Below are 115,343 nucleotides of genomic sequence, written 5' to 3'. Positions count from 1 at the left end.
GATCGCTCGTGATCCGTGATTGCATCGACCAGCCAATCACCCGGCGCGAGAATAAGTCGATGACCACGGCCAGGTACAACCAGCCTTCGTGGGTCCGAATATGGGTGATGTCGGTCGCCCATCGCTCGTTCGGCGCAGCCGGATTAAACTGTCTCTGCAGGACATTAGGCGTCACATCATGCGCTTTTCCAGCCTTATGCCGTGGCTTGCGATATCCAACCTGCGCCCTGATTCCAGCGTCTTTCATGAGACGGTGGACACGGTTGGGGCCGCAACACTCGCCTATTTCATGCAAATCACGATGGATCTTCCGATAGCCATACACAGCACCGGACTCGAGCCAGAACTGCTTGATCAGGCCAGAGAGCCGCTTGTCCTCACAACGGCGAGTCGATTGCGGCTGTCGACGCCACGCATAGAAACCGCTGGGGTGAACGTTAAGCAAAGAACACAGATGCCGCACCGGCAACTGGTGGCGATGGGATTGAATAAAAGCGTACTTCACTCGGATTGGCTCGCGAAGTACGCCGCGGCTTTTTTTAGAATGTCACGCTCCTCCGTGACACGCTTAAGCTCTTTTTGTAGCCGACGAATCTCGGCCTGATCATCAGCCTCCACTCGATGTTGCTCAGCAGCCGGCCCGTACTTCTTCACCCAGGCATACAGACTGTGCGTCGTCACGCCCAGCCGACTGGCCACGTCCGCCACGCTGTAGCCGCGATCAGTAATCTGGCGAACAGCTTCTCTCTTGAATTCTTCGGGGTAACGCTTGTTGCTCATAAACACCTCTCTGATAGCCATTTTCTATGGCTGAAAGGTGTCTAGCAAACTGGTGGCGATTCATAGAGGCACTCGTTACCTGAGCATCAAGCGATATAGCCTTTAATTCTGTGTGTGCTTGACCCCCAGTATGTTTCGCTACAAGCCTACGACATATTTTTAAAACTAAGTGTGATCATCGTCACGTCCTCTTGGCTGCTCGGCTACTAACCAACCCTTTTGATTGGTAACATGTTTAGGCTTGGCATTCATTGATTAAGTTATGCGTGTCTCTCTGCGTTCGGTTAGTGACGTTGTGAGGCTCATCTTGGATGAGATATGGCACTTGGCGTCATCATGTGCCGGTGATCATGGCGATGCAGTGGATCAAAACAAGTGTGGTGCAAGACCAATTCCGCTTCTGAGAACCCAGTGTGCGTATAGTGAAAGCCCTTAGACATAGTTCCATTGAAGAGTTTATAAAGTACGACCACAATAGCGCAAAATGGCCGTTGACAATGATCGGCGGTGTTGTGGCACGAGTTCTTGGTGTGCGGCGTAGTTACGCTCGTCAGCTCTCTATCGTAAGTGCCATGTTCCGGGTTGGATGGCGCGGTAGCAGCGCGCTTGCCGTTGCGACAGTGGATCGCTTGTATTTGAGTGATTCCAAGGCAGGAGAAAACATAACGGAGGCAGCTCTTGCCGACCTCGGGCCATGCGAACGCACTTCAAAGTTCTTCAATGACCCCAAGCTGATGCTCGACGGCATCGTTACTGTGCTACGCAACCCTGGAGATGCGTCCAAAGGCGTAATCATCATTAACTACAATGCATATTTTTTGCCCTTCCTGAAATTTTATGATGTCGAAAAAATACTGGAACGCTTTCACCTCATTCTTGAGCCAAGCTGGGCAGGGCTTTGTGAGGCGGACATTTTGGCTTTTACCCAATTTAAAGCGCCGATTTTGGTTCAAGCGTACGAGCCACGTGATTTTGCGTTTATTGAGCAGCTAAGGAGTAATCTAATTCCTGTAGATGTTGGCCCTAGTTGGTTTATCAATCATGACATGTTTCATAGTCCTGAGGCTGGTGTTCATCGGCCCATAGATTTGATTATGGTGGCTGGATGGGCAAGATTCAAAAGACATCAAGCTTTCTTTACGGCGATTGCTCCTCTAGTAAAGCAAGATCCGAACTTCAGAATCGCCCTCGTGGGCTATCCAGTAGATCTCACCAAAGAAGATATTCAGCAGATGGCAGCTGATGCTGGGGTGCAGCAAGTCGTCGAGTTCTATGAATGGGTTACACCAACCGAGGTCGCGGATTTGTTGCGGCAGTCGAAAGCTAGCGTTCTTTGGTCAAAATTCGAAGGTAACAATCGAGCTATCATTGAAAGCATGCTTTGCGACACGCCCGTTGTGATGCGAGAAGGGCATAACTACGGCGTTAAGTACGATTTCGTCAACGAGCACACTGGCCAGTTCGCTTCGGAAAACGACCTATGTGACGTAGTAAGTGGCTTGATAGAGAGGCAACCAACCATGCGTTGTCGAAACTATATTATGGAGCATCGTTCTGCAGAGGCCGCTACGGAGCGGCTTGCAGAAGCGATAGATGCAATTGAGTTACTTCATCCGCAGCATCGGGAGTCACCTTCGCCATCGCCTTTAGCAGTGAAAGTAAATGAGTTGCATGGTATGAGTTACTTTCGACAGAGCGGCGTTGATTTTAAAGAAAGTTACACTTGGCTTGGCAGTCACGTCCTCAAGTAGGTCAATGTCGGCAATGAGGGATTGATAGCACCGTATTTCTGACCCGAAGCTGCCAGTATGAGTTTTTTGTCATGTGCCACGTGATGTAGCTCGACAACGCGCTTCGACTTTCCTGGCTTCAGCAACTAGAACGCGACCTTTGGCTTCGCATTGCGTTTCAGTTTACGAACAAAAGCTGTTTGAGTTTGAGTTTGAGTTTGAGTTTGAGTTTGGTGTGACGGAGCCACTCCTTGCGGAACTTTGTGATTGAACTAAATTTTGGGATTGAGGTTCAGAGAGCACTTATCAGAGCCAGTTATGCAGATATTTATCCATGCGGGAACTTACAAAACGGGAAGCTCAGCATTACAGTCTGAATCGCCACCAGTTTGCTAGACACCTTTCAGCCATAGAAAATGGCTATCAGAGAGGTGTTTATGAGCAACAAGCGTTACCCCGAAGAATTCAAGAGAGAAGCTGTTCGCCAGATTACTGATCGCGGCTACAGCGTGGCGGACGTGGCCAGTCGGCTGGGCGTGACGACGCACAGTCTGTATGCCTGGGTGAAGAAGTACGGGCCGGCTGCTGAGCAACATCGAGTGGAGGCTGATGATCAGGCCGAGATTCGTCGGCTACAAAAAGAGCTTAAGCGTGTCACGGAGGAGCGTGACATTCTAAAAAAAGCCGCGGCGTACTTCGCGAGCCAATCCGAGTGAAGTACGCTTTTATTCAATCCCATCGCCACCAGTTGCCGGTGCGGCATCTGTGTTCTTTGCTTAACGTTCACCCCAGCGGTTTCTATGCGTGGCGTCGACAGCCGCAATCGACTCGCCGTTGTGAGGACAAGCGGCTCTCTGGCCTGATCAAGCAGTTCTGGCTCGAGTCCGGTGCTGTGTATGGCTATCGGAAGATCCATCGTGATTTGCATGAAATAGGCGAGTGTTGCGGCCCCAACCGTGTCCACCGTCTCATGAAAGACGCTGGAATCAGGGCGCAGGTTGGATATCGCAAGCCACGGCATAAGGCTGGAAAAGCGCATGATGTGACGCCTAATGTCCTGCAGAGACAGTTTAATCCGGCTGCGCCGAACGAGCGATGGGCGACCGACATCACCCATATTCGGACCCACGAAGGCTGGTTGTACCTGGCCGTGGTCATCGACTTATTCTCGCGCCGGGTGATTGGCTGGTCGATGCAATCACGGATCACGAGCGATCTGGTTCTAGATGCCTTGTTGATGTCGGTGTGGCGTCGCAAGCCGGTGAGCAAGGTACTTGTTCATTCGGACCAGGGCAGTCAATACACAAGCTATGACTGGAGCGCGTTTCTACGCGCAAACGGCCTTGAGGGCAGTATGAGCAGACGCGGCAACTGCCATGACAACGCAGTCGCTGAAAGCTTCTTCCAGCTTCTGAAACGCGAGCGCGTGAAGCGCAAGATATATCCGACCCGGCAGGATGCCCGGGCCGATATCTTTGACTATATCGAGATGTTCTACAACGTCAGACGCCGGCATGGCTCGAACAGCCTGCTGTCACCTGTAGACTACGAACAGCATCACGAAAAACAACTGGAAAGTGTCTAGAGAACTGGTGGCGATTCACTGAACCTTTTGATCCAGTCGTAAAGACTCTTGTTCGAGATACCCAGCCGCTGGCTGACATCGAGCACTGTGTAGCCGTGCACGACGACCTGGTTTACGGCTTCTTGCTTGAACTCATCCGTGTATCGAATCCCTTTAGACATTGTTTACCTCTTGTGATCATCTATGATTTTTACCACAAAAAGTGTCGGGGATTCTCAGGCCGTATCAGTTGATGTGCCGAAAAGTGAGGTAGCAGAGCATGAGTATAACTACGAGGCCCGCAGATATCATCAGGAAGACTTTTGCCTGAAGGGGTCTTGCAGTGTTGCTAGGCTCAAATTGCAAATCTAACCTCCAATTCCAAAGTCACTGACGCGATCTCCGCTCAATTTGTATGTTGATATCGCTTGTAGCTCGCCACGCCAATAAGCAGTTCTCATAATAATTCGGCGGTGACAGTCGCTGTCGTGCAGGCTGCCTTCTATCGATGGGCTTGTCCGTTCGTTGTGCATCGACCTTCCCACGCTTCTTGGTTGCCCCGGTGGTATTAGCTGCGAGTGCTATCGGGAAAATGCCCGCCCATCAGTACGTTTCGTGAGGCGGTGAACACCGGGCAGCTGTTCCAGATAAAAGGTCCCTAAGTAAAGGTGTGAGGTCGGTCGGAATTCGTGGAGTCCATCGGATCGTTTATCTTTACGATCTGGAGGACAACGATGGAAAGAATCCCCAAGGCATCTTACACGCCGGAGTTCCGGGCTGAGGCCGTGAAGCTGGTTGAGTCGACCGGCATGTCGGTGGCGAAGGCGGCAGAGCGGCTGTCGATCCCCAAGAGCAGTCTCAGTAACTGGGTGCGTGCAGCCCGGGCAGGAAAGCTGAAGCAGGTGGGTGAGCATCAGCGCGCACCCACAGAGCTTGAGATGGAGCTGGCCCGTGCCCGGCGTGAGCTCGCTGAGGTCAAGCAGGAGCGCGATCTGCTAAAAAAGTTTGCGGCGTACTTCGCGAAGGAATCCCGGTGAGGTACGCGCAGATTCACCGGCTACGGCACGAGCACTCTGTCGCCGCGATGTGCCGTCTGCTGGACGTATCCGAGAGCGGCTACTACGCCTGGCGCAAGCGGCCGCCGTCACCACGGTCGAAGGCGAACGCGCGTTTGACGCTGGAGATCAAGGCGGCTCACGAGCGCACGCGCAGGACGTATGGTCCCGAGCGACTTCAGTCCGATCTTGCCGACAACGGTATTCGTGTCGGCGTACACCGCATCAAGCGTATTCGCCGCGAGCAGGGCCTTCGCTGCAAGCAGAAGCGGCGGTTCCGTGTGACCACGGACTCGAAGCACAGGCTGCCTGTGGCGCCGAACCGGCTTGCCAGACAGTTCTCCGTCGATGTGCCGAACAAGGTGTGGCTGACGGATCTCACCTACGTCGACACCGCCGAGGGCTGGCTGTACCTGGCAGGCATCAAAGACCTGTTCAACGGGGAGCTTGTCGGATACGCGATGTCGGAACGGATGACGGTTAACCTGACGGAGACGGCACTGCGCCGTGCGATCGATGTCAGGCAACCAGGTCCTGGGCTTCTTCATCATTCCGATCGCGGCAGTCAGTACTGTGCGAGGAGCTATCAGCAGCTGCTACGGCAGCACCAGATGCTGTCGTCCATGAGCCGCAAAGGAAACTGTTGGGACAACGCGCCGATGGAGAGCGTTTGGGGAATCCTGAAGTCGGAGCTCATTCACCATGAACGCTTTGAGACGCGTGCGCAGGCGAGAGCAGCGATCCGGGAGTATATTGAGATCTTCTACAACCGGACTCGGAAACAAGCGCGCCTCGGTTACCTATCCCCGGTACAGTACGCTACGCAGCACCGCCACAGTCAGGTGGCATATTGAGCCGGTGGACTCTACGAAAACCGACCGACCCCAGTGTTCTACCTAGCTATTCGCGAAGCCCAAAAACAATGTTGTGCATACCCCTAGTTAAAGTAGAAGCTAAGTCGTTTTATTTCTCAATGCGAAGATCTCGTCGCAGCTTACGTTTGATCGTGGCTGTTAAATAGGTTCCTGTAGGGCAAAGCTTAGCTGGCTTCTCGACCTATAACCCTGTTGACTACTCTTAGGGTTGAGTCTCCGTCGACATATTTATGAAAGTGTTTTAACGAATGTTCATACTTTTCGGTGTTAACAACTGATTCAGGGGAGGCTAATGCGAGTCTTAGCGCTTTCTCCAACATAGGGAAATCTAAACACAAGGGTGTTGGAAAAACCTCTGATAAATCGTATTGGCAGCCTCTTCCTTGCGTATACCGATCAAAATCGAAGGCAAAGCTAAACACAGGACGTTTGGTCAACATGAAGTCAATTGCGATACTGGAGTAATCAGAGACCAGTACTTCGGTCTCTCTGAGCAGCAATGTCGGGTCGACAATATCATTGAATAAAATCACGTCTAATCCACCAAACGCGTCAAGCACAGCCCTCTCTTCTCTTAGGTGGGTTCTCACTCCAATCACCGCATTGTTATCTTGGGCAATACTCGACAACAGCATCAGCTCTGCTTTGCTAAACTCGTAAAAGCTAGATTTGTCCTCCCAACCTTCCCAGTCAGCTCGAAAAGTAGGTGCAAATAGAATTAGCTTCCGACCATTGATCCTGTTCCTAATTTTCTGCAACTCATCCTCTGCGTCTGCCCAGAGTGCCGTTTCATCTCTAAACAAAAGGTCATTGCGCGGCAAGCCAGTGATCCACGTGTTCTCTTCATTTGCGTAGTTGAAGCTCTGAATCATCACCTTCTTGTCTCGATCCGAAGAACTGACAATGGCGCTTAGCGGATCACAACCTGTCACAGAATCGGGTGCTGCCTGGACGCCAATTTTTTTCATTGTGATGCCGTGCCAGACGTTAAGCATGAGCCTGCTTCGGTGAGCAATTTCAAAACCGATGTCTTGAGTCATGCAGTGACGCACAAAAACTACGCCTGATCGCATTAAGAAAAAGACCCCACGGAGAGAGTGTAGTTTCACCACAACAACATCGCTGCGGTCGAGTCCCTCTGGCTTTACATCGCGGTATAGCACGACTTTTGTCAGTGAGTTGTCGTGTCGGACTTCCTCAAAAATCGCTCGAGCATTGTCAAACAATCTGCCACTTAGGTAGCACACTGGAAAAGCCCACACTCTCTTAGATTTGGGCATGCAGAGGTCGATGACATAGATGCTTTTCTTTAGCCAATGTTTAGCGTTTTGTCTAATCATTTGATAACGGGTCCGACGAGCGCGCTTGCTGTCTTCTCAATGCTAATATTCAAAGGTATTGCTCCTATTATTTTTCGTAAGATACGCATTCAATGAGGGCACATCTAACTACTATGACCCAGTTCTCATTTTATCAAACAAAATTGAGTGCGATTTGCTCGGCAACCGTTTCTGATTAACACTAGATATGACATACCCCGTAGTTCGGTCAGGCAAAAGATGTCCTGCAAGTAATGCACGCTGAAACACGAACGCAACGCCTTGGCTATTGGAGGTGTTTGGTGAGCCGAAACTGAGAAAAACGGGTGTTGACGTCAATCGAATTGTCCGCGCAGCGGTCATCTGGCGCCAGCGTGTTGGGTTTGCCTATTGAAAAGGTGCGTCGAATTTCACTAGGTGGATGGTTATGGAGCCCTTAACTCGCTGACTGCCAAAACTTGGGTCGCCCCAGCCCCGTGCCAGTGATGTACAGAGTTTTTTATAAGGAGATTCACGCAAATGATTACAGTGCTTACTTGCGGCACGTTTGACCTTTTTCACGTAGGACACCTTAGATTGTTGAAACGCGCTCTGGCGTTAGGAGATCGACTAGTGGTTGGAGTGTCTAGTGACCGACTAAACTTTGAAAAAAAAAATAAACACGCGGTGTATTCGCTTAACGACAGAATTGAGATTATTCGATCAATTCGCTGCGTAACGGACGTCTTTGTAGAGGACCGTATGGAAGACAAACGTGCCTACATTAAAGAGCATAAAGCTGACATCTTTGTGATTGGCGACGACTGGGCGGGGAAGTTTGATCACCTTACAGATCTCTGCGACGTACATTACTTGACGAGAACACCATCGGTTTCAACGACCGAAATAGTCGAAGTTATTCGCTCGACCGAGGGCAAATAGGGTTCCTCGCTCATTGGTCGCCAAGACCAAGGCATAATGTTGATTGGTGACTAGCTGCATGCGCGCCAAAATAAACCAGCCTCGAGCGACTACTTTAGTTCTGCTTTGTTTACATTTATGACTTGCCCGGTCACGTTTGAAAGAAGGGTTGCGAGTGTGGCTTTAGCGACAACACTCGCATCCATCAAAGAGTTAGGGTCCTCATGCCCAAAATTCTCAACCCGCATAGGGGTGGCCGTTCTCTCTGGATTGATTGCGTTAACTGATACGCTGTCTTTTGCGAGTTCCTCTGCTGTGGCTTGAACTAAGTTCACTATTGCTGCTTTTATTGAGGAGTAAGAGGCGTAAAGTGCTCTGCCACGGGTGTATGAGCTGGAGGTAAACAAGACTAGGCTGCCTTTAGACTTTGAAAGATAGGGGGCACCAAACTTAACAGCGTAAAGAGATCCGAAATAGTTAACGTCGATCTCCGCTTTAAGGTCAGTCACCGACCGATCTACTAGCTTGCCAATTTGCAGGACTGCAGCCGTACATACTATGTAGTCAATTCTTCCTGAGTCCGCGAAAACATCAGCAAAGGCTTTATCAAGCGCCTGGGGATCGGCTATGTCAACGCCGTCAGACCTTGACAGTGAGTATGTTTTCACCCCGTGCTCGGCAGCGCAGTCACGGATACTTTCTCCAATTCCTCTGCTGCCACCAATCACTATCATGACCTTGCCACTCAACTTTGATAGGTCTTGTTGCGGTATGGATATAGATCGCATCTGAAAGAATTTGTCGGCGATAAATATATCTTCAGGGTATGTGATCTTAATGTTGTCACTTGTCCCGTGCACTAGCACCACTGGTGCTAGCTTATACTTGACAACTATGCCGCAGTCATCCGTGAAGTCGGTGTCGTGATTCTCCTTCATTGTAGCGTGCGCGCGACGAAGCAGCCCTACTCGAAATGCTTGTGGGGTGAGCCCGCGGCGCAGTCTAGATCTATCAGGTATCTTCGAGATCACCACACCATCATGAGTTTCCACTATCGTATCTGCGCATTGTGTTACAACATCAACTGCATCATTCAATCTAACAGCCGAAATGCAATCGGAGATTGTTTGTGACGAAACCAGCGGACGTACAGCATCATGAAGGAGTACGTAGTCGTTATCATTATTGATAGCGCCTATCGCGGCGGCAGAGCTGTCCTGCCTGGTCGCCCCCCCAATTACGATTTTCGAGACCTTTGTGAAAGCATTCCTCAAAAGTAGCTCTTCAACATAATTCCGGAAGTCCTCGGCCACAACTATTATTACTTCGTCGATGCCATCGTGGTCATCGAACACACTTATTGTATGTTCCAGAATGGTTCGACCTGCCAGCTTCACGTACTGTTTTGGAATGTCGCCAAGAAAGCGAGTGCCGGTACCGCCGGATAAAATAGCCGCATACACTTTTGTCACGATTATCCTCTGTTTTATAGTCTGAATAGATATAAATGCTTTTTAATGTCGTGTTTCTTTCGACATGATATAACGGTTACTTGAAGACTCTGACTGTGAGTTTAGCGGATTTCGAGTCACGTTTTACTAGTTATGATTGCAGCCAGCTTGGACGTGACATGAGAGGCCCGTCCCAGACTAGATTTTGCTAGTCCAATGCAAATTACGCTTGCTTAGGTTTTATCTAGCAGTTTGCACACTTCGTCGCAAAACACGGTGCTGGCAAACCCATCGTTTGACAGATACCTGCGTGCAAGTTTACTCCGCTGGGCCCTCCGAGGATCCTCTTGAATAGCGATTCTTATTAAGTCATCGGTACAGATTTCAGTTAATGGATAGGTGGCTTCTCGAAGGTCGTAGAGAATGTCCGTTGCCTTGCATTCGACGTAGACAGTCTCATTTCCGTCAAAAACGATCGGAATGTCGAAAGCAAGTGCCTCGAAAAGTAGAGAACTTATATCGCCTATGACTAGCTTTGACTCCAGCAAAACTTCAAAGCTTGAGGAGAAGTCGGTATCAGTGATCATTTTCATGAAGGGGGTATCTGAAAAGCTAATGAGCTTTGGTAGCTTTCCTCTAGCTATGTCACGCGCAAGCAACGGGTGCAGACTGACAATCACTTCGTGTCCTTCTAGCTCAGATAGCAAAGTGAGTACGCTGTTGTAGTCGGAAATTAGAGTTTCATCGATGTTCCAAGAAGGCGCGTACAGCAGGTACTTCCTTTCTTCAGGTTTAGGCTTGACGTCCAGCACTGGCAGGCCGATTTCTCTGAGTCTTAGGCCGGGCATGTCTGTCGATAGTTTCTGGTAAAAGTATTTGCAAGGGCAGTAAACGTAATCAAAGCCGCCAAGCATTTCACTGTAAAGATGATTAATTTTTGGGCCGATACCATGCCCAAAATAAACAGATTTCCCTGCCAAATATTTTGGAACTTCAATGAGCTCGCTGGAAATAAGAAGGTTTATAGCAAGGGGTTTTTTCCACGTGTACGCGCTACCCACGATGCATCTGATGTTTGGGAATTGCGATGTGTCAAACTGCTGTGAACAGATGATGGTGATTCTAGCTTTCCGGAGAAGGCTGAGAGACTTTACTACCGGGGCTAAGTGAATGAGGTGGTAGTCCTGGTCACTGTAAAAGACTATGTTTTCTTTGAGCCCCAATATCGCTCTTAAACGTATGAGCACGAGGTCGATAAGCCAATTAAGCCACGAGAGAAAGTTTTTGAAATGTTCTTTAGCCATAGATTTTTTTGTCGGCAGTTTTATCGTTCTGTTGCTTTGCAAAAACGTAATTCAAAAATGCGACTGTTCTAGATTGTTAAATGAGCAATGGTTTTTTATCTTTTGCGGTTTTTTTGAAACCGACCTTGGCGCTGAGGCACGTCGTTTAGCAATCACTTCAACTTGAGTATGCGAAGCGGTTTGTCTTGATAATATGCCATAGAGCGGTTTATGAGACAGCGTAAAGAGCCTTAAAGGAACACATTTGATATCAAAAAAGTTAAGTTGTAATTATTCACGATAGCAGGGGCGATGGGGATGCATTCCTAATGCAGCGGATCGACTTAGCCGCGCTGCAGTCATTTGACCTGTAACCTTGCCGCAGGGCTCTCCCTAATGTAACTACGTGCAAGTTCATTGGCCTCAGGCAGATCTTCGGCAAATAGATTTAAAAGAGGGCTTGCGTTCGACAGGCGAGAGGTATGCGTAAGATCTCCGGCCAGCGATTTCAGTGCATTGACGTGATATTGCAAAAAGTCTGAAGGGGTTGCTGGCGATGACCTAACTAAGTGATTGAGCTTGCTTAGGCCAAACTGATCGAGCAGAGCTTGCGTTATCGGCTTTCCCCGTCCGCCGGATTTTGTGTTTGAGTGGTTCTCCGTGGTGTCTACGACCCACGCTATGGGGTTATCTGTTAGTGATCGCCCCTTAAGTCCGTTGTTACGTAAAAATGGTAGCCGACAACTATGATCGCCGAGTATCAGCGAAAGAATTGCCGCGTTGGTTTTTAGTTCATTTGGGTGGATGCTGGGTCCCTCCTCACCATAACGATGAAGTGATGTTAGGTGGGATAGCAGTGAGAATTTGAAGGCAAATGTGCTCCCGCAATACCTATGTAATCCGTATCGTTTTTGATAGGTCAAGTTTTGGTGATTGATTAGCGTGCCGGAACTGACGAACAGGAAGTCGGTTTCCATAGAGGCACGACTGAATACATTTTTAACCATGGTCTTGGAAACCCAATCGTCTGCATCCAAGATAAATATCCATTCGGGTTTAAATTTTTTGCAATGAAGCAGCGCGTGAAGGATTTTGATGCCTTTGTCGAGCATTACATCTTCTAAAGTGATTCTCCCCTGGTCGCATTTAGGCGGCGCAGGAAGATTAACTTTGACAAAATCAACTCCAGGGAAACGGTCAGTGTCCTCTGGCGCTGCGTTGCAAGAGACAACAAGCCGAGATGGTGTGCCACGTGAGGCATTTTCAACGGATGTGGCAGTTAGGCTAAGCAAATTGAGAACCGCTTTGTAATCATTGCTTGCGTCAGGGTGTATGAGCGGAGCTATAAAGCACACGTTGTTGATTTTCTCAGACATATGGGCGCTCATAGATACCTAAATGAGTGTATTTTGTTGTTGAGATACAAGTCGTGTTGGCTAGTACTGTTTCTTTGCCGGATCAATGGAGACACGCTAAGACCTGAAATCGAAGTCATTTAGTTTATCTTTGACTCCCGCGGAAAACTCGACGAATTGAGCCGATAACAACTTGGGTGATCGTGTTCTTAAGAAGGCCTACTGAGGGATCTTTTTTTATGGATAGCCCCACAAGCACCAGTGCTAACGCGAAAGTGATCCAGAAGGCACAAGAAAGACCAATAAATGGTAGCAAGCCGTCGGCTATTTTCACGGGGAAGGTTTGAGCTAGCCAGGTAACTGTACTAAACGCGATTGCCGTCGGTAATAAAGGTGACGTAATGAGGAGCAAGTCGTAAAATCTAAATGCATGAAACATGCTATTGCATATAGTAAGTAGAACTAATGTCGAGAGTGTTGAAACAAGTAGTTGTAACTTCGCATAGTCTTCCGGCAGCTGACCTCGGTACGACACTGCTACTAGTACGGTGAGCGCAAAAGCTGCCGATAAAATTCCAAATCTAGAAACTACACTTATACCGCCTTTTGATATAAGAATATTCGAGACTATTGTTTGCACAATTGCCGGAAAAATCCCCAAGCTTAAGATTCCTAAGGTTGCTGAATGCTCGGTCCATTTACTGCCTAATAATAAGAGAGTGATGTCATTGCTAAACATCAGAATCCATGCACTGATTGGTATTAACGCCACTCCGGCGGCCAGAAGTGTGGCGTTTACATGATGGGGCTTGAGGCCTTCCGGCCCTCTGTTGGCCTGTGAAAACGTGGATAGCAAAGGGTCTAGTGCAGGCTGCATGACTTGAACGCTCAAGATCGACGCGATATTCCTGAACATGGAGTAAATTCCCAAGCTCTCGATCGAGAATGTTTTTGTAGCGATAATCGTGTCAGCTTCTGCTCGGCTAAAGCCTACGATCCCGTTTATCAGCATCCATTTAGAAAAGTCAAATTGCTTTCTTGCGCCTGCGAGACAGAGCTTTGGTCTGTAAGTTGAGTATCGATAACTAAGTATGGATGGCAACATGTAAGAGACCATTGTGCCTACTATTAGTGCCCAATATGAGCGTAAGCTAAAAGCGAGAAATATCGTTACTGTTGTAGCGACGATTTTGGAAAGAAGCTGAACTAAAAAGCTTGGACGGTAGTTTAAGTCGCGAATATAGAGCCACATACCAGGTGTCCCAAGAGCAGAAAGTGGGAACACCGCAGCCAGAGCATACAGAGGAAACCGCACCTCGGGTTTATCCAAATACGATAAAAGGTAAGGCGCTAAGAGTATGAGGGCGACAAACATCAGTGATTTAGTTAGAAGGTTGATTGTCCATGCGGTGTTTAAGTCATCATCGGAAACATGACTCAGCATTACGATGTATTGCTGCGACCCAAGGGCAACGATTGAGTTGAGGAAAAAGGCGATAAGCGTGCAAGTGGCGACCACACCAAAGTCTGCCGGCGTAAGTAAGCGGGCCAGGATCAGCATGGAAAAAATCCCCATGGCTCGGTGAAGCACTTTGCTCAGAAGCTGGATGACTGAGCTCTTCACGGTGTCTAGCGCCAAGCTGCTGTCGTTATCTTGTTCCAATGGAGGCCTATACTTGGGCTTTGGCTGATGGATATGGAGTCATGGTGGCTCTTTGCTTGCTGCGACGAGCTTCTAGTTTCTTTCGTTGACTGAAAACCAATCTATGGCAGCTTAAACTGATAGTGATGTTCGATGTTAGTGAGCTACGTGCTCTGTTCTGCAGAAAACCGGGTCGTTTTCTCCGCCTGATTTCCGCCAAAATACTCATCGGACCACAGCTGAAAAATCAACAGAGGCCATAATATATTCGACATATCGTTTCTACCTGATTGGTGCATGTCCCACATTTTTTGAATGTGGCTTAATGAAAAAATGTTTTGTAGCGCTCCATCCGCACGGAACAGCTCATTGCTTGCAAGATTCTTTAGCTCATTTCTAAGCCATACGTCGACCGGTGGTGAGAAACCCATTTTCTTTCTGTTTCTTATTGAAGCGGGAATCACTGGCTCAAATGCTTTTTTGAGAATGTACTTTTTTGTACCCGAGCGGTATTTAAGTTGGGTCTTCAGTCGAGCTGCAAATTCAATCAATTCGAAATCGAGCAAGGGAGCCCTGACTTCCAACGAGTTGGCCATGCTCATACGGTCTACTTTTACGAGTATGTCACCCGGCAGATAGGTCTTCATGTCGGTATATAGTGCGCAAGTCATTGGATCATCACTTTGACACTTGGCAAACATCTCAAGCGACCGATGGCTTGGGTGATAGCCCTGAAGTTGTGCTTTTGTTTCAGTCGTCGCAAGGTCTTGCCATTGCCTGTCAGTAATTTGCGAGTTTGTCATATAAAAACCAAGTGCCGGGTCGGCGCTCAGTGCGCGGGCGAGTGTAGCGAGGCGCCTTAGAGGTCTGAATGTGACGTGCTCAAGCGCCCGAGTCACTAGCGGTGCGAGCTTGTTCCGAATAAACGCAGGAACGAGACTACGCCACAGGTTCTCAATTGCATATGTATGATACTTCTCGTAGCCGGCAAAGACTTCGTCACCGCCGTCGCCGGCCAGTGCAACAGTCACTTTTTGCCGGGCTAGTTTGCAGACGTAGTAAGTAGGTACCAAGGATGGATCTGCAAACGGTTCATCAAAGTAGCTCACAATTTCGCGCAGCGAGTTTACGACGTTCTCACCCACCTTAAACTCATGGTGATCACAGTTGTACTGATCAGCTACAATCTGCGCGAAGCTGGTTTCATCAAACTCCTCTTCGTGAAAGCCAATGGTGCACGTTGTGATTGGCTTGTCACTCAGCTTGGCCATAGTGGCTACGATGCCGCCAGAGTCGACCCCGCCGGACAGAAACGCGCCCAGGGGCACATCCGAGGTCATCCTAAGTTTGGTGCTCCGCGTGATCTGTTCCCGCAGTTTGGCGACCGCCGTAGTTTCGTCTATGTCTTGTGCGTCAAAGCTAATATCCCAGTACTGCCGAACTTCGATGCCCTTGCTGTCTATCTTGGCGTAGTGCCCCGGTTCAAGCTTAAACACGTCCTCAAAGATCGTCTTGGGATCGGGCACGTACTGGTAGGCAAAAAAATCGTACACTGCGTCTAAACGAATCTTTTTCTCGATCAGGTCGGCTGCCATCAGCGCTTTAAGCTCAGAAGCAAAAACAACGTCCCTGCCTCGTGAGCCGTAGTAAAGCGGTTTTTTACCTACCCGGTCTCTAGCCAGGAACAATGAGCTTTCCGCTTTGTCCCACAGAGCAATCGCAAACATGCCATTAAGGTGCTCAAGGCAATCTTCGCCATAGGTCGCGTAAGCGGCCAGTATTACCTCGGTATCTGTTTTTGTTTGAAAGTTATAGCCAGTCGCTGTCAGGTTCTGGCGTAGTTCAAGAAAGTTGTAAATCTCGCCATTAAAGATGACCACATAACGCCCGCAGGCAGAATGCATTGGCTGGTTGCCAGCTTCCGACAAATCAATGATGGCAAGGCGACGATGATGTAGCCCCACCCGCTCATCCAGATAGCTGCCATCGGCATCTGGCCCTCGGTGGCGAATAGCTTCGCCCATCGTGGCGAGCGTATTTTCATCGCCAACCCGATCATGAAAACGTGTAAATCCAGCGATTCCGCACATAGCTATAAGCTTATGTAAGGGCGCACAGTCGCGCCCAGTGTTGTAGCGATAGATACCGGCAAATGGCGCCAGATTTTCTCTACAACGCGTCGCGCCTTCCCGCTGCCGATTGTTGTCACTGAGTTCGCTGGCAGCGTATGTGTTGTTTCATTCAAGACCGTCGTCCAATTTAGCGGTTCGGGAATCGCCCCCCATTGTTTTTTAAATCGAAACGTACCTTCTCCCATGGTCGAGCGCCCAAAGTCAAAGGACGTTGCGCCACTATCGGCAGCTTCTGCCAGTAGCGTCCAATACAGCAGCATATTTGGAGACAAGGAATTGAACTCCTTCAGTGTAGATGCCCAGGGGATGGCAACCTTGGCGCCCGCTCGAAGAACAATGCCTGCACCTACGGGACTGCCCTCCAGTCGAACGATACCAATAGAACATGAACTACCGTATGACTTTGCTATCGATTCAAACCACTGCTTGCTGTGGGCCGGAGAGCCAAGATTCCGCATGTTTTGTGCATATACGGCAAAGAACTCGCTCACCCGCTCCACATTACTTCCTGTGTCCGCCGTGAGCCCGTTTTTTTCAGACTTCCGTATTTGGCTGCGTAGTTTACTCTTAAATCCAGCTTCTAGCTCACTCGCAGAGTTGGGCAAAGCCAACACCATTCGGACCTTACAACCCTCGGGTGGATGATAGGCTCCCGACTGCGATTCTTTTGCTGGCTGGTCCAACGTGTCACGAATCTCATGGGACGCGGCCTCACTATCATCTGTGGCGGCAAGCAACAACTGTCTGATAGTTTCGTTGTCCGCGAGGGGTTCACCTCGGTCGCAGTAGGGGAGCGAACAATACCGGCCCGCGCCAAAAAAACCGGGCACCCTCGCAGCCGGGAATATGCCGCGAATGCGTTTATCCGCGCAGTTTTCAGCAATCAAATATCGTGTTTCAAGTCCATAAGAGATGCTCATCGCGGTTCGCCAGGCATATAGGTGATACGGAGTACTTACAGATGAGTGCTCAACGTAGGCGTCCCAGGCGGGTTGGTCAGCATCAGTTGCTTCTCGCAGGATGAGATTTGAGTGATCAACAAAATCGGCACTCCCATTACGGCTTTTGCCTATTCCACCCGTCATGATTTAGCCTCGGCTGCATCAGTATGAAATAGGCCTTGCTCACGACTACGGCTTGCGGAGAAGTTACTCCGCCACATCATAAACGGCTTCTCAATCACCCGATACAATATCTCGGCCGCTAGAAGGGTCAGAACGAAGGCCATGCCCAGGTATAGCGGAAATGACAGATCTGCGTCGATTCTTTTCACTACGGCTAGGGCATCAACGTGCAACAGGTACATGGCATAGGAGCGAGTGGATATGTGAAGGATCGCAGCACCAACGAAGCTGTTAGTCTGCCAGTCGCGACTGCCTGCCCACAGTACCCAGCTACCAAACACCACCGCCAAAAGTAAGGGGGAGGGGCTGGCAATGCCCGGCAAGTCTACATACCTATCAACAATAAAGCTGACATAGAGGCCTGACGAGAGAATGAGTAGAGGATACGCACCTTGCGCCAAACGGTCATAAATCTCCTTTCGGTTAACACTAAGATAGGCCAATAGGATCCCCATAACACAGCAATCCATACGCACATGTGTCTCGTGCATCGAGTCGTAGAAACCCAAACTACGAAATATCGTAGGTAAAAGTAGCAGTATTACGATAGCCGGCAGCCTCGCACGAACAGAGCGGGCCATGAGGACTGCGACAAATGGCGCGATAAATAGATAAAACTGCTCTTCGACGCAAAGCGACCAGCTCACAAAAAACACGCTGAGATTCCCAGTGTAATTCTGCAAGAAGAGTAAATGTTGCCACGGCATACGAAAGTCTGTTTTTGTAAGAAACAGTTGGACTAGCGTGAGTGAAAGCACAGCGTAATAGGCCGGTAGCGTTCTCATCCACCTCCGTAGCCAGAATCGCGTGATGTCTACGTCACCAAACTTATGCTGCTCCTTGAATAGCTGTGTACCGATTAGCCAGCCGGACAACACAAAGAACAGGTCTACACCGGTGCCACCAAACTGAAGCGGAGCTAAAGCGGAGGGCGATCCGAAACTACTCACCGTATGCCCGAGCAACACGGTGAGTATGGCAAAGGCGCGAAGCAGATCTAATCCGAGGTTTCGAGACATGGCTGCTTGATATTGGCCTCGTGTGTTAATGCTCTTAGTCAATTTAGGTTTTGTCCGATGTCACCATGTAAACAGATACTCTCGTAAAACGCGCTATATCCATGCTGCATGATTGAAGCGTGAAATCGAGCTTCAAAATCCTGGCGCGCGGCCTCTCGCATCGTTTGACGCTTATCTGTTGAGTTGATGAGTGTGAGACACGCGGCCGAAAAGGCTTCCTCATCATTACTTGCAACAACCAATCCCGTTTTGCCATCGAGAATGACTTCGGGATTTCCGCCTACGTTAGTAACGACGCAGGGCTTACCCAGGCTCAGTGCTTCAAGCAGGGTCATTGATGTTCCCTCACTGAAGGACGATAAAAGATAGATATCCATAGCGTCGAGCCAGGTCGCGGGACGCTCAACATAGCCGGGCATAATCACTCGTTCGCTGATTTGTAACTCAGCACAGAGACGGTTAATAGCATCCCGGGTTTCGCCGTCGCCTACTAAAAGCATCCAACTGTTCGGTTGCTTGTCCAATATGCGTCGGAACGCTCGGAGCATCATGTCGTGGTTTTTGATTGGATCCAGGCGAGCTATGCTGCCAAGGACGGGCGCGTCTAAGGGTATGCCGAGTTTTTCTCTTAAGGCCTGTGCGGCTTTCCCGTCTGCCTCGAGTCCGTGGATGCCGTTGTAGACCACTTCAATGGCGCCTTCATTCACATACTCGTACTTTGCCAATGCTTGTTTGGTTGCCTGACTGATGGCGGTTATTTGGTTTGTCATTTTTTGGAGTAGGGGGTTGATAAACCGTCTTTTGGGGCTTGCCGCATCTGGGTAAAAGCGACCGTGTTCCGTAAATATAACTTTGACACCTGTACCTAATGCGGCCAGCGCACCATAGACCCAAGGGGTGTACTGATGGCAGTGAACGATGTCAGTTTTGCACTCACGCAAAGTCTTACGCAGTGTTTTTATCACCCCCAGATCCAGTCCGTCCCGTCGATTCACGGAGCTGATAGTTATGCCGTCGCTGCGGAGACGCTCACCCCAGGGGCCCAGTGGCTCTTCAATGCAAAAGATACTGTGACTGAACACATTACTGTCAGATCCAGTGACCAAGTTGAGGATTACTTGCTCCGTACCTCCTATACGCATGTCGTAAGTAACGTGAAGAACACGCAGCGCCCGCTGTGAATTCACGCGCAGAGTCCGTTGCTTGAACCCGCACGTTGCGATAACAAAGTCGCCGCCTCACTGATCGTACAATGCTGCAAGGCGGCGCGCAGATTAGCGTGCGCGAGCGTTGCTTCAATGTTCTTTGTGATTAATTCAAAAGCATTTGTGGTGTTCAGCATCCCGGCACCACTATCCAGCAAACTGGATGAATGCAAAAACATGTGCAGCATCGGCGAACCATTGCCTATCACCGCATCAACGAGGGCATTCATGTCCGTGACGCTCGCTGCCTCCGGGCTGAGATAAACCTTCCGCAAAAGTCGCGTGTGCCAGAGTGCACCTACGAGGTGGGCAGGTCTCAATGCTTTGGTTGAAGCAATGTTGTGTACGGCCCGGGCTTTATCTTGATTGCGCCAATTGAAACCGACTGTGACCGGCAGCTCCAATATATTGCGTTGGGCACCAGGCTCTGTCGGCGAGGCATAGTCCGGCCAATAAGGTGAGAGCGGGGTCTGGTCACAGTCATACCATTCGGTCTGATGGCAAGGGTACATGCTGGAGTCTATTCTGATGCCGCGACTCTCAAGAAGCTGGAGTAGCGGCCCATTCGTTCCCCAGCGACCAGATCTAAAAGCGACCGGTAAAACCCCGAAAGCCCTGCGCAAACAGTCCAGCAGCGCGTCTAGTTTGGCTGCAGTCTGTTCGTGGGTAAGGTTAACGACATGAGAGGAATACTCGTCTGGATCGCCATAATCAGGTGGTGTGGTCCAGGGGTTCAGTCGCGCGCCAATTTCACACTCCCCCCGATCATGGAACGGCGCGATTGTTGCTACCACAACAGGGCTGCTCGCTGCGGCATAATCGAAGAAGTAAGTGGGCCGTATCCCTGCTCGTGCACAAAAAACCTGAAATTCCTGAAGATAGTGCGTGTTCAGCATCGACGCCTTACGCCTGGCCAGAGGTGCTGACCAATCCCACTCTTCTTCGGTATCCACCGAAAGGACGAACTTGATATCAGGGCGCACGCTCAGCATGTCTTGCTCTTCTCTACGAGAGTAAGGAAAAGCTGCTGATACTCTTGTGCCATCCGGGATGCCGAGTATTCCCTGGTAACGTACTCGAGTGCACTTGCCGCGAGTTGCTCCGCATACACGCGATCATCAAGCAACTGCCGCCATAGATCGGTAAGAGCATCGCGCGCTCCAAGCGGCGCAAGTAACCCTGTCTCCTTATTTCTGATCAATTGATCAATGCCCGGTATATCGTAGGCTGCTACCGGAATGCCCATGGCACAGGCCTCCATCAAGCAGCGCGGGATGCCTTCAAGGGTTGATGTCATTACGAATAAATCAAAGCTGTGAAGAAGCTCTAGTCGGTCGTGCCTAAACCCCAAAAAATGAATGTCATCCCGTGCAGCCAAGCTGTAGCTGTAGGCCTCTAGTTCAACGCGGGCGTCCCCGTCGCCCAACAACACAAGTTCTATGTCATCACGCTCTTTGCGTAGCGTATTAAAAATATCGAGTATATCGTGCACGTTTTTACGACTAATGAGCTGACCGACAAAGCCAATACGCTTCTTCTTAGTGGCAGGCGCAGGACGTCCTCGCTCCGCCTCTACTTCGCTAAGATCCACGCCATTTTGTATGTAGATGGTGCGATCTACGGGTACACCGGCAAAACGACAGTCAGCAACCAATTGTCTTGATAGAGGAACTACGCGGTCTGCGCGCGCCATGGCTTTGCAACCGGCCCAAATGAACAGGCGTAGCTTCAGATCTGAGGAGTTTTCAAAGCCATGCGGCGTTGTTACACAGGCGATGCCCGCGCGACGAGCTGCCATTAAACCCAGAATATCCGACTTGTAACCGTGGGTGTGGATGATATGAATATCGTTGGCGCGAATGATGTCGACCAGCCTGCCAACGACGGAAATGTCAAAGCGGTGCGCCATCGGCACCTCAAACGTCTCGCCCAGCGCTTGCTTTTTGTACTCCTTTACCAGCTCCAGATCCTTGGAGTTCTCCTCAAGCGTTGTTGCCAAATGACAGCGGACCTCGTCCTTGGGCAGGTTTCGAGCGAGTGCAAGTATCCAGCGCTCTGCTCCATAAAAACCTGTAGGGCAGATAAACTGCAGAACGTTAATGCTCGAGTCCGCTGTGGCCGAAGAGCTCATACTGCTGGTGGTTCCCCATTAATGGTCGTGGAGGTTGTTGCCCATGGTCTTAAACACTCCCAGAATCGTTCCCCAGGTTCGGGCAGGGAAATAATAGCCGTAAAACGCAGCGATGTGCCCAAGTGCGATGCGCCGGTCTGCTAAAACATAGAGCCGCGTCACATAAGCGCTGAATGGTAGTAGTGCCAGCAGGAATGCGCACAGCGCTAAAGCCCATTGAGCGGTTAACAACATAGCAACTGCGGTTAGGGTAAGAAGTGTGATCCAAGGGGGAATGAAAAAGCTCGGCCATTCGTTTATGCGGATGTGGCGTCCGGCCATGGACTGCAAATTCGACTGCCCCCGCCAGATTTCTTTACTAAACATTTCGCCGAGTGCTTTATCTTCCCCGAGATGGATGTAGCTCGCCTGGCCGCTGTACCAAAGCCTGCCATGCTCACTGACCTTATCGGTAAAGTAGTAGTCTTCACAGGTCATCAGGTGTTCGGGAAAGCCGCCAACAGCTTCATATATGGTCCGTCTCAGCAGTAGGTTCCTGCCCGGTAAAAAATCGACAGAAGAATCAACGCTCGCATTGCTGAGGGCTGTGCGTATTCGCTCGAGCGGAGGTGCACGTTCATCGTTGACCTGCATGGCGCTTATCAGGGCGATATCCTCTCGCCCCTCCAGCATGGGCAAAAGCTGCTCCAGCCAGTTCGGGGATAGCGCTATATCGGCATCGAGAAAGGCCAGATGCGTGCTCGTCACAGCGGCAACGCCTTGATTACGTAAGGCAGAAATGGTCAGCTCTGGCGCTGCGTAGATGATTCTCAGGTCGAGCTCACCTGCATACGCGGTGGTTTGTGGCAGTAGCGTTTTGTTCTGCGTGATTACCACGACATCTTTGGCAACGGAGCTGGTTTGCGCGGCAACGGACGCCAGAGTTTTCTGCAAGAAAGCCTCACGTCCTTTATGCGGTACAACAAAGCTGACGTGGTAATCACTCATTTTTCGTGAGCCCGCTTAGTTCGCGCGGGCAGGATTTTACGCAGCGCGGCGACTTCTCGAGAAGGCCGAAAGCTCCGGATCGCACGCATTAACAAAGCGGCGAAATTACGGGCCTGATCAAGCTTACCCACGATTCTCGGCTGTGGATAGCTTCCTCGATCGGCCATAGGCGAACAAGCTTTTGCCAATGGGAGGCTGGGGTTGTCGTTTTGCATAAGGAGCGCAAGAATTCTCGTGTATTGCCGACTGGGATCAGTGCTTAGCGCGTCGGTGATGTAGTCGACGAATTCACTGGCTTTTAAGCGTACGATTTTGAGTTGTCCGGACTCCAGTATGCTGCCCAGAACAGGACATTCGCCTTGCGCAGATCCTGAGCGGTCCAGGTGTGGTTGGGAAACTCCAGACGCTCTGGTTTGGTGAGGTAGGGAGCCTCATTCTCTACCATCCAGTCGGCGTAATGGAGTAAACAATCTCGTGCATAGAAAAAGTCATCATCCAGCTCTCCAAGATCTTTTTTCAGCGTTAGGTATCGGCATAATGCTTGCAGAAGCACCACGTAAAACCAATGCTCCTCGATGTTTGTCAGCGCTCGCGCTTCAAGGTCTTCTGTTGGGTGAATCGTATGCTGAATGATATGGGCGAGTTGAGCGAGCGTTGCCGGGGACTGATCCAACACGTAGCAATCCATCAACGCGTTTAGATAATTGGCGATGCCTCGATCCAAGGGGTAGCGTCCAGTGAGATGGTTTTTTAGGTCAGGCCTATTGCGGTTCTTGAGGGCCAGAGCTAGGTCAACAAAGGTGTCTGATCCTTCGTAGACTTTGCTGATCCAGTTTTTGAGTTCATAAAGCGCGTCTCTAGACGCCGTGTTTCCAGTCAGTAGGTAATGATGGAGAAGCCCCGACGTGTAGCAGTGTTGACCCCCGGGACCGCCGCCCCCAGCGTGCCCCTCGTAGGCATCTTTTGGCTGACGACGAGAATACGACCTGTGCGACGAAGTTTCAGCCGGTTGATAGTGATCGGTATGCCAGAATAGCCCGTGGTTGTATTCGGGTCGATCAGCATCCGTATGGTAGATATCAATATCTACGGTGTGCCTTGCCAGATCATCAGCAAGTACCAGCCACCGCTGCTCGCCGCTACGTAAAAACTGACGTAGAAACCCGAAAAGTGGGTCGTACTGATTGTTGTAGTGAGAGACAAACAGTGTTCCGCCATCGTGTCCCTCCGTCTCGTGGTCTGCCCACAAGTCACCAAAGTTTCGCCAACCGTATTCATCTATGGCTTCACGCTTGGCAAAAAAGTTGTTTTCTCCGTTGAGTCCTTGATCAATAAGACTTTGAACTCTTTCATCAGTGGCGGCTGAATTTCCGAGCTCCGGTAGTGCGCAAGCTTCGACGTAGACGGGCTCCAGCGTTATTACAGGCTGAGGAAAGGGCGTCGGTGCCTCATGCAGAGACTCTGGCGTTACGCTATCTGCAAAATGAAACGAACAGCGATGCGTGCAGCGCTCTCCGGCCTGCAGTTCGTGGGGCGTTCCTGTAAGCGGCAGAAAATCAACATTAACGCCGCCACTATCCACCGAGAGCTGGCTTGGAAAGCGTTGCCAAAAGTCTTCAAGACGGACACTTACCCTCCGAGCGCCACGAACAATACTGACGCTGGGGTCGGCTCGCGGTCCTCGCAGCTTCCGATCATCGATCTCTGCGACAAAGCCCGGTTCCGTAAGGGTTACATCCCCGTGCTGGTTCTGATGTACCGGACTGTCCCAGTTTTTACCTCCACTGGCCATCTGTATAAGCACCGCGCGGCGATCAAACGGCACTGGCGCGTGCTCTGGGGTGATCTGTATTTCTCCAGACTTGGCTGCGCTTTTACTGTCATCCCAGCGCCAGCCCAGACTCAGATTGTCAAAAAACAACGAGTGCGCATCCCCGAGATCCCACAGCCCGTCTGGATGCTCTGCGGCTGCGGGGTTATGTATTGTCAGACTGATGTCTATCCGATCACCGTTTGAGGCAACTTGCATCGCGCAGCGAAAGGCCATTCTTTTGCCACCGCCAAGCTCGAAACAGCCATACAGGTTAACGTCGACGGACAAGGCGCGGTCGCTGGCCATCAGCGTGCAGTAATCGTATTCTTCGACCTGAGCCTTTACTACTGTGCCTTTGTAACCAAGGCAAATTTGACCGGTAAATTCAGGGTCCTCTGAATCAAACAGTCCGAGAACCTGGGTATCGACAGTGAGCGTTCTTTGCCCCGTTTTTATCCGTAAATTCGTTTCGTTATCGTGGATCAGTGAGTCGCCGACGCTCAGGCTTTCTTGAGCCGAATCCACGTTGATCCCCAGTTTCAGTGGCTTTCCTTTTTTGAGGCTGACCTGTCCTCTAATCAAGCACCATTTAATGCTGCTATCTGGCCAAAGTGCGCTGACACCGATCGACGCAGGGATAACATTGCGATCCTCATCGACTAAGGTGATCTTACGACGATTGAAACAGCGACCCTGAGGCAGAGGTGCACCAAAGGTCACGGGTGCCTGCTCTACGGCGAGGCCATCGCGTTCGACGATCGTGACTACAGGGAACAGCACATTGCGTCTTAAATCTAATGCTGACATCCACTTAGCCTTCGTTTTTCAGCGCCAGGATCGCGCCCTGGTCCGATTTATGAATGACGCTCCACCAGGAATCCAGTCTTCCTCGTAATTGCTCCAGCGGCGCATCAAAGTCAGTCGAAATGGTGATGTAGGCCGCTTGCTGTTGTCCGTGCAACAACGCCAGTGCTTGATACAGTTTTGCCATATAGGAGTTGGCCACGAAGGTGTCGCCCACCAAGTAACCGCTCCACACAAAGACTTTGTCCTGGCCAAGACTCACTTCTGATTCAATAATGCTTCCTACGGAGGTTTTATGTGCTCGAGATGCTGTGAGCTTCCAGGCGCCATCGTAGGGGCTGGTAAGACGATTCAGTGATGAGATGGCTTCAGCACCATCGCGCTGAGTATGGAAATAACCGACGTGCAAAGTCACTTGCTCGTCGCCCCGGATATACGTGCGTTGGCCTGCCAAATCGGGATTATTAATCATGGGCGCCCACCCACTTGGGGCTAGATCTGTCGCCTGCCAGTTGCCTGCCCGTAGGGGGAGGATCAGCGATGCGTTTGTGGGTAACGCGGCCTGCTGAGATTTAAGCGTGGTAACAGCCAGGTTTGTCGCAAGCATTACGGCGATAACACCCATGCCGAATAGTGCGCTGGGCGGCGTTTGAATAGAGCTCGAATCAAGCTTTTCAGTTTCATCTTTTTTAATGTGATCAGCCCAAAACCCTCCGATCCAGAACAGGGCAAAAATCACGATGCCAAAGAACACCCAGCCATAAAGCAGATGATCCGCACCTACTGCGTACTTCATACCCGATAGGTGACCAATCATGACGATGCCGTAGGCACGAAAGCCGTTGGCAACAATGGGTACGATGAGGGACGCAAGGATAAAGAGCGCGCGTTTCGAAAAAGACCGATAACTTATATAGGCGTATATCGTGCCTAGCGCAGCTGAGGCAATCAGATAGCGCACGCCGCTGCACTCTTCAACTACGGCCCAGCTTCCGCTGGGTAACTCAAAAGAAAGCCCATCACGATAAATTGGCACGCCAGAGTGCTGTACCAGATATACCGTCATATCGGCGGTGAGCTCCATCATTGGTGGAATCAAGCTCTGGCCAAGAGGCACAGCGAAAAACAGATAGAGAAGGGGGAATAATAGGGCCAACGCAATAGGCGCGCCAAGAATCAACCAGACACTCGCGGGGATCAGCGCGACCATCGCGAGCTGCCGAACGACCGCTACATCAATGAGTGTCGCAAGTACCCAGAGGCCTAATATTGGCAATACAACTAACGTAGCGCGCAAATCTTTGTGGACCGCAATGCTCGCTATGCGGTGACGCTGTTCCCAGATGAGCCACAGGGCAATGGGAAGGATAAGAAAACCATGGGTGAAGGTCTCGTTTACCAACCAGATATTGATCATGGACTGTGTAGTAGAGAAAAAGACCGTGGGCACAACAAGCAGTATTAACAACAGCGCTTTGAGCTGCGGGATACTTCGCCAATCCGCAAGAAAGTGTTTAAGCATGATGATCGATTGCTCAGCAGTATGTGTGTGGGTGGCTGTGCCCGTTGATTACGATAAAGTAAAACACGCCTAGCCTACCCTGACCAATGACTATCCCAGGGAGTTACAAGCTTCCGTGATCTGGTGCACGTTTTCTCGACGGTGCCGCAGGATTTTACTCAGTGGGACATTGCTTAGGTTTCAGTCGCCGCATCTCGTATTCGAGACCGCAAGACTCGCGCCGGATGCCCCGCCGCTATGCTCATTGGATCTACATCCTTTGTGACCACGGAGCCTGCACCAATGACGCTTCCATCACCGACGTCCGCCATCACCAGCGCCGCATTGCCGATCCAGCAGTCTTCGCCAATAGAGATCATATCGAACTGTCCTCCCTGATCGCGGATGGGCGTCTCCAGATCGTCAAAGCGGTGTTGCCCGGTGCCGCTCATGATGTGCACACCGCTGGCGATAAGCGTGTCCTTGCCGATGTGGCAGCTGCCGATATTGCACTGTGGGCCAATGTAAACGCCAGAACCTATAACGGTATCCCGTTGAGAAAAGAGCGTGCCAAACCCGATGTAAGTGTCTTCAGCGCAGGAGCGCATGGCCATGCGATAAAACGCAACGCGCAGATAGCTGCCTGTTTTGCCGGGGAAAAGACTTAAAAACTGTGAACATGCCGCAAAGGCGCCATCACCAGCGATAGGTCGCAGCAGTAAATCGATAAAAAGTAGCGGGGATACCGTCACAATGGAGAGGGCTCGCATGACGCTTTTCAGGAGGATCTTCATGTCGCAGATAAGCTCCGAACAATTGTAAAGCTGTGGTCAAACATGCGGCTCAGACTTTCCCGTAACCCCGTCACACGCTAGTGTACCCTGAGACACCTCCCGGAGAGACTCGGATGTCGGCATTTAGACTGAAAACAACGCTGTTCTTTTATCTCTCAGTTTATGGGCTTGCTACACCTTTGCATGGGGCGGCATCGGTGACCGCAGCACCCACTGAATCAGTCACGCTGAGAGTGGCTACGGCAGCGGCGCTTTATGCGGCCGTTCGGGGGGCAAGCGGCGATCAAAAAACGGTTATCAGTCTGGCCGATGGGGTTTACAGGCTGAGCAATGCGCTCCGCATAGGGGTGGACAACGTGACGATACGCTCTGACTCGGATGACCCCGCCAAGGTCATCATTGCCGGCAATGGTATGCGCCAAACCGCCGGGGTCGATAATCTGATTGAGGTGAGCGGCAAAGGCGTAGCGCTGATCGGGTTGACGCTGCGTGAAGCAGGAAATCATTTGATTCAGCTGCGTGGAGAGCGCGATGCGGATCATTTCCGTTTACTAAACTGTGTCCTTCAGGATAGTTACGAGCAGCTGCTTAAAGTGAGCGGGGCATCTGAGGGAGCTGTTTCCGCGGATTTTGGGGTTGTTCGTAACTCCCGCTTCGAATACACCGCTGATCTGGGTCCCAATTTTTACATCGGTGGCATTGATATGCACGGCGGTAAAAACTGGCTCATTGAGCGAAATCACTTCCGTAACATCGCAAGCCCCGCCGACGCTGTGGCAGAGTTCGCTATCCATCTGTGGACGGGGTCTGCAGACAATGTCGTTCGCGACAACGTGATTATCAATTCGGATCGGGGTATTGGCTTCGGCCTCGGCGATCAGTGGTTCCGGCACAATAGGGCCGGAGAAATCACAGGGAACGTTATTCTACATCTACGCCCTTCAGACCCTTTCGCAGATGTGGGCATTGCCTTAGAGAACAGCCCGGGTACCTTGATCAATGACAACTTTGTTTACCTCACGCATAACTATCCCAACGGTATTGAATACCGCTTCCAGGGCACTACGGGAGTCCTGATCACGGGAAATGTCACAAACAAGGCCATCAAGGCCCGCGATGGCGCGGAGGGACTGCCCGATGGAAATCAGACCGGGTCAATTACGCGTTTAGGGATTGATTCAGCTGCGCTGATGCTTCGTGAGTTGCACAGGCGTTTTGTAGAGCAGGATTGATGGAAGCAATGCAATGCGGACCTAAGAGGCCTCAGTGAGTATCTGTCCAGTTTCGCTGGCGTTGAGCTAACGGAAAATGGCGTGACTGACAGAGTCACTTTTTTATAAAAGCATCCAGTAATTCTTGTGCGCCATTGACATCCTTGTTTCTGGCGATGAGTGAATTTAATAGTTGGATAGCCTGTTGTGTCTCATCGAGTTTCCCTAGTATTCTCGCCCTGCTGACCACTAGCGCTGAATTACTTGGGGCTTGGCGAATCAATTCATCACTAAGTGCCAAGGCCTCTTCAGCACGACCATTGACAGCATAGGCTAGAGCGAGTGTGTCTTGAATATCGATATTGCCCGGCGCAAGCTCAACCGCCTGTTGCGCAAACCTCAGACACTGCTTCGGATTTTCTGTCATGGAAGCCCAGGCGAGATTGTTCAGTACACTCGCCTGTTTTGGGGTGATGTCGTTGAGCGTCTCAAGGTACGGTAAAGCGTCTGCATTCTTACCTTGTTCAAGCAAATAACCAGAAATCTGTCCCAGGGCAGCTACGCTGCTAGAGTCTCGCGTCAGCCAGTCTTGCAGTACGCTGATCGCGCTATCTTGGTCACCTGCTCGCCAATAAGTTTTCGCGGTCAATGTCGCGTATTTCTCGCTCGGATCTAACTCATAAGCTTGGATGAAGTCTACGGCTGCTCCCTGCAGATTGTTGACACCTGCCTTTATTTGCCCTTCTGTTAGCGCACGTTCGGCAGCAGTGAAAGCGTTTTCGGGCGCGGTGCGGAGCACGGTCCTTGCGAGGTCGGATTTTCCGTCAAGGAGTAATGCCGTGATGAGTTCTGAACGTATTGCGGGACTATTGTTGATTTTTAGGGCCTCGCGAAGCGCATCGGTTGCTGCTGCCAGTTTTTCGCCACCCACGAGAGCTCGAGCTTCAAGGATGAACCCCAGAGCATTAGTTGGCTCCACTTTTTGCATGCGTTTTGCGGCCGCCACGGCGCTAGAAGTTTCACCCATAGCCATGTGGCTTTGGGCAAGTAGTGCATACAACCTTGGGTCTGCTGCGCCATTACCCTCAAAGGACGAAATGAGGCGCACTGTGTCGTTGTAACGCTTGTTGGCAACGTAATAGCGAGCCAGGCTTAGCGGCGGACGTGCCGAGGCTGGGTGCGCTTCATATGCTTGTAGGAGAGTTGATTCCATACTCTTAGGGTCACCCATTGCCGACTGCACTGCAGCGATGCGTATCAGCGTGTCGAGGTCGTTTTCATGGCTTGCGAGGATGGTTCGGTAAAGTGCTAGCGCTTCTCTATAATTTCCGTCTTTTAAGCGCATTTCGGCAAGTGCACTGTTGGCGGGCTTGTTTCCCGGTTCAATCTCGATGGCATGTTCGTAATGTGCCTCGGCGTTTGGTTCGTCAATCACGTAAGCGAACCGCCCCGCTAATACGTGCGCTACCGCCTTGTCGGAGTAATCGTCAAGATAGCTTGCGACTTCTTGTTCTGCTTCAGCTTCACGGCCATCACTCAGCAGAAAGCTCACGAGACGCGCACGCACCTCAGCAGACCCTGGGGCCAGTTTCCGCGCGGTCTTTAGCTGCTCAATGGCTTGGTCTCGTTTGCCGCTTTTGTTTAATACAGAACTGTACTGCACTATGTTTGCTGTAGATTTTGGATTAATCGAAAGAAGTTCCTCGTACAATTTTGTGCTCTCTGCATTTCTACCTTGAGCGATCAATGCGGTAGCAAGTAGCTGTTTGGCGCCAAGATTTTCTGGATACTCATTGAGGATTTCTCGCAGCAAAGCTTCTGATTCAGCCGTCTCGCCAAGCCGGGCCAAGACCTTTGCAAGACGCAGATTGGTTTGAGGCTGGTAGGCATCAAGAGTGGCGAGAATCAACCATTGCTGTCGAGCCGTACCCAGGTTTCCCAAAGCAGTATTAGCCAACGCCGCAATCAGCAGCGCTTGCTCATTCTTTGGCTCTAAACCGAGTACACTGTTTGCACTCTCGATTGCTTCTTCGAGATGCTCCTGTGCGATATGCCATTGTGCTCGTAAATAGTGGACACTGCTTGGACTGTCCACTAGCTTCTCCATCACGTCGATGACTTCTAGTGCCTCGTCATATCGTTGACTCCGGATTAGAGCGTCAGCCAGCAGGTAGCGATCTGTGAGACGGTACGGATTTATCTTCAATGATTCCATGAACGCATCTGCGCCGGCATCGTAGTTTTTCAGTGTTATTTGAAGAATGCCCAGCGCGCTCCATACTTCATAAGCGAGGGGGTGTTTGGTGACCGATTCTTCTAGTCGCCCCATAGCCTCTTTGAGGGTCATGTTGTTCTCAATAGTTAGCAGCGCATAAGCGCTCGCAACATCAGGGTCACTGGGTGCTTTTTCGAGTGCTTGATTGATGGTTGCGCGAGCTTTTGCAGAATCGCCCCAACTTGCCTGAGCTCGGGCAAGAAGTGACAGGTAGCGTGGGTCGTCTTTGATACTAGTAAACGTGCCATCGGCCACTAGTGCATCAAAATCCGAATATCTTCGGCCTTTGATCAGTGATTTTGCCAAGGTGATCAAAATCGCAGGCGTTGGTGCGCCGCCCTGAAGGGCACGCTCTGCTTCTTCAATAGCTGCGGTCGGGTTTTGGCGCCACATCTCGATCTCTGAAAGCAGCCGGCGAGCCTCGCGACTGTTGGGTGCCTGTTGCTGCGCGGCTCGCACGTCAATTAGAGCCGCGTTATCCCTACCCTCTGCAAGAGCAATATCTGCACGTTTCAGCAGCGTCTCCGGGCTCTCACCTTCACCGCAGGCTGCGAGAGCGGCAAACGCCAGCAGAAGTCCTGCCTGTCGAAATAAAGAAATCAGCGTTAGATGGCGCATCGGGGACGGATCCTTTTATCTTGTCAGTTCTATGGTGCAGCTTGCACGTATATCAGCTTTTTTACAGCGAGCTAGTTCACAGTACGCGCAATCGATTGGTGAAATCGGACGCGATTGCGTCTCTAATTTTTTACAACGCCACGCAGTAAAACAACGATGAGTGCTGGCAATACAAGCAGATCAAACACAAGCGCGATCAGAAGACCAACTGCCGTTAGGATGCCAAAGATCGCCGTTGGCTGGAAAGGCGAAGACGACATCAAAAGGAACTGCGCGGAGAGCACTACCGTAGTCGCCACTAGAGCCCTTCCTCGACGACGTACACTGCGTGCGATTGCGGCGGTCAGGCCTGCACCTCGCTCAAGCCCGGCCCTCGTGCCATGCAACAGGTGGATGGTGTCATCGACCGCAATGCCTATGGCTACACTTGCTACCATCGCAGTTGCCATGTCTAGCCATATTCCCAGTGTGCCCATAACTGCAAAAATCAGCAGTACAGGCGCAAAGTTTGGAAGGATGCTGGCAAGAACAAACCGGAGGTTACGCCATAGTATTAACATCAGCAGCGTAATCATTGTGGATACTAAAAATAGGCTGTTAATCTGGCCTTTTATTAGCAGTCGTTCTTGATCGGCAAACAGGCGTCCCATCCCTGCTGTGCCAAGTTTCAAGCCATCAGCAAGAGTACTCGCCACTTCTTCATCAAGCGCGCGAAGTAAGGCATTCAATTGAGTGGCTCCGTGAACATTGAGATTTGCCAGGATCCTTGTCCGTTGAAAGTCCTCGTCAACCACGTCATATAGATCGTCGTTGTCATAGAATAATAAATATTGATCCACGGCTGCCTCGCGATCTGGCAGTGCGTTTGGAGATTCGATCTCTGGATTGAAGGCCCGGTGCATCTCACTGAGCATCGCTGGAAAAGAAATAGTGTAGTCCACCTCGGGTCGATTCTCGAGCCATGCCTCAATATTCGCGATTGCTTTTAATTGCTGGGGGTTTTTTAGACTGCCCGGTCCCACGTCCTCAATTATCAGTTCCAAAGGCATGACCCCTGAAAGTTTGTCTTCAATTGTCAGCGTGGCCTGATTGATAGGGTGATCATCGTCAAAAAAGCTGTATAGATCGGTCTCGACGATAATACGTGGCAGTTGCAATGCACTGATTAATAACACCGCGGCTGTTACTGCGAGCACTGTGCGCGGTCGACGCAAAGAAATACGTAGTAGCCGGCTTGTTATTGCATCCATGCGCCGTAGCCCCCCACTTTGAGCCTGCCAACGCTCGGGTTCAATTTGGAGCAAAAGAGCCGGGAGTACCGTCACGATTAGTAGGGCGCCAATGAGCGTCGCGACGCCTACCGTTAAGCCGAAACTCGCGATAGGCTGAATAGGACTGGCCATTAGCGAGAGCAGGCCTGCTGCTGTGGTTAGTGCGGTAAATAGTATAGGAGTGCTTACTGTCAGCAAGGCATCACGCATACGCGCCTCGCAGCGCAGGCCACGCGAGTCCGCATTACACAGTGCGCTAAAAAGGTGCATCAGCATCGCAACGGTAAGAGCAGTGAGCAGTGGCGGCATTATTGCGGATATGAGTGTAAAAGGACTGCCGATAAGAACGAGCAAACTAGTCGCCGCGCCAGTGACCGCGCCAATGCAAAGGGCCGATATGAGTAATACTTGCCAGCGACGAAATAGCCACCATAGCACCAGCATGGAAACCCCCAGTGTGCCGGGGATAAGCGTTGCTAAATCGCGGATCATTGCTCGCAACTGGGCGACGTCCAGAGCGATATGTCCACCAACAGCAATTAGAGACTCTCTTACCTCGCTTTCTTCAATGCTATCAATCACATGGTTGTAAAGTGACAAGCGAGCGAGGCTGCCGGAAAGCGGCACGGGACGAATTATTAGTGCGAGAGTTGATCCATCGCTCGAAACTAGTGCGTTTGGTGCAAATCGATCGCTAAGTGCTCGCGCGAGATTCTCACTCGCAGAGTCGGTTGTTTGTCCTTCGCCTAACAACGACTCTACAGCGAAGCCATCATCTGTTGGCTCAATATGATCAACCTGCGTAACACTCAATACTCGCTCAATATTTGTTTCCAACTCCAAGTTTTTACTTAACTGTTCCAGAGAGTGTAAGAACTGGCGCGAAAAAATGTCATTGCCTTGAAAGATGGCCACCAACACCTGATCTTGTGGGAAGTACGTCCGGACTTCCTTGTCAAAAATTACTGCAGGCGCCGATTCTGGAAAGTACGATTCGGGTGCATTGTCGAGCGTCAGCCGCAGTAGAAGGGGTCCAGGTAGAACCAGGATTAACCCGAAAACTAATGCGGCTAGTTTGGGTTTGTTGAGCAGGAAGTTCATTAGAATTTTGCGCGCCAACCGATAACGACCGTATCGCGGTCGGCGTAGAAGCCTTCCTGTGTGCCATAGGTACCGGAAAATATGTGTGCAGCGATGTAAATCTCGCCTGGCTCCAGTGCAGTGTAGATTAGTTCAGGGTTCAGATAATTGCCTCGCTCGTCTAAGCGAAATCCGTAGCGGAGCCGAGCTCGGAAGGGTAATTTGGAGATTGTAAATGGTGTTTCCATGTCTCCCAGTAGGTTAAGCGTGTCGATGAAGTCTACGCTATTGCTGGCATCAAGCAGATGCCGGCCAGAGAGCTGGGTCGTTATTCGTAAGTCGCCATCATTGGGAAACACTTCAGCCCCGACCACCCAATTTAATTCTTCTGACATACGAAGCTGTAACGAACTTGCGTCGGTGTAGGGGGAGTCGCTAAGCCACGCAATTTCGCCACGAAAGGTCCAGGCGTTCGCAGTTATAGCTGCGTCACCTCCAACTACCCATGTGCGAGGGTAAACGACGTCGAGCACCGCGGGGCCGTCGCGGCCCGGAGGGCTTGCTAATTTGAAGTATGGCTCAGGATTGTTGACACGCTGCGCAGTGACCGCATAGTCAAGGGCAGATCCCGAATCAGAGAATCGTAAAGCAAATCCTTCGTTACCTGCAAAATCATTGCGCACTCTAGCGCCTCTAAGCAATGGTTGGATCTCCGGATCAATAGGAAGTCCTGCCACGGCACCGCTTTTTGGGTCTACTGGAAACCATACGCTTTCGTCAGCAGGTAATACAGCTTCTCTGAAAGTCGGCAGGTAAACTAAGTCCAGATGCCGATTCCCCCATAAGCGCTCGACCCTCAGGGCGGGGTTTGCTCTTCGCCGACTAGGCAGGTCGTCCATAATTAAACGGGTAAAATCTCGGGTGCTCAACTTATCCGTAGGTGAAAATTCGTCGGCGCGGCCCCAAATGATACGCTGGGCACCAGCGGTTACGCGCCAATCGGCGACGGTGTAGCGCAGCCAGCTTTCGTCATAATCTGCGCGTAGGTACTGTAGCTCCGTGAGGCCGTTGGCTTGGTGTTGTCCATCGACTCTCGCGGAAAGGCGAAAGCTCAGCGAGTCACTGATCGACCGTGTGAGCCCAGCTATGAATTGTAGATGTGTATTAACACCATCATCTGTACTGTTTCTTACGTAACCTGACTCGAGCAGTGCACGGTCGATAAACCATTGCTTTGCTGTATTGCCAGTGACTGCTGGCGTGGCTTGGCGCTGACTCTCCATTGGTGTGGGTTGTGGATCACTGCCAAAAATGAGCGTGCTGTTAGTGCGTTTGGCCTCTGGCTTGCTGTGGTCAGCTAGTTGAGCGGCTAGTGAGTCACTCGTTGCGCTTGTTTTGATCGCGACACTCGTTGCTTCTCTTGCTGATGGGTTATCGTCATCCGAGTTGTTAGCATTGACAGCGTATGTTCGCGGGAAACGGACAACTATAGTCTGCGAACCAGACTGCCTCTTGGTTTCTATGGTGAACATGCCTGGGCTTGGGGCGTCGTGCAGGTCAAACACCACTCTGGTCCGGGGCCCTGGGTGTGAGCCGAGCCGAATTCTATTCACCAAGGACGGTGCTGTTGCGGCAGAGAGTTCCTGAACATCGCCTTTAGCAGTCGTGCCAGCTAAGTCTATGACCAGACGGGGGGGGGACAGCAGCGTGAAATGCCGGGGCGGCTGAATTGAGCCATCAACCGCTAAAATGAACGTCGCGGCACTACTTGAGTCTTCACTAACTGTTATTGACTTTAAACTACCTGAAGGCGTGTCTGCCCGGGCATTTGGTGGGGAAGTTGCAAGAGCGATTGCCACGGCGAAACACACATTTTGGAGCGCCGACAAGAGCTCACCGGAAAAGCTGCCGCGACTCTTAGCGATGTAAGCCTCATGGGCGATAGCTTGACTCCAGCGTTGGATTTTTCAGAGACGATGTTGTGAACAAGTCATGAGGAAGGCCCTGATCGTAACGGACAGCCGTGAAAGTCATTACCGTGGACTCCCCAGTGGCCAGGTTCTCCATTACACTGCGGGTGATAGTCCACACTCCCTGAATCTCATCGATGCGCTTTACCAGTAAGCGCTTGCTTGCCTGTTCGCTTCCTTCGTACAGATCCACTCGCAGTGGCAATAAAAGCTCCGGATGCACCCAAGTCAAACGCTTGCTGTAAACGGATTTGCTTTTGTCACGAGGTATGCTCTGCAAAAGCTGCGTGCTGACACCCTCATACTCTCGATCACCTACAAGCTCGTGTATGTCATCACCTGGATGCCGTGCGCGAAGGTCTTCGTAATACAGTTGGGTGTTTACGAAACGGCCGCCTCGGTTAGAGCTGCTGATCCGTCGTACTCGATCGAGCGCAGGGAGATAGAGCCAGAGTCCATCCTCCCTTGGATCGTCAAGAAGCGCGGTATTTCTGATGCTCGCTGGCGAGTTGAAGCGAATCAAAGTTGCCGCCAGCCCTGACGGGGTGTCGCGTTGATAGATCACAAACTCCCGCGTGCGCTCTTTGCCTTTTGCAGTTCGCAAAGTCATTTTTCCGACCATTGCTAAGTCCGCGCCAGCGTCTCGCGTGAAAATGGCGTTGGCTAGTGAATAGCCAGGATCGGCGCCAATTGATCCCGAGACCGCACAACACGTTCCCACAGCTAGCAGAAGTGACAATGCCAATCGGCGAGCTTTTGCAGCCGAGCGATGATTTTGCGTCATGCGTCTCCTCGCCTCGCCCCTATAACTCTAAAATAAACAATAGCTTAGACGGTTTATTACATATCGGTGATAGAGTCTAGCGACTGTAGGGGCGTTTTGTCGAGCAACGCCTAACGCTAGGTGTCGAAAAACTTTACATATCTGTGCTGTAGAAAAGTTTTGGATTGGAGGTTTTTCTGTAAGACATTGAAAAATATATATATAATTTTAGTGGCACGCTGGTTGCTTTTATTCTGAACGTAGGCAAGTTTTCAATCATATTGCGATCACAGGAGTTAAGTATCGTGAAAAAGTTTAATAAGTTGGCTTTAGCAGTTGGTGTGGCGGGCGGTTTGTTAGCTGTTCCAGCAATGGCAGTTCCTATTAGCCTTGACGTTCGTGCAGATGGTGATGGCGCTTTTGCTCTAGGCGATGCTGACACCAGAACTGATACTTTTAATCAACTCACACTCGATGGTTTCAATCCGACATCTGTGTACTACGACATCGACAACAGCGGTGGGGTATCCACCGGCGATATTGTGATTGATGCAGCGATTACCACAGTTCTCGGCTTGAACGGTTTGGATGGGACAAGTACTGAGGCGCTTGGCCTCGCTTGGGGTGTTGACGTGTCCTGGGTGCTTGAAGGCACTGCGACCGTCCTGAATTTTGACCCTGATCCAAACTACAACGGGCTGGGTACCGACGCGTTGGTCGGTGAGTTTAATGGGGGTGAGGTTGCGCTAACATGTACGGGATCTTGCGCAGGTGACGAGATCGTTATTGATGTGACTGGTTCATCTGTATCGGATCCGTTTTCTGGAGATATCGAAATCGAGGTCTTCGGTGAGGTCGCAGACGTTACAGCAGGTTTTGCCCGGTTCGAGGCTGGGACTCGTGCAGGCGAAGACTTCGCAGACATAGTACTTGATCCTCTTGACACCATACGTGTTCGAGGCAATTCGGAGCTGGAGGGTGGCGCAACGGTTCCTGCCGCGCTTGATGATGGTGAATCGGTGTTTGATTGGCTTGATGCGCGATACGACACCAGTATCGCTACCGCTCTTGACGGTCTGATTGCGGATTTCGAGTTGAGAACGTTTGGAGAAGGCACAGTTGCTGATCGGTATTTGCGTACTACCTTCCTGAATTCGGCAAACATTCAGTTTGATGTGCCAGCTCCAGCTACACTGGGTCTTCTGGGCCTTGGACTTCTTGGTCTCGGAGCTCGAGCTCGAAAGCAGCGCTCTTAAGACTCAAGTGTCCCTGTCTCTCCAGAGACAGGGCACACGAAAAACCGGACTCATAGCTGAGTCCGGTTTTTTTATGTCTGGAGTTTGTGAGGAGCTGGTCTGCTAGGTGCTTCGTTGTTGTTTCTTCAGTATCGTCCGCACCACCATAAACATGATCCGCTGCAGCGGATTGCGGTTACCGCCAGGGCGCCAGGTTTTCACGTATTTGTTGCGGTAGGCGTCAAAGTGCAAGCCTGATGGTGCGGTCACGATGGGGCCTCGGCCAAGCAGGAGTTTTACAGCGGTGGTGCAGGCGACCCCCGCGGCGAGAGAGATCCCGAGCCCCGTCGAGGGCACCTTCCGTGTATTGAAGTCGATGGCGCTGTCGCCCACCAGGTAGTGCCTTTGCTGCATGGAGGGGGAGAGTCCGATAAGGAACTTGATCATCTTGTCTTCCCAGCTCTCAACTGAATCGAAATCAAAATAATCATCAAAGCTGATGCTGTCTGGCGTAAACACCAGAAGTGCGGTGCCCATGCCCATGGGGGCAGCAGTGATGGCCGGAATACCCAGCTCGCGACAACGCCGAAACACCGTGCGGCGTATATCCAGGGCAAAAAAGTCCAGACTGTCGATGTAGAGGTCGGCGCCCGCAAGAAAATCATCGACGTTTTCATCGCTTACGCCATCCGGGAAGTTGCGGATATCGGCCTCGGGGTTAATTGAGAGCAGCAGTTTTTCCATGACCTCGACCTTGGTCTGGTCAACGGTATCCATGGTCGCGCCATATTGCCGGTTGAAGTTTGCCTGTTCGAAAACATCCAGGTCCGAGATGGTAAAACGACCCGCCCCAAGCCTGGCCATGCGAACGGCGTGATCGCCGCCGACGCCACCCATACCGGCGATGGCTATACGTTTGTTTCGCAGGAGCTGTTGCTCTTCGAGCGACAGCCAGCCGATGTTTCGCGAGAATGCGTCTTCGTAATCAAACTGTTTTTCCACGCTAAGAGCCCCCTTGTGACCTTGAATCAGTCTTTCACGATTTTATGCGGCGGGGCAATGTTCGTAGATGGATCGAATTGGCCCGAAAATGCCCGGGGATCGATGGGGTAACCCCTATGGCCCATCGCTGAGTATGCTGCCTAGTAACGCGCGAGCCTCGGACTGCTGAGCAAACTCTGCGCCTGCTACCAGCTTGGCAAGGATTTCTATGGCGTCTTCCTCCCGGTCCGCATCAATGAGTATCAGTGCGCGGTTGAACTGCAGCTCGGGGTCGAGCTTCTTATCTGTAGAGAGAGCGAGGTCGCTGAGAGCGAGGGCTTCTTCTTTATTACCTATAGATCGTTGGACCATGGCGTAGGTATCCATGATCAATACGCTTTCCGGTGCCAGTGCATGGGCCTTTTTGGCGTAGTTCAACGCCAATTCTGGTGAAGTCTCCCGGTTAAGCCATGCGAGATTGTTGAGCACCATGGGGTTTTCTGGAGCGATCTCGATTAAGAAATTGTAATGCGCCTTTGCTCTCTTCTCGTTACCAACGGCGAGTTGCCAAGCCGCGAGTTTAGAGCGCACCGCAAGATCGTCGGGGTGCTCAGTCAACCAGGCTTCCAGATTGTCAATGGCTTCTTTGCGCTTGTCTTGCTCCCATTTAGCGATGTTCAGAAAGACCGCTAGTTGACTGTCAGGCTCGATCTCAAATGCCCTCTGGAACAGCACTTCAGCGTCTGCTGGTCTGTCCTGCAGCATTGCAAGTTGGCCTTCCACCTTGGCTACTCCCGGCGCAGCCCTCACGGTCGAGGGGAGTTTTGCAAGCTCAGCTGCTGCCCTGTTGGGCATGTTTTGGGCTAACAAAGTCTCTACGATCAGCTTGCGCATTTCGACGTTATCGGATGTCAGCGCAAGAACGCGTTCGGCGTGTTCACGAGCAGCTCCCAGCTGGCCATCGTTTTGTTCCAGTCGCGCTACATACGCAAGTGAGGCGGGGTCGTTTGGGCGAAGCCTCAGCATTTGCCTGCCACTAGTTACCGCCTGCGTGGTTTGCCTGCTCGCCATAAACGCTGCGGCGAGGAGTTGGTGAAGCTCAAAGCTGTTTGTGTGGTGCTCTCGCACTGTGTCCAGAAGGGCTTCTGCTTTCCGAGGATTCTCCTGAATGATCTCATAGCGAGCGAGCGCCAATCGAGGCGGCAATGCCTGAGGGTCTGCGCTCATCGCACGATTTAGAGCGTCCAGCATGGCATCTGTATTGCCCGCCTGTTCCTCAAGAGTCGCGAGATTCATAAGAGTTTGTACGTTAGTGGGATGAAATTCGAGAATCGAGTAGAAATGCTGACGCGCTTCATCAATATTGCGCTCGTTTAAAGCCATGATCGCCAAGCCGCCATTGGCATTGATGTTGCCCGGCTCTTTGACGAGCACAGACTCGAAGATTTCTCGGGCTTTGTCTCTCTCACCTGTTTGCAGGGCAAATCTGGCAGCAAATATCTGCGGACGCGTATCGTCTGGCGATTCCGACTGATATCCAGCCACGGCTTCTCTGGCTAAATCAATTCTGTCGCTGGCAAGGTAAGCGCCGATGAGACGCTCTCGAAGTTGCGCATTCTTCGGGTCCATGGCCAGCGCTTTCTCAAGCTCTACGATGCCAGAAGCTGTATCACCCAGGAGTAGTTGCGTGGCTCCAAGTCCGGTGCGATCCTCTACGGAATCGGGCTTAAGTGTGGCGAGCTGCTGGTAGAGCTGCTCGCTCTCAACATATTCCCCTTGAGCAACCAGTGCCAAAGCTAGTAGACGCATGGCGGCGATGTTTTTCTCTTCCAGTTGCAAAATTTCGCGCGCGACACGCTCTGTCGCCAGCGCATCATTTCTTTGTAGGTAAACGCTGGCAAGTTGTAGTCGCGCTGGAACGTTACTTGGTTGCTCTGCCACTAGCTTTATTAGCTGCCGCTCCGCAGTTGCAAGATTGCCCTGTTGGAGGTTCGCAGTAGCGGCAAGGTAAAGTGCTGCGGTGTGTTCTGGAAGCACTCCCAGAACCTGGTTGAGCTCTTCTAGGGCAAGGCTGTATTCTCCCTTGTCAAAGAGCAGACGGCCGCGAGCGAAGTTAACACCTGGGTTTTCGAGCTCCAACTCCTCGAGTTCCGCTAGTTTGCTATCTGCTTCGTCGCTTCTGCCGAGCTCAATAAGCGCACCTACCAGGTGGAGTCGTTCGGCTATTCGATCGGGATTGATTTCAGCGACCTTTCCATACCACTTTGCCGCACTAGCGTAGTCCTGCTGATAGCGCGCAACATCTGCGCGCAAACTCCAAGCCTCGTCATTCAGAGGATAGTCATCGGTGATTCCTGCAAGAATGTCAGCGGCGCCAAACACATTGCCACCTTGTCGCAGCAGAACCAGGGCCTCACTGGACCTGATATAGGGATCCGCCGCGTCTGCTGCCAGGGCTCTGTTCACAGCTTCCGTTGCCGCTTCGTAGTTACCGGTCAGTGAATACGCTCGGGCCAGCGCAGCTTGATACAGCGGAGCGTCTGCCGCTGTGAGGTCATCGCTTTCGTGCAAGGTCAATAATGTGTCGGTATCCCCCGCGGCGATGAGTGCCTGAGCGTAACGCACCTGACTATCTACCTGCCCACCAATCTCGTGGGCTCTGAGAAACTCTGCCGCGGCCATTTCGGCTTCGCGCTGCACCATGTAAGCATCACCCAGCAGAACCCTTGCTGCGGCGCTGCCTGGGTTTTGCTGTAAAGCGGTTTTTAGATCCACCATCGCGGCGTCAATTTTCCCTGCTTCAAGGGCAGAGCTGGCGCGAGCCAGAAGCTTTTGTTCTGATTCGTTTTCTGACCCCGAGCAAGCGACCAGGAGCGCCATCAGAAGCCCGATTCCGATGGCATATCCAGAGCGATCAAACATGGTTGTTTTCCTATGACGACTAGTTGCCAGGCCATGAGGTTAGTCGATCAGGCGAGGTCTGCCAAAGTATTCCTTGGTCGCGCGCTGACACCGTGGTAGCGGTGACGGGTGTAGTACTGATATTAGGTTGAGGGGGTAGGGAGGTGATGAAGGCCGTGCCGACCTTGAGGCGTGAGCTACCTTCGTCATTTGTCAGCTTTTTTTACATTTGTGTTTCAATTCGCTTGGATTTGAAGTGGAAGCTGTTCCTGAACACACGGCTTGATTATATTTTTAATTAAAAATCAATGGGTTAAAATTGGTTGAGTGTTTTTGGCCCATAATATGCATCGGATCTGTGTAATTCAATGTAAGTGTAGCTAAGCCTCACAGAGCGGCGATGCAATCGGAGAAACAGCAATGATCAAGAATAACCACGCAATCCACAGGCAGCTTGCTAATGCCGCAGCGGCATTGTTGCTGGGTACAGGAGGTGTATCGGCATCTGCTGCCATTGTCACCGAGTGGGATTTTTCTACTTCTGCGACATTTACTTCCGCGACTTTTAGTGGTGCAAGTGCCGGTAACACGGTGAGCGCCAGCGAGTTGTCATGGGGGCGATCTTCGTCGTTTTGTGAGGGTGGCTCTGGTGGACCAACAGAGCCCGGTGGGGTGTTTGGCGGTTGTGGTGGCTTCTGGGGCTTGGGTGATACTGTCGATCCAGATTTCCAAGATCCGACGTCGGACGCAGCTTTCAACCGAAGCGCATTAACGATCGGCACCCCGGGGTCATTTACCGGAGGTGGTGCTGCAACCGGAACTGTGAATACGGTTACTGACGGGAACATTGAAGCCGGAGATTTTGGGCTAGGCATTAATTTGACCCATTGGAACAACCCCATTAGCGGCTTCCCGACGCTCACAGGAGGCACTATTCAGGACACGCTCACCCTGACTCCGGTAGCTCCAATGACCGGCGCTTCGGTAGACGCTCCGGATATCACGTTTGACTTTCGATTCGCAGAGACTCCTAACGGAGGGCCTTGCGCTGACGGCACAGCAACGCCGTGCGCGGATCTGTTTGGTATCGTGGCAGTGCCTACTTTGAATCTGGCGTTTGATTACCTTGGGCAGGAATATTTTGCCAGCGTACTGCTGACCGACGGGATGGGCGGGGCAGCGCCCATCGGCACCTTGGGCGATCAGGAGTGTGCCGCGGTTAGCTTGGGCTCAGGTTGTCAGGGTTTCCGAACCGCTGAGAGCCAGGCAACCACCGTGCAGTTCGCGTTCGCTATTTCGACGACACCTGTGTTCGTGCCTGCGCCGGCGCCCATCGCGTTGTTCGGGCTTGGCGTTCTTGGGTTGGGTCTGCTCAGGCGCAAAAGCCGCAGTCAGGCAGCCTGAAACTCATTCCTTGGATGGGCCGCGCCCTGCAGCGCAGCCCGGTGAAGGACATTAGAAAACCCGTTGGATGATGTTCCGGCGGGTTTTTTTATATGGATTTTGTTTGTGAAGTCCTGGGTTCTGGTCTTACGGTCTCCCCTGTAAGTCGGGTAGACAGGGTTTTCGTGTAATCGCTCAGTTGTCGCTTGCCCTAACGCTAATTTAGGTGTGTGATGTTAAGAGTCGTAATGCATGTGGTTTCAGCGGTCGTCGGGGCTGTGAATTGATAAAACGCAAACAGTTCAAGTGCCTGATCTTTCAAACCAAGCCTTGAGTTCGTCGCGAAAAATTTCGTTGTGTTCAGGCATTCTTATTGTCACCAGTCAGCTGTAGAGCCAATAGTTGGCCAGGTGATTGATGAGGCGATAGCGATAGATCAAACACACGCAGGGCTACGGCTTGGGCGTGGCGTACAGTCGCGCAGGCGAGTTTGAGGCGGCTGATGATGCCTGGCGTCAGTCTGCGGCGCTAGCGCCCGGCAACCCACTGCCGATGTTCGCAATGGGCAATAGCCTGATGCAGCGGCGTCAGACAGACGATGCCTTGGCGGCCTTCGCCAAAGCCCTCGAGGCTGAGCCGCGTCATGTGGAGTCTATGCTGGCCCAGGGTCGTATTTACGCGAGCATGGCCGACTATGATACGGCCATCGAGCACTTCGAAAAGGTCCTGACAATAGTCGAGCGTCATCCAGCGGCTTACCTCAACATCGCGCTCGTTGAGCAGCAGCGAGGCGATAGTATTGCCGCACAGCGGGCCTATCAGGAAACTCTCGAGATCAATCAAGCGCAGCCATTGGCACATAACAATCTGGCATGGCTACTGGCCGCTGAGCCTGACAATCTCAATGCAGCACTGCGACACGCACTAACAGCCACGGAGCTGCAACCCCGCTTCGCGCCCTATTGGGATACGCTGGCATGGATTCAGCATCTGGGCGGAGACGACGACCTGGCATTGGGGTCGCTTGAGAAAGCGTTACAGCTCCCGGGCGCCGCGTCCAATGTCAGCCTCTACGAACACCTGGCTGCGGTTCAAAGTGCTCTTGGCAATGAAGCCGCAGCCGTCGAAGCCAAGCAAAAGGTGAAAGCGCTGCAACGATAGACTCACCTAGGGGCATGGTAAAACACAGGATCGCAGTAACCTCAGATCAGACAGCCCGCCTGCGAAGCAGTCCCAGTAAGCCAAGTGCGAACAGGGCAAGGGTTGCCGGTGCTGGCACTGATGCCTGTTCCCCCAAACCCGATATCTGACCTGCCTCTTCCACTAAAAACGCTACCTGATCAATGTGCGCGCCGGCGGTACCGCCGCCCACAGCGCCAAAGCTGAGCGTGAACAGCTCACCGGGATTAACGGCGACGCTTCTTGTTACCCGAACCCAGTCGCTGTTGGCCTTTTCGTCACTGAAAGTTTCGTTCAGGGCATCAACGATCGGCGTTGAGGGTGACCCGGCGGAGCCAGTGATATCAGGCAGGAGGCAGGGTCCGCCATCACCACCTTCCTGTATACAAGGGAGTGCCCCTCCGATGGTCGGAAGCGGTGGCTGCGCCAGTTGCGGTTGCTCGACAAGTAGATTCAGTGTGATGCCCTCGCCAGCACGGTTCCATAGGTCGAAAGAAAGCAGGCCCATTGAACCCGGAAGAACGTTTTCCGGGATAACAAACGTGGTGCTGATAATTCCCAATTGAGAGTCGCCGGTGATTTCGGCGTGCAGACCGGTGAGCTCTCCATCAGTACCCCGCGCCGGCGATGAAGCAAACCCTTGCGAAAAGAGTTCTATGTGTCCCTCAGTGCTGGACCAGCCAGCAACGTCTGTTGCTCTGGTCCAACTGCTGCCCGGATCTTTATTGGTGCGTTCGAACTCGCCATTCTCAATAAGGTCCACTATAACGCCGGCTTGACTGACAGCCGGTAGTGCGGCAAGCAGGACGCAGGTGGCAATATATTTGATTGAACGCTTCATCTTGTAAATCCTTAATCGCGATGGACTCTGTGCTCGGGAGAGACTCGAGTCTGTGGTTTTGTCGATGCTGTAATGCGTTGCGATTAACGTGCCAAAATATTAAGTGGTTGATTTTTATGATTATTTTTATCGATCGGGGTATTTTTAAGAGATTTTTCGGCACGCCTGTCAGCATGCCTGACACCTGTGTGACCCCGATCACAGATAGCTGCCTTCTCCGGCGGTTATGCCCATAGGCGTGCCTGTCTTGCTGCGCGGTTTTGGGCTTAATCGAGGATTGAGCTGTCAGCTTTGTTTACATGTGTGCGAGCTGCGTCACAAACTGCCCCCGGAACGCCTCATACGGCTAATGCTGCGGCCTTGCTCCGACTGTGACTTCCCGCACTATTCTTGCGCTGCGGTCCCCCGCAATCACTAGTTCACGACTCCCCAGCTGGTACCATAACGTCAACTTTAGAGCTCGTTCAGGAAGATCGCCCCACCAATGACCACCCCCCAACACGACCCATTGGTGGATTGCCTGCTGTACGTGGCGAGATTCCATCAATTGGCGGCCACCGCGGAGTCCCTCACCGCGGCCCTGCCCGTGGGTCATGACGGGTTAACGCCGGATCTTCTGCTGCGCTCCGCCGATCGAGCAGGCTTGAACGCTCGCCTGGCTCACATTGACCTCCGTAAAATTCCCGATGCCGTCGCACCGGCAGTCGTATTGTTAGAAGACAGCGCCTGCGTCTATCTTGGCGCCAACGCAAATGGCGCCGCCCGCGTGGTTTATCCCCACGCTATCGACACGGAAGTCACCGAGACCTTTGAGGCGCTTTCCGCCAAGGCCACGGGTCATGTGCTCCTGGCCCGCCCTCGCTTTAAGATCGATAACCGTGTGGACGACACCGCGATGCAAAGCGATGAGGGCCACTGGTTCTGGAGCGCCATTCGCGCCCACAGCCCCGTTTACCGCGACGTGCTGTTTGCTGCCTTCTTTATCAATGTGTTTGCCCTGGCGCTGCCGCTGTTCACCATGAACGTCTACGACCGGGTGGTGCCCAACGCCGCCTTTGAGACCCTCTGGGTGCTTGCCGCAGGCATGTTCGTGGTGCTGATTGGCGACGTAATTCTCCGAACCTTGCGCAACTACTTTATCGATCTGGCGAGTCGGCGGGTGGATATAGACCTGTCGGCAAAGATCATGGAGCAGGCCCTGGGTATGCGCATGGAACATCGTCCCGCCTCCGTCGGCTCCTTTGCCGTGAATCTGCGCTCCTTTGAGACCCTCCGGGATTTTATCGCCTCGGCCACCATCAACAGCGTGATCGATCTGCCCTTTGCCCTGCTGTTTTTTGTGGTCATCGGCTGGATCGCCTGGCCGGTGCTGATCCCCGTATTGGCAGGCATCGTTTTATTGGTGGGCTTTGCGCTGTTTATGCGGCCGCGACTCCAGCGTCTCACCGAGAGCGCCTATCAGGCCGGTGCCATGCGTAACGCAACGCTCATTGAGTCCCTCACGGGCCTGGAGACGCTCAAAGCCATGGGCGCTGAGTCGGTCATGCAGCGCAAGTGGGAAGACAGCACACGATTCTTGGCAGGGGTCGGTGTGAGCTCAAAACTCGCCTCTTCATCGGTCACCCAGGCCACTACCTGGTGCCAGCAGATCATCACCGTGAGCGTGATCATCACCGGCGTCTATTTGATATCCGTGGGTGAGCTCACCATGGGAGGGCTCATTGCCTGCACCATGCTCGCCGGCCGCTCCGTGGCGCCCTTCGGGCAGCTCGCGGGGCTTATTACTCAGTACCATAATGCGCGGATTGCCCTAGCCTCTCTGGATGCAATGTTTGACGCGCCCGTGGATCATCGACGAGACGGAGCCTACCTGTCTCGCGAGAGCTTTGACGGCGGCATTGAGTTCAAGGATGTCGCCTTTAGTTATCCGGCAGCAGAGACCGTCTCTCTACGGGGTGTGTCTTTTACCGTCAAGCCCGGCGAGCACGTAGCGGTCCTCGGCCGTGTGGGTTCCGGCAAAACGACCCTGCAAAAACTCGCCATGGGTTTGTATCGGCCCACGGAAGGGGAGGTGCTCATCGACGGTATCGACCTGCGGCAGCTTGATCCTAGGGAGTACCGCCAGGCGATCGGCTATGTGCCTCAGGACGTGACCCTGTTTCATGGCAATTTGCGCGACAACCTGAGCCTAGCCCACCGCGGTCTCACTGATGCCGCGCTTTTAAAAGCCGTGGAGCGGGCGGGGCTTGCCGAATTCGTGAATCGCCATCCCAGCGGATTCGATATGGCCATCAGCGAGCGGGGAGATTCCGTGTCCGGCGGCCAGCGACGTTGCATAGGTCTTGCCCGGGCACTCGTGCACGAACCCAGGATTCTGCTCCTCGACGAGCCCACGGGCTCCATGGATAACTCCACAGAAAAGGTCGTGATCGATAATCTCAAAACCTTTATCGAGGGACGTACCATGATCGTGGTGACCCACCGCAACGCGCTGCTGGAGCTGGTGGATCGCATCATCGTGGTGGATTCGGGCCGCATTGTTGCCGACGGTCCCAAAGACAGTGTAGTGGCTGCCTTGCAGCAGGGCCGCATCGGTAAAGCCCAATGAGCAGTACCTCCGACAGCAAAAATCTATCCGAGAGCACGGCGCCCGGACAGCCCGTGATCAAATCTCCCGCGCGCCCGTCTTCGTCGCAACAATTGGGCTGGAGTGCTCTTGCGGATCGCGCGGCCATCGAAGACGAACCGCTGCGTGCCCGCGGGCTGCTTTATGGCATTGCCCTGGTCGCTGTGCTGCTGCTTATCTGGTCTGCCTTTGCCGAGATCGATACGGTCACGCGGGGGCAGGGCAAGGTGATTCCCTCCCAGCAGGTGCAGGTGATCGGTTCTCAGGACGGTGGGGTGATCCGCGAGATTCTGATCAGCGAGGGGGACGCGGTGCAGGCCGGGGATTTGCTCCTGCGCCTCGATCAGACGCGCTCCCAGGCGACTCTGGGAGAGAACCGCGTTGAGCTGCGTGGGCTCAGCATCAAAGCCTCCCGTTTGCGCGCCATGGCCGAGGGCGCCGCTTTTACCCCTACGGAGCTGATGCTGCGTGAGCTGCCCGACGTGGTAGAGCAGGAGGATCAGCTTTATCAGTCCTCCCTGCGCAGCCGCGATGTAGAAAAAGAAATCGCTCTGGAGCAGCTGAATCAGCGCAGCGAGGAGCTAACGGAGTTGCAGGCGCGAGAATCCCAGTTGAGCACCGAGGAGCGCCTGGCACAGCAGGAGCTGGATGTGACGCGGCCCATGGTGGCCTCGGGGGCTGTCTCGGAGGTGGAGATTCTGCGTCTGGAGCGCGAGGTCAATCGGGCCCGTGGCGAGCTTGCCCAGACGCGTGCGCAGATCAATCGTGTGACTTCGGCCATTGCCGAGGCACAGGGGCGGGTAAACGCCGTGGAACTGGAGTTTGCCAACGAGGCGCGGGAGCAACTCACCGAGACCATGACCCGAATCAATGCCCTGAGCGAGGCGGCTGAGGGTCTGTCTGATCGCGTGAAGCAAACCAACGTCACTGCGCCCGTGAGTGGTACGGTCAATCAGCTCTATTACAACACCGTGGGTGGCGTGGTGCTCCCGGGTCGGGACATCGTGGAGTTGGTGCCCGCCGACGACACGTTGCTCCTGGAGGTGCGGGTGCGTCCCCAGGACATCGCATTTTTGGCGCCGGGGCAGCGGGCGAACGTCAAAGTTACCGCCTACGACTTTGTGGTCTACGGGGGATTGGAAGGACGTGTCGAGCAAATAGCAGCGGACACGGTGTTGGATGAAGACGGCAATGCCTTTTATGAGGTGTCCGTGCGCACGGAGCAGGCTGACTTTGGCCCCGACAGTCCCATCATTCCCGGCATGACCGTCGAAGTCGATGTCATCACCGGCAAAAAAACCGTGCTGGCGTATCTGATGAAGCCGGTGCTCCGCGCCCATCAGCGGGCATTGTCAGAGCGCTAATGAAAAACCTTTTCTTGAGTGCCGGGAGCGGTCCGCGGGAGCGCTGGCTGGCGGCCTTTCCTGATCTCGAGCAGGTGAACCGTGTTTTGGAAATCGCCGACATCAGCGATGCCGAAGAGGGGCCGCACCTCGTCTGGGTTGATCTGGCGGCACTCAGCGAGCCGTGGGAGGCAATCGCAAAGCTCGTGGAAGCGGGCCACAAGGTCGTTGTCCTCAGTGCTACGCCCGGCGAGGCAGAGGCATTCAGCGTGCTTGCCCGGGGCGTCAGAGGCTATTGCCACCGCGAAGCAGCACCGAAGCAGCTTCAGGAGGTTGCGGAGGTCATAAAAAACGGTGGGCTTTGGATGCCGCCGGCCTTGGTGCAGCGGCTTATCACCGTGGGCCAGCGGGTCGACACGGGTAAGGCCCCCGCCTCGCCGGATTATTTTGCGGACCTCACCCCCCGGGAAGAGGAGGTGGCGCTTATGGTCGGCCGAGGTTTTAACAATCGCGAGATCGCCGAGGCGCTCAGCGTCAGTGAACGCACGGTAAAAGCCAATCTCACCGCGATTTTTGAAAAGCTCGGTCTCCGCGATCGTGTGCAGCTGGCGCTTTACGTCAACCGTCTGCCGATTCACTAGGCTTTTGCTTGGCTGCGGTGGCTCTCAGAGCGATTTTCTGTCGACCTTGTGACCTGAGTCACCGTTTTGCGTCCTTCCCGGGCAACTCTGCCCTTTAGTACATACCCCTTTGCCCGCAGTAACCCTATGTTAGCGGTCTGTATTTCAAAGTAGTGGTAGTCAAGGTTATGGCACAAGCAATCGGCACCGTAGATATCCGCGAAGGCAAGGTGTTCGCCCGCTCTAATGATGGATCCCTGCGTGAACTCAAAAGCGGCGACGCCGTGTTTCAGGGCGAGGTGCTCGTGCCCTCGGCTGACGCCGTGGTTGAGCTGTTGATGCCGGATATGCCCTCGATTGCTCTGGTCGCCGACACCGAAATGTTGCTGAGTTCCGAACTGCTCAACGATACTGCTACGACCGCCTCAGAAGCCGCGCTAGAGGACTCCACCATTGCGGCGGTCGTAGCCGCCCTCGAAGGTGACGGCGATATTCTGGATAACCTGGAGGCGCCCGCAGCGGGGGGCGGCCGCGGTGACGAGGGTAGCTCCTTTGTCCGTCTCGGTCGCATAGGTTTTGATCTGCCTGAGTTTGAGGGTTTTCGAGCTGCGCTAAACCCCGAGACCCTGCGGGTGGTCGAGGCCGAGGCCGATAACGACCTGCAACTGTTGCTAGATGATGACCCCGATGGACCTACGCCGCCGGTGGTGCAGCCGCCGGCCGCCAATGCAGCCCCTGATGCCGCAGACGACACTTTTGAAACACCTTTCGGTGGAGTCCTGGTTGCCAACGTCTTGTCTAATGATACGGATCCTGAGGGCGCAGTGCTGCGTGTCGCCGATAACGGCGAGCCCGCTAACGGCACGGTAACCGTCGATGACGACGGCGTTTTCAGCTACACCCCCAATGATGGCTTTAGTGGAAGCGACTCTTTTACCTACACCATTACCGACCCCGATGGTGGGACTGACACAGCCACGGTGTTTATCACGGTGACTCCCGAGGTTGCGCCGCCTCCCGCGCCCAATCTGGCCCCCGATGCTGTGGACGATGTGTTTGAAGTCGGCTTTGAGTCTGCGCTCGTGGGGAGTGTGCTGGGCAACGATAGTGATCCCGAAGGGGATTCGCTCACCGTCACCGGCAACACCGATCCGGACAACGGCACGGTAAGCGTCGAGGCTGACGGCAGTTTTATCTATTCACCCAACGACGACTTCAGCGGTTCCGATTCCTTCACGTACACCATCACGGACGCCAACGGGAACACTGACACGGCTACGGTGCTTATTTCTGTGGGTGAGGAGACGGTAGCGCCTCCGCCACCACCGGCACCCAATGTGGGGCCGGATGCCATCAACGATACCGCTACAGTCGAAGAAGATACGCCCCTGACCATCACCGTGTTGACCAACGACGCGGACCCGGATGGCGATCCCCTGACCGTGACTGCCATCACCCAGCCTGCTAACGGCACCGCCGTGCTCAATGCAGATGGCACCGTAACGTACACGCCGAATGCGGACTATAACGGCCCCGACAGCTTCACCTATACGATTAGCGACGGCCAGGGCGGAACGGATACCGCGACGGTAAACCTCACCGTCACGCCCGTGGACGATGCGCCCGTGTCAGCGGACCTGGGTGCCCAGGCCAATCTCGACGCCGATAGCGTGAGTCTGGATGTGAGCGGCAATTTCAGTGACGTTGACAGCGCGTTGACTTACAGCGCCACGGGTTTACCTGCCGGTCTGAGCATTGATCCCTCCACGGGGGTTATCAGCGGCACCATTGATAACAGCGCTTCGCAAACAGGAGGCGGTGTTTATAGCGTCGTCGTTAGCGCGACGGATGGTGTGAATTCCCCGGTTTCCGAGAGCTTTGAGTGGACGGTCACAAACCCGGGTCCGGATGCGGTAGACGACACGCAGGGTGCCGCCGAGGACACGGAGGTCGATATTTCTGTGTTGGCCAATGACACGGATGTGGATGGGGATACGCTGTCCATTCTAAGTTTTACCCAGCCTGATAACGGCACGGTCACGGACAACGGCGACGGCACCCTGAGGTATACGCCGGATGCCAATTACAACGGCCCCGACAGCTTTACCTACACAATCACGGATAGCGAAGGCGGCACTGATACGGCGACGGTGAACCTGAATGTCGATGCGGCGAATGATCCGCCGGTGTCTATAGACCTTGCCGCGCAGTCGAGCGAGGACGCGGATTCGGTCAGCCTCGATGTGAGCGGTAATTTCAACGACGTAGACAGCACGCTCACGTATAGCGCTACGGGCCTGCCCGCGGGCTTGTCGATAAATCCTTCGACGGGGGTTATCAGCGGCACGATTGACAACAGCGCTTCGCAAGTGGGTGGTGGTGTATACAACGTGACGGTCACTGCGACGGATGGCGTTAATCCGCCAGTCAGCGAGAGCTTTGATTGGACCGTGACGAATCCTGGTCCCACGGCCTCGGACGATGCGGGGACGACCGACGAAGACACGGCGGTGACGTTTGCTGCAGCAGATTTACTGGGCAACGACAACGATCCTGACGGCGATGATCTGACCATTGCGAGTGTCGGCTCGCCCAGCAATGGGACTGTCGTTCTCAACGGCGACGGCACGGCGACCTTTACTCCCGATGCGGATTACAACGGTGCTGCGAGCTTCGAGTACACCATCAGTGATGGTGAGGGCGGCGTGGACACGGCTACGGTCAATTTGACCGTAAATGCGGTCAATGATCCGCCAGTGGTGATCAACCCACTGGGTAATCAATCGAATGATGATGCGGACGTCATTACACCATTAGATGCTTCTACAGCTTTTGAAGACGTCGACAGCACGCTGACTTACTCAGCAACTGGGCTGCCCGATGGTCTAAGTATCGATCCCAGCACCGGCATCATCAGCGGCACGATTGATAACAGCGCCTCGCAAGTGGACGGTGGTGTGTATAACGTTACGGTCACAGCAACCGACGGTGTTAATCCGCCAGTCAGCGAGAGCTTTGATTGGACCGTGACGAACCCAGGTCCCACGGCCTCGGACGATGCGGGGACGACCGACGAAGACACGGCGGTGACGTTTGCTGCAGCAGATTTACTGGGCAACGACAACGATCCTGACGGCGATGATCTGACCATTGCGAGTGTCGGCTCGCCCACTAATGGCACTGTCGTGCTCAACGGCGACGGCACAGTGACCTTCACCCCTGATGCGGATTACAACGGTGCTGCGAGCTTCGAGTACACCATCAGTGATGGTGAGGGCGGCGTGGACACGGCTACGGTCAATTTGACCGTAAATGCGGTCAATGATCCGCCAGTGGTGATCAACCCGCTTGCTCCTCAGACCAATGATGATGCGGACGTCATTACACCATTAGATGCTTCTACAGCTTTTGAAGACGTCGACAGCACGCTGACTTACTCAGCAACTGGGCTGCCCGATGGTCTAAGTATCGATCCCAGCACCGGCATCATCAGCGGCACGATTGATAACAGCGCCTCGCAAGTGGACGGTGGTGTGTATAACGTTACGGTCACAGCAACCGACGGTGTTAATCCGCCAGTCAGCGAGAGCTTTGATTGGACCGTGACGAACCCAGGTCCCACGGCTTCGGACGATGCGGGGACGACCGACGAAGACACGGCGGTGACGTTTGCCGCTGCAGGTTTACTGGGCAATGACAACGATCCCGATGCGGATGATCTGACCATCACGAGTGTCGGTTCGCCCACTAATGGCACCGTGGTTCTCAACGGCGATGGCACCGTCACCTTCACCCCTGATGCGGACTACAACGGTCCTGCCAGCTTCGAGTACACAATTAGTGATGGCGAGGGTGGCACGGACACCGCCACGGTTAGCTTGACTGTAAATGCCGTTAATGATCCGCCCGTGGTGATCAATCCGCTTGCTCCTCAGACCAATGATGATGCAGACGTGATCACCCCGGTAGAAGCATCGGCGGCCTTTGCGGACGTCGACAGTACGCTGACTTACTCAGCAACGGGTCTACCGACTGGACTGACCATCAATGCCTCTACGGGCGCTATCAGCGGCACGATTGATAACAGTGCTTCGCAAGTGGCTGGGGGCGTCTACAACGTCACGGTCACGGCGACCGACGGCGTCAACCCGTCCGTGAGCGAAAGCTTTGACTGGAAGGTGACGAACCCTGGTCCAGAGGCCAATGACGACAGCGAGACCCTGGGCGAGGACTCGGGAGCGACAGTTATTGATGTGCTTGCCAATGACAGTGATCCGGACGGCGATGATTTGACCGTAACTTCGGTGGGTACGGCGTCAAATGGCACCGTGAGTCTGGTCAATGGGGTAGTGAGCTACACGCCGAATGAAAACTACAATGGCCCTGATAGCTTTACTTACACCATCAGTGATGGTGAGGGCGGCACGGCAACGGCCACCGTCAATCTCACGGTTGATGCGGCTAATGATCCGCCGGTTTCAGTGGATCTGAACCCACAGAATAATGCCGATGCTGACGTAGTCTCTCTTGATCTCAGCGGCAACTTCAGTGACGTCGACAGCATCCTCGAATACAGCGCGACTGGTCTTCCCGCAGGTCTGACCATCGACTCAGCTACTGGCATTATCAGCGGCACGATTGATAACAGTGCTTCGCAGGTGGGTGGCGGCGTGTACAACGTTACGGTCACTGCGACCGACGGCGTCAACCCGTCCGTGAGCGAAAGCTTCGACTGGACCGTGACGAATCCTGGTCCCACAGCCGCGGACGATGCAGGGACCACTGACGAAGACACGGCGGTCATGTTTACAGCGGCGAATCTTCTAGCTAACGACAGCGATCCTGATGCCGATGATCTGACTATCACAAGCGTTGGTTCGCCCATTAATGGCACTGTCGTTCTCAACGGCGACGGAACCGTGACCTTCACTCCCGATGCGGATTACAACGGTTCTGCGAGTTTCGAGTACACAATTAGCGACGGTGAGGGCGGCACGGATACAGCCACTGTTAATCTGACTGTAAATGCCGTTAATGACCCGCCGGTAGTGATCAACCCTCTGGGTAATCAATCGAATGACGACGCAGAAGTCATTACAGCCATCGATGCCTCCTCAGCGTTTGAAGATGTGGACAGCACCCTCGAGTACAGCGCGACGGGCCTTCCCGATGGTCTAACTATCGATCCCAACACGGGCATCATCAGCGGCACGATTGATAACAGTGCTTCGCAAGTGGGGGGTGGTGTGTATAACGTCACGGTCACCGCAACGGACGGCGTTAATCCGCCCGTTAGCGAGAGCTTTGATTGGACGGTCACCAACCCTGGTCCTACTGCCGCAGATGACACCGGCTCCACGGATGAGGATGTCGCCGTCACCTTCACCCCGGCTGATCTGCTGGGCAACGATACCGACCCTGATGCGGATGATTTGACTATCACGAGTGTCGGTTCGCCCAGCAACGGCACCGTGGTTCTTAATGGCGATGGTTCTGTCACTTTTACACCGGACGCGGACTACAACGGTCCTGCCAGCTTCGAGTACACAATTAGTGATGGCGAGAGCGGCACCGATACCGCCACGGTTAGCTTGACTGTGAATGCAGTGGACGATCCGCCCGTGGTGATCAATCCGCTGGGTAACCAATCGAATGATGATGCGGATGTTATCGCTCCGGTCGACGCATCCGCGGCTTTTGCGGACATCGACAGCACGCTGACTTACTCAGCAACGGGTCTACCGACTGGACTGACCATCAATGCCTCGACGGGCGTTATCAGCGGCACGATTGACAACAGCGCCTCGCAACTGGGCGGCGGTGTGTATAACGTCACGGTCACCGCAACGGACGGCGTTAATCCGCCCGTTAGCGAGAGCTTTGATTGGACGGTCACCAACCCTGGTCCTACTGCCGCAGATGACACCGGCTCCACGGATGAGGATGTCGCCGTCACCTTCACCCCGGCTGAGCTGCTGGGCAACGATATCGACCCTGATGCGGATGATCTGACCATCACGAGTGTCGGTTCGCCCAGCAATGGCACTGTCGTTCTTAATGGCGACGGTACAGTGACCTTCACCCCCGATGCCGATTACAACGGCCCCGCGAGCTTCGAGTACACCATCAGTGATGGTGAGGGCGGCACTGACACGGCAACGGTGAGTCTGACTGTGAATGCGGTCAACGATCCGCCCGTGGTGATCAATCCGCTTGCTCCTCAGACCAATGATGATGCGGACGTGATCACCCCGGTAGATGCGTCAGCGGCCTTTGCGGACGTCGACAGTACGCTGACTTACTCAGCAACGGGTCTACCGACTGGACTGACCATCAATGCCTCGACGGGCATCATCAGCGGCACGATTGATAACAGTGCTTCGCAAGTGGCTGGGGGCGTCTACAACGTCACGGTCACGGCAACCGATGGCGTGAACCCACCGGTCAGTGAGAGTTTCGATTGGACGGTGACGAATCCTGGTCCCACGGCCGCGGACGATGCGGGTACCACCGACGAAGACACTGCGGTCACGTTTACGTCGGGTGATCTGCTGGGCAACGACAGCGATCCCGATGGTGATGATCTGACGATCACCAGCGTCGGTTCGCCCAGCAATGGCACTGTCGTACTCAACGGCGACGGCACAGTGACCTTCACCCCTGATGCTGATTACAACGGCCCGGCCAGCTTTGAATATACGGTCTCAGACGGCGAAGGCGGAACGGATACAGCTACCGTCAACTTGACCGTAAACCCAGTCAACGATCCGCCGGTGGTTATCGTTCCATTGGCACCGCAGGCGAACGATGATGCGGACGTCATTACACCATTAGATACTTCTACAGCTTTTGAAGACGTCGACAGCACGCTGACTTACTCAGCAACTGGGCTGCCGACTGGGCTGACCATTGATCCCAGCACGGGCGTTATCAGCGGCACTGTCGACAACAGCGCGTCTCAAGTGGGCGGTGGCGTATACAACGTCACAGTCACCGCAACGGATGGCGTGAACACCCCGGTCAGCGAGAGCTTTGACTGGACCGTAACCAATCCCGGCCCCGTGGCCAACGACGACAGCGAGACGCTGGGCGAAGACTCTGGAGCGACAGTTATTGATGTGCTTGCCAATGACAGTGATCCGGACGGCGATGATTTGACCGTAACTTCGGTGGGTACGGCGTCAAATGGCACTGTGAGCCTGGTCAATGGGGTAGTGAGCTACACGCCAAATGCTGATTACAACGGCCCCGACAGCTTCACGTACACCATCAGTGATGGTGAGGGCGGCACGGCAACGGCCACCGTCAATCTCACGGTTGATGCGGCTAATGATCCGCCGGTTTCAGTGGATCTGAACCCACAGAATAATGCCGATGCCGACGTAGTCTCTCTCGATCTCAGCGGCAACTTTAGCGATGTCGACAGTAGCCTTGAATATAGCGCAACGGGTCTTCCCACAGGTCTGACCATCGACTCTGCTACCGGGATTATCAGCGGCACGATTGACAACAGCGCTTCGCAAGTGGGTGGTGGTGTATACAGCGTTACGGTCACAGCAACCGATGGCGTGAACCCACCGGTCAGCGAGAGCTTCGACTGGACGGTGACAAACCCTGGTCCCACGGCCGCAGACGATACGGGTACCACCGACGAAGATGCGGCGGTGACGTTTGCTGCAGCAGATTTGTTGGGCAACGACAACGATCCCGATGCGGATGATCTGACCATCACGAGTGTCGGTTCGCCCAGCAATGGCACTGTCGTTCTTAATGGCGACGGTACAGTGACCTTCACCCCCGATGCCGATTACAACGGCCCCGCGAGCTTCGAGTACACCATCAGTGATGGTGAGGGCGGTACTGACACGGCAACGGTGAGTCTGACTGTGAATGCGGTCAACGATCCGCCCGTGGTGATCAATCCGCTTGCTCCTCAGACCAATGATGATGCGGACGTGATCACCCCGGTAGATGCATCGGCGGCCTTTGCGGACGTCGACAGTACGCTGACTTACTCAGCAACCGGGCTGCCCGATGGTCTGATCATCGATCCCAACACGGGCATCATCAGCGGCACGATTGATAACAGTGCTTCGCAGTTGGACGGTGGTGTGTACAACGTTACGGTCACGGCAACCGATGGCGTGAACCCACCGGTCATTGAGAGTTTCGATTGGACGGTGACGAATCCTGGTCCCACGGCTTCGGACGATGCGGGGACGACCGACGAAGACACGGCGGTGACGTTTGCTGCAGCAGATTTGTTGGGCAACGATATCGACCCTGATGCGGATGATCTGACCATCACGAGTGTCGGTTCGCCCAGCAATGGCACTGTCGTTCTTAATGGCGACGGTACAGTGACCTTCACCCCCGATGCCGATTACAACGGCCCGGCCAGCTTTGAATATACGGTCTCAGACGGCGAAGGCGGAACGGATGCAGCTACCGTCAACTTGACCGTGAACCCGGTCAACGATCCGCCGGTGGTTATCGTTCCATTGGCACCGCAGGCGAACGATGATGCGGACGTCATTACACCATTAGATACTTCTACAGCTTTTGAAGACGTCGACAGCACGCTGACTTACTCAGCAACTGGGCTGCCGACTGGGCTGACCATTGATCCCAGCACGGGCGTTATCAGCGGCACTATCGACAACAGCGCGTCTCAAGTGGGCGGTGGCGTATACAACGTCACAGTCACTGCGACTGACGGCGTTAACCCGCCCGCTAGCGAGAGCTTTGATTGGACGGTCGCCAACCCTGGTCTTACTGCCGCAGATGACACCGGCTCCACGGATGAGGATGTCGCCGTCACCTTCACCCCGGCTGAGCTGCTGGCTAACGACAGCGATCCCGATGGTGATGATCTGACGATCACCAGCGTCGGTTCGCCCAGCAATGGCACTGTCGTTCTCAACGGCGATGGCACCGTCACCTTCACCCCTGATGCGGATTACAACGGTTCTGCAAGCTTCGAGTACACGGTCTCTGATGGCGAAGGTGGTACAGATACGGCGACGGTCAACCTGACGGTTGATGCGGTGAATGATCCCCCCGTTTCCATTAACCCGCTTGCACCGCAAGCAAATGACGACGCAGATGTCATCGCTCCTTTAGACGCGTCGGCGGCCTTTGCAGATGTCGACAGCACGCTCGAATACAGCGCGACCGGTCTTCCCAATGGTCTCAGTATCGATCCCAACACGGGTATCATCAGCGGCACGATTGATAACAGCGCCTCCCAGGTGGGTGGTGGCGTCTACAACGTCACGGTCACCGCAACGGATGGTGTGAATGCGCCAATCAGCGAGAGCTTTGCCTGGACCGTAACCAATCCCGGCCCCGTGGCCAATGACGACAGCGAGACCCTGGGCGAGGACACGGGAGCGACGGTTATTGATGTGCTTGCCAACGACAGTGATTCGGACGGCGATGACTTGACCGTAACTTCGGTGGGTACGGCGTCAAATGGCACTGTGAGCCTGGCCAATGGGGTAGTGAGCTACACGCCGAATGAAAACTATAACGGCCCTGATAGCTTTACTTACACCATCAGTGATGGTGAGGGCGGCACGGCAACGGCCACCGTCAATCTCACGGTTGATGCGGCCAATGATCCGCCGATTTCAATCGATCTGAACCCACAGAACAATGCCGATGCCGACGTAGTCTCTCTTGATCTCAGCGGCAACTTCAGCGACGTCGACAGCACGCTGACTTACTCAGCAACGGGTCTACCGACTGGACTGACCATCAATGCCTCGACGGGCGTTATCAGCGGCACGATTGACAACAGCGCTTCGCAAGTGGGTGGTGGTGTGTATAACGTCACGGTCACGGCAACCGACGGTGTTAATCCGCCAGTCAGCGAAAGCTTTGATTGGACGGTGACGAACCCAGGTCCCACGGCTACAGATGACTCCGGCTCAACGAACGAAGACACCTCGGTCACTTTTGACCCTGCGGATCTCTTGGGCAACGACAACGATCCTGACGGCGATGATCTGACCATCACGAGTGTCGGTTCGCCCAGCAATGGCACCGTCGTGCTGAACGGCGATGGCTCTGTCACCTTCACCCCAGATGCGGACTACAACGGTCCTGCGAGCTTCGAGTACACCATCAGTGATGGCGAGGGCGGCACGGATACCGCCACGGTTAATCTGACCGTGACGGCGGTTAATGATCCGCCCGTGGTGATCAATCCGCTCTCTCCTCAGGCGAATGATGATGCGGATGTTATCGCTCCTGTAGACGCGTCTGCGGCCTTTGCAGATGTCGACAGCACACTGACTTACTCAGCAACGGGTCTACCTGCTGGTCTCAGTATCGATCCCAGCAGCGGGATTATCAGCGGCACGCTTGATAACAGCGCTTCCCAGGTGGACGGCGGTGTGTACAACGTCATCGTGACAGCAACCGATGGCGTGAACCCACCGGTCAGCGAGAGCTTTGATTGGACTGTCACGAACCCCGGTCCTGATGCCGTGGACGACAGTGTTACGACGGTTGAAGACATCGCGATTGATATCGACGTGCTGGCCGATAACGGAAATGGCGCAGACAGCGATGTGGACGGCGATACGCTCACGATCAGCAGCTTCACGCAGCCCACGAACGGTACGGTCACCGACAATGGTGACGGTACGCTGAAGTACACACCGAATCCCGATTACAACGGGAGCGATAGCTTCACCTATATCATCAGCGACGGTGAGGGTGGCACGGATACTGCGACGGTGAACCTGACGGTGACGCCCGAGAATGATCCGCCAGAGTCTGACGCCAAGACGCTAACGGTGGCCGAAGATACGAACGACAACGCAGTACCGACGTTAACGGGCAGTGATAGCGACGGGAGCGTGTCGGGGTTTGTCATAACGAGCTTGCCGGCTAACGGTACGCTGCTGCTGAGTGGTGTTGCGGTGTCGATGGGGCAGACGGTTCCTGCGGCGGAGGCGGGCAATCTGACCTACACGCCGAATGCGGACTACTTTGGCGATGACAGCTTTAGTTATGCGTCGGTTGATGATAATGGAGCCCAAGACGGGACGCCGGCGAACGTCGCGATCACCGTAACGGAGGTGGCAGAGCCCGACACACCACCAACGGCTGATCCGCTGACGGCGCTTGCTGAGATTGCGAACGGGCCTGGCCCGAACGGCACTCTTTCCAATCCACAGTTAGAGGTGTTCTTAAGCGTTGACGGCATTGCGGATGGGGTGGGGCTGGAGGGAATTCCGACCCTCGGTGGCGTTGACGATGAAACGCCCCTGGAGAATTTGGTGTTTACGCTGCGCTCCCCACCAACCGACGGCATTCTGTACCTCGATGCAGAGGGTGACGGTTCTTATGAGCAGGCCCAAGTTGGCGATACGTTCAGCAGCGCATCCTCGTTTTACTGGGCAAAACCCGCAGAACAGGTCGTACAAGATCTCACAACCGACGCTACGGGTGTCACGGTCAGCGGCTTTAACGGTCGTAACGCGACCATCACCCAGTCCCGTGACGGTCTGGGGGTGGACAGTGCGGGGAATACGCAGCCGCAGGCGCCGACACAGCTCGGTTATCGCAACGGCTCATCAGAAACAATGGTTTTGAATCTGGGTGGCCCGGCTACCGAAGCGACAGTCCAAATTGAACGACTTTTCCCGAATGAAGGCGAGGCTGGTCGTGTCGAAGCACTGGATGCCGACGGTAATGTACTGGGCGTCTGGACGTTCTACGGGCGAGCTAACGCAACGCTTGATGGCGTTCCCGTCGACTTCAACATTGGCGGGAGCGGGGGGAGTTTCACGCTTTCGGACATAGGGCAACCGTTTTACGCACTGCGATTTACTGCGACCCCCTACGTTGATGGTGTAACACAGGGTACTGGCAAGAACGCTGACAGCAGTGACTACCTGATCAAAAGTGTCGCCTACTCGCCCATCTCGCTGGCGGATGCAGAGTTCACTTACGATGTAACCGATGAGCAGGGCAACGTAAGCGATCCGGCGACGGTCACCATTCGTCAATCCAATGCACCTATAACCCTCGATCTCGATAATGATGGTTTGGAATATCTGTCGCGCGAGGCCGGGGTTGTGTTTACCGATGAGGTCACTGGAGAGTCTGTGAACACTGCGTGGGTTGCACCGGATGATGGTTTGTTGGTGATTGACGCCAATGAATCCGGCACAGTAGATCAGACTGAGGAGTATGTTTTCACTGAGTGGTCCGAGAATGCCGAGACAGATATGGAGGCTGTCGCAGAAGTTTTTGATACCAATCAAAACAGTCAGCTTGACCCCGGTGATGAGAGCTGGGAACAATTTGCAGTATGGCAGGACGCCGACTCGGACGGCGTGACTGATGAGGGCGAACTCCGGTCCTTGGATGAGTTAGGCGTCGATAGTATTGCTCTGACTTACTCCGAAGAAAGCACCTCAGGATCCACTGCCAATGGCGACGTCACGATCCACGGGCAGTCCGATGTCACCTGGACCGATGGCAGTGTGAGCGTGGCCGAGGATGCCAGCTTTGCGATCTCCGCGGCGGATGTGCTGAGCGATGACGGTGATTTGATCCTCCCGGCTCATGAAGGTGAGGATTCTTCGACCATTGCCAGGGATGTGCCGGCGAGCGAAGAGCAAAAAGCCGGCGGTGAGGCCGACATTGCGGCTCTCGAGATCGACTTGCTGCTCAACAACAGCAATGATGACAAGTCGGGCACCGGAGAGATTGATTGAGTATCCGCAATGGGCGAGAGTGGCGTTCTAAAGCTGCCGAGATTGGGAGTAGGGGCTGATGCCTTACGTACAGCGCGATAGTAACGGCGCCATTTCGGCGGTAAGCCGCCAGGCCCAGCCGGGCTTTGATGAAGAGCTGGAAGAGGGCGATGGCGCTTTGCAGCAGTTTTTGGCAAGCGTGGGACCCAACAGCGACCTGGCGCGAACGGACCTGGAGTTCGTCCGCGTCCTCGAGGACTTGCTTGAGGTGCTGATTGCCAAGAACGTATTGCTCTTCACTGAGCTGCCGGAAGCGGCTCAGGCTAAAGTGATGGAGCGACAGTCTCTCCGCCGCAGCGACAACGCACTCAATCTTCTGGATGATGAGCCTCGCATCTAGGCTTTGTCCCGGTCGCGACAGGTGAGCAATCATCCAAGGAAGCATCCTGAGCGGCGAGCTAGGTGTTCAAAAAGGGACCCGTGACCGCGCTGACCCCGCAGTCAAAAGCACTGCTTCGTTCCGCTTCGTTGGCGACGCCTTCTGCAATACAGATGACGCCCAGGGTGTGGGCGATGTTGGCGTAAGTCCGCATCAGCGCCTGATGGCCCGGAATACCCGCAATATCGTGTGTAAACAGACTGTCAATTTTCAGGTAATCGGCCCCCAGGGTGCCTAACTTGCCGATTTCGCCCACGCGGTGTCCCATATGCTGGATGCCCAGCTGCGCCTGATGCTTGTGCAGGCACCGTTGCAGGGCGGCAAACCCCTCGGGGTCGCCAAAGGCGGCAGACTCACTGATATCCACGCGAAGACGTGCCGCGTCGTCGGGGTATTGGTTGAGGTGGTAATTGAGCCAGTCCACAAAGTCGTCTTCGGTAATAGCCCGCATAGATAACTCCACACAGGCGTTCTCGCCCGTCTTAGCAATGTGCGCAAGGCCGGCGGTGATGATGGCGCGATCGATCTCAGCGTTGAGACCCAGGCGATGAACCCAGGGCATGAACACACCCGCGCGACACCAACTGTCGTCGATATGAAGTTGTAGCGTCAGCTTCTTGTGTAGCAGCTGGGACTGCTGATCGACGACGGGACAGGATTCAAATTGGAGCTCGCTGTTGATCAGCGCCTGGCGAATGGCCCGCTCCCAGTTCCGACCTCTTTCGCGGAGGTTTGACAGGCGTTCGCCACTGCGGGAAGCCAGGGTCAGTTCACCCGTTTCCGTATGTGCTGACAGCATCAGTGCTTCGTCCAGGTCACTCATCAGCTCACTGGCCGTGACCTCGGGCTCGTAGCTGGCACAGGCCGTGGGAATTTTTACGTCCCCGGCCATGTCGTGACGTACAAGAACGTCGACGACGGTCCGCTGAAGCTGTCTACCGAGCCTTTTCGGATCGTTCTCCCGGGGAGAAAGAACACAAAAATCCGCAACATTCAGATGGGCGATGGCCAGCTCAGGAAACTGCTCCAGCAGACCCTGGAGACTTGTCCCGATGTCAGCGATGAGAGCGTCCATCGTTCTGCGTCCGTGGAGCTGATTGAGCTCCGTCAGGCGATGAATGCGCGCCAAGGCGATGGCACCCTCGGCATCGGGGTCCTGGGCAGTAACCTTGGCGGCAATCCGGTTCATGAAGCTGGTGCGCTGCTCAAGGCCCGTCAAGGGATCCTTTTTTTCTACAGACTGCCCGGCGGTTAACTGTTCCGCATCCTTGGTGAGCATGTCCTGCATCCGCGTTGCCAGGCTGTTCATTGCACGGGTAACCCGCGCAAACTCCAGGGTGTGCGGCTCCGGTAGTTCAACAAAACGTCGGTCGCCCAGGGCGTCGGCCTGTTGCACCACCTGGTGCAAGGGTTGAAGAATCGTGCGCAACAGCAGCGACCCCAGCCCCCCGGCAATGACGATGGCTGAGATCAGGGCAGCGAGGGTACGCTTTGCGCTGGTCCACAGCTCCGCGTAGGCAAAGTCATTGTTGGTCTTGAGACTCAGCGTCCCCAGTTGGTTCCAGCCACTGCTCACGGCAGCAACGCCCGGGGCCGCATCAATGTCAAAGAGGGCGGCGAGCCAGCCGGGGTAACTGCCTGGTTCTATGGCTTTCGCCCGATCAAATATGAGTTCGTCGTTCGCATCGCGAAACCTTACCCATTCGTAAGACCCCTGATCCAACTGCGACGCCAGTTGAATTTCCAGTGCCACCGTATCCAGGGTTTGCTGGGAGAGGGAAAGGGCAAGGGCATTGGCGTCATCGCTATTCTTGATGCTCAGCTGCTCCTCCAGGTAGCGACTGCTGCTGATGCCGTTAATCACGAAGGTGGTGCCAAACACCACCAGCATCAGCACGATGATCGCAATCCATAACTGTCGATAAAGGGACATGTTTTTCTCCTACCAGGTGGCCCGGAAGCCTTCTTCGACGATACGCTCCAGCACCTGCTGCCAGCGCGAAAGTCGCTGCAGCGGGTTTGCTTTACTGGGCTGGGTCGCACCGCTTATCCATAGATCATCAGCGTTAAAACTGAAAACGGGGGTCAGGTCCTGGCGGCGTGCCGCCGGCAAAACCAGGGTGTTGATATTGTCCAGAATGAGTGGCGCAGCTGCCGGTGTCTCGTACCAGGCGAGCACCATGTGAGCCTGACTGGCGCCGCCGGGGCGCTGTGCTTTGACATAAATCAGGCGAAGGCTTTTGGGGTCGACGCCCAGGGCCAGTAAGGTCACGTATTTGGCGATGGTGAAGTCCTCGCAATCCGCCTCCTGTTTGCCCAGGGTCTCCAGCGGGGTGGCCCAGTAGTCCTCGATACCGTAGATACGCTCATCGCTACTCCAGCGAATACGCTCGTTGAAAAAGTCGTTGGTGGTCTGCAGCTTGCTGAGTATGGGGTCGGCGCTGCGGCTGGCAACAAACGCCTCCCAGTCTTGAACAGCGTTTACAGCGTCCGGGCCAAAGCGCTCAGCAGCCAGCCGACGGAGCTTTTCGAACTCAATGATGCCCGCCAGGGGGGCGCCTTGAATAATGCCCAGCAGGGCCAGAAGCAACACCCCGATCATCAATCGACGCTGTGCAAGGCGCTGCGCGAAACCTTGTGCAAACTGTCTTTCGGCCATTGCTTCGCCGTTGTGTGAGACTGCGCACAGTATAAGCGCGATAATGCGAATAAACCGCGTTAAAATAAACAGTTAGGGCGTATAGTGCGCCGCGCGCTGCGCCTAGAAATGAGAATAGTGAGAGTCGTGCAGGTAGCGAAAGTAACGTAAGCCGCGCGATGAAGACATTAACTGAACCCCTTAGGGCCATAGCACCTGGAGAGCTGTGACAAAGCGAGACCAAAAAGAGATCTTTCCTAGAGCATCGTTGCCAAAGCGACCGCTGTGGCGTGGCGTTATTGCCGCTGTCCTGGGGCTCGCTGGCAGCGTGCCAATCTATGCTCAGGAAGTGACGAGTTATGGCGAGGCTATTGTTACAGCGCTTGCCAGTAACCCTGCAGTCACGTCGGCCTATTACGAGTTTGAAGCTACCCGAGCGTCAGAGCGGGCTGAGTTTGGCGATATGCTGCCAAGCGTTGATTTGTCGGGGGATTATTCCTGGCAGGAGCGCCAGACACCCATCGCGGACTTTGGTGATTACGAGGCAGATTCTTTGCGATTCTCTATCACCCAGCTGCTGTTTGATGGCTTCCAGAGCCGTGATGAGGCGCGGGCCAAGCGCTATGAGAAGCTGGCCCGCTACTACGATTTTGAAGCCGCGTCCCAGGAGGTGGCCTTGTCGGCAACCCAGGCCTATGTGGACGCCGTGCGCTTTCAGAACCTGGTGCAATACGCCGAGCAAAACTATGTCGTGCATCGACAGGTGTACAACAAAATAGCCGAGCGAGCTGCAGGCGGCGTGAGCCAGCGCGTCGATCTTGAGCAGGCCACGGCACGTCTGGCCCTGGCGGAGTCAAATCTGCTGACAGAAGTGACCAACCTGCATGACACCCGCGTGGAGTTTCAGCGCATCGTGGGACTGCTCCCGGCCAAAACCCTGCCCCTGCCGGCAATCCCTGAATCGGCGCTGCCCGTAACACGGGATGAGGCCCTGGCGCGCGCCTATGCCAACAGTCCCGATATCAACCGGGCCATCGAGGAATTACGGTCGGCCCGGGAGTCGTCTAATGCCACCCGGGGTGCCTTTTACCCGCGGCTGGATCTTCGCTATCGGAATGAGCAGGCGAGCAACACCGACGGCATTCTCGGGGATTATGACCTCCAGGCGGTGGAAGTAGTGATGAACTACAACCTCTACCGGGGCGGTTCCGACAGCGCCCGGCGTCGTGAAGCGGCCAATAGCTACTACTCGGCGGTAGAGTCTCGGAAGGACGCCTGTCTGGCCATCCGACGCGAGACCATGATTGCCTTTAACGATATTGATGTTCTCAGGCGGCAGGTCGATTACCTCGAGCAGCAGCTGGATGCCCAGGACAAAACCCGCCGGGCGTACAACGACCAGTTTGATATTGGTCAGCGCTCCCTGCTGGATTTACTGGACAGCCAGAACGAATTCTTCGACACCCAGCGGGCCTTGATCACTGCGCGCACGCAGTTAATCGCCGCGCAGGCGACGGCGCTGGCGCGGGTGGGCTCCCTGACGCGTGCCCTGGATGCTGAGGGCTTTAACGCCGACAAGCTGGCGGCTCTGGAACTGGATCTTGAGCGCAAAGAAAAAGAAGATATTCCCCTGTGCCCCGAAGGCACGCCGGAGGCCCTGGAGATTGACCAGGAAGCCATTTTTCAACGTCTGGACCGCGCTGCAGGCTCCCGTGGTGAGTTATTGAATGAGGCGGGGGCCTCGGCACCCGCGGCGAGGGACGCGCGCTCCCCGGGTATCAAAGCTGAGCCATTAGTGGAGGTCGAAGCCCTACCCCAGGCAGTGTCCTCGCAAGAATACATCGTCGCTGAGGGTGAAACGCTGTGGGCTATTGCCAGCAAAGCACGTCCCCAGGGCGCGACTACTCCGCAGACTCTGGCGGCTATTCAGCGCTTAAACCCCGATGCCTTTAATGGCGGCGATCCCAGCAGCATCAAGGCGGGCTATACCCTCAGGCTGCCTGATGCGCTTGATATAAGCGGTCCAGCACAATCCCCCACACCGTAGGATCGATACCCATCGAGAAGTGTGTCGAGTCCACTTCGTAGTGGGTTACATCCAAGCTGTGACGATCAATACAGGCGGGCCAGGATACGATGGTGTCGCCGCGGGTGAACACGATCCCTATGGGCGTTTTGATCGGATTAGTCGCGTTGCGTTCTTCAATCAGCTGGTTGATCCGTTTTCGATCTTCTGCACTGTAGGAGCGCGCTCCCACGGTGAAGGATGGGCCGCCAATCACGGGTGTGCCATAGGTGATGATGGTGCTTACGTACTGAGGAATCTCCCGGGCGATTTCTCGGGCTACAACGCCACCTAAGCTCCAGCCCACCAAGGCTACCGCGGTGCCACTGACGTCCGCTTTTTCCACTACCCGGGGTTTTAGAGCCTCTACATACTGCTCGACGTTTCCCTGATTGACGCCCAGTCCCCAGGTATCTGCTTTGTAGCCCTTGAGCCTGAGCAGACGGCGCAAAGGAAACATGGAAGACTCCGGTGCCTTAAAACCGGGTAACAGCAAAACGGGCTCACCGTGTCCCCGCGGCGCGCGAAGCAGTTTGGGTGAAGACAGCCCGAGACGGAGCGCTTCGCGTCCTACTCGCCACTCGCCCTGAAACCGGGGAAAACCCATGGGTGTTGGGGCGGGGGCGGGGGGAGGGGTTAGGTAGATCTTGTAGTTTTGCACCTTGGCTTTGCTCTGAACCCTTGGGTGTTGGCTATCAGAGCTTACGCTGCCCGCCGCGCAGTGGTTTAAACATTAAACCGAAAATGCACCACATCCCCATCCTGCACAACATACTCCTTACCCTCCAGGCGCCAGCGGCCGGCGTCTTTTGCGCCTTGCTCGCCCTTGTGGGTAATGAAGTCCTCGTAGCCGATGACCTCGGCGCGGATAAAGCCCTTTTGAAAGTCCGTGTGAATGACCCCCGCGGCCTCGGGGGCTGTGGCACCGACCTTGACCGTCCAGGCACGCACTTCCTGGGGTCCCGCCGTAAAGTAGGTCTGCAGATTCAGTAGCTCATAGCCCGCACGGATTACCCGATTGAGTCCCGGCTCTTCCATGCCCATGTCAGCAAGAAACTCGGCGCGCTCGTCGTCCTCCAGCTCAATGATTTCTGACTCGAGCTTGTTGCAGATCACCACAACTTCGGCGTTCTCCGTGGCGGCTATGCCACGCACGATATCGACGTAGGCATTACCCTCGAGTCCTTCTTCATCCACGTTGGCGATGTATAGAGTAGGCTTGCTCGTGAGCAAAAACAGACTCTTTACCAGCGCCTGCTCATTGTCATCCAGGGTGAGCCCGCGCACGGGCCTGGCTTCATTGAGCTGGGGGAGCAGTTTGTTCTCCAGCAGGGCTTTCATGGCGATGGATTCCTTGTCGCCGCCTTTTGCCGTACGCACCACTTTGGCCAGCTGCTTTTCGCAGCTTTCCAGATCCGCCAGGGCGAGCTCGGTATTGATGATTTCGATATCGGCGGCAGGGTCGATGGCGTTGGAAACGTGGATGACGTTTTCATCCTCAAAACAGCGCACCACGTGAGCAATGGCATCGGTTTCCCGGATATTTGCCAAAAACTGGTTGCCCAGTCCTTCACCCTTGCTGGCGCCCGCCACGAGACCCGCAATGTCCACAAACTCCATGGTCGTGGCGATCTCCTTCTGGGGTTTTACCAGCTCGGAAATTTTGCTCTGCCGGGGATCCGGCACGGGTACCACCCCCGCATTGGGCTCGATGGTGCAAAAGGGGAAATTCTCCGCGTCGATACCCGCACGGGTGAGCGCGTTAAAAAGCGTTGATTTACCGACGTTGGGGAGACCAACAATGCCGCATTTAAAACCCATAGCTATTCCTTAAGCGGTGGAGTCGACATCGTCGAGTCCGCGCCATTAAAACTGTGTAATTGTGTCATGGCCTTCCCGGCGTCACCCGCCAGTAGCAGGGGTAGGGCACGAAGGGCCTCATCAATACTGGCGGCAATGGCCTCGCGATCCGCGGGAGACGCCTTGGAAAGCACGTAGTTGCTCACCTGTTTTGCGGACCCGGGGTGACCGATGCCGACCCGCAGACGATGGAAGTCCTTGCGATTTCCTAACGCCGGCACAATATCCCGCAGACCGTTATGACCGCCATGGCCGCCGTCAAACTTAAAGCGCGCCGTGCCCGGTGCAATATCCAGCTCGTCGTGAGCGATGAGAATCTGCGCCGGCTCAATCTTGTAAAAATTCGCAAGCGCTGCAACGGATTTGCCGCTGCGATTCATGAACGTATGAGGAACAAGGACCCGGAGCTTGTGCCCGGCGAAAAACACCTCTGCAAGCTCACCGTGATACTTGGTTTCCAGCTTAAAGGTGCCGCCTGCCTGCCTCACCAGTTCGCGCGCAAAGTCCTCGCCCGCATTGTGGCGGGTGCCCTCATACTGCGACCCGGGATTTCCGAGGCCGACAATCAGTTGAATGGTGACGGGCATGACTTTATCTCTTACGGTCTACCGGGTTTCTACTTGCGATAAGCGCGTGCAACGAAAAAGGGCAGCGTAACGCTGCCCCTGATCAGATACTGCATGCGCTATCCCTGGGGAAAGCGGCGGCAGATCAATCCTCGTCGTCGCTGCCTTCGCTTTCGCCTTCTTCGGCGCTTGCTTCAGGTGCGTCTTCGTCGACTTCTTCATCACCACCACGCTTGGCGCTGACGGAAGTCACAGCCATATCGTGATCTTCGCCCAATTCCAGAGCCGTGGAAACCACGCCTTCGGGCAGCTTGAGATCCGAGATGTGGATGATGTCGGCGGTGGTCACGTTTTCCATGTCCACTTCGATGTACTCGGGGATCAGACCCGGCAGACAGAGAACTTCCAGTTCCGTCAGCAGGTGCTCGATGATGCCGCCTTCGATCTTCACGCCGTGACACTTCTCTTCATTGATAAAGTGCAGGGGAATGTTGACCTTGATGGCGACCTTGGCATCGACGCGCAGAAAATCCGCGTGCATGACATCGTTACGCGCCGGGTGACGCTGCAGGTCCTTGAGGATGGCGGGCTGCACATCGCCGTCGACGGATACGTCGATAACCTGTGAGTAGAAAGCCTCGTTTTCCAGCGCTTTTTCCAGGTCCTTGCGGACGATGGTCAGGGGCGCGGGGTCTTTGCCGGCGCCGTAAATGATCGCCGGGATGTGATCGACGCTACGACGCAGGCGGCGGCTCGCACCTTTCCCCAGGTCGCTACGTACTGTGGCTGCAATGGCCAGTTGTTCAGACATGACTGTCTCCTATAAATATCGGAGTGGGGGTCGCCTGCGACCAGCTTCCCCGTCCGCTTAAAAAACGCCTCTCAGGCGGTTCGCAATGAACCTAGCTGAAAAGCGCGCTGATGGATTCCTCGTTCGAAACCCGGCGAATAGATTCCGCCAGCAAATCGGCAATGGTGAGTTGCCTGATCTTGCTGATGGTTTTCGCCTCATCCGACAGAGGAATCGTGTCCGTGACTACGAGCTCGTCGAGCGCGGAGTTACGAACATTGTCTAAAGCCTTGCCCGAGAGCACCGCATGGGTGCAGTAGGCCGCGACCCGTGTCGCGCCACGCTCTTTGAGCGCGTTTGCGGCATTACAAAGGGTGCCGGCGGTATCCACCATATCGTCTACCAGTAGGCAGGTTCGGCCCTCGACGTTACCGATGATATTCATAATCTCGGTTTCGTTGGCCTTGGGCCGACGCTTGTCGATGATCGCCAGTTCAGCCTCGTCCAGCTGCTTGGCGATGGCTCGGGCGCGGACCACACCGCCGATGTCGGGGGATACCACCATGACGTTGTCGTAGTTGCTGGCCTGAATGTCGTCATTCAAGACCGGCGAACCGTAAATATTGTCTACGGGGCATCCAAAGAAGCCCTGTATCTGTTCGGCGTGAAGGTCAACCGTCAGTACGCGGTCGACACCCACGGTATTCATTAAATCCGCCACGACCTTTGCCGAAATCGGCACGCGTGAGGAACGCACGCGACGATCCTGGCGGGCATAGCCGAAATACGGCACGACGGCAGTTATGCGACCTGCTGACGCGCGACGTAGCGCATCAATCATCACCAACAACTCCATGAGGTTATCGTTGGTGGGTGCACAGGTCGGCTGCAACACAAAGACGTCTTTGCCGCGCACATTTTCGTTGAGCTCTACGGCAACTTCGCCGTCACTGAAGCGACCCACATCGGCTTTACCGAGGGACAGATAAAGGCGACTGGCTACCTTGCGGGCTAATTCCGGATTGGCGTTCCCGGTGAACACCATCAGCTTTGCGGACACGTTATGCCTTCCTTCGCTCATTCGCTGTGCAACGATCGTGCTAGTGGGTGCGGCGGCAATAAAATCCGCCGCAGAAAAATGGCTGGGGTGGGAGGATTCGAACCTCCGAATGCCGGGATCAAAACCCGGTGCCTTGCCACTTGGCGACACCCCAATGATCGTTTACGTCAGCGGTGACCTGCTGCGCTCATTGTTGTACTCGTTGGACTAGCAGTCCCAAAAAACGCACTTACTTCGCAGTTATGAGGCCCCGCCCCAGGGCAGGTCTCAGCGCGTTCTTTACCCGGGCGGCAGCCCGTCAAGCTGTTCCCGGACGGGTGACCGATTCACACCGCGGGCAACAAAGCCTTGCCATTGCCCGGGTACTTCCTGCAGGACTGCCTTTGCCTGCGCTTCGCTGTCGAAGCTTGCGAACACGCAGGCACCACTGCCGGTCATTCTTGCCTCCCCGAATTTCTCTAACCAAATCAAAGCCTTATCCACAGGTTCGGCAAGGCATCGCACAAGGTTTTCGAAGTCGTTACGGGTAGGCCCCGTAAAAAAGGCGGCCATTGTGATGGCGGGGGTGTCGCGTGTCAATTGCGGGTGTGAAAAAATCCCTTTTGTTGATACGTGACAGCCGGGGTGAATCACCAGAAACCAGCGCTCGGTCAGCTCCACGGGCTCCAGTTCCTCGCCGATGCCCTCGGCCCAGGCACTGTGACCGCGCACAAAAACCGGCACGTCGGCACCCAGCTGACGACCCAGATCCGCCAAAACATCGATCGATAGATTGAGTTCCCATAGCTGGTTGAGGGCTAGCAGCGTGCTCGCGGCATCCGAGCTTCCGCCGCCCAGGCCGCCCCCCGCGGGCAGGCGTTTGAGCAGGTGGATATCTGCGCCGCGGCAGCCTTCGCCACCGTGCGCGGGCGGGCTGTCCTTTGCGTTGTCCTGTAAAAGCTGCGCTGCACGCACGATGAGATTGTCTTCGGGGGCAAGATCTTCAAGGACGCCGTCCTCGCAGTGAAGCTTGATCTGGTCGTCGTCGCGAACCGAGAAGGTCAGCTCGTCACCAAAATCCAGGAGTTGAAACAGCGTCTGGAGATTGTGATAACCGTCGGGGCGCTGCCCCGTGATGTGCAGGAACAGATTCAGTTTGGCGGGAGCGCTGACGGTGATTGGTAGCATGGGGGCGATTATTGCACGGGAGGACGGACTATCGATGGACGCGGATACGCTTCTCAGAACATTGAAGCTGCGATCGAAGCCATGACTATATTTGATGTTTGGTATGGCATCATATGATGTTCTATCTGATGTTAGCGACGTGTAGTGTGAGGCTTTTGCTATGAGAACCACTGTGAGTATCGACGATCAACTGTTCGCAGAGGCGAGTCGTCTTACGGGCATCACCGAGAACACCGAACTGATTCGTTTTGCCATCAAACGATTGGTAGAGCGGGAGGCCGCCCGGCGCTTGGCGTGTCTTGGTGGCAAGATGCCGGGTTTGGAAATTCCCGGGCGCCGCGCACTGGCCACGACCGAGGATGACGAGGGTGTAGAGGATGGCGAGGATAAAAAGCGCTGATGTGGCTGGTGGATACCTCGGTATGGATTGATCATTTTCGTAGCGACTCTTCGGACCTCCGACGTCTCCTTGAAGACGGAATGGTGGTCACCCACGAGTTTGTCATCGGTGAGCTTGCTTGCGGCAGACTAAAAGATCGGGAGGCTGTGCTGGGGTTTTTCGAGAGCCTGCCGCGCGTGGCGCTGGTAAGTCACTCAGAGTTCTTGCACTTCGTGGGCGCTCACCAGCTGGAGGGTACCGGTCTCAACTTTGTCGACATCCATTTGCTCGCATCCAGTCGACTGACTGAGGGCGTGCAAATCTGGACGCGTGACGAGCGACTCAGCCGCGCTGCCGGCGATTTCCCGGTTCATTAAAAAAATCGTGCACTGAAAATAGTCCACTAAGAAAACCGTGCACTAAAAAAATAGCGCATTAAGACGTGCATTGAACTTGGCTCTGCTAAGGCTCCCATGCCCGCAAGATGATTCTCAGAGTGAGCCCGCTATCGGGCGCCGACAAATTCAAGCGCGACGGCAGCGCCAGGCCCGGACTCAGTTCCTGTGCCTCGCGATACTCATCGTATTCCACGACCCAGCCGTTCTGTTCAATGCGCGTTGCCAGGGCATTCTCGGTCTCAAGGTCTGCTGTAGCTATCGCGGGGTCGGGCACGCCGCGCAGCCAGTGCTGAATGGAATTCACGGGCACGGGAAGCAGCTGGCCTCCCGATAGCCAGGGCGCCGCATCCGCGGGATAAAGCCGCTCGATGCCATCGCGCTTCACGCGCAGGAGGGCGCCCTCGTTGCGTATTTCCGTGCTCCCCACGCCCATGGGACCCGACAGTCTCAGGCTGCTCTGCCCGCCGGTCTGTTGCCAGTCAAGATTCGCGCTGCCGGCATCGTCCGGCAGGCGATAGGCGACCTTGCCGCGGACACGCCAGTTTTCCAGCGTGCCAATGACGGCCTGTCGCTCTGCCCAGCGGGCCTCCTCACTCAGCTGTCCGGTCTCCGGCGGAGGAGGCGCAGGCCGCGGGGGTGCCGGTAGGGTGGAGCATCCGCTGATCAGGGCTAAAACCAGCGCTAGAAACAGGGCGGGCATTGCGACGGGCGCGCCTGTCGCGGTAATTCCAGCTGTCGCGGTAATCGCAGGCGTCGCAGGTATCGCGGGTACCACAGCTATCAGGAGTCGGCGTCGGCTTGGAGGCTGATACCGAGGCGAGTGAGGGTTTCGTTGAGTACCCCGTGCTGAGGGTCTTTCACTAGGGCGGCACGCCATACTGTCATAGCGCCCGTGGTATTGCCAATCGCCCATAGCACTTCTCCCAGGTGGGCAGCGACCTCGGGATCCGGGAAGGCGGCATAAGCGCGGGTCAGATACTCCTTCGCGTTCTCCAAATCACCGTGGTGATAAAGAACCCACCCCATGCTGTCGAGAATGGATGGCTCGTTGGGTGACAGGGCCAGGGCCTTTTCGATCAGTACTCTGGCCTCGTCATAGCGGTCCGTGCTGTTGGCCAGAGTGTAACCCAAAGCGTTAAGGGCGGTGGCATTATCCGGGTCCCGCTCGATAATGTCCCGCAGGTCCGTTTCTGCAGCAGCGATATTCCCCGCTTTCTCATGGGCGACGGAGCGGGCATAACGCAGGTTGTCGGACTCAGGAAACTCGTCGATGGCGCGGTTCAGTAGCTCCAGACCCTTCTCGTCGTGATCAGTCTCGCTGTAGATGTTGGCCTCCAGGGCATAAAGCTGCTCTTTGCGCGGAGGGTAGCTCTGCCGCAGGCGATCCATGTAATCCGCCAGCTCCTGCTCCCGGCCTTCGGCAACCTGAATCTGGGCAATGCTGATGGTGGCCTTCATGAGTTCGGCGCCATCGCCTACCTGCTGAAACAGCTGTATCGCCTCGTCGAGATCATCTTCGCTGCGGGCAATCTGACCGAGGAACAGATAAGCCTCGTCTCTGCGCTGGTTCAGGGCAATAATTTGTTGGAGATAGCCCTTTGCTGCCTCATTGTCCTCGAGTTCGTGACTGATAAGGGCAAGAGAGAAGAGCAGGTCCGCGTTGTGGGGTGCTTCCGCGGAGAGAATCTCAAACTGCTCCCGCGCTGCCGCCATGTCCTGGCTTGCAAGAAGTCGGGCATATTGGAGGCGCAGTTCGGTTCGCGTCGGATCCACGTCCAGCGCTTCTTCCATGCGCGCCAGGGGCTCGTCGATTCCCTCGGCGAGGTTGAGCTTGGCTTCCAGAATCAGCGCCTGCCGCTGATAGGGTTTAAGGGCAAACACCGGCGCCAGACGCGCCCGGGTGGTGGCAGCGTCACCGCGCTCCTCCGCCATCAGGGCGTGGGTAAGCCGCAAGGACACATCGTCCCCGAGGTCATCATCGAGGAGCGCCTGGGTGTCGCTGTCCAGCCCCAGCTGATCGGCAGGGCGCAGCGCCTTGTAGCGATTCAGCAATACGGGAAACTTGGCCTTCTCTCCGGCTCGGGCCACGGTTGCCAGATAGGGCAGGGCCTCCCGGTTGCGCCCCTGACGTGCCAGGAGAGTCGCCAGGGTGCCATTGGCTTCTATGTTGTCGGGCTCCAGGGCAACCCACAGGCGTACCGCCCGAAAAGCTTCGCGCTCGCGCTGCAGATATTGCGCGAGGTGCGTGGCATGAGCGCTTACCGCGGGGTCCTGAAGAACGTCCGCCTGCTCCAGATAGGTGTTGAGCGCCGTATCAAAGTCACGACGTCGCAGAGCAAATTCAGCCAGCAATAAGGGGTAAACCGATGCTTCGGGAATGGGTCGCTCAGGCACCGGTGGGGGCGGGGGTTCTTTGACCGCATCCGTTGCCGCTGCCACTACGGGATCGTCGGAGTTGGGTTCTGCGGTGTCGACCATGCGATCCGTGCCGGCGCAGCCTCCCACCAGCGCGAGGCTCGAGAGCAGCGCGGGGATAAGAAAGAGACGGCGAAAAGAAGCGTGCGAGAACATAGAAAAAACCAAAATAGTATGGCGGAATAATGACACAGTGAGACAGTGAAACCCACGCCGCGTTCGATCCGCCGGCTTCATGGTGCCAGGTGCCCCCGCTCTACAGGTTCTCCCGGGTGTGCTGCTGTATAAAAAAGCGGCACATTAAGCCTGCGATTTTTTGTTTATGCTGCTAGAATCCACTCCGAAGGCGACTGACAAGTAAACTGGACACTTTCCACTGTGAACCTCATAGCACTGGGCATTAATCATAACTCCGCACACGTCGATGTGCGCGAGCGTGTTGCCTTTGCGCCGGAACAGGTGTCCGAAGCCATGAACGATGTCTGCCGCTCGGCGGAGATCGACGAGGTTGTCGTACTTTCTACCTGCAATCGCACGGAACTCTACGCCGTAGCGCCGCCTTCGAAGCCCCTGGACGAAAAGGCCCGGGAGCTCATCGACTGGATGGCGAACTATCATCACCTTTCCGCAGATGATCTGCGCGGCGCGGCCTATCACCACGAAGGTGAAGCAGCGCTGAGACATATGGTGCATGTGGCCGCGGGCCTGGATTCCATGGTTCTTGGCGAGCCGCAGATTTTTGGTCAGCTGAAATCAGCCTATGCCGTTGCGAATGATGCGGGCACCGTGGGCAGTGAACTCGGCCGATTGTTTCCCCGCGTATTCTCCATCGCCAAAAAAGTGCGTACGGATACCGCCATTGGCGAAAACCCTGTGTCCGTGGCCTTCGCCGCGGTGGACGTGGCGCGGCGTATCTTTACGGACCTCAGCGACTGTAATGCGCTATTGGTGGGTGCCGGCGAAACCATCGAGCTGGTGACCCGCCATCTTATCGAGGCGGGCGTGAGCAATATCGTCATTGCCAACCGGACCCTCGGGCGTGCCCGGGAGCTGGCCCAGCAGTTTGGTGCTGACGCCGTGCTCCTGGCGGAGATTCCCGACCATCTTCCCAAATCTGACATTGTCATTACCTCCACGGCCAGCCAACTGCCTATCATCGGTAAAGGCACGGTAGAGTCGGCGCTCAAGGCGCGACGTCACCGCCCCATGCTCATGGTCGATATTGCCGTTCCCCGAGATATCGAGCCTCAGGTCAGCGAGCTCCGGGATATCTACCTCTACAGCGTTGATGACCTCCGGCAGATTGTCGATGGCAATCTTCGCGCGCGTCAGCAGGAAGTCAGCAAAGCGGATGAGATCATCGCCCAGGGCATTGCCAGCGTGGGTGAGGAGCACCGTTCCCTGGCTGCAGTGGATCTGGTGAAGCAGTACCGCAAAGCTGCAGAGAGCGTAAGACAACGGGAGCTGGACAAAGCCCTCGCGTCCATCACGCGCGGCGACGATCCCCAGCAAGTGGTGGCGCAGCTCGCCCGGGCCATCACCAACAAGTTGATACACGCTCCGACCACGGGCCTCAAAAAAGCCAGTGCCGAAGGGCGTCACGATGTCCTGGGCCATGCTGCGCGGCTTCTGGATCTCAAGGCCGAGGCACCCGAGACCGCGGAGACTGCTTCGGGGCGAGCGCCGAAGACAGCGCCAGAAAAAGCCGCCACCGAGGCTGCCGACGATCTGACGGCGACCACGATCGCCAGCGTCGCCGTTGATGGCGTTACCGAGAGCGAGAGTCCCAGGACGCCCGGCCCCACCCTGCAGTGAAACCCTCATTGCTGCTCAAATTGGAGACGCTGTCCGAGCGTCATGAAGAGGTCTCGGCCCTGCTCGGCGACCCCGGCGTCATCTCTGATCAGGACCAGTTTCGTCGCTTGTCCCGGGAGTTTTCGGAGCTGGAAACCGTCGTCAAGTGTTTTGGCGAGTATCAGGAACTGCAGGGCGATCTCGAAGCCGCGGAATCGATGCTCGCGGACGATGATGCCGACATGCGGGAAATGGCAAAGACCGAAATCAGCGAGGGCGAAGCGCGGCGCGAGGCTTTGGAAGCCGAGCTGCAGTTGCTCCTCCTGCCCCGGGATCCCAAGGACAGCCACAACGTGTTTCTGGAAATTCGCGCAGGCACCGGCGGCGACGAAGCCGCTATTTTCTCCGGCGATCTCCAGCGAATGTACAGCCGTTTTGCCGAGCGCCAGGGATGGCGTATCGAGGTGCTCTCGGAGCGCCCCGGCGAACACGGCGGATACAAGGAAATCATCAGTCGCATTGAAGGCAGCGATGTCTACGCCTATCTCAAATTCGAGTCCGGCGCCCACCGGGTACAGCGGGTGCCCGAGACCGAGTCCCAGGGACGTATTCACACCTCTGCCTGCACCGTTGCGATTCTCGCCGAGCCCGAGGAGCTGGAGGCCGTGGAAATCAACAAGGCGGACCTGCGCGTTGACACCTACCGCGCATCGGGTGCCGGCGGTCAGCACGTCAACAAAACCGATTCCGCCGTGCGCCTGACCCACCTGCCCACGGGTATTGTTGTGGAGTGCCAGGATGAGCGCTCCCAGCACAAGAACCGGGCCCGGGCCATGTCGCTGCTCCAGGCCAAACTCGACAGCGTTGCGGAAGAATCCCAGGCCAGCGAGCAGGCAGAACAGCGGCGGAATCTCGTGGGCACGGGGGATCGCTCAGACCGCATCCGAACCTATAACTTCCCCCAGGGACGCGTCACGGACCACCGCATCAATCTGACACTGTACAAGCTTGACGAAGTCATGGCCGGCGATATGGAGGCGGTGCTGGGTCCTCTTCGCCAGGAGCATCAGGCCGATCAGCTGGCGGCCATGTCCGGACAGTAATGGCCACCGTTGAGCAGTTACTTGCCGAGAGCACAGCGTTGGCAGGTGACGAAGCGCAACGGGAAGCCCAGGTGCTTTTGTGCGCCGCCCTTAAAAAACCCCGAAGTTATCTTGTTGCCTGGCCCGATGCCGAGGTGGAGGCGTCCGCTGCGGAGCACTATCGGCACTTGCTCGCTCAGCGCGCGTCGGGGATCCCCGTGGCCTATCTCCTGGGCGAGCGGGAGTTCTGGTCCCTGACTCTGCGCGTAAATGACGCCACTCTGATCCCGCGCCCGGACACGGAGCTCCTTGTTGAACAGGCCCTGAAACTGGATTTGTCCCCCGGGGCCTCTGTGCTCGATCTCGGCACGGGGTCCGGGGCCATCGCCCTGGCGCTGGCATCGGAGCGTCCCCGTTGGCAAATCACCGGCGTGGAGCACAGCCCCGAGGCGCTGGAGATCGCCCGGACCAACGGCAAACGACTGGGTCTGAAGGATGTAGCCTTTCATCGCAGCGATTGGTTTACCGCTGTCCGGGGGCAACGCTTTGATCTCATTGTCAGCAACCCTCCGTATATCGCAGAGAGCGATGGGCATTTGAGTAGCGGTGATCTGCGCTTTGAACCGCGCTCGGCGCTGGTTTCGGGGGCTGATGGATTGGATGATATCCGTCACATCATTGCCGAGGCACCGACCTGGCTTGAGCCCCGTGGACGCCTGCTCCTGGAGCATGGCTTCGAGCAGGGATCGACGGTGCGGGCTTTGCTATCGACGAGAGGCTTCACCGCTGTTGCAAGCGCTGAGGATCTTGCAGGACATGAACGCGTCAGTAGTGGCGTCTGGCAGGGAGAAGGTCTGTGCTGAGCGATCGGGAACTGGAGCAGTACAGTCGGCAACTGATGTTGCCGGATTTCACCCTGGAGTATCAGGAGCTTCTGCGTGATGCCTGGGTGTTGGTGGTGGGCTGCGGCGGTCTGGGAAGTCCCCTTGCCATTTATCTCGCTGCGGCTGGTGTGGGACGTCTGATTCTTGCCGATGGCGATACCGTTGAGCGTACGAACCTCCATCGTCAGATCCTCCACGGCGAGGGCGATATCGGCAGGTCCAAGGCGGCGTCGGCGGCGGCGCTCATCAGCGCTCACTATCCCGATTGCCGCGTCTCCCAGTTCACGGAACGACTCGAAGACGAAGCGCTTGCTCAGGCGGTGAACTCGGTGCAGCTGGTCGCCGATGGCACGGATAATTACCCCACGCGCTTTGCCCTCAACCGCGCCTGCATCCGCGCCGGAAAGCCCCTCGTGTCTGCAGCAGCCGCACGCTCCGAGGGGCAGCTCGCCACCTTCGATGTGGCTGGCGGTGGCGCCTGCTACCGCTGCCTGTATCCCCGGGAGGGCGCTGCCACGGCGCTTTCCTGCCGGGACAACGGCGTTTTGGGGCCCGTAGTGGGGGTGCTGGGCACGCTTCAGGCTCTGGAGGTCATCAAAGTGCTCACGGGGTGGGGGGAGTCCCTGCGATCCAGGGTGCTCATGCTTGATCTCAAGACCTATGCCCAGAGCATCATTCAGGTAGAGCGTCGCGCCGACTGTCCCGATTGTGGCGAGGGCCTGGGCAGCGGCTTCGGTTTTTAAAGCGTCGAAAAATCACGGAACGCTCCGTGCAGCGCGTGGTCTGAATGACTGGCGGTAGGACACTTGCGTGCTCAGCCATATGTCGACTTGGCATGCGTCACTGCGGTGATGCGTCTAATCGTCAAATGACAGCCCCTCAAAGTCCGGGAGGACAGCAGTAGTGAGTTCATGGGTTCAGGGATTTGGCCGGTTTCAGGAAGCTTTCTTCGGGCGTCTTGCCCATCTTGACGGACTGGCGCCCCTGGCCCTGCGTCTGTATCTGGTGCCGGTGCTCTGGATGGCGGGCACGCAAAAAATCGCGGGCATGGAAAACACCATCGAGTGGTTTGGAAATGCGGAGTACGGTCTGGGCTTACCGTTTCCTGTAATGCTCGCCTACCTCGCTGCTTATTCCGAGGCCATCGGGGCCCTGTTATTGCTCCTGGGGCTGGCGACGCGCTGGATTTCCATTCCCCTGATCGTTGTGATGCTGGTGGCAATTTTTGCCGTGCACTGGGATCACGGCTGGGCGGCTATCGCTGACTCCAGCGTGCCCGAGGTGGCCCAGCGTCTGGGAGCGGCCCGGGATTTGCTCCGGGAACACGGGAATTACAGCTGGCTCACGGAGCGCGGCGATTTTGTCATCCTCAACAACGGGATCGAACTCGCCGTGACCTATCTGCTCATGCTCCTGACCCTGCTTTTTACCGGCGGCGGTCGCTATGTGAGCGTCGATTACTACCTGGGGCGCCTGTTTAATCGCTGATCAATTATTCGCCAAAAATGCTAGACTGCGCGCCTAAATTTTCAGGTAGATATTCCTTTGACCAGTTCCAAACGATCCCAGCACTCCTCTCGTAGCGGTTCCTCAAAAGACGGCAAGGCAGCCAACGGCAAGGCTGCATCCTCCTGGAGCGTCGATGAATTCGATGTGGCGCCGGAAGAGGGCAAAACCCGTTTTCATGATTTAGACCTGCACCCGACCCTGATGCACGGGATTGCCGAAATCGGTTTCGAGTATTGCTCACCGATCCAGGCCCAGATTCTCCCGCACACACTCCAGGGGCACGACGCGATCGGCAAGGCGCAAACCGGTACGGGTAAGACCGCGGCGTTCCTGATCACCATCTTTGATGACCTCCTCAAACATCCCCATGAGGGAGAGCGGTTTCTGGGCGAGCCCCGGGCTTTGGTGATTGCGCCCACGCGGGAGCTGGTAATGCAGATCGCGGCGGATGCCGAGGATCTGGGCAAGCACACGGGCTTGAACACCTGCACCCTCATCGGCGGGATGGACTATCAGAAACAGTTAAATCAGTTGGGTCGCGAGGTGGTGGATCTGGTGGTTGCGACGCCGGGTCGACTTATCGACTTCACGGGGCGGCGCGATCTGGTGCTGGACCAGGTCGAGGTGCTGGTGCTTGACGAGGCGGACCGCATGCTCGATATGGGCTTTATCCCCCAGGTAAAGCGTATTGTGCGCCAGACTCCCCATAAGGATTACCGTCAGACGCTGCTGTTCTCCGCAACCTTTACCCAGGACATTATTAACCTGTCCCAACAGTGGACCACCGATGCCATTACCATCGAGATCGAGCCCGATCACGTGGCAACGGATTCCGTGGATCAGCGCATCTATCTGGCGAGCAGCGAGGAGCGTTTCCGGATTCTGGTCAACCTCCTGCGCAGCGATGATGCGAGCTCGGTCATCGTCTTCGCTAATCGCCGGGATCAGGTGCGTCGCCTCTTCGAGCGTCTCCGCAAGGCCAGCATCACCTGCGGCATGCTCAGCGGCGAGATCGCCCAGGCCAAGCGCACCAAGACCCTGGATCAGTTCAAGAAGGGGGAGATCTCTGTGCTGGTTGCCACGGATGTGGCGGGTCGGGGTATTCACGTTGATGGCGTGACCCACGTGGTTAACTACAACCTCCCTGAAGATCCCGAAGACTATGTGCACCGCATCGGTCGCACGGGTCGCGCGGGCGCCAGCGGCACCTCCATCAGCTTTGCCAGTGAGGACGACGCCTTCCTGCTACCGGACCTTGAAGCGCTGCTTGGTGAGCCCGTGGTGTGTGAGCATCCACCGGCGGAGTTGTTGTCGCGCTAAGAGCATTCTTGAGACCGTGCATTAAAAGGCATGGGTCGAGCTAGGGTCGCATGAGGGGGGAGGTGATCCGGTTGTTATGGTGCTTTGGCTTGTGCCGCGCCGCGTTAAGGTTTTCGCGGACCGCCAAAAAGCGTCATCCATGACAGGCTCGGCGCTCGCCATCCATGGCTCGCGACGTCCGCGCAAACCTTAACGCGGCACAGCAAAAGCCCTGACAGATCGCCACGATGTCCCGTGTCCGCGAAAGCGTTAATGCGGCGCGGCACAGGCCTTCGCAAACCTCAACTTTTCCTTGCCCGAGATGATCTTGCAGCGCGTAGCTTTGTTCTCCGAAGTACCGTTTTGGCAGCTTAAATAAAACAGGCCAAAGTGAGACTACCGAAGCTCCTCGACGTACAGAATCGTCGCGCCGACAACGGCGGCGGGCACTACAAAGAAGTTGACGATGGGCACGCTGGCCAGGGCCGCGACTATGCCGCCAAAACCGAGGCTGGAGAGGCGGCGGTCGCTGACAGCGATGCGTACGTCTTTGAAGCTGAATTGGTGATTGTCCATGGGATAGTCAACAAACTGCAGGCTCATCATCCACGCGCCAAGGAGTAGCCAGAGCAAGGGTGCGACAGCGTTCACGGCGGGAATGAAGCTGATGATCAGCACCATGGAGGCCATGGGGATGTAGTACACAAGTTTGGCCAGTTCCCGGAAGATGCCCCGTGGCACGCCCATCAGGGCGGCGCCCAGGCCCTCCAGGCCCTGTACCGGCTGGCCGGTGATCAGCTCTTCGGCTTTTTCCGCCAGGAGGGCATTGAACGGCGAGGCGATGAGGAGGGCCACGGCGGTAAACAGGTAGCCGGTCACCAGGGCCACAGTCAGGCCGATGATGGGCCAGAGAATCCACTCCAGGAATGACAGCCACTCGGGCAGCCATGCCATCCAGCTGTTTACCCAGTCGATGAGATTGCTGAGACCCCAGCCGATCAGCGAGCCAAAGATGATGACGTTGATAGTCAGGGGCACCAGGACAAAGGGCCTGAGTTTTGGGTGACTGAGCATCTTGCCGCCGCGAATAAGACAGCCGGCTCCGTAAAGAGGATCGCCTTCCAATGTTCTTCCTGATCTGTGTGTCTGCTTGTCTGCGTATTTTAACGCGAGCACAATGCTGTGTGCGGGGCTTAGGCCCTTAGTGCGTTGGGGCGAGTGCCCTGTGCGACCAGACGGCGACGCCGTGACACCCCAGGAGCCCGGCGGGCATGACTTTCTCGAGAGGGCCCGCTCCAGGCGTGTGCCGGTAGACCACAGATTCAGGAGGCGGCGACAATGCAGGATGATGACGACTTCCTCAGCGAGATGGGGGATGTGACCCCGTTAAAGACCGAGACACGGGTCCGGCGTGGTCGCTCCGCGACGGACAAAACCCTCGTGGAGCTGCGCCGTGAGGCTGCGGTCACGGAACGGGGCAGGGATAGCAACCCCCTGGCCGACGAGGGCGTTAAGCCCCTGGATCCCTGGTACGTGCTGGAATTCAAGCGCCCCGGTATCCAGAACGGCGTTTATCGCAAACTGAAAAAAGGCAGCTATGCCGCTGAGGCGCGGCTGGATATGCACCGTATGAACGTGCAGCGTGCGCGGCGGGAGATTTACGGTTTTATCAACGAATGTCACGAGCTGGGTTTGCGCAGCGTGCTCATCGTTCACGGGAAGGGTGAGCGCAGCCCCAACAGTGAGGCGGTGGGCATCCTCAAGGGCTTTGTGGATCATTGGTTGCGGGAACTGGCACCGGTGCAGGCCTTTCACAGCGCGCCTCCCAACCTCGGGGGAACCGGAGCCGTGCTGGTGCTACTGGCGAAAAGCGAAGAGAAAAAGCGTGAAAACCGTGAGCGCTTTATGCGGGGCCGGGTGCCCTACGAGCAGGGCTCGACCTGAGGATTCGTTGTGCTATTTCGCGCCGTGGGCTCTCAGGGTCTCGGCGTAAGCGATGCCGTAGCGGTGCTCGCTGACTTCCTCCAGCAGCGTCTTACCCTCGCGCCCCCGGGCGTTGATGTCCCGTCCCGCATTGCAAAACAGGGGGATAAACCGCGCAAAATCCGCATCGCGCATGCTCTGGTAGGCCCGAAGGAGCAGCTGAAAGTCGGCGTTATCGCCATCACCGGGGCGGGGTTCCAGAAAGCTGGCGACCCGTTCGTCGTCCCACTGTTCATCTAAAACTTTGACTTTGTCTTTACGCATGCTGTGTGTCCTGAACGCTAGCGTTGCATCTAGCTGTCGTCGGCCTCGAGGCGAGGGATCAGTAACTCATTCACCATTTGCGGGTTCGCCTGCCCCTTGGAGGCCTTCATGATCTGCCCCACAAAGAAGCCGCTGAGTTTTTTGCGCTTGGCAGGATCCGCGGCGCGGTATTGGGCGACTTGATCCGGATTGTCGGCAACCACCTGATCCACCATGGCCGCCAGAGCGCCGCTATCGGACACCTGCTTTAAGCCGCGGGCGTCGATGATCGCATCGGCGTCTCCCTCACCGTTCCACATGGCCTCAAACACCTCTTTGGCGATTTTGCCTGAGATGGTCTGGTCCTTTATCCGCAGGATAAGGCCGCCAAGGTGCTCCGCGGCAACGGGACAGGACTGAATCGATTGATCTTCGGCATTGAGTGCCGCCAGCAGTTCGCCCTGAATCCAGTTCGCGGCGAGCTTCGGGTCACCGCTGGCCTTGGCGGTGGCTTCAAAATAGTCCGCGACGTCGCGCTCATCCGTAAGCACACCGGCGTCATACTCCGAAAGGCCGTATTCGTCCTGGAATCGTGCCCACCGCGCCCGGGGGAGCTCCGGGAGCGACGCTTTGATTTCTGCAATATCCTCGTCATCCAGGATCACCGGCAGCAGGTCGGGCTCGGGGAAGTAGCGGTAGTCGTTGGCGACTTCCTTACTGCGCATGGAACGCGTTTCGTCGCGGTCTGCATCATAGAGGCGCGTTTCCTGAACGATGCTGCCGCCATCATCGAGAATGTCTTCCTGGCGAATGCGCTCGCAGCGGATCGCCTTCTCCACAAAGCGGAAAGAGTTCACGTTCTTGATTTCTGTGCGTGTGCCCAGGGTGTCGCTGTCCGCGGGTCGCAGGGAGAGATTCACATCGCAGCGCATGGAGCCTTCGGCCATATTCCCGTCGGAAATGCCCAGATAGGTCACCAGGCTGTGGAGCGCCTTGAGAAAAGCCACGGCCTGTTCGCCGCTGCGAAAATCCGGTTCCGTGACGATTTCCAGCAGTGGCGTTCCGGCGCGATTCAGATCAATGCCTGTCATGCCATGGAAGTCTTCGTGGAGAGACTTTCCCGCGTCTTCTTCAAGATGCGCGCGGGTTATCCCCACGGTGCTTTCGGAACCATCGGGGAGTTTAAAGCTGAAGCGGCCGGTGCCCACGATGGGCTCCGCAAACTGACTGATCTGGTAGCCCTTGGGAAGGTCGGGGTAAAAGTAATTTTTGCGATCAAAGGCCGAACGCTTACCGATCTCGGCATCAATCGCCAGTCCGAACATGACCGCGTAACGCACCGCCTGCTTATTAAGCACGGGCAACATGCCCGGCATGGCCAGATCGACGGCATTCGCCTGGGTATTGGGCTCCGCGCCAAAGGTGGTGGGACTGCCGGAGAAAATCTTTGAGCGGGTGGCAAGCTGCAGATGGACTTCCAGCCCGATAACCATCTCACGGCTCATGGGTGTGGCTCCTGCCCGGGCAGCTGTCGGTGCCAGTCACTGCGCAGCTGGAATTGGTGAGCTGCTGCCAGGAGCCGCGCCTCGTCAAAATGCTGACCGATGAGCTGTAGGCCCACGGGGAGGTGGTCACTGAATCCCGCGGGAAGACTCATGGCGGGGAGTCCCGCAAGATTCACGGAGAGCGTGTAGATATCTTCGAGATACATCGCCGTTGGATCGCTGGTTTTTGCGCCGAGTTTAAAAGCTACCCCCGGGGTGGTAGGGCCGGCGATGATATCGACGCTCTCGAACGCCGTGGCAAAGTCACCGGCGATGAGGCGGCGCACCTGCTGGGCTTTTTTGTAATAGGCATCGTAATACCCCGAGGACAGGGCGTAGGTGCCGACGAGTATCCGACGCTGCACCTCGTCGCCAAAGCCCTCTTCGCGACTGCGGGTGTAGAGATCCTCCAGATCGACGGGGTCCTGGCAGCGGTGGCCGTAGCGCACGCCGTCATAGCGGGAGAGATTGGTGGACGCTTCCGCCGGCGCGATCACGTAGTACGCGGGTATGGACAGGGCGGTGCGGGGGAGGGATATCTCTTTAAGTGTAGCGCCCATGGCTTCGAATTCTTTGAGCGCAGCGTCAATGACGGCGGCCACATCGTTGTTCAGGCCCTCGCCAAAATATTCCCTGGGCACCCCGATGCGCAGTCCTTCCATAGAATGCTGCTGCAGTCCCCCTACATAGTCTTGCGGGGGCCGCTGGACCGAGGTGGAATCCCGGGGATCGTGAGCTGCCATGGCGCCCAGAAGCAGCGCACAGTCCTCGGCGCTGCGAGCCATGGGGCCACCCTGATCGAGACTGGAGGCGTAGGCAATCATGCCCAGCCGCGAGACCAGTCCGTAGGTGGGCTTCAGGCCGGTAATGCCGCAGAAGGCGGCGGGCTGGCGGATGGAGCCTCCCGTATCGGTGCCCGTCGCCGCAGCGACGAGGCCCCCTGCGATGGCAGCGGCGGACCCGCCGGACGAACCGCCGGGTACTCGCGACCTGTCCCAGGGGTTTGCGCAGGCCCCGTAAAAGCTGTTCTCGTTGGATGAGCCCATGGCGAACTCATCCATGTTTGTTTTGCCAATGAGCACGGCACCCGCTTCTCGGAAGCGCGCCACCACCGTCGCATCATAGGGTGGTGCAAAGCCATCGAGCATGCGCGATCCGCAGCTGGTGCGCAGCCCCCGGGTACAGAAGATATCCTTGTGAGCGATGGGTATGCCCGTGAGAGGGCCGGCGTCGCCCCGGGCGATGCGGGCATCGGCTTCCCGGGCCTCCCGCAGAGCGCCTTCGGCGTCCACGGTGATAAAGCTGTTCAGCCCGCCGTCCAGGGCGTCGATGCGCGCCAGCGCAGCTTCCGTGAGCGCCACGCTGGAGGTCTCGCCCTGTGCCAGGGCGGCCCCTAGCTCTGCGAGGCTGCGGGTGTCCATGGCTGTATCCGTCCCGGTGGTCATCTGCGTCGCCATCTCAGTCGACTACCCGTGGTACCAGATAAAGGCCGTTTTCCGTGAGGGGCGCGGTGCTCTGGAGGGAGTCGCGCTGGTTGCTCTCGGTCACGACGTCGTCGCGGAGAGTCTGTCGGGCGTCGAGAGGATTCGCCATGGGCTCTACGCCATCCGTGGGCGCTGCCTGAAGCTGCTCAAAAAGGTCGAGGATGGCATTGAAGTTCCCCGTGAGCGCGGGGAGCTCATCTTCTTCCACGCGCAGGCGCGCAAGCTGTGCGATTTCTCGAATGGTGTCGCCGGATACGGACATGGCTCTATCTGTTGTTTTGTCGGGGTTGAACCTCGGAGAGCGCCGCACCATACAACATTTGTTTCTTGCCCAACACCCCCGCGATTGATAACCTTGCGCGCCATAGTGACGCTAATTAGAAACGCCGGCTTGAGCGCGTAAAACGCGAGTAGACAGGCCTTTGCGAGACTAGATAAACGCCGGTGACGCTACGCAACGGCCGGTGACACCAGATAATCGACGCGAGGCATCACCGGCGACATGTTGCGACAGGGGTTTGGCAGCGGTCTCGACCGCGAGTATCTTCACCTTCCATATTTGCCTTCATTCAGGTAACAGACTTTCATGCTGAAAAAATTGCGTGGCATGTTCTCAAACGATCTCTCCATCGATCTCGGAACAGCCAACACCCTGATTTACGTGCGCGGTCAGGGCATTGTTCTCGACGAGCCCTCGGTGGTTGCCATTCGCATCCACAACGGGCAGAAAACCATTGAAGCGGTCGGCACCGAGGCCAAGCGCATGCTTGGCCGGACCCCGGGGAATATCACGGCCATCAGACCCCTGAAAGACGGCGTTATTGCAGACTTTCAGGTCACGGAAAAAATGCTCCAACACTTTATCGCCAAGGTGCATGAGACCCGGTTTATTCGCCCCAGCCCCCGTGTACTGGTCTGCGTGCCCTGCAAATCGACCCAGGTGGAGCGGCGCGCTATTCGTGAATCCGCGCTCTCCGCGGGTGCCCGGGAAGTGCGGCTCATCGAAGAGCCCATGGCAGCGGCTATCGGCGCAGGGCTGGAGGTCGATGAGGCCGCTGGCTGCATGGTGGTGGACGTGGGCGGTGGCACCACGGAAATCGCCATCATCTCCCTCAATGGCGTGGTGTACTCCGATTCTATCCGCCTCGGCGGGGATCGTTTTGATGAAGCGATCGTCGCCTATGTGCGCCGGCGCTACGGCACGCTCATCGGCGATTCCACGGCAGAGAAAATCAAGCAGGAAGTGGGTTGTGCCTTTGCCGGTAGCGAGCTTCGGGAAATAGACGTTCGCGGCCGCAACCTGGCGGAAGGTGTGCCACGGAGCTTTACCCTCAACAGCGACGAAATTCTCGAGTCGCTCCAGGATCCCCTGTCGTCCATCGTGCAATCCGTGAAGTCCGCACTGGAGCAGTCGCCGCCGGAATTGGCCGCCGACATCGCCGAGAGCGGCATCGTCCTGACCGGGGGCGGCGCGCTCCTTCGGGACCTGGATCGGCTTATCGCGTCAGAAACGGGTCTTCCCGTGGTCGTGGCCGAGGATCCCCTCACCTGTGTAGCCCGTGGTGGCGGTATGGCCATGGAACGTATGGACCGCCATACGATAGAATTGCTGTCTACGGAGTAATCGCGGGCGGCATAAGCATTGCCCGCTTTGGGTGCTGCTAATCAAGCCGCTTTTTATACAGGAATCCAATCTCGGTCTCAGGCTTGTGCTGGGGCTCGTGCTCGTGGGCGCGCTGCTGTTGGCGGATCTGCGCTACAGCGGTCTCGCCACGGTGCGCTCCGGAATCGATACACTCCTTACCCCCATCTATCTCATTGCAGATATTCCCTCCGCGATCAGCGACTGGCAGGACAACAACATCCTCTCCCGGCGAAGTCTCCTGGAGGATAACGACCGGCTGCGGCGCGAAAACCTGGTGCTTCAGGGGCGCTCCCAGCAGCTTGCCTCCATGCAGGCGGATAACGCCCGCCTGCGGGCACTTCTGAATTCCACGGCGCTCCTGCGCGATGATGTGCTCGTGAGCGAGATCATTGGTGTGTCGCCCGACCCCGTGCGTCACCAGTTAGTCCTGGACAAGGGAGCGGAGGCCGACGTGTATCTCGGACAACCTCTCATCGATGCCCAGGGCCTCATGGGGCAGGTAGTAGAAGTGGGGATGACCACGTCACGGGTGCTGCTGGTAACCGACCCCCGCCATTCCGTGCCGGTGCAGGTAAACCGCAATGGGGTGCGAGCGGTAGCGGAGGGTGTCGGTTCCCTGGATCAGATGGCGGTGAACCACGTTACGGCGACCACGGACATCCAGGCGGGGGATCTTCTGGTCACCTCGGGTCTGGGGGGGCGGTTTCCCATTGGCTATCCCGTCGCGGTGGTGTCTGCCGTGGAGCGTAATCCCGGCGAAGCTTTTGCACGGATTTCTGCGACCCCCACGGCCGCCCTGGATCGCGCCCGTCACGTTCTCCTGGTGTTCAGTCAACTGCCTGACATTGAGCCTGTTCTGAAACCCGAGGCCGCGCCGAGTGAGTGAGCGCATGAACGCCTATTGGGTGATTCTGGCCTCATTACTTTTTGCCGCGGTGCTCGCGGTGATTCCTCTCACAAGAGCGCTCCTGTGGTGGCGCCCCGAATGGATCCTCCTGGTGCTCGTTTACTGGACCATCGCTCTGCCTCACCGCGTGGGACTGGTAACGGCACTCGTTGTTGGTCTCTTTGTGGATGTGATGGAGGGCGCGGTCATTGGGCAGAACATGCTGTCCCTGTCCGTGGTGGTGACCCTGGCAGGTCTGATGTATCAGCGTCTGCGCGTCTTTACCCTGGTACAGCAGTCCTCCGTGATTTTTCTCCTTGCCGGGCTCCACCAACTGATTACCCAATGGTTGCAGGGACTCCAGGGCGGAGCCGTACCGGGATTCGGTTTTCTTTTTCCCGCCCTGAGCACGGCCCTGCTGTGGCCTCTCCTCATGCCCCTGCTGCGCGAACTCCGTCGCAGCTACAAGGTGCATTGATGTCCACGCCGGAGCCGACCCTGGTATTGGGTTCCGCGAGCCCCCGTCGGACCGAGCTTCTTCAGCAGCTGGGACTGGCGTTTACCGTCTGTCCCGCGGATATCGACGAAACCCCGTTTTCCGACGAGGCACCCCGGGACTACGTGGAGCGCATGGCGCGGGAAAAATCCGCAGCGCTGGACCTGAAAGAATCCACGGTTCTCCTCACCGCGGATACAAGCGTCGTCCTCGAGGAACAAAGCCTGGGGAAGCCTGAGAATAAAGATCATGCCCGCGCCATGCTCACAGCGCTCAGCGGGAGAAGCCACGAAGTGCTTACCGCGGTGTGCGCGAGAGACCCCGCACGCAGCGAGGTGATTGTGGTGCGGACCGTCGTTGAGTTTGGTGAGTTATCCGGGCGCTTGATTGATGACTATCTGGCAACGGATGAGCCCTGGGATAAAGCAGGAGCCTATGCGCTCCAGGGTTTGGGCGGTAGCTTTGTCCGTCGCGTGGAGGGCAGCGTGAGTAATGTCATTGGCCTGCCGCTTTTTGAGCTGCGAGAACTGTTACAGCGCTTTGGTCTCGTGCCGGTGCTCGGGAAGGACGCGGCGTGAATGCGGAAATCCTCGTAAACGTCACCCCCATGGAGGCGCGGGTTGCCGTTGTGGAGAACGGCGCTGCTCAGGACGTTTACATAGAGCGTCAGGCGAGCCGTGGCACCGTAGGGAATATCTATGCGGGGCGTGTCGTCCGGGTGCTCCCGGGTATGCAGGCCGCTTTTGTCGACTTTGGCTTCGAGCGCAGTGGGTTTCTCCATCTGAGCGATGTTCTCGGCGTGGGCACCCTCACCGATGAGCGTATTGCCGATCATCTCCGCGAGGGGCAGATGGTTACGGTGCAGGTGGTAAAGGATCCCATCAGCAAAAAAGGCGCGCGCCTCACCAGCCAGCTCTCCGTGTCCACCCGCTACCTGGTGTACATGCCTAAGAGCGACCACCTGGGCATCTCCCAACGCATTGATGAGGTCGAGGAGCGGGCCAGGCTTCAGGCAGTGCTCACCGCGGCCCTGGAGTCCGAGTCCATGACCGGGGGCGGTTTCATAGTGAGAACCGCCGCAGAGGGTGCCGGGGAGAGCGAGATCCTCGCGGATCTTCGCTTTCTCAAGCGCCTCTGGGCCGTGGTGTCACGGCGGGTATCGGAGGCTCGGGGTCCCGAATTGCTGTATGAGGATCTGCCCCTGCAGCTGCGCGCCGTGCGGGACCTGGCGCGGCCGGGGGTCCAGCGCATTCTGGTGGACAGCCACGATAACTATGGAGTGCTGAATGATTTCTGTCTCAAGTACATGCCGGAGGTTGCCGATCTTGTGGAGCTCTACGAGGGCGAGCGACCGATTTTTGATCTTCATGGCGTAGAAGAAGATATACAGCGCGCCCTTGCCCGGGTGGTGCCCCTGAAAAGTGGCGGGCACCTGGTGATTGATCAGACCGAAGCCATGACCACCATCGATGTGAATACGGGATCCTTCGTGGGACGGCGAAACCAGGAAGAGACGCTGTTCAAGACCAATCTTGAAGCGGTGAGCGTCCTTGCCAGGCAGCTACGTCTGCGCAACCTTGGCGGCATCATTATCGTGGACTTTATTGACATGAGCGACGGGGAGCATCGCAGGCAGGTGCATCGCGCGCTGGAAAAAGCCATGTCCCGGGATCCGGCGAGGAACAAGATCAGCGGTGTGTCAGCGCTGGGTCTCATTGAAATGACCCGCAAGCGCAGTCGTGAAAGTCTGGAACGTACCCTTTGCGAAGACTGTCCAAATTGCGAGGGTAGAGGTGTATTAAAATCGGCGGAGACGGTGTGCTACGAAATTCTCCGGGAGATTATGCGCGATGCGCGGGCCTACGAAACCGGCGGACTGCTGGTGCTGGCCTCCCAGGCCGTGGTGGAGCGTCTCCTCGATGAGGAGTCTGCACACGTGGGCGACCTCGAATCATTTATCGAGCGTAGCATCAGCTTTCGGGCGGAGCCCGATTACACGCAGGAGCAATTCGATATTGTGTTGCTATAGCAGGCAGCCAGGCGACTAGTTGACGATGAGCGAGAGCCCGCACAGCGAAAGTCTGCCCCTTCGGGGGTTTCATGCTCTGGCGCCCTGGGCCTGGCGTCTGCTTGTGCTCCTGGTGGTGCTCCTGGCGATCTACGTTGCCGCGGGCCGTTTTCTCATGCAGCAAATGCCGGCGCTTCGCGATCCGGTGCTGGAACTGATCAACCGTCAACTGCCCTTCACCGTGTCCGTGGACAGCCTGTCGGGAGGCTGGAACGCTTTCAGCCCGGAGCTCAGTTTCACCGAGCTGCGGATCACGCAGGACGACCCGACTGTGCCTCCTGTCGCCATTGGGCGCGGGTCTCTGCGTCTCGATATCCCCGGCAGTTTACTCGCGGGATCCCTGCAGTTGTCACGCCTGGATGTGGCGGGGCTGACCTTGGATGCGCGGCTCACGCAGGAGGGTGCCATCGAGGTTGTGGGCTTTGTCCCCCGCGACGGCGTGCTCAAGGCCTGGTTGGAGGATTTTCTCCCCAATGTTCAACGGGTGGCCCTGGCAGAAAATCAGCTCAACCTCCTTACCTCCGGAGATCGCGTAGCCCTGGCGGTGAACCTGCTTCTCGAGCGCGAAGGCAACGCCCGCAGGCTTCACGGCATCATCGAGGGCGAGAGTATCGCTTTGAGCGTGAACGCTGAGGGCGTAGGCAGTCCTCTGCGGCCCCTGTCCTGGACCGGTGATGTCTTCGTGGATGCCAAGAGCAGTGACCTCGCTGCACTCAGTGCTTTTTGGGATACCCTGGATTTGCCTTTCCGTCTCGCGGGGTCTGCCAGTGCGCAGTTCTGGCTGACCCGGGTTGCCGGTGATTCCACGGCGAAGATGCGCTGGGACGGTGCTGCCTTGCAGTTGGATGAGCTCAATGGTGGCTGGTCATTGCCTCTGGACGCTCTGTCCTTTGAAGCGGCCCTTGAGCAACGCGCTCGGCACTGGAGCTTGCTGACGGAGGATTTTCATATCGAGCGCGCCGGTCAGGCCCTGGATCTGGACCGGGCGCAATTTGATTGGTGGGGACAGGCGCTGCGCATCCGTGCCAGCGATCTGGGCCTCGCGGCGCTGCCCACCCTCCTCGCGGCCGCGCCGGGAATGCCCCAGGGATTGCGGGATGTGTTGCCGACTCTTGCGCCAACAGGAACTCTCAGCGTGGTGGAGTTGCGCCTGGACGATCTTTCGGATCCCGCCAACAGCTGGCAGTTACGCAGTGCCGTGGACGACTTGAGCGTGGAGAGCTGGCGCAACACGCCGGCCCTCACGGGGGTGACGGGCTATCTGAAGCTGGCGCCGGGTGGGGGGCAGTTAAACCTCGACGCCGACGAATTCAGCATGCATTACCCATCCCTGTATGCCGAGCCGCTTCGTTACAGCGACGCTCTGGGTAACGTATACCTGGCCTGGGATGAGGCGGGCCTGCACATTGACAGCGGGCTGATGCAACTCATCGGGGACGAAGGGCAGGCGAATGGTCTTTTTTCCGTGGACATTCCCTTTCAGGAACGCGTCACGGGGGTGGAGCTTGAGTTGCTCATCGGACTTGAGGATTCCGTGGTGCAGGAGCGGGGCAAGTATCTGCCCATGACGCTCCCGGGTCCCCTGCTGGGCTGGCTGGATCGCAGCATCGTGGCGGGCACGGTAGAGCGCGCGGGTTTTATCTGGCGGGGCAGCACCCGTCGGCGCAACTATCCACACATGACGGTGCAGTTGTTTGTGGATGCCAGCGACGCGACCCTCACCTATGATCCGGCGTGGCCGCCGCTGACGGATGTGCAGGCCACGGTATGGGTTGATGATGGCAGGACCTGGGGGAGGGCTCCCAGGGCCCGGAGTGAGGGAGCGGAGCTCTCGGACCTGATGGTTCGCGTTTTGCCCCAGTCAGCGGGCGTTTTACTGGATGTTAACGGTCATGTATCCGGGCCGGCGACGGCCGCGGGTGTCCTTCTGCGTGATTCCCCCCTGCGCGATGTGACCAATGGTGTTTTTGAGGATTGGGGATTCTCGGGATCCATGGAGGGCGATCTTGCACTCACCCTGCCCATTGGCAGTGAGGCAGGGCAGGCCAATGTCGATCTGTCCCTGGCGCTTGTTGATGCCTCCGCGGCGATAGACCAGCTGCAGCTCACCGTCTCCGATGTGGAAGGCATACTGCGCTATCGAACGGATCAGGGTTTTCTGGGAAGCGAATTGGCCGGTCAGGCCCTGGGTGGCAACCTCGTTCTGAGTACCCTCGACGGTATCGCCTCCGCGGACAGCAGCACCGAGCAAAGTGCTGAGAATCCCGGGCCGGGTATAGACCTGGCATTGACCGGTGAGTTCGACACCGGGGCCGTGGCGCCCTGGTTAAAACAGCCGCTCCTGGGCTTTACCTCGGGGGACACCGCCTTCACCGGTGAGCTCCGCCTGAGCGATAAAGACAATCCGCGTTTTATCTTACGTTCAGAGTTATTGGGCGCAGCCTTTGACGCGCCGCAACCTTTTGAGAAAGTTGCGGATCAGCCGCTACCGCTGGTTCTTTCCATTCCGCTGGAAGCCGACCCGGTGATGTCCGTCTCTCTGGGTGAGCGATTGGCAATCGCACTGCAGCTCGAGGAAGGGGGCCTGTCCAGGTTCGCCGCCAGGGTGGGCGGCGAAGCAGCGGTCCTGAACAGCTGTGAGCAGCGGTTCTGTCTCAGCGGTACCGTGTCTGCCCTGGATATCACCCAGTGGGCTGATTTTTATCGTCGCTACGGTGCGATGGCCTCTGCCGACATACCGGATGAACCCCCGGAAGCCGAGACCCTGGCCGTCCTTGAGTCCGACGCGTCTATCGCCGAAGAAGAAGCCGGTGCTCCCCTCAGCTATGACATCGATTCATTGGAAGTGGGCGAGCTGCGTCTCGCTACGCGGAGTTTTGGGCGGGCCCGGATAGACCTATGGGGCGAGGAGACGCTCTGGCAGGGTGCCATTGAATCTCAGCTGGTGCAGGGCAGCCTTACCCGCGAGGGCGGGGAGCTTTGGCTGCTTTTGGAGCATCTGGATCTGGAAAGCTTTGGTGAGGGAGAGCCCATCGCCCTGGCGCAGGTGCGGGCCACGATGCCCAGTATGCGGGTTGACGTCCTGGAGCTGCGCAACGAAGGAAGGATGTTGGGTGGGCTGGGGTTTGATCTGGATACGGATCAGTCTGACGGGGCCGTCTATGCCACGGACATCTCTGGTGAGCTCTGGGGCCTGGCGCTGGATGATCCCCAGCCCGGCATGCTGCGCTGGTTTAACAGTGAGGATGGCGAGGTGACCGCCCTGGAGATCGATGCCAGTTATGGAGATCTCGGCGGGGTGATGAGCGCCGCAGGCTTTAGCCCCACCCTGGAGTCGGAATCGGGTTCCCTGTCTCTGCGGCTACAGTGGCCCGGTCCGCCGTCTGCCTACGCGGTGGTCGATGCCGAGGGCTCCGTGGCGCTGGCGGCGCGTAACGGACGTCTTCTCGAGTCAGGACCCGGGGCACTTTCCATGATCAGTTTTCTGAATTTTGCCGAGATACTTCGAGGCCTTAGCCTCAGTCACATGTTCGAGTCAGGCATACCCTTTGTCACGGCCAGCACAGAGCTGTTTCTTCAGCGGGGCACGCTTGAGGTGGCGGATCTGCAGATTGATGGCGCGGCGAGCGCTTTCGCCTTTACGGGCGTCAGCGATCTGGAGTCGGGCAGTATCGATGGTGAACTGCTGGTGACCCTGCCCGTCGCCAACAACCTGCCCTGGGTGGCGGCCCTGGCCGCTGGCCCTGCCGTGGCAGCGGGCGTGTTTGTGGTGAGTAAGGTCTTTGAAAAACAGGTCAACCGCATGTCCTCGGCGGTCTATGAGGTCTCGGGTCCCATGGAGACGCCCACGGTGACTTTCAGCCGTCTCTTTGACGACAAACTCACGCCTCGGAGTGAAGCTCCCGAAGATAGCGAAAAAGGCGACGGCTAGCGGCGGGTGCTTTCTGTGCAACGGCCTCCCTTTGGGCTTCACGAATCAGTTGTCGGAGGTGTTGGCGGTCGGCTTCGGGATGTTTTTCAAGGACTGGCCCCAGGGCCTTGTCGCCGTCGCTGATGAGCGTGTCCCGCAGGGCTTCCAGGCCCTTGAACACCAGGGTTTCCTGCTTCCGCGATTGATAAAGGGCATCCAGCGCCCCCTGCAGCGGCTCGGGATCAATGCGACGCATCAGCTTGCCAATGTACTGCCGGTGGCGTCGTAAGGCGCTGTGGTGTTTGATGCGCGCGGTCTCTGCGATGGCTGCCAGGAGGTCCTCGTCCTCGATGGGGATCTGCTCGAGTTCCCGGGCACTGAGCTCGCAAAGAGCCTCTCCCAACTCCTGGCGCGCGGTCATTTCCCGCTTCATGGCGGATTTACTGGGACCGTCAAACTCTTCGTCGGTCGCGATCCCGAAATCGTCTACGGGTTTTTTCTTGCCGCGTTTCGGTTTAGGCATAAAACACCGTGGCCAGACCCAGAAAGGACATAAAGCCTACAACATCCGTGACCGTCGTGAGGACCACACCTCCGGCCAGGGCGGGGTCGATGTTCAGGCGCTGCAATAGCAGAGGTAGCACGGCGCCCGTGATACCTGCGGTGATCAGATTGATGACGATGGCGAGGGCGATGACCAGGCCCAGGGTGTTGTCATCAAACCAGAGGGCGGCGGCCACGGCGACCACCAGTGCCCAGAGGACACCATTGAGGGCGGCGGAGGCAAACTCCCGGCTGATCAGCCAGCGGGCGTTGCTGCGATTGATCTGTCCTACGGCGAGGGCGCGCACGAGTACCGTCAGCGTCTGCGTGCCGGCTATACCGCCCATGGACGCGACGATGGGCATAAGCACGGCCAGGGCAACAACCTTTTCGATGGTGCCCTGGAACATATTAATCACGGAGGACGCAATAAACGCTGTCAGAAGATTAATACCCAGCCACAGCGCCCGACGCCTCGCGGTTTTAATGGCCGGTGCGAAGGTGTCGTCATCCTCATCCAGGCCCGCCATGGACATGAAGGAGTGGTCACCATCTTCGCGGATAACATCCACCACATCGTCAATGGTGATTCGCCCCACAACGAGACCGTCGCCATCGACCACGGGGGCAGAGACCCAGTCGTTGCGCTCAAACAGCCGCGCCACCTCGCTGTCGGGCATGTCCGTGTGGAGGGGTTTGCGCTTGGTGAGCATGAGTTCCCGCACGGAGCAGCCGGGGTCGGATACCAGGAGCGTGCGCACGGGCAGGAGTCCGATGTAATGATCGTCGCGACTGACCACGATGAGCGTATCCGTCATCTCCGGTATTTCTTCGTGGCGCCGGAGAAAACGCAGGACCACGTCAAGGGTCACATCCGCGCGAATGGAAATGGTGTCGGTGTTCATGAGGCCACCGGCGGTGTCCTCGTCGTAAACCATCACCCGCTCGAGACGGGAGCGGTCCTGCTCATCCATCTCATCCAGCACCTGCTGGGTGAAGGCCTCGGGGAGCTGCTGCAGAATATCCGCGACGTCGTCGTCGTCCAGCTCTTCCGTTATCTGGGCGACCTGATCCGGTCCCATGCTCTGGAGAAAATCGAGTTTGAGCTCTTCTCCCAGCTCGTTGAGCACCTCGGCTTCCTGGGAACCCTCCAGCAGCTGCCAGAGCACATGGCGGTACCGCGGCGGTGAGGATTCGAGGATATGGGCGACCTCGCCGGGTTCCATGACTCGAATGAGCCGGCGAACATCGGCCAGGGTGCCGCTCTCCAAAGCCCGGGAAACGCTATCCCGGGAGCGCTTCTGATCTTCCTGCAGGGTGTTCATTCGCCTTCGCCGAAGTAGTCGTTCACAAGGGCATGTATCGCCTCCGTGGCCGCGGCCTCATCGTCACCATCGACGCGGAGGGCCAGGGTGCTGCCCTGGCCCGCGGCCAGCATCATCACGGACATGATGCTCTTGCCGTCCACCCACTCTCCACCCTTACCGACCTGAATCCTGCTTCCAAAGCGGCTGGCACAGCTGACAAATTTGGCAGCGGCGCGGGCGTGAAGCCCCAGCTTATTGATGATATTGAGCTCGCTCTCGATCATGGCGCTGCCTACTGGAGCTCCCGATGGCGAAGCTGAAGTTGCGCGAGTTGGCCCTGAAAATGGTTATAAAGGCGCCTGGCCATATACACCGAGCGATGCTGGCCGCCTGTGCAGCCCAGAGCGACGGTGAGGTAGCTGCGACTGCTCTTCTGGTAGGCGGGCACCCAGCGTTCGATAAAACCCGCAATATCCTGAAACAGCTGCCCGGTAATATCGTGGTCCTCAAGGTAGGCGACAACGTCAGGATCTTCGCCGGTTTTCCGGCGCAGCTCGGTTGACCAGTGAGGGTTTGGAAGCAGTCGTAGATCAAAAATCAGGTCCGCATCGCCGGGTACGCCCCGCTTGAAACCAAAGGACTGAAAGAGGATGGCCATCTCCTCTGCTTCGGAGCCCACCAGTCTCTGGCGGATGGCATCCCGAAGCTCATAGATGGTCATGGTCCGGGTATCGAGGGTGAGGGTTGCCTGCGCGGCCAAAGGTTCCAGAAGTTCACTTTCATAGCGTATGGCCTCGGCCAACGGTAGTTTCTGGTTGGTCAGGGGGTGGCGTCGCCGGGTCTCGCTGAAACGCTTGATCAGGGTGGCTTCATCGGCGTCCAGATAAAGAATCCGCGGCTGCACCGACTCCGGCAGGGAGGCCAGGGCAGCATTAAAGCCCTGAAGGTCACGAAAAGCGTTGCGCGCGTCAATGCACACGGCAATGCCCCGAAACTGTTCCGGGAGGCCCGGTCCCGTCTCCCGCACAAGGGCGGGGAGGAGGGAAGCGGGGAGGTTGTCGATGGCGTAAAAACCCTCGTCCTCCAGCTGGTGCAGGGCGGTACTCTTCCCGGATCCCGAACGACCACTGATGATGATCAGGTCCACTAGGCGCTGCCTGCGGTCCAGTTTGTCGCCGTGTTAAACAGCTCTTCGTTGCTGCCGCAGTGGCGAAGGGCCTCCCGGAAGTCCGCCTGGGAGAAAAGCCGCGCCAGATCTGCGAGAAGGTTTAAATGCTCCTGGGTCGCCTCGCTGGGTACCACCAGGGCAAAGAGAAGATCCACATCTTCATCATCCGGCGCATCAAAGTCCGCACCGCTGGACAGGGTCAGGAGCACGCCGCAGGGCGTCTCACAGTCCCTGAGACGGCAGTGAGGTATCGCGATGCCATTGCCCAGAGCGGTGCTTCCCAGTTTTTCCCGTGCCAGCATGCCGGCGACCAGCTCATCCGGGTGGAACTCATCCCGGTCACTCCCCAGTACCTCCGCAACCAGGTCAAAGAGGTGCTTCTTGCTGCCCCCGGGTATGCGGCACAGGCTGCGTGCCGGCGTGAGCAGATCGCTGACGCTGTTGGCGGCGTGGGGTGTTTCCGGGCTCATGGTCGGGATTGCTGACATGGGTAATTCAAAAAGCTCCCTGGCGTTTAGTGGGGTCGGTTCTTTTCCTTGTGCTTGATCAGCTGTCGATCAAGCTTGTCCACAAGGGCATCAATGGCGGCATACATATCTTCCGAGTCAGCGGAGGCAAACAGATCCTTGCCGGCGATATGCACCGTGGCCTCTGCTGTCTGTACCATTTTCTCCACGATGAGTGTCACCTCGGACTTGCTGATCTGACTGTAGTGCCGCTGCAAACGTTCGAACTTTGCTTCTACGTACTCCCGCAGGGCATCGGTGACTTCGACGTGGTGTCCGCTGATTACTATTTGCATGCGCTTCTCCTTTTTCTTTCTTTCCGCTGGGTGTTTTGCAACGTTCTTGTCTTTCTGTCGTTGGATCTTTCCTTGAATCGATCTTTATACGGCTTGGCGAGCGTCACGCCGCAGCGCGCAGGGGCTACCGCCATGTTTATACAAGCCGCTTGCGCTCGTTGGACGGTGGAATGGTGAGGCTATCCCGGTACTTGGCGATGGTCCGCCGGGCGACCTGAATGCCCTGACCCTCGAGTAGTTCCGCAAGCTTGCTGTCGGAGAGCGGTTTGCGGGGATTTTCCGCGGCCACGAGTTTTCGGATGAGAGCACGAATGGCCGTGGAGGAGCAGGCGCCACCACTGGTGGTGGCCACATGACTGGAAAAAAAGTATTTGAGTTCAAAGATGCCCCGCGGCGTGTGCATATATTTACGCGTCGTTACACGGGATATGGTCGATTCATGCATTTCCACGGCCTCCGCGATGTCGTGCAATACCAGGGGCTTCATGGCCTCTTCCCCGTACTCCAGGAAGTTCCGCTGGCGCCTCACTATTTCTGTAGACACCTTCATCATGGTTTCGTTTCGACTCTGGAGACTTTTCAGAAACCATTTGGCCTCCTGAAGATTGTCCCGAAGGTAGCTGTTATCAGCGCTGTTGTCGGCGCGCTTGATCATGCCGGCGTAGTAGTCGTTGATCCGCAGTCGCGGCGCGGTGTCGGGGTTCAGCTCTACCACCCAGCGGCCCTCCTTGCGGCTGACATAGACATCGGGAACGATGTACTCCGTATCGTCGTCCCCAAACTGCTTGCCGGGCAGAGGGTCCAGGGAGCGCACGAGAGTCAGGACGCCGCGAAGATCATCTTCCGAAAGTTTCATACGGCGCATGATCTGTGCGTAGTCGCCGCTGCTCAGTTGATTGATGTGACGGTTGATCAAAATCTTTGCCTGATCCAGCCAGGGTGTCTGGGGATCGAGCTGTTTGAGCTGCAACTGCAGGCATTCCTGCAGGTCCCGGGCGAACACTCCCACGGGCTCAAACTGCTGGAGGGCGTGGAGGACGGCGGTGACCTCCTCTTTTTCGATCTCAAGTTCCGGCGGGAAAAGTTCAAGAAGATCTTCGACGCTGCTATTGAACCTGCCGTTGGCATCCGTGGCATCGATGATGGCCAGGGCCACGATGCGGTCACTGTCGGACAGGCGGGTGAGATTGAGCTGCCACCGCAAGTGATCCTGCAGACTCTCGCTGCCCCGGTTGCGGCTGTCGAAGTCAAAGTCCTCACCGGCACCTTCGGATGGGGGAGGTGCGCTCGAGGGAAGGATGTCCTCCCACTGCGTATCCACGGGCAGGTCTTCGGGCATGTTCGCCTCGAATTCTCCCTCGGCGGAGGCTTCGTCGACGTTGGCGCTCCGTTCAGGGTTGTCCATGGGGCCTTCGTGATTGCCGGAGTCTTCGCGGTCGGGTTTTTCCGGGGTATCGGCTTGCTCCTCTTCCACCTCGAGCATGGGGTTTTCCTGCAGCGCCTGTTCGATTTCCTGCTGTAAATCGAGGGTGCTCAGTTGCAACAGCCGAATAGCCTGCTGCAACTGCGGTGTCATCGTCAGCTGGTGACCGAGCTTGAGATGTAGTCCCTGCTTCATAGCGCGTCAGTCCTGCCCTATTGCGCTACGCACCGATGGTCTTGTGCCATCTGGGTGCGCTCTTACGCGCGCTCTGACCCGATTCGGGCCCGCGCGCATCCCCACGGTGAGACAGTGCATTGCTGTCCAATAGACCTGAGTGTAGGCCTGCACCGAGGTCCGTGCAACGCCTTGGCTCGCTTATTGCATTATGGTAATGAAAAATAATGAAACGTGGTGGAAGAATAGTGCAGATTGCTTGAGGGCAGTGGAGGGCAGTGGAGGGCAGTGGAGGGCAGTGGAGGGCAGTGGAGGGCAGTGGAGGGTAGCCGGATGGGTAACGCCCAGCGGCATAGCGCACCGGGCAGCTAGAGGCGAAAATTCTCGCCGAGATAGGTCTTGCGCACCTTGGCGTTTTCTAGAACGTCCTGAGGGCTGCCCTGGGCAATGATGTGGCCCTCGCCCACAATAAATGCGGTTTCGCAGATATCCAGTGTTTCCCGCACATTGTGGTCCGTAATCAGAACACCGATGCCCCGGGTCTGGAGGTGGCGGATGATGTTCTTGATGTCGCCCACAGAGATGGGGTCCACGCCGGCAAAGGGTTCATCCAGGAGAATGAACTTGGGCTCCATGGCCAGAGCCCGGGCAATCTCTACGCGACGGCGTTCGCCGCCGGAAAGTGCCTGACCAAGGCTGTCCCGGAGATGGCCGACATGAAACTCCTCAAGGAGCTCGTCGCGGCGCGTCCGGCGCTCCGCACGGCTCAGGTCTTTGCGGGTTTCCAGAATAGAGAGGATATTGTCGCCAACGCTCATGCGGCGGAAGATGGAGGCTTCCTGAGGCAGGTAACCGATACCGCGGCGGGCCCGCTCGTGCATGGGCAGGGCGGTAATACTTTCATCGTCAATCAGAATGTCACCGCCGTCCGAGGCCACGATGCCCACGATCATGTAGAAGCAGGTGGTTTTTCCCGCACCATTGGGGCCCAGGAGTCCCACGACCTGGGCGCTCTGTACCTCAATACTCACGTCCTTGACGACGGCCCGGCCACGGTAGGCTTTTGCAAGACTACGGGCTGTCAGGGTCGCCATCGACGCCTCCCCGGGGATTCTGCCCACTCTCGCCCGGCCCGGGCTCGCTTGCCGGTGCTTCGCTGTTCTTATCGTTGCTGTCCTTTTTATCGCCAGAGTTGTCGTCACCGTCGCGGGTCTCCGCTTCGATGACCGCGGCGGGGATAATGACCTGCACCCGTCCACTGGCATCTTCCGGGGCCGCGTCGGCGCGGACGCGCTGCTCGGCCATGAAGTAGTCGATGGAATCGCCGCTCACCACGGCGCCGTCCTGCTCGATGACCGCGGCTTCTCGCAGTTGCACCCACTCGCGGGACTTCTCGTACACAATGCGGCCGGCGCTTGCGGTGACGAACCCCTTGTCGATCTCCGGCTGCTGGCGCAGGGTCGCGGGCTCACCGACAGCGATGATGCGATCGGCGGCCTCACTGTCGTGAAATATCGTGATCTTGTCCGCACGGATGTGCAGGCTGCCCTGCTTCATGACCACGTCGCCGCTGTACACGGTGAACCCCGCGCGCTCATCCCGCACGGCGCGGGCAGCGGTGATTTCAATGGACTGCAAACGATCTTCGGGGAGCGCCAACGCAGGGTAAGAGCCCAAGGCGCCGATGATCATGGCACAGCGCGCCAGGATAGCGCAGAGCCTGCGCAGCAGCACGGCGTACCCCTGCCGGGCGGTCGAGGATTCGACTTTTACGTCAGCTTTGGGGGACATAGACCGTCCTGACAGCGCCGCTGAGAGACGCGACCTGGGCCCTTAGGTTGATGTAGATCTGGTCTGCCACGGTTTCGTTGTCACCCTGCCAGATGCGCACACTGGCGGTGCTTCGCGCGGCCTGTTTGGGCATGTTGATGATCATGCGTTCCGTGAGAAATTGCACGTTCTCTACGTCGTATTGGAGCCGCACGTCGCCGTTCAGCACCAGGACTTCAGTCTCCTCGCGCAGCTGCCCCTCCCGGGCGTTAGCCACCCACTCGCCGTCGGTGCTGTAGTTGTGCCGTTTGGGTTCATCGAGTTCGACGATGCCCTCACCGGGAAAGCGTCGCAGATTCAACGCTTCGGTGCTGCCCTGACGGACGCCATGGACATCGAAGTCATCAACGGCAACCTGCGTGGCATAACTCTCGGGCACACGCGCAGGGACCATGGGGGCCACACTTTCTTTGATGAGCGTCGGCGAGGGCGAAAGGGTGGTGTACACCAGCAGCGCCGCCGACAGGAGTAGGGGAATGGACAGTCGTTTTCGGACCCGACGACGCCCCTTGGTAGCGGTCATTCGAAGGCGGCTTCGGCGGCATGGAGCTGGCCGCGGGCGCTGAGGAGTGTTTCGCAGGCCTCGCGAACCGCGCCATGCCCCCCCGGTTGTTTTGACTGCCAGTCGGCCGCCTTGAGGAGGGCGTCGCTGGCATCGGCGACCGTCAGGCCCAGGCCTGCGGCCCGCACCGCCCCGAGGTCGGGAAGATCGTCTCCCATGTAGGCGCACTCGCTGAGCTTCAGTCTCCGCGCTTCAGATAACTCTTTTAGAGCTGAGAGCTTGTCCTCGCGTCCCTGAATAATGGTTTCTATGCCCAGTTCTCTTGCGCGGCGGTCAACGATATGGGACTGCCGTCCGGTGATAATGGCGACTTCGACGCCTGCGCCCTGAAGGAGTTTGATTCCCAGGCCATCTTTGATATTGAAAGACTTCAGCTCCTCACCGTCATTGCCGTAGGTAATGCGGCCATCGGTCAGCACGCCGTCGACGTCCAGGGCGAGCAACTTTATGCTCCGGGCCGTTGCGGGATTCATGCAATACCCGCCTCTAGCAAAGCGAGAAGGTTGACCACGCCCGCGATCTCCTGCTGCTCATCCAGCACCACGAGGGCGCTGATATGACGCTCTTCCATAATGCGCAGGGCCTCCGCGGCGAGCATGCCCGTGTGTACCGTGGCCGGGGAGCGGGTCATGATGTCGCCGATACGCGTGCCCTTGATATCCACCTGCTCATCCAGGGCCCGTCGCAGGTCGCCGTCTGTAAATACGCCAAGGAGCCGGTCGCTGTCCGCGGCGACGACGGTGGTCATGCCCAGGCCTTTGGCACTGATTTCCAGAAGTGCATCGGACAGGGGCGTCGCTTCCGAAACCTTCGGAATACCTTCTCCCTGGCGCATCACATCATCAATTTTCAGCAGCAGCTTGCGCCCCAGGGCGCCGCCGGGGTGGGAAAAAGCAAAGTCCTCTGCGGTGAACCCCCGGGCCTCCAGTAGTGCGATGGCCAGGGCATCGCCCATGACCAAAGCCGTGGTCGTGCTGGAGGTGGGGGCGAGATCCAGGGGGCAGGCCTCCACGGCGACGCCGGTATTAATATGGGCATCAGATGCCTTGGCCAGAGCCGAATCCGGCGCGCCCGTCATGCTGATCAAAGGGATGCCCAAACGCTTGAGCAGGGGGATGAGCATCAGCACTTCGGGGGTGGTTCCACTGTTGGACAAGGCGATAACGCAATCGTCGGCGGTAATCATGCCCATATCGCCGTGGCTCGCTTCGCCCGGGTGCACAAAAAACGCCGGCGTGCCCGTGCTCGCGAGGGTGGCGGCTATTTTTCCGCCCACATGACCGGATTTGCCCATGCCCGTGACGACCGTGCGACCTGGCACCTTGAGAATGAGCTCGCAGGCGCGCTCAAACTCTTCACCCACGCGGGCCTCGAGAGCCGCAACGGCCTCGACTTCCATACGGATGGTGCGCTGTGCTGAGAGCAGGTAGCGGGCAGGATCGGTCATATCAGTCTACAAGCTGGTGTAAAGCCCGTAATAGTACAGCGCATAACCCAGGCAGAACAGCGTGCCCACGGCCCGGCCCAGGTAAGAGTATCCGGGTTTTGCACGGCTCGATCGAAGACCGTGATAGGCGGCAGCTGCCATAAGGATAGTGGCGATACACATGGCACCGTAGTCACGGAAAAGAAAGTTATGGGGCAATTGCTCCGGCGCCAGCAATCCCGGCATGGCCATGACGGCAAGGAGGTTAAACAGGTTGGAACCCACGATGTTACCAATGGCAATCTCTGCGTGTCCGCGAAGGGCGCTGGCCAGGGTGGCTGCCAGCTCGGGCAGGCTCGTGCCCACGGCCACAATGGTCAGCCCGATCACCAGCTCAGGTACGCCAAACTGCGTCGCGATGGCGCTGGCGCCCCACACCAGCGCTTTTGAGCTACCCACCAGCAGGACCAGACCGATGGCAAAGGAAATCCAGGCTTTAGCGGGACCGTGATGGGGCAGATCTTCGTCTTCGGCCTCCGCATCTTCGGCGACCTCGGGGTCGCGAATCTGGGATCGGATCATCTGCGCCAGAATGAGGACCAGCGCGGTGATCATCAGTATGGCGTCGCTTCTTTCCAGCTCCACATCCAGGAGAAGCAGGCCCGTGCCGGCGGTCACCACCAGGAGCGTGGGGAGCTCTGATCGCATGCAGCCGGGATGCACCTGAATCGGCACCACCAATATGGTGATACCCAGAACGAGGCCGATGTTGGCAATGTTTGAACCCACAGCGTTGCCGATCGCCAGGCCCCCGGAGCCGGCAAGGGCCGCGGTGATAGAAACGAGAATCTCCGGCGCCGAAGTGCCCAGGGATACGATGGTGAGGCCGATGATTACCGGCGACATGCCGAGATTGCCGGCAATGGAGGCAGCGCCGGCCACAAACAGATCGGCGCTCCACATCAACACGGCAAAGGCGACGAGAATTGTCAGCAGAGGTATCAGCATGGGGTCCTGAGGCTCAGCTTACGCGCCATAGGTCCCGGGCTTCAAGGAAGCTCGCCGCGGGGAAAAGCTGTGAAAGTTGAACCTGCAGGGTGTCGATGCTGTCATACGAGTCAGAGAGAAGAGTGACAAAAGCGTGTACACTTTTCGCCCAATTTTGGCTCGGTCCAAGTTGAGGGTCGCCGAGTATAACCGCTCTGATCATTCAGGCCAGCAGTCTTAAGGAAAGGAACATGGTTTTGCGCAGCAAATGGACACATTCGATCACGGCGGCCTTTGCGCTGTTGACGGGGCTTCTCATGCTGTCCCTCGCGCCGTCCCTCCATGCCCAGGACGATGAAGCGGCTGCAGGTAAAACCGCCAGGCAAACGCTGCGGGAAACCACGGACAAAGTGCTGGCAGTGATTGAAGAGGCAAGATCCTATGTGGACGAGGACACGGAGCGCTATTACCAGGCCGTGCACGAGGTCCTCGATCCCATCGTTGACTTTCGGGGCTTTGCCCGGGGTGTCATGGGTGAATATGCCACGGGGGCCCGCTACCGCAGCCTGGACGAAGCGGGTCGGGATAAGCTTCGGGATCAGCTGGAGCGTTTCACGGAAACCATGCGCGTGGGTCTGGTAAGGACCTACAGCAAGGGCCTCCTTGCTTTTGGTGGATCCCGCGTGGAGCTTGATGACAGCCCCGATGCCGGTGATTCCGCGGATCGGGCCATGCTCAAGCAGCTCATTTACAGTGATGAAGCACAGCCTTACGTCGTGGTGTATTTCATGGCACGGGATAAATCCGGCGACTGGAAAATGCGCAATCTCGTGGTGGAGAACGTCAACCTCGGTCAGATTTACCGCAGTCAGTTTGAGTCCGCCGCCCGCCGTTACGACGGCGATCTTGACCAGGTCATCGCAAACTGGACTGTAGAAGACGCAACGGACTAGCGCCGGCGCCCGGATATGCTGCTCAGGGGGATTGTTCGGCCTTACGCTGCCGCGAGGCGGTGATCGCGTGTCCCTCGGGCTTTTTTCGCCGCTTTCCCCTACAATCCCCACCCTTTTTTTATCAGTCACCCGGTTGCCGGGAACAGGAGACTCACAGTGGATGCCAAAACTGTCGAAGCGATGGTCCGGGAGGCCCTGGTGGATGCGACGGTGAGCGTTGAGGGCGCTGGCGCGAACTACGACATTACCGTGGTGAGCGATGCCTTTGCGGACATGCGGGCTGTGCGCAGGCAGCAGACGGTCTACGCTGCGATTAACCAGGCCATTGCGTCGGGGAGTATTCACGCAGTGAACATCCGCGCGTTGACGCCGGCAGAGTGGGAGTCCGAGGGCGCCTGAGCGCGCTCCCAGACCATGGACAAGCTCCTCATCAAAGGTGGTGCACGGCTCGAAGGTGAGCTGCGGATTTCCGGCGCCAAAAACGCGGCGCTGCCGATTCTTGCCGCCACGCTGCTGTCGGACGAACTCGTCACCATCGGCAATCTTCCTCATCTGCACGATATCACCACGATGATCGAACTCCTGGGGTGCATGGGTGTGGGCCTGACCATCGACGAGAAGATGAGCATTGAGGTCGACGCCAGCACCCTCAGCGACTGCTCGGCGCCCTACGAACTGGTCAAGACCATGCGTGCGTCGATCCTGGTGTTGGGTCCCATGGTGGCGCGTTTCGGCAAGGCCAGGGTGTCCTTTCCCGGTGGCTGCGCCATTGGCAGTCGCCCCGTCGATCTGCATCTGCGCGGGCTTGAGGCCATGGGCGCGACCATCGAAGTGGAAGGCGGATACATCAATGCCACCGTCGATGGACGTCTCAAGGGCGCGCACATCGTGATGGAGACCGTGACCGTCGGCGGCACGGAAAATCTCATGATGGCCGCGGCTATCGCAGAGGGGCAGACCGTTCTCGAGAACGCGGCCCGGGAGCCGGAGGTGGTGGATCTGGCGAAATGCCTCATTGCCATGGGCGCCCGCATCACGGGGCACGGTACGGACCGTATGGTCATTGACGGTGTGGAGAAGCTTCACGGTTGTCATTTTGATGTCATGCCGGATCGCATCGAAGCCGGCACTTATCTGGTGGCCGCGGCGGCGACGGGCGGCAAGCTCCATCTTCGCGAGGCGCGGGCCGAGCATCTGGAGGTTGTGCTCCAGAAGCTGGAGGAGGCGGGCGCCGATATCAGCTGTGGAGAGGACTGGATCACCCTGGATATGCACGGGCGGCGTCCGAAAGCGGTGAGTATCCGTACGGCCCCCTACCCGGGTTTCCCTACGGATATGCAGGCGCAGTTTACCGCGATGAATGCCATTGCCGAGGGCACCGCGACGGTTACGGAGACGGTGTTCGAGAACCGTCTCATCCAAACCCATGAGATGAACCGTATGGGTGCCAGGATCACTATTGAAGGCAACACGGCGATTATTGTCGGGCAGGCGTCCCTCGCGGGAGCGCCGGTGATGGCGACGGATCTGCGTGCCTCGGCCAGTCTTGTGATCGCGGGGATGGTGGCGACGGGGGAGACCCTTATCGATCGCATTTATCACATCGACCGCGGCTACGAGTGTATCGAAGAAAAGCTTCAGGCTCTGGGCGCCGATATCCGGCGGATTGTGGACTAAGGACGATTGGGCTGACTGCATGGAAACCGGCAAACTCACGCTTGCGCTGACCAAGGGGCGAATTCTCAAAGAGACGCTACCACTTCTGGCGCGGGCGGGCGTTGAACCTCTTGAAGACATGGGGAAGAGTCGCAAGCTGGTGTTCCCCACCACGCGGGACGACGTGCAGCTGGTGGTGATGCGCGGTGTGGACGTGCCGGTGTATGTGCGTCACGGCGCAGCGGACCTCGGCGTGGTAGGAAAAGACACCCTGCTGGAGCAGGGTAGCGATGGCGTTTACGAGCCTCTGGATCTGGGCATTGCCCCCTGCCGGCTCATGACCGCTGCCCCCGTGGATTTTGCATGGCCGGACCGCCGCGTGCGCGTGGCCACCAAATTCGTCAACGTCGCCCGGGATTATTTTGCCCGGCGCGGCGTGCAGGTGGAGCTCATCAAGCTCTATGGCGCCATGGAACTCGCGCCGGCTATGGCGCTTGCGGATATGATTGTGGATATCGTCGATACGGGTAACACGCTCCGGGCCAACGGCATGGAGCCCCTGGATGAGATCGCCGCGGTCACCTCGCGACTCATCGTCAACAAGGCGTCCATGCGCTCGCGACACGGAGCGCTCAATGGGCTCATCGAAGCCATTGGCAGCGCCGTCGCCGATCTGGCCCCGGCAGCCTGATGCGCCGCCTCGACAGCAGTGCGGCGGACTTTGCCTCCGCCCTGACGCAGCTCGAAGTGCCCATGGAGAGCGGTGACAGCGATGTGGTGTCAACGGTGGCACAGATCATTGCCGACGTGCGCCAGCGTGGTGACGAAGCGCTTTTGGAATACACGCGACGCTTTGATCACCTGGATGTGGAGGAGCTCCCGGCGCTGGAAGTCCCGCGGGAGGAACTGGAGGAGGCCCTTCAGGCGCTGCCCGAAGAGCAGCGGGCCGCCCTCACGGAGGCCGCTCGTCGTATAGAAACCTTCCACCGCAGGCAACTCGGTGAAGACTGGAGCTATGACGATGGCCTGGGGAATCGTCTGGGTCAGCGGGTGACACCCCTCAAACGCGTGGGAGTGTATGTCCCCGGTGGGAAGGCGAGTTACCCGTCTTCGGTATTGATGAACGCCATCCCCGCCCGGGTTGCCGGGGTGTCGGAGATTGTCATGGTCGCCCCCACCCCGGGCGGCGAGCGCAACGCCCTGGTGATGGCCGCGGCGGCCCTGGCGGGCGTTGATCGCGTCTTCTGCATCGGTGGCGCCCAGGCGGTGGCCGCCCTCGCTTATGGCACCGAGGCGGTGCCCCGCGTGGATAAGATTGTGGGTCCGGGGAACCGCTTTGTCGCCGAGGCCAAGCGTCAGGTGTTTGGTCAGGTGGGTATCGATATGATCGCTGGGCCCTCGGAGATTTTGATTATTGCCGACGGCAGTGCCGACCCCGAGTGGATGGCAATGGATCTGTTTTCCCAGGCGGAGCACGACGAGAGTGCCCAGGCGCTGCTGCTCTGCCCGGACGCCGCCTATATTGATGCGGTCGATGCCGCTATCGATCGCCTGCTGCCGCAGATGGAGCGCGCAGCAATCATCGAGGCCTCTCTGGCCCGCCGCGGCGCCTTGATCAAGACTCGGGACATCGCCGATGCCGCGGCCATCAGCAACGGCCTTGCGCCGGAGCATCTGGAGCTGGCGGTGGCAGACCCCGAGGCGTTGCTCCCCCATATTGAAGCAGCGGGCGCTATCTTTATGGGAGTTCACAGCTGTGAGGCCCTGGGAGATTACTGTGCCGGCCCCAACCACGTGCTCCCGACCTCGGGCTCAGCGAGGTTTTTCTCTCCCCTGGGCGTCTACGATTTTCAGAAGCGCAGTTCGATTATTCATTGCAGCGCTGAGGGCGCTGCACCCCTCGCGCGTATCGCGACGGTGTTGGCGGAGGGAGAGTCCCTGACGGCTCACGCACGCAGCGCGGCGATGCGCTCCGGAGAGTAAGAGTAAGAGTAAGGCGCAGCCCGGTCAGTGCCTGGCACTACTCGGTGGTTTCGGGCTGGGTGCCGATGATGGCGGTGAGCTCCACCGCTTCGCCGTCCCGGGACGCACTCAGCATTAATCGGTCTCCGGGCCGCAGCAGAGACACCTCATACATGGCCAGTCGTACGTCCTCGACGGCTTCATCGTTGAGGTGCGTGATGATATCGCCCGCCTGAAGACCGGCACGATCCGCAGGCCCGTCGACGGCCACGCCGCGCACCAGGAGGCGCTGGTCACCGGGTCCATCACCGGGTATCTGCTCTACCTGGACACCCAGCCAGCCCCGGATGACTCGTCCAAAGCGAATGAGGTCGTCCATTACAAAATCCGCGAAGCTGGATGGGATGGCCAGGGAAATGCCGATACCGACGGAGCCCCCGCTATTACCTTCGCTGGATGCGTAGATCCAGCTGTTGATGCCCACCAGGGCGCCGTTGACGTCCACCAGTGCGCCGCCGGAGTTGCCCGCATGGATCACCGCGTCTGTCTGGATAAAGCCCTCGTAGCTGCCCGGGCTGAGCCCGAAGCGTCCCAGTCCCGACACGATGCCCTGGGTGACGGAATGACCAAACCCCAGGGGATTGCCGATAGCCAGGACCACATCACCCACGGATAGCCGGTCCGAATCGGCGATGCTGATGGCGCTGAGGTCCTCCAGGTCAACTTTAAGCGCTGCCAGATCCGTGGCTCGGTCCAGGCCGACGACCTGCGCTGCGGCGGAGCGGCCATCACTGAGCAGCACCTGAATGGCATCGGCGCCGTCAATGACGTGGTTGTTGGTCAGGATGTAACCGTTCTCACGCATGATGACGCCGGATCCGAGGGAGCGCTCCACCCGCTGCCGAGGCGCGCCCCGGGGGATAGGCATAAATGGATTATTGAGCATGCGGCTGTTCGCCGATGCCACGCGCTTCTCCGTATAGATGTTGACCACCGAGGGCGTCGCACTGGCCACAGCCTGTCGGAAGCTGTCCCGGGCCACCGCCGCGCCTTCGGGACTGGGCGTCGGTAATACCCACTGCTGAAGGATCAGAAGCGCAGCCAGCACACCGGCAATGGCGGGCCAGGTAAAAAATCTCAGGAACGAGCCCATGGGCCCTCGCTAGCCAGAAAGAAAAACGATTGTATATGATGCCTCCGTCACAGACACCGACCCCGGACCCTCAAATGCCCGTTGCCCTTCAGGATTTAGTCAGACATTGCGATACAACGCTTGAATCCCCACGCTTTCGCGATTATTGCCCCAATGGTCTTCAGGTAGAGGGGCGTGCCCAGGTCGTCCGCCTGGCCGCTGCGGTGACGGCAAATCAGTCCGTACTCGAGGCGGCCATCGCCTGGGAGGCTGACGCTCTGATTGTTCACCATGGCTATTTCTGGCGAGGGGAGGCACCGGAGGTGGTGGGGATGAAGCGGCGGCGTCTGAAGACACTGCTGGACTCTGACATGAGCCTCCTGGCGTATCACCTGCCCCTGGATGCTCATCCGGTATTGGGCAACAACGCCCGTTGGGGGCAGCTTCTGGGCTTTCAGGATGTCGAACCCCTGGACAGGGAGGATCCTCAGAGCGTGGGGAACATCGGGAAGCTGGCCAGCCCCATGTCGCTGGACGCGGTGGCGGCGCAGGTGCAGGCACTGACGGATCGGGAGCCCCTGGTCATCGGCGATGGTCAGGCAGCGATAGAGCAGGTGGCCTGGTGCACCGGCGCGGCCCAGGGCTACATCGACAAGGCCGCGGCAGCCGGTGTGCAGCTTTACATATCCGGTGAGATCTCAGAGCCTACGGTACATACAGCACGGGAGCTTGGGATTGCCTACATGGCGGCGGGGCACCACGCCACGGAACGCTACGGTGTTCAGGCCCTCGCAGCGTCCCTGGCCGAGCGGTTTGATCTGGAGTGGAGCTTTATCGACTGCGACAACCCGGTTTGATCTGCCGCCACCATCTTTGCCGCCACCACTCCTGCCGCCACCACTCCTGCCGCCACGATTAAAGAAGGCCCGTTTGATCCGGACTTGTTAGGCCCGGACCGGCTACCGCCGGACGCGTTACCGCTCCATCAGGCGCTCCGCGTGCTTGAGTCTTCCGGTGGTTTCTCTTCGCCTTCCAGTCCAAAACGCTCGTCGAGGACGCCGGGGTCGTCAGGTGAGGTCTTCGCCGCGTAATCGCGGGGAGGCTCGACGACAACGCTGTCCGCTTCAATGGTGTTTTGATCGGAATCCTTAGGCGCCTCAAGCGACTGAAAACGTGCGGCCTCCTCCTCGGAGCAGAGTTCTGATGCGCCGCCGGCGATATGGGCGTAGATGTCACGATAATTGGCTGTCAGGGTGTTGAGCTTGTCCGCACTGTCGGCAAAGTGTGCGTTGACCCGCTGCTCGTAGCGCGCCCGGGCGGACTCGGCCTGCTCCAGCTTTTCTGTGAGCTCCCGCGCTTCTTCACTGCCCGGCGCTGTGCGTCGGCCGGCAAAATATCCGATCAATAAGCCGATAATGGCGGCAACGATTGCAAATATGATGGGGTCATCAGTACCGGTGTTCACAAGCAGGTCCTCTACGTTTCAGGTGGGTGGGGAGTATAACGTTGCTACGTCACAGCTTGGTAGCAGGATTGCCAAAACCGGAGCTGCACGAGTAAGGTAGCGCGCCTCAACGTTCCCATCGGAGGATCGGGAATCCCGACCCGCAACGACACTGTGCTGACACCCTGGCAGCGATACCAAGAAGATTTAACACGGGAAGATTTCAGTCACGACGCAGCGCAGGAGGCAGCGGTGCTGCGCCTGCAGGATCTGTACGATCGCGTCGTGGAGCGCCATGCCCGCAGCCAGACCCTCGCCGGCCGTCTGGGTCGCCGCTTTCGTCGCAATTCGGAGCCCGAAAAAGGCCTGTACTTCTGGGGTGGAGTAGGGCGTGGCAAAACCTACCTCATGGATGCGTTCTACGAGAGCCTGCCCTTTGACAGGAAGCTCCGTGTGCATTTTCATCGCTTTATGCAGCGGGTACATCGTGAGCTTGCAGAGCTGGAGGGGGAGAAAAACCCCATCGAGCTTATCGGGGACCGTCTGGCTGCGGAAGCGGATATCATTTGCTTTGATGAGTTTTTTGTCAGCGATATTGCCGACGCCATGATTCTGGCGAACTTTCTGGAGGCGATTTTTCAACGCGGTATCGCCCTGGTCGCAACCTCCAACATCGCCCCCGATGGCCTGTATAAAGATGGACTCCAGCGGACGCGCTTCCTGCCGGCGATTGCGCTTCTTCAGCGCTACACAGAAGTGTTGACCGTCGATGCGGGTATCGACTATCGCCTGCGAACTCTTGAGCAGGCCAAACTCTATCACCACCCCCTGGGTGCGGAGGCTGATGCCAGCCTGACGGACAGTTTCCAGCGCCTGGCACCGGACGCGATCCA

89 protein-coding genes, 1 tRNA gene and 1 pseudogene (2 of these 91 only partly in view) are annotated in these 115,343 nt (G+C 56.6%); 36 read left to right on the top strand and 55 right to left on the bottom strand.

From position 1 onward, the window contains the following. A protein-coding gene (locus KT71_RS15585; RefSeq protein ID WP_169729146.1) for an IS3-like element ISGpr2 family transposase occupies positions 1-780 on the bottom strand; the annotation gives its coding sequence in 2 pieces (ribosomal slippage) (positions 1-543 and positions 543-780; 1,149 coding nt in all); it reaches 368 nt to the left of the window's first position. 422 nt (positions 781-1,202) lie between these two features. Here KT71_RS15585 and KT71_RS15575 point away from each other — a divergent pair. Then, positions 1,203-2,531, top strand: a complete 1,329-nt coding sequence (locus KT71_RS15575) for a glycosyltransferase (protein WP_152025256.1) — start codon at positions 1,203-1,205, stop codon at positions 2,529-2,531. A gap of 416 nt (positions 2,532-2,947) precedes the next feature. Continuing rightward, positions 2,948-4,095, top strand: a protein-coding gene (locus KT71_RS15565) for an IS3-like element ISGpr2 family transposase (RefSeq protein WP_169729146.1) whose coding sequence is annotated in 2 segments (ribosomal slippage) — positions 2,948-3,185 and positions 3,185-4,095 — 1,149 coding nt in all. Because the reading frame shifts where the segments join, the coding sequence is not laid out codon by codon here. 26 nt (positions 4,096-4,121) lie between these two features. Here the strand turns inward: KT71_RS15565 and KT71_RS15560 are convergent. Beyond that, a pseudogene (locus KT71_RS15560) lies at positions 4,122-4,256 on the bottom strand (transposase); the annotation flags it as partial. 552 nt (positions 4,257-4,808) lie between these two features. Between KT71_RS15560 and KT71_RS15550 the strand changes: the two are divergent. Then, positions 4,809-5,983 (top strand): IS3 family transposase gene (locus KT71_RS15550; protein ID WP_152025221.1). Its coding sequence is split into 2 segments (ribosomal slippage): positions 4,809-5,079 and positions 5,079-5,983, totalling 1,176 coding nucleotides; the frame shifts between segments, so codons are not numbered across the junction. A gap of 185 nt (positions 5,984-6,168) precedes the next feature. Here KT71_RS15550 and KT71_RS15545 read toward each other — a convergent pair. Next, positions 6,169-7,344: a CDP-glycerol--poly(glycerophosphate) glycerophosphotransferase gene (locus tag KT71_RS15545; protein ID WP_008294403.1), complete on the bottom strand. Its 1,176-nt coding sequence runs from the start codon at positions 7,342-7,344 to the stop codon at positions 6,169-6,171. A gap of 498 nt (positions 7,345-7,842) precedes the next feature. Here KT71_RS15545 and KT71_RS15540 point away from each other — a divergent pair, with 498 nt between their 5' ends. Next, entirely contained in the window at positions 7,843-8,244 is a 402-nt protein-coding gene (locus KT71_RS15540; RefSeq protein WP_008294404.1) for an FAD synthase family protein, read from the top strand. Between the two features lie 89 nt (positions 8,245-8,333). Here the strand turns inward: KT71_RS15540 and ispD are convergent, their stop codons facing one another. The 14 genes from ispD to KT71_RS15470 all read right to left on the bottom strand — a co-directional run bounded on the left by ispD (position 8,334) and on the right by KT71_RS15470 (position 27,464). Beyond that, positions 8,334-9,695, bottom strand: a complete 1,362-nt coding sequence (gene ispD, locus KT71_RS15535) for a 2-C-methyl-D-erythritol 4-phosphate cytidylyltransferase (RefSeq protein WP_008294405.1) — start codon at positions 9,693-9,695, stop codon at positions 8,334-8,336. Between the two features lie 212 nt (positions 9,696-9,907). Then, positions 9,908-10,978: a CDP-glycerol glycerophosphotransferase family protein gene (locus KT71_RS15530; RefSeq protein ID WP_008294406.1), complete on the bottom strand. Its 1,071-nt coding sequence runs from the start codon at positions 10,976-10,978 to the stop codon at positions 9,908-9,910. Between the two features lie 338 nt (positions 10,979-11,316). Beyond that, positions 11,317-12,333: a hypothetical protein gene (locus tag KT71_RS15525; RefSeq protein WP_040362412.1), complete on the bottom strand. Its 1,017-nt coding sequence runs from the start codon at positions 12,331-12,333 to the stop codon at positions 11,317-11,319. A 124-nt stretch (positions 12,334-12,457) separates the two neighbouring features. Next, entirely contained in the window at positions 12,458-13,975 is a 1,518-nt protein-coding gene (locus KT71_RS15520) for an oligosaccharide flippase family protein (RefSeq protein WP_008294407.1), read from the bottom strand. 143 nt (positions 13,976-14,118) lie between these two features. Continuing rightward, a complete protein-coding gene (gene asnB, locus KT71_RS15515; protein WP_023660168.1) occupies positions 14,119-16,044 on the bottom strand; it encodes an asparagine synthase (glutamine-hydrolyzing) in 1,926 nt (641 codons plus the stop codon). Between the two features lie 2 nt (positions 16,045-16,046). Continuing rightward, positions 16,047-17,006: a GNAT family N-acetyltransferase gene (locus KT71_RS15510; protein WP_051403820.1), complete on the bottom strand. Its 960-nt coding sequence runs from the start codon at positions 17,004-17,006 to the stop codon at positions 16,047-16,049. A gap of 161 nt (positions 17,007-17,167) precedes the next feature. After that, on the bottom strand, positions 17,168-18,271 hold the full coding sequence (locus KT71_RS15505) for an acyltransferase family protein (RefSeq protein WP_008294410.1): 1,104 nt from the start codon (positions 18,269-18,271) through the stop codon (positions 17,168-17,170). Then, a complete protein-coding gene (locus KT71_RS15500; protein ID WP_238549523.1) occupies positions 18,268-19,371 on the bottom strand; it encodes a glycosyltransferase in 1,104 nt (367 codons plus the stop codon). Before KT71_RS15500 ends, KT71_RS15505 begins: the two co-directional genes overlap by 4 nt. Before the next feature lie 41 nt (positions 19,372-19,412). After that, complete coding sequence (locus KT71_RS15495; RefSeq protein ID WP_008294412.1) at positions 19,413-20,426, bottom strand: polysaccharide deacetylase family protein; 1,014 nt, start codon at positions 20,424-20,426, stop codon at positions 19,413-19,415. Next, positions 20,420-21,565, bottom strand: a complete 1,146-nt coding sequence (locus tag KT71_RS15490) for a glycosyltransferase family 4 protein (RefSeq protein ID WP_008294413.1) — start codon at positions 21,563-21,565, stop codon at positions 20,420-20,422. The genes KT71_RS15495 and KT71_RS15490 overlap by 7 nt, the downstream gene beginning before the upstream one ends. Positions 21,566-21,583: 18 nt before the next feature. After that, positions 21,584-22,552 carry a glycosyltransferase family 2 protein gene (locus KT71_RS15485; protein ID WP_023660166.1) on the bottom strand — a complete coding sequence of 323 codons (969 nt, stop codon included), beginning with the start codon at positions 22,550-22,552 and terminating at the stop codon, positions 21,584-21,586. A 298-nt stretch (positions 22,553-22,850) separates the two neighbouring features. Beyond that, the gene (locus tag KT71_RS15480) at positions 22,851-25,172 is read right to left on the bottom strand and encodes an RIFT barrel domain-containing protein (protein ID WP_023660165.1); all 2,322 of its coding nucleotides are present in this window, start codon (positions 25,170-25,172) and stop codon (positions 22,851-22,853) included. A 4-nt stretch (positions 25,173-25,176) separates the two neighbouring features. Continuing rightward, a complete protein-coding gene (xrtA, locus tag KT71_RS15475; RefSeq protein ID WP_023660164.1) occupies positions 25,177-26,691 on the bottom strand; it encodes an exosortase A in 1,515 nt (504 codons plus the stop codon). A gap of 173 nt (positions 26,692-26,864) precedes the next feature. Beyond that, positions 26,865-27,464 (bottom strand): acyltransferase, encoded by a 600-nt coding sequence (locus KT71_RS15470; protein WP_008294417.1) that lies wholly within the window; start codon positions 27,462-27,464, stop codon positions 26,865-26,867. 113 nt (positions 27,465-27,577) lie between these two features. Here KT71_RS15470 and KT71_RS15465 point away from each other — a divergent pair, with 113 nt between their 5' ends. After that, positions 27,578-28,696 (top strand): right-handed parallel beta-helix repeat-containing protein, encoded by a 1,119-nt coding sequence (locus KT71_RS15465; RefSeq protein WP_023660163.1) that lies wholly within the window; start codon positions 27,578-27,580, stop codon positions 28,694-28,696. A gap of 94 nt (positions 28,697-28,790) precedes the next feature. Here the strand turns inward: KT71_RS15465 and prsT (KT71_RS15460) are convergent, their stop codons facing one another. The 4 genes from prsT (KT71_RS15460) to KT71_RS15445 form a co-directional block, all read right to left on the bottom strand. Further along, positions 28,791-31,568, bottom strand: a complete 2,778-nt coding sequence (prsT, locus tag KT71_RS15460) for an XrtA/PEP-CTERM system TPR-repeat protein PrsT (RefSeq protein WP_008294419.1) — start codon at positions 31,566-31,568, stop codon at positions 28,791-28,793. A 122-nt stretch (positions 31,569-31,690) separates the two neighbouring features. After that, entirely contained in the window at positions 31,691-33,940 is a 2,250-nt protein-coding gene (locus KT71_RS15455) for an efflux RND transporter permease subunit (protein WP_008294420.1), read from the bottom strand. Further along, positions 33,940-35,778 carry an AMIN domain-containing protein gene (locus KT71_RS15450; RefSeq protein WP_169729163.1) on the bottom strand — a complete coding sequence of 613 codons (1,839 nt, stop codon included), beginning with the start codon at positions 35,776-35,778 and terminating at the stop codon, positions 33,940-33,942. Before KT71_RS15450 ends, KT71_RS15455 begins: the two co-directional genes overlap by 1 nt. A 73-nt stretch (positions 35,779-35,851) precedes the next feature. Continuing rightward, a complete protein-coding gene (locus tag KT71_RS15445; protein ID WP_023660161.1) occupies positions 35,852-36,673 on the bottom strand; it encodes an outer membrane lipoprotein-sorting protein in 822 nt (273 codons plus the stop codon). A gap of 284 nt (positions 36,674-36,957) precedes the next feature. Between KT71_RS15445 and KT71_RS15440 the strand changes: the two genes are divergently transcribed. Then, entirely contained in the window at positions 36,958-37,908 is a 951-nt protein-coding gene (locus KT71_RS15440) for a PEP-CTERM sorting domain-containing protein (protein ID WP_023660160.1), read from the top strand. A 102-nt stretch (positions 37,909-38,010) separates the two neighbouring features. On the opposite strand, the gene KT71_RS15435 is transcribed toward KT71_RS15440, so the two are convergent. Next, positions 38,011-38,889 (bottom strand): ThiF family adenylyltransferase, encoded by an 879-nt coding sequence (locus KT71_RS15435; RefSeq protein ID WP_008294424.1) that lies wholly within the window; start codon positions 38,887-38,889, stop codon positions 38,011-38,013. Positions 38,890-39,003: 114 nt separating this feature from the next. Next, positions 39,004-41,790, bottom strand: coding sequence for an XrtA/PEP-CTERM system TPR-repeat protein PrsT (gene prsT / locus KT71_RS15430; protein WP_008294425.1), 2,787 nt, complete (start codon positions 41,788-41,790; stop codon positions 39,004-39,006). Positions 41,791-42,189: 399 nt separating this feature from the next. Between prsT (KT71_RS15430) and KT71_RS20555 the strand changes: the two genes are divergently transcribed. Beyond that, positions 42,190-43,173: a THxN family PEP-CTERM protein gene (locus tag KT71_RS20555; RefSeq protein WP_023660158.1), complete on the top strand. Its 984-nt coding sequence runs from the start codon at positions 42,190-42,192 to the stop codon at positions 43,171-43,173. 444 nt (positions 43,174-43,617) lie between these two features. After that, positions 43,618-44,313 (top strand): tetratricopeptide repeat protein, encoded by a 696-nt coding sequence (locus KT71_RS15420; protein ID WP_152025255.1) that lies wholly within the window; start codon positions 43,618-43,620, stop codon positions 44,311-44,313. Positions 44,314-44,359: 46 nt separating this feature from the next. On the opposite strand, the gene KT71_RS15415 is transcribed toward KT71_RS15420, so the two are convergent. Then, positions 44,360-45,172, bottom strand: coding sequence for a PEP-CTERM sorting domain-containing protein (locus KT71_RS15415; protein ID WP_008294428.1), 813 nt, complete (start codon positions 45,170-45,172; stop codon positions 44,360-44,362). 484 nt (positions 45,173-45,656) lie between these two features. On the opposite strand from KT71_RS15415, the gene KT71_RS15410 reads away from it, so the two are divergent. The 5 genes from KT71_RS15410 to KT71_RS15390 all read left to right on the top strand — a co-directional run bounded on the left by KT71_RS15410 (position 45,657) and on the right by KT71_RS15390 (position 62,877). Continuing rightward, complete coding sequence (locus tag KT71_RS15410) at positions 45,657-47,780, top strand: type I secretion system permease/ATPase (RefSeq protein WP_008294430.1); 2,124 nt, start codon at positions 45,657-45,659, stop codon at positions 47,778-47,780. Then, on the top strand, positions 47,777-49,162 hold the full coding sequence (locus KT71_RS15405) for an HlyD family type I secretion periplasmic adaptor subunit (protein ID WP_008294431.1): 1,386 nt from the start codon (positions 47,777-47,779) through the stop codon (positions 49,160-49,162). The genes KT71_RS15410 and KT71_RS15405 overlap by 4 nt, the downstream gene beginning before the upstream one ends. Next, positions 49,162-49,782 (top strand): helix-turn-helix transcriptional regulator, encoded by a 621-nt coding sequence (locus KT71_RS15400; protein ID WP_008294432.1) that lies wholly within the window; start codon positions 49,162-49,164, stop codon positions 49,780-49,782. The genes KT71_RS15405 and KT71_RS15400 overlap by 1 nt, the downstream gene beginning before the upstream one ends. Positions 49,783-49,949: 167 nt before the next feature. Further along, entirely contained in the window at positions 49,950-62,498 is a 12,549-nt protein-coding gene (locus KT71_RS15395; protein WP_023660157.1) for a retention module-containing protein, read from the top strand. A 58-nt stretch (positions 62,499-62,556) separates the two neighbouring features. After that, on the top strand, positions 62,557-62,877 hold the full coding sequence (locus KT71_RS15390) for a hypothetical protein (RefSeq protein ID WP_008294434.1): 321 nt from the start codon (positions 62,557-62,559) through the stop codon (positions 62,875-62,877). Positions 62,878-62,935: 58 nt separating this feature from the next. On the opposite strand, the gene KT71_RS15385 is transcribed toward KT71_RS15390, so the two are convergent. Continuing rightward, positions 62,936-64,849 carry a bifunctional diguanylate cyclase/phosphodiesterase gene (locus KT71_RS15385; RefSeq protein ID WP_008294435.1) on the bottom strand — a complete coding sequence of 638 codons (1,914 nt, stop codon included), beginning with the start codon at positions 64,847-64,849 and terminating at the stop codon, positions 62,936-62,938. Positions 64,850-64,858: 9 nt separating this feature from the next. Then, positions 64,859-65,575: a transglutaminase-like cysteine peptidase gene (locus KT71_RS15380; protein ID WP_008294436.1), complete on the bottom strand. Its 717-nt coding sequence runs from the start codon at positions 65,573-65,575 to the stop codon at positions 64,859-64,861. A 205-nt stretch (positions 65,576-65,780) separates the two neighbouring features. Between KT71_RS15380 and KT71_RS15375 the strand changes: the two genes are divergently transcribed. After that, complete coding sequence (locus tag KT71_RS15375; RefSeq protein WP_023660156.1) at positions 65,781-67,601, top strand: TolC family outer membrane protein; 1,821 nt, start codon at positions 65,781-65,783, stop codon at positions 67,599-67,601. Here the strand turns inward: KT71_RS15375 and KT71_RS15370 are convergent. The 7 genes from KT71_RS15370 to ispE form a co-directional block, all read right to left on the bottom strand. Continuing rightward, the gene (locus tag KT71_RS15370; protein WP_023660155.1) at positions 67,546-68,280 is read right to left on the bottom strand and encodes an esterase/lipase family protein; all 735 of its coding nucleotides are present in this window, start codon (positions 68,278-68,280) and stop codon (positions 67,546-67,548) included. The two genes, KT71_RS15375 and KT71_RS15370, sit on opposite strands and share 56 nt — an antisense overlap. A 65-nt stretch (positions 68,281-68,345) precedes the next feature. Beyond that, entirely contained in the window at positions 68,346-69,440 is a 1,095-nt protein-coding gene (gene ychF / locus KT71_RS15365) for a redox-regulated ATPase YchF (protein WP_008294439.1), read from the bottom strand. Between the two features lie 2 nt (positions 69,441-69,442). Beyond that, positions 69,443-70,066 (bottom strand): aminoacyl-tRNA hydrolase, encoded by a 624-nt coding sequence (gene pth / locus KT71_RS15360; RefSeq protein ID WP_008294440.1) that lies wholly within the window; start codon positions 70,064-70,066, stop codon positions 69,443-69,445. A 124-nt stretch (positions 70,067-70,190) separates the two neighbouring features. Continuing rightward, positions 70,191-70,856 (bottom strand): 50S ribosomal protein L25/general stress protein Ctc, encoded by a 666-nt coding sequence (locus KT71_RS15355; RefSeq protein WP_008294441.1) that lies wholly within the window; start codon positions 70,854-70,856, stop codon positions 70,191-70,193. A gap of 91 nt (positions 70,857-70,947) precedes the next feature. After that, on the bottom strand, positions 70,948-71,895 hold the full coding sequence (locus KT71_RS15350; protein WP_023660154.1) for a ribose-phosphate pyrophosphokinase: 948 nt from the start codon (positions 71,893-71,895) through the stop codon (positions 70,948-70,950). A gap of 79 nt (positions 71,896-71,974) precedes the next feature. Next, a tRNA-Gln gene (locus tag KT71_RS15345) sits at positions 71,975-72,049 on the bottom strand. 125 nt (positions 72,050-72,174) lie between these two features. Next, a complete protein-coding gene (gene ispE / locus KT71_RS15340; RefSeq protein WP_008294443.1) occupies positions 72,175-73,062 on the bottom strand; it encodes a 4-(cytidine 5'-diphospho)-2-C-methyl-D-erythritol kinase in 888 nt (295 codons plus the stop codon). Positions 73,063-73,222: 160 nt separating this feature from the next. Here ispE and KT71_RS15335 point away from each other — a divergent pair, with 160 nt between their 5' ends. Both KT71_RS15335 and KT71_RS15330 read left to right on the top strand, forming a co-directional pair. Then, the gene (locus tag KT71_RS15335; RefSeq protein ID WP_008294444.1) at positions 73,223-73,462 is read left to right on the top strand and encodes a type II toxin-antitoxin system VapB family antitoxin; all 240 of its coding nucleotides are present in this window, start codon (positions 73,223-73,225) and stop codon (positions 73,460-73,462) included. Next, positions 73,462-73,818, top strand: coding sequence for a type II toxin-antitoxin system VapC family toxin (locus KT71_RS15330; RefSeq protein WP_008294446.1), 357 nt, complete (start codon positions 73,462-73,464; stop codon positions 73,816-73,818). The genes KT71_RS15335 and KT71_RS15330 overlap by 1 nt, the downstream gene beginning before the upstream one ends. An 85-nt stretch (positions 73,819-73,903) precedes the next feature. On the opposite strand, the gene lolB is transcribed toward KT71_RS15330, so the two are convergent. Next, on the bottom strand, positions 73,904-74,539 hold the full coding sequence (lolB, locus tag KT71_RS15325; RefSeq protein WP_008294447.1) for a lipoprotein insertase outer membrane protein LolB: 636 nt from the start codon (positions 74,537-74,539) through the stop codon (positions 73,904-73,906). 80 nt (positions 74,540-74,619) lie between these two features. Further along, positions 74,620-76,410 carry a tetratricopeptide repeat protein gene (locus KT71_RS15320; protein ID WP_008294448.1) on the bottom strand — a complete coding sequence of 597 codons (1,791 nt, stop codon included), beginning with the start codon at positions 76,408-76,410 and terminating at the stop codon, positions 74,620-74,622. Between the two features lie 222 nt (positions 76,411-76,632). Here KT71_RS15320 and hemA point away from each other — a divergent pair, with 222 nt between their 5' ends. The 6 genes from hemA (at position 76,633) to rhlB (ending at position 82,843) form a co-directional block, all read left to right on the top strand. Next, positions 76,633-78,069: a glutamyl-tRNA reductase gene (hemA, locus tag KT71_RS15315; RefSeq protein WP_008294449.1), complete on the top strand. Its 1,437-nt coding sequence runs from the start codon at positions 76,633-76,635 to the stop codon at positions 78,067-78,069. Then, positions 78,066-79,151 (top strand): peptide chain release factor 1, encoded by a 1,086-nt coding sequence (prfA, locus tag KT71_RS15310; RefSeq protein WP_008294450.1) that lies wholly within the window; start codon positions 78,066-78,068, stop codon positions 79,149-79,151. Before hemA ends, prfA begins: the two co-directional genes overlap by 4 nt. Next, positions 79,151-79,993 carry a peptide chain release factor N(5)-glutamine methyltransferase gene (gene prmC, locus KT71_RS15305; protein WP_008294451.1) on the top strand — a complete coding sequence of 281 codons (843 nt, stop codon included), beginning with the start codon at positions 79,151-79,153 and terminating at the stop codon, positions 79,991-79,993. The genes prfA and prmC overlap by 1 nt, the downstream gene beginning before the upstream one ends. Further along, positions 79,987-80,757, top strand: a complete 771-nt coding sequence (locus KT71_RS15300) for a HesA/MoeB/ThiF family protein (RefSeq protein WP_008294452.1) — start codon at positions 79,987-79,989, stop codon at positions 80,755-80,757. The genes prmC and KT71_RS15300 overlap by 7 nt, the downstream gene beginning before the upstream one ends. 160 nt (positions 80,758-80,917) lie before the next feature. Further along, positions 80,918-81,502, top strand: a complete 585-nt coding sequence (locus KT71_RS15295; RefSeq protein WP_008294453.1) for an HvfX family Cu-binding RiPP maturation protein — start codon at positions 80,918-80,920, stop codon at positions 81,500-81,502. Positions 81,503-81,559: 57 nt separating this feature from the next. After that, positions 81,560-82,843: an ATP-dependent RNA helicase RhlB gene (gene rhlB / locus KT71_RS15290; RefSeq protein WP_008294454.1), complete on the top strand. Its 1,284-nt coding sequence runs from the start codon at positions 81,560-81,562 to the stop codon at positions 82,841-82,843. A gap of 375 nt (positions 82,844-83,218) precedes the next feature. Here the strand turns inward: rhlB and cysZ are convergent, their stop codons facing one another. Beyond that, positions 83,219-83,947 carry a sulfate transporter CysZ gene (cysZ, locus tag KT71_RS15285; RefSeq protein ID WP_008294456.1) on the bottom strand — a complete coding sequence of 243 codons (729 nt, stop codon included), beginning with the start codon at positions 83,945-83,947 and terminating at the stop codon, positions 83,219-83,221. Positions 83,948-84,160: 213 nt separating this feature from the next. On the opposite strand from cysZ, the gene smrA reads away from it, so the two are divergent. After that, positions 84,161-84,766, top strand: coding sequence for a DNA endonuclease SmrA (gene smrA, locus KT71_RS15280; protein WP_008294457.1), 606 nt, complete (start codon positions 84,161-84,163; stop codon positions 84,764-84,766). 12 nt (positions 84,767-84,778) lie between these two features. Here the strand turns inward: smrA and KT71_RS15275 are convergent, their stop codons facing one another. Genes KT71_RS15275 through gatC form a run of 4 tightly spaced genes read right to left on the bottom strand, consistent with a single transcriptional unit; the run spans position 84,779 to position 88,338 of the window. Beyond that, positions 84,779-85,069: a PA4642 family protein gene (locus KT71_RS15275; protein WP_008294459.1), complete on the bottom strand. Its 291-nt coding sequence runs from the start codon at positions 85,067-85,069 to the stop codon at positions 84,779-84,781. Between the two features lie 29 nt (positions 85,070-85,098). Further along, complete coding sequence (gene gatB / locus KT71_RS15270) at positions 85,099-86,553, bottom strand: Asp-tRNA(Asn)/Glu-tRNA(Gln) amidotransferase subunit GatB (protein ID WP_008294460.1); 1,455 nt, start codon at positions 86,551-86,553, stop codon at positions 85,099-85,101. Then, positions 86,550-88,013 carry an Asp-tRNA(Asn)/Glu-tRNA(Gln) amidotransferase subunit GatA gene (gene gatA, locus KT71_RS15265; protein ID WP_040363329.1) on the bottom strand — a complete coding sequence of 488 codons (1,464 nt, stop codon included), beginning with the start codon at positions 88,011-88,013 and terminating at the stop codon, positions 86,550-86,552. The genes gatB and gatA overlap by 4 nt, the downstream gene beginning before the upstream one ends. A gap of 37 nt (positions 88,014-88,050) precedes the next feature. Beyond that, positions 88,051-88,338: an Asp-tRNA(Asn)/Glu-tRNA(Gln) amidotransferase subunit GatC gene (gatC, locus tag KT71_RS15260; protein WP_008294462.1), complete on the bottom strand. Its 288-nt coding sequence runs from the start codon at positions 88,336-88,338 to the stop codon at positions 88,051-88,053. 324 nt (positions 88,339-88,662) lie between these two features. Here gatC and KT71_RS15255 point away from each other — a divergent pair, with 324 nt between their 5' ends. Genes KT71_RS15255 through KT71_RS15230 form a run of 6 tightly spaced genes read left to right on the top strand, consistent with a single transcriptional unit; the run spans position 88,663 to position 97,102 of the window. After that, a complete protein-coding gene (locus tag KT71_RS15255) occupies positions 88,663-89,700 on the top strand; it encodes a rod shape-determining protein (protein ID WP_008294463.1) in 1,038 nt (345 codons plus the stop codon). 31 nt (positions 89,701-89,731) lie between these two features. Continuing rightward, complete coding sequence (mreC, locus tag KT71_RS15250; protein WP_008294464.1) at positions 89,732-90,607, top strand: rod shape-determining protein MreC; 876 nt, start codon at positions 89,732-89,734, stop codon at positions 90,605-90,607. Continuing rightward, positions 90,600-91,085, top strand: coding sequence for a rod shape-determining protein MreD (mreD, locus tag KT71_RS15245; protein WP_008294465.1), 486 nt, complete (start codon positions 90,600-90,602; stop codon positions 91,083-91,085). Before mreC ends, mreD begins: the two co-directional genes overlap by 8 nt. Continuing rightward, positions 91,085-91,681 carry a Maf family protein gene (locus KT71_RS15240; RefSeq protein ID WP_008294466.1) on the top strand — a complete coding sequence of 199 codons (597 nt, stop codon included), beginning with the start codon at positions 91,085-91,087 and terminating at the stop codon, positions 91,679-91,681. Before mreD ends, KT71_RS15240 begins: the two co-directional genes overlap by 1 nt. Next, a complete protein-coding gene (rng, locus tag KT71_RS15235) occupies positions 91,678-93,132 on the top strand; it encodes a ribonuclease G (RefSeq protein ID WP_008294467.1) in 1,455 nt (484 codons plus the stop codon). The genes KT71_RS15240 and rng overlap by 4 nt, the downstream gene beginning before the upstream one ends. Before the next feature lie 25 nt (positions 93,133-93,157). After that, complete coding sequence (locus KT71_RS15230; RefSeq protein WP_008294468.1) at positions 93,158-97,102, top strand: YhdP family phospholipid transporter; 3,945 nt, start codon at positions 93,158-93,160, stop codon at positions 97,100-97,102. Here the strand turns inward: KT71_RS15230 and yjgA are convergent. The 13 genes from yjgA to KT71_RS15165 all read right to left on the bottom strand — a co-directional run bounded on the left by yjgA (position 97,053) and on the right by KT71_RS15165 (position 107,324). Continuing rightward, entirely contained in the window at positions 97,053-97,604 is a 552-nt protein-coding gene (yjgA, locus tag KT71_RS15225) for a ribosome biogenesis factor YjgA (RefSeq protein WP_008294470.1), read from the bottom strand. The genes KT71_RS15230 and yjgA overlap by 50 nt on opposite strands. Then, the gene (gene mgtE, locus KT71_RS15220) at positions 97,597-98,949 is read right to left on the bottom strand and encodes a magnesium transporter (protein ID WP_008294471.1); all 1,353 of its coding nucleotides are present in this window, start codon (positions 98,947-98,949) and stop codon (positions 97,597-97,599) included. Before mgtE ends, yjgA begins: the two co-directional genes overlap by 8 nt. Continuing rightward, positions 98,946-99,215: an HPr family phosphocarrier protein gene (locus tag KT71_RS15215; RefSeq protein ID WP_008294472.1), complete on the bottom strand. Its 270-nt coding sequence runs from the start codon at positions 99,213-99,215 to the stop codon at positions 98,946-98,948. Before KT71_RS15215 ends, mgtE begins: the two co-directional genes overlap by 4 nt. 8 nt (positions 99,216-99,223) lie before the next feature. Further along, positions 99,224-100,078 (bottom strand): RNase adapter RapZ, encoded by an 855-nt coding sequence (gene rapZ / locus KT71_RS15210; RefSeq protein WP_008294473.1) that lies wholly within the window; start codon positions 100,076-100,078, stop codon positions 99,224-99,226. Then, positions 100,078-100,587 (bottom strand): PTS sugar transporter subunit IIA, encoded by a 510-nt coding sequence (locus tag KT71_RS15205; RefSeq protein ID WP_023660151.1) that lies wholly within the window; start codon positions 100,585-100,587, stop codon positions 100,078-100,080. Before KT71_RS15205 ends, rapZ begins: the two co-directional genes overlap by 1 nt. 26 nt (positions 100,588-100,613) lie before the next feature. Then, the gene (hpf, locus tag KT71_RS15200; protein ID WP_008294475.1) at positions 100,614-100,901 is read right to left on the bottom strand and encodes a ribosome hibernation-promoting factor, HPF/YfiA family; all 288 of its coding nucleotides are present in this window, start codon (positions 100,899-100,901) and stop codon (positions 100,614-100,616) included. 136 nt (positions 100,902-101,037) lie between these two features. Continuing rightward, positions 101,038-102,519, bottom strand: coding sequence for an RNA polymerase factor sigma-54 (locus KT71_RS15195; protein WP_008294477.1), 1,482 nt, complete (start codon positions 102,517-102,519; stop codon positions 101,038-101,040). A gap of 347 nt (positions 102,520-102,866) precedes the next feature. After that, entirely contained in the window at positions 102,867-103,592 is a 726-nt protein-coding gene (gene lptB / locus KT71_RS15190; protein WP_008294478.1) for an LPS export ABC transporter ATP-binding protein, read from the bottom strand. After that, complete coding sequence (lptA, locus tag KT71_RS20925; RefSeq protein WP_008294479.1) at positions 103,570-104,289, bottom strand: lipopolysaccharide transport periplasmic protein LptA; 720 nt, start codon at positions 104,287-104,289, stop codon at positions 103,570-103,572. Before lptA ends, lptB begins: the two co-directional genes overlap by 23 nt. Beyond that, complete coding sequence (lptC, locus tag KT71_RS15180; protein ID WP_008294480.1) at positions 104,273-104,851, bottom strand: LPS export ABC transporter periplasmic protein LptC; 579 nt, start codon at positions 104,849-104,851, stop codon at positions 104,273-104,275. The genes lptA and lptC overlap by 17 nt, the downstream gene beginning before the upstream one ends. Continuing rightward, entirely contained in the window at positions 104,848-105,363 is a 516-nt protein-coding gene (locus tag KT71_RS15175) for a KdsC family phosphatase (protein WP_008294481.1), read from the bottom strand. The genes lptC and KT71_RS15175 overlap by 4 nt, the downstream gene beginning before the upstream one ends. Beyond that, complete coding sequence (locus KT71_RS15170) at positions 105,360-106,337, bottom strand: KpsF/GutQ family sugar-phosphate isomerase (protein WP_008294482.1); 978 nt, start codon at positions 106,335-106,337, stop codon at positions 105,360-105,362. The genes KT71_RS15175 and KT71_RS15170 overlap by 4 nt, the downstream gene beginning before the upstream one ends. 6 nt (positions 106,338-106,343) lie before the next feature. After that, complete coding sequence (locus KT71_RS15165; protein ID WP_008294483.1) at positions 106,344-107,324, bottom strand: calcium/sodium antiporter; 981 nt, start codon at positions 107,322-107,324, stop codon at positions 106,344-106,346. Between the two features lie 230 nt (positions 107,325-107,554). On the opposite strand from KT71_RS15165, the gene KT71_RS15160 reads away from it, so the two are divergent. The 5 genes from KT71_RS15160 to hisD all read left to right on the top strand — a co-directional run bounded on the left by KT71_RS15160 (position 107,555) and on the right by hisD (position 111,895). Next, positions 107,555-108,256 (top strand): MlaC/ttg2D family ABC transporter substrate-binding protein, encoded by a 702-nt coding sequence (locus KT71_RS15160; protein ID WP_008294484.1) that lies wholly within the window; start codon positions 107,555-107,557, stop codon positions 108,254-108,256. A gap of 156 nt (positions 108,257-108,412) precedes the next feature. Continuing rightward, complete coding sequence (locus KT71_RS15155; RefSeq protein ID WP_008294485.1) at positions 108,413-108,655, top strand: BolA family protein; 243 nt, start codon at positions 108,413-108,415, stop codon at positions 108,653-108,655. Between the two features lie 15 nt (positions 108,656-108,670). Beyond that, positions 108,671-109,933, top strand: a complete 1,263-nt coding sequence (gene murA / locus KT71_RS15150; protein WP_008294486.1) for a UDP-N-acetylglucosamine 1-carboxyvinyltransferase — start codon at positions 108,671-108,673, stop codon at positions 109,931-109,933. A 19-nt stretch (positions 109,934-109,952) separates the two neighbouring features. Then, complete coding sequence (gene hisG / locus KT71_RS15145) at positions 109,953-110,603, top strand: ATP phosphoribosyltransferase (RefSeq protein WP_008294487.1); 651 nt, start codon at positions 109,953-109,955, stop codon at positions 110,601-110,603. Next, complete coding sequence (hisD, locus tag KT71_RS15140; RefSeq protein ID WP_008294488.1) at positions 110,603-111,895, top strand: histidinol dehydrogenase; 1,293 nt, start codon at positions 110,603-110,605, stop codon at positions 111,893-111,895. The genes hisG and hisD overlap by 1 nt, the downstream gene beginning before the upstream one ends. Positions 111,896-111,932: 37 nt before the next feature. Here hisD and KT71_RS15135 read toward each other — a convergent pair whose 3' ends face one another. Beyond that, positions 111,933-113,027, bottom strand: coding sequence for a trypsin-like peptidase domain-containing protein (locus tag KT71_RS15135; protein ID WP_008294489.1), 1,095 nt, complete (start codon positions 113,025-113,027; stop codon positions 111,933-111,935). Positions 113,028-113,062: 35 nt separating this feature from the next. Here KT71_RS15135 and KT71_RS15130 point away from each other — a divergent pair, with 35 nt between their 5' ends. Then, the gene (locus tag KT71_RS15130; protein ID WP_238549430.1) at positions 113,063-113,863 is read left to right on the top strand and encodes a Nif3-like dinuclear metal center hexameric protein; all 801 of its coding nucleotides are present in this window, start codon (positions 113,063-113,065) and stop codon (positions 113,861-113,863) included. 128 nt (positions 113,864-113,991) lie between these two features. Here KT71_RS15130 and KT71_RS15125 read toward each other — a convergent pair whose 3' ends face one another. Then, a complete protein-coding gene (locus KT71_RS15125) occupies positions 113,992-114,471 on the bottom strand; it encodes a Z-ring associated ZapG family protein (protein ID WP_008294491.1) in 480 nt (159 codons plus the stop codon). A gap of 153 nt (positions 114,472-114,624) precedes the next feature. Here KT71_RS15125 and zapE point away from each other — a divergent pair, with 153 nt between their 5' ends. Further along, a protein-coding gene (gene zapE, locus KT71_RS15120) for a cell division protein ZapE (RefSeq protein ID WP_008294492.1) crosses the window boundary here: on the top strand, positions 114,625-115,343 show its 5' portion. 379 nt of this gene lie beyond the right edge of the window; 719 of the gene's 1,098 nt are visible here — the first part of the coding sequence; the start codon lies at positions 114,625-114,627; its stop codon lies off the right edge, out of view.

It is taken from the genome of Congregibacter litoralis KT71 (genome assembly GCF_000153125.2).
In the GTDB taxonomy this organism is placed as follows: domain Bacteria; phylum Pseudomonadota; class Gammaproteobacteria; order Pseudomonadales; family Halieaceae; genus Congregibacter; species Congregibacter litoralis.
The sequence above is the reverse complement of the archived record's forward strand: the minus strand, read 5'-3'. Positions and strand labels throughout refer to the sequence as shown.

Bases quoted from the DNA above. Each gene is read 5' to 3' on its own strand.
- KT71_RS15400 (WP_008294432.1), top strand. From the start codon at position 49,162: ATGAAAAACCTTTTCTTGAGTGCCGGGAGCGGTCCGCGGGAGCGCTGG.
- gatC (WP_008294462.1), bottom strand. From the start codon at position 88,338: ATGTCCGTATCCGGCGACACCATTCGAGAAATCGCACAGCTTGCGCGC.
- gatB (WP_008294460.1), bottom strand. From the start codon at position 86,553: ATGAGCCGTGAGATGGTTATCGGGCTGGAAGTCCATCTGCAGCTTGCC.
- smrA (WP_008294457.1), top strand. From the start codon at position 84,161: ATGCAGGATGATGACGACTTCCTCAGCGAGATGGGGGATGTGACCCCG.
- KT71_RS20555 (WP_023660158.1), top strand. From the start codon at position 42,190: ATGATCAAGAATAACCACGCAATCCACAGGCAGCTTGCTAATGCCGCA.
- KT71_RS15205 (WP_023660151.1), bottom strand. From the start codon at position 100,587: ATGTCAGCAATCCCGACCATGAGCCCGGAAACACCCCACGCCGCCAAC.
- mgtE (WP_008294471.1), bottom strand. From the start codon at position 98,949: ATGAACACCCTGCAGGAAGATCAGAAGCGCTCCCGGGATAGCGTTTCC.
- KT71_RS15160 (WP_008294484.1), top strand. From the start codon at position 107,555: ATGGTTTTGCGCAGCAAATGGACACATTCGATCACGGCGGCCTTTGCG.
- yjgA (WP_008294470.1), bottom strand. From the start codon at position 97,604: ATGCCTAAACCGAAACGCGGCAAGAAAAAACCCGTAGACGATTTCGGG.
- lptB (WP_008294478.1), bottom strand. From the start codon at position 103,592: ATGGCGACCCTGACAGCCCGTAGTCTTGCAAAAGCCTACCGTGGCCGG.
- KT71_RS15255 (WP_008294463.1), top strand. From the start codon at position 88,663: ATGCTGAAAAAATTGCGTGGCATGTTCTCAAACGATCTCTCCATCGAT.
- KT71_RS15465 (WP_023660163.1), top strand. From the start codon at position 27,578: ATGTCGGCATTTAGACTGAAAACAACGCTGTTCTTTTATCTCTCAGTT.
- ychF (WP_008294439.1), bottom strand. From the start codon at position 69,440: ATGGGTTTTAAATGCGGCATTGTTGGTCTCCCCAACGTCGGTAAATCA.
- KT71_RS15495 (WP_008294412.1), bottom strand. From the start codon at position 20,426: ATGCTGAGCGTGCGCCCTGATATCAAGTTCGTCCTTTCGGTGGATACC.
- hpf (WP_008294475.1), bottom strand. From the start codon at position 100,901: ATGCAAATAGTAATCAGCGGACACCACGTCGAAGTCACCGATGCCCTG.
- xrtA (WP_023660164.1), bottom strand. From the start codon at position 26,691: ATGCTTAAACACTTTCTTGCGGATTGGCGAAGTATCCCGCAGCTCAAA.
- KT71_RS15415 (WP_008294428.1), bottom strand. From the start codon at position 45,172: ATGAAGCGTTCAATCAAATATATTGCCACCTGCGTCCTGCTTGCCGCA.
- KT71_RS15320 (WP_008294448.1), bottom strand. From the start codon at position 76,410: ATGTTCTCGCACGCTTCTTTTCGCCGTCTCTTTCTTATCCCCGCGCTG.
- hisG (WP_008294487.1), top strand. From the start codon at position 109,953: ATGGAAACCGGCAAACTCACGCTTGCGCTGACCAAGGGGCGAATTCTC.
- KT71_RS15470 (WP_008294417.1), bottom strand. From the start codon at position 27,464: ATGAAGATCCTCCTGAAAAGCGTCATGCGAGCCCTCTCCATTGTGACG.
- hisD (WP_008294488.1), top strand. From the start codon at position 110,603: ATGCGCCGCCTCGACAGCAGTGCGGCGGACTTTGCCTCCGCCCTGACG.
- prsT (WP_008294419.1), bottom strand. From the start codon at position 31,568: ATGCGCCATCTAACGCTGATTTCTTTATTTCGACAGGCAGGACTTCTG.
- KT71_RS15385 (WP_008294435.1), bottom strand. From the start codon at position 64,849: ATGTCCCTTTATCGACAGTTATGGATTGCGATCATCGTGCTGATGCTG.
- KT71_RS15380 (WP_008294436.1), bottom strand. From the start codon at position 65,575: ATGGCCGAAAGACAGTTTGCACAAGGTTTCGCGCAGCGCCTTGCACAG.
- KT71_RS15275 (WP_008294459.1), bottom strand. From the start codon at position 85,069: ATGCGTAAAGACAAAGTCAAAGTTTTAGATGAACAGTGGGACGACGAA.
- KT71_RS15215 (WP_008294472.1), bottom strand. From the start codon at position 99,215: ATGATCGAGAGCGAGCTCAATATCATCAATAAGCTGGGGCTTCACGCC.
- KT71_RS15240 (WP_008294466.1), top strand. From the start codon at position 91,085: ATGTCCACGCCGGAGCCGACCCTGGTATTGGGTTCCGCGAGCCCCCGT.
- lolB (WP_008294447.1), bottom strand. From the start codon at position 74,539: ATGCCCGCCCTGTTTCTAGCGCTGGTTTTAGCCCTGATCAGCGGATGC.
- prsT (WP_008294425.1), bottom strand. From the start codon at position 41,790: ATGTTTGATCGCTCTGGATATGCCATCGGAATCGGGCTTCTGATGGCG.
- KT71_RS15485 (WP_023660166.1), bottom strand. From the start codon at position 22,552: ATGAGTGATTACCACGTCAGCTTTGTTGTACCGCATAAAGGACGTGAG.
- pth (WP_008294440.1), bottom strand. From the start codon at position 70,066: ATGCCCGTCACCATTCAACTGATTGTCGGCCTCGGAAATCCCGGGTCG.
- KT71_RS15335 (WP_008294444.1), top strand. From the start codon at position 73,223: ATGAGAACCACTGTGAGTATCGACGATCAACTGTTCGCAGAGGCGAGT.
- KT71_RS15130 (WP_238549430.1), top strand. From the start codon at position 113,063: ATGATGCCTCCGTCACAGACACCGACCCCGGACCCTCAAATGCCCGTT.
- KT71_RS15230 (WP_008294468.1), top strand. From the start codon at position 93,158: ATGAGCGAGAGCCCGCACAGCGAAAGTCTGCCCCTTCGGGGGTTTCAT.
- gatA (WP_040363329.1), bottom strand. From the start codon at position 88,013: ATGGACACCCGCAGCCTCGCAGAGCTAGGGGCCGCCCTGGCACAGGGC.
- KT71_RS15500 (WP_238549523.1), bottom strand. From the start codon at position 19,371: ATGCGTATAGGAGGTACGGAGCAAGTAATCCTCAACTTGGTCACTGGA.
- KT71_RS15540 (WP_008294404.1), top strand. From the start codon at position 7,843: ATGATTACAGTGCTTACTTGCGGCACGTTTGACCTTTTTCACGTAGGA.
- ispE (WP_008294443.1), bottom strand. From the start codon at position 73,062: ATGCTACCAATCACCGTCAGCGCTCCCGCCAAACTGAATCTGTTCCTG.
- KT71_RS15480 (WP_023660165.1), bottom strand. From the start codon at position 25,172: ATGTCAGCATTAGATTTAAGACGCAATGTGCTGTTCCCTGTAGTCACG.
- KT71_RS15405 (WP_008294431.1), top strand. From the start codon at position 47,777: ATGAGCAGTACCTCCGACAGCAAAAATCTATCCGAGAGCACGGCGCCC.
- KT71_RS15395 (WP_023660157.1), top strand. From the start codon at position 49,950: ATGGCACAAGCAATCGGCACCGTAGATATCCGCGAAGGCAAGGTGTTC.
- KT71_RS15170 (WP_008294482.1), bottom strand. From the start codon at position 106,337: ATGACCGATCCTGCCCGCTACCTGCTCTCAGCACAGCGCACCATCCGT.
- KT71_RS15490 (WP_008294413.1), bottom strand. From the start codon at position 21,565: ATGAGCTCTTCGGCCACAGCGGACTCGAGCATTAACGTTCTGCAGTTT.
- prmC (WP_008294451.1), top strand. From the start codon at position 79,151: ATGGCCACCGTTGAGCAGTTACTTGCCGAGAGCACAGCGTTGGCAGGT.
- KT71_RS15530 (WP_008294406.1), bottom strand. From the start codon at position 10,978: ATGGCTAAAGAACATTTCAAAAACTTTCTCTCGTGGCTTAATTGGCTT.
- KT71_RS15195 (WP_008294477.1), bottom strand. From the start codon at position 102,519: ATGAAGCAGGGACTACATCTCAAGCTCGGTCACCAGCTGACGATGACA.
- KT71_RS15525 (WP_040362412.1), bottom strand. From the start codon at position 12,333: ATGTCTGAGAAAATCAACAACGTGTGCTTTATAGCTCCGCTCATACAC.
- KT71_RS15445 (WP_023660161.1), bottom strand. From the start codon at position 36,673: ATGACGCAAAATCATCGCTCGGCTGCAAAAGCTCGCCGATTGGCATTG.
- murA (WP_008294486.1), top strand. From the start codon at position 108,671: ATGGACAAGCTCCTCATCAAAGGTGGTGCACGGCTCGAAGGTGAGCTG.
- KT71_RS15545 (WP_008294403.1), bottom strand. From the start codon at position 7,344: ATGATTAGACAAAACGCTAAACATTGGCTAAAGAAAAGCATCTATGTC.
- lptC (WP_008294480.1), bottom strand. From the start codon at position 104,851: ATGACCGCTACCAAGGGGCGTCGTCGGGTCCGAAAACGACTGTCCATT.
- KT71_RS15390 (WP_008294434.1), top strand. From the start codon at position 62,557: ATGCCTTACGTACAGCGCGATAGTAACGGCGCCATTTCGGCGGTAAGC.
- KT71_RS15175 (WP_008294481.1), bottom strand. From the start codon at position 105,363: ATGAATCCCGCAACGGCCCGGAGCATAAAGTTGCTCGCCCTGGACGTC.
- KT71_RS15330 (WP_008294446.1), top strand. From the start codon at position 73,462: ATGTGGCTGGTGGATACCTCGGTATGGATTGATCATTTTCGTAGCGAC.
- KT71_RS15135 (WP_008294489.1), bottom strand. From the start codon at position 113,027: ATGGGCTCGTTCCTGAGATTTTTTACCTGGCCCGCCATTGCCGGTGTG.
- KT71_RS15510 (WP_051403820.1), bottom strand. From the start codon at position 17,006: ATGAGCATCTCTTATGGACTTGAAACACGATATTTGATTGCTGAAAAC.
- asnB (WP_023660168.1), bottom strand. From the start codon at position 16,044: ATGTGCGGAATCGCTGGATTTACACGTTTTCATGATCGGGTTGGCGAT.
- lptA (WP_008294479.1), bottom strand. From the start codon at position 104,289: ATGTCCCCCAAAGCTGACGTAAAAGTCGAATCCTCGACCGCCCGGCAG.
- KT71_RS15165 (WP_008294483.1), bottom strand. From the start codon at position 107,324: ATGCTGATACCTCTGCTGACAATTCTCGTCGCCTTTGCCGTGTTGATG.
- KT71_RS15410 (WP_008294430.1), top strand. From the start codon at position 45,657: ATGACCACCCCCCAACACGACCCATTGGTGGATTGCCTGCTGTACGTG.
- KT71_RS15355 (WP_008294441.1), bottom strand. From the start codon at position 70,856: ATGTCTGAACAACTGGCCATTGCAGCCACAGTACGTAGCGACCTGGGG.
- KT71_RS15455 (WP_008294420.1), bottom strand. From the start codon at position 33,940: ATGAACTTCCTGCTCAACAAACCCAAACTAGCCGCATTAGTTTTCGGG.